General features: G+C 61.7%; 113 protein-coding genes and 2 tRNA genes (1 of these 115 running past the window's edge). 38 read left to right on the top strand and 77 right to left on the bottom strand.

Annotation, left to right across the window (positions count from 1 at the left end):
* The 7 genes from BMZ42_RS04720 to BMZ42_RS04690 all read left to right on the top strand — a co-directional run.
* Positions 1–422: the end of a polysaccharide biosynthesis protein gene (locus tag BMZ42_RS04720; protein WP_244523154.1), read on the top strand. It extends 1,525 nt beyond the left edge of the window; the window shows 422 of its 1,947 coding nt (coding positions 1,526–1,947); the start codon falls outside the window, past its left edge; the stop codon is at positions 420–422.
* A gap of 221 nt (positions 423–643) precedes the next feature.
* Complete coding sequence (locus BMZ42_RS04715) at positions 644–1,315, top strand: TorF family putative porin (RefSeq protein ID WP_091519244.1); 672 nt, start codon at positions 644–646, stop codon at positions 1,313–1,315.
* Between the two features lie 110 nt (positions 1,316–1,425).
* The gene (locus BMZ42_RS04710; protein WP_091519242.1) at positions 1,426–2,601 is read left to right on the top strand and encodes a serine hydrolase domain-containing protein; all 1,176 of its coding nucleotides are present in this window, start codon (positions 1,426–1,428) and stop codon (positions 2,599–2,601) included.
* Positions 2,602–2,624: 23 nt separating this feature from the next.
* Complete coding sequence (locus tag BMZ42_RS04705) at positions 2,625–3,734, top strand: pyridoxal phosphate-dependent aminotransferase (protein WP_091519467.1); 1,110 nt, start codon at positions 2,625–2,627, stop codon at positions 3,732–3,734.
* A 56-nt stretch (positions 3,735–3,790) separates the two neighbouring features.
* Complete coding sequence (locus BMZ42_RS04700; protein ID WP_091519240.1) at positions 3,791–4,528, top strand: 16S rRNA (uracil(1498)-N(3))-methyltransferase; 738 nt, start codon at positions 3,791–3,793, stop codon at positions 4,526–4,528.
* 120 nt (positions 4,529–4,648) lie between these two features.
* On the top strand, positions 4,649–6,022 hold the full coding sequence (locus BMZ42_RS04695) for a glutamate--cysteine ligase (protein WP_091519237.1): 1,374 nt from the start codon (positions 4,649–4,651) through the stop codon (positions 6,020–6,022).
* A 168-nt stretch (positions 6,023–6,190) separates the two neighbouring features.
* Positions 6,191–7,045: a DUF937 domain-containing protein gene (locus tag BMZ42_RS04690; protein ID WP_091519235.1), complete on the top strand. Its 855-nt coding sequence runs from the start codon at positions 6,191–6,193 to the stop codon at positions 7,043–7,045.
* A 253-nt stretch (positions 7,046–7,298) separates the two neighbouring features.
* Here BMZ42_RS04690 and BMZ42_RS04685 read toward each other — a convergent pair whose 3' ends face one another.
* On the bottom strand, positions 7,299–7,589 hold the full coding sequence (locus BMZ42_RS04685) for a DUF1127 domain-containing protein (RefSeq protein WP_091519233.1): 291 nt from the start codon (positions 7,587–7,589) through the stop codon (positions 7,299–7,301).
* Between the two features lie 174 nt (positions 7,590–7,763).
* On the opposite strand from BMZ42_RS04685, the gene BMZ42_RS04680 reads away from it, so the two are divergent.
* Entirely contained in the window at positions 7,764–8,720 is a 957-nt protein-coding gene (locus BMZ42_RS04680) for a LysR substrate-binding domain-containing protein (RefSeq protein WP_091519464.1), read from the top strand.
* A 38-nt stretch (positions 8,721–8,758) separates the two neighbouring features.
* Complete coding sequence (gene xseA / locus BMZ42_RS04675) at positions 8,759–10,384, top strand: exodeoxyribonuclease VII large subunit (RefSeq protein ID WP_091519231.1); 1,626 nt, start codon at positions 8,759–8,761, stop codon at positions 10,382–10,384.
* Positions 10,385–10,581: 197 nt separating this feature from the next.
* On the opposite strand, the gene BMZ42_RS04670 is transcribed toward xseA, so the two are convergent.
* Together BMZ42_RS04670 and BMZ42_RS04665 are read right to left on the bottom strand one after the other, a co-directional pair.
* Positions 10,582–10,658 (bottom strand) — tRNA-His (locus BMZ42_RS04670).
* A gap of 277 nt (positions 10,659–10,935) precedes the next feature.
* Positions 10,936–11,382: a phasin gene (locus BMZ42_RS04665; RefSeq protein WP_091519229.1), complete on the bottom strand. Its 447-nt coding sequence runs from the start codon at positions 11,380–11,382 to the stop codon at positions 10,936–10,938.
* Between the two features lie 255 nt (positions 11,383–11,637).
* Between BMZ42_RS04665 and BMZ42_RS04660 the strand changes: the two genes are divergently transcribed.
* Positions 11,638–14,814, top strand: a complete 3,177-nt coding sequence (locus tag BMZ42_RS04660) for a histidine kinase dimerization/phospho-acceptor domain-containing protein (RefSeq protein ID WP_091519227.1) — start codon at positions 11,638–11,640, stop codon at positions 14,812–14,814.
* 47 nt (positions 14,815–14,861) lie between these two features.
* Here BMZ42_RS04660 and BMZ42_RS04655 read toward each other — a convergent pair whose 3' ends face one another.
* The 3 genes from BMZ42_RS04655 to BMZ42_RS04645 all read right to left on the bottom strand — a co-directional run bounded on the left by BMZ42_RS04655 (position 14,862) and on the right by BMZ42_RS04645 (position 19,802).
* Positions 14,862–16,436 (bottom strand): ABC transporter permease, encoded by a 1,575-nt coding sequence (locus BMZ42_RS04655; RefSeq protein WP_244523153.1) that lies wholly within the window; start codon positions 16,434–16,436, stop codon positions 14,862–14,864.
* 5 nt (positions 16,437–16,441) lie between these two features.
* Positions 16,442–17,428, bottom strand: coding sequence for an iron ABC transporter substrate-binding protein (locus BMZ42_RS04650; protein ID WP_091519225.1), 987 nt, complete (start codon positions 17,426–17,428; stop codon positions 16,442–16,444).
* A gap of 415 nt (positions 17,429–17,843) precedes the next feature.
* Positions 17,844–19,802, bottom strand: a complete 1,959-nt coding sequence (locus tag BMZ42_RS04645) for an acetoacetate--CoA ligase (RefSeq protein WP_091519224.1) — start codon at positions 19,800–19,802, stop codon at positions 17,844–17,846.
* 287 nt (positions 19,803–20,089) lie between these two features.
* Here BMZ42_RS04645 and BMZ42_RS04640 point away from each other — a divergent pair, with 287 nt between their 5' ends.
* Complete coding sequence (locus tag BMZ42_RS04640; RefSeq protein WP_091519222.1) at positions 20,090–21,925, top strand: AsmA family protein; 1,836 nt, start codon at positions 20,090–20,092, stop codon at positions 21,923–21,925.
* A gap of 7 nt (positions 21,926–21,932) precedes the next feature.
* Here BMZ42_RS04640 and BMZ42_RS04635 read toward each other — a convergent pair whose 3' ends face one another.
* From BMZ42_RS04635 to BMZ42_RS04610, 6 genes are all read right to left on the bottom strand, one after another.
* Positions 21,933–22,751: an ABC transporter permease subunit gene (locus tag BMZ42_RS04635; RefSeq protein ID WP_091519221.1), complete on the bottom strand. Its 819-nt coding sequence runs from the start codon at positions 22,749–22,751 to the stop codon at positions 21,933–21,935.
* Position 22,752: 1 nt separating this feature from the next.
* Positions 22,753–23,712, bottom strand: a complete 960-nt coding sequence (locus BMZ42_RS04630; protein ID WP_091519218.1) for an ABC transporter permease subunit — start codon at positions 23,710–23,712, stop codon at positions 22,753–22,755.
* A gap of 13 nt (positions 23,713–23,725) precedes the next feature.
* The gene (locus BMZ42_RS04625; protein WP_091519217.1) at positions 23,726–24,868 is read right to left on the bottom strand and encodes an ABC transporter ATP-binding protein; all 1,143 of its coding nucleotides are present in this window, start codon (positions 24,866–24,868) and stop codon (positions 23,726–23,728) included.
* An 83-nt stretch (positions 24,869–24,951) separates the two neighbouring features.
* Positions 24,952–26,052 carry a polyamine ABC transporter substrate-binding protein gene (locus tag BMZ42_RS04620; protein ID WP_091519457.1) on the bottom strand — a complete coding sequence of 367 codons (1,101 nt, stop codon included), beginning with the start codon at positions 26,050–26,052 and terminating at the stop codon, positions 24,952–24,954.
* Between the two features lie 120 nt (positions 26,053–26,172).
* Positions 26,173–27,594: a glutamine synthetase family protein gene (locus tag BMZ42_RS04615; RefSeq protein WP_091519214.1), complete on the bottom strand. Its 1,422-nt coding sequence runs from the start codon at positions 27,592–27,594 to the stop codon at positions 26,173–26,175.
* A gap of 129 nt (positions 27,595–27,723) precedes the next feature.
* The gene (locus BMZ42_RS04610; RefSeq protein WP_091519213.1) at positions 27,724–28,665 is read right to left on the bottom strand and encodes a DMT family transporter; all 942 of its coding nucleotides are present in this window, start codon (positions 28,663–28,665) and stop codon (positions 27,724–27,726) included.
* A gap of 173 nt (positions 28,666–28,838) precedes the next feature.
* On the opposite strand from BMZ42_RS04610, the gene BMZ42_RS04605 reads away from it, so the two are divergent.
* Positions 28,839–29,705, top strand: a complete 867-nt coding sequence (locus BMZ42_RS04605) for a LysR family transcriptional regulator (RefSeq protein WP_091519210.1) — start codon at positions 28,839–28,841, stop codon at positions 29,703–29,705.
* 143 nt (positions 29,706–29,848) lie between these two features.
* Here BMZ42_RS04605 and BMZ42_RS04600 read toward each other — a convergent pair whose 3' ends face one another.
* Entirely contained in the window at positions 29,849–31,267 is a 1,419-nt protein-coding gene (locus BMZ42_RS04600) for a helix-turn-helix domain-containing protein (RefSeq protein WP_091519207.1), read from the bottom strand.
* A gap of 217 nt (positions 31,268–31,484) precedes the next feature.
* On the opposite strand from BMZ42_RS04600, the gene aceA reads away from it, so the two are divergent.
* The 5 genes from aceA (at position 31,485) to BMZ42_RS04575 (ending at position 36,742) form a co-directional block, all read left to right on the top strand.
* A complete protein-coding gene (gene aceA, locus BMZ42_RS04595) occupies positions 31,485–32,774 on the top strand; it encodes an isocitrate lyase (RefSeq protein ID WP_091519453.1) in 1,290 nt (429 codons plus the stop codon).
* 29 nt (positions 32,775–32,803) lie between these two features.
* A complete protein-coding gene (locus tag BMZ42_RS04590) occupies positions 32,804–33,049 on the top strand; it encodes an SMc00767 family acetate metabolism repressor (RefSeq protein ID WP_091519205.1) in 246 nt (81 codons plus the stop codon).
* A gap of 172 nt (positions 33,050–33,221) precedes the next feature.
* The gene (locus BMZ42_RS04585) at positions 33,222–33,662 is read left to right on the top strand and encodes a DNA-binding transcriptional response regulator (RefSeq protein ID WP_091519201.1); all 441 of its coding nucleotides are present in this window, start codon (positions 33,222–33,224) and stop codon (positions 33,660–33,662) included.
* Between the two features lie 81 nt (positions 33,663–33,743).
* Positions 33,744–35,177, top strand: coding sequence for a glutamine synthetase family protein (locus tag BMZ42_RS04580; RefSeq protein WP_091519198.1), 1,434 nt, complete (start codon positions 33,744–33,746; stop codon positions 35,175–35,177).
* Positions 35,178–35,455: 278 nt separating this feature from the next.
* Positions 35,456–36,742: an NAD(P)/FAD-dependent oxidoreductase gene (locus BMZ42_RS04575; protein ID WP_091519196.1), complete on the top strand. Its 1,287-nt coding sequence runs from the start codon at positions 35,456–35,458 to the stop codon at positions 36,740–36,742.
* 33 nt (positions 36,743–36,775) lie between these two features.
* Here the strand turns inward: BMZ42_RS04575 and BMZ42_RS04570 are convergent, their stop codons facing one another.
* The 3 genes from BMZ42_RS04570 to BMZ42_RS04560 form a co-directional block, all read right to left on the bottom strand.
* Positions 36,776–37,909 carry a beta-ketoacyl-ACP synthase III gene (locus tag BMZ42_RS04570; protein ID WP_091519193.1) on the bottom strand — a complete coding sequence of 378 codons (1,134 nt, stop codon included), beginning with the start codon at positions 37,907–37,909 and terminating at the stop codon, positions 36,776–36,778.
* A gap of 81 nt (positions 37,910–37,990) precedes the next feature.
* Positions 37,991–38,740 carry an SDR family oxidoreductase gene (locus BMZ42_RS04565; protein WP_091519191.1) on the bottom strand — a complete coding sequence of 250 codons (750 nt, stop codon included), beginning with the start codon at positions 38,738–38,740 and terminating at the stop codon, positions 37,991–37,993.
* Positions 38,741–38,756: 16 nt separating this feature from the next.
* A complete protein-coding gene (locus tag BMZ42_RS04560) occupies positions 38,757–40,232 on the bottom strand; it encodes an aldehyde dehydrogenase family protein (protein ID WP_091519188.1) in 1,476 nt (491 codons plus the stop codon).
* Between the two features lie 194 nt (positions 40,233–40,426).
* On the opposite strand from BMZ42_RS04560, the gene zwf reads away from it, so the two are divergent.
* Genes zwf through edd form a run of 3 tightly spaced genes read left to right on the top strand, consistent with a single transcriptional unit; the run spans position 40,427 to position 44,434 of the window.
* Positions 40,427–41,896, top strand: a complete 1,470-nt coding sequence (gene zwf / locus BMZ42_RS04555; protein WP_091519186.1) for a glucose-6-phosphate dehydrogenase — start codon at positions 40,427–40,429, stop codon at positions 41,894–41,896.
* Complete coding sequence (pgl, locus tag BMZ42_RS04550) at positions 41,893–42,603, top strand: 6-phosphogluconolactonase (protein WP_091519183.1); 711 nt, start codon at positions 41,893–41,895, stop codon at positions 42,601–42,603. Before zwf ends, pgl begins: the two co-directional genes overlap by 4 nt.
* A gap of 13 nt (positions 42,604–42,616) precedes the next feature.
* Complete coding sequence (edd, locus tag BMZ42_RS04545; protein ID WP_091519182.1) at positions 42,617–44,434, top strand: phosphogluconate dehydratase; 1,818 nt, start codon at positions 42,617–42,619, stop codon at positions 44,432–44,434.
* 10 nt (positions 44,435–44,444) lie between these two features.
* Here edd and BMZ42_RS04540 read toward each other — a convergent pair whose 3' ends face one another.
* The 31 genes from BMZ42_RS04540 to BMZ42_RS18230 all read right to left on the bottom strand — a co-directional run bounded on the left by BMZ42_RS04540 (position 44,445) and on the right by BMZ42_RS18230 (position 72,444).
* Positions 44,445–47,396: a bifunctional [glutamine synthetase] adenylyltransferase/[glutamine synthetase]-adenylyl-L-tyrosine phosphorylase gene (locus tag BMZ42_RS04540; RefSeq protein WP_091519179.1), complete on the bottom strand. Its 2,952-nt coding sequence runs from the start codon at positions 47,394–47,396 to the stop codon at positions 44,445–44,447.
* Positions 47,383–48,810: a sensor histidine kinase gene (locus BMZ42_RS04535; protein WP_091519177.1), complete on the bottom strand. Its 1,428-nt coding sequence runs from the start codon at positions 48,808–48,810 to the stop codon at positions 47,383–47,385. The genes BMZ42_RS04540 and BMZ42_RS04535 overlap by 14 nt, the downstream gene beginning before the upstream one ends.
* Entirely contained in the window at positions 48,810–49,484 is a 675-nt protein-coding gene (locus BMZ42_RS04530) for a response regulator transcription factor (protein ID WP_091519175.1), read from the bottom strand. The genes BMZ42_RS04535 and BMZ42_RS04530 overlap by 1 nt, the downstream gene beginning before the upstream one ends.
* 77 nt (positions 49,485–49,561) lie before the next feature.
* Positions 49,562–51,112: a Do family serine endopeptidase gene (locus BMZ42_RS04525; RefSeq protein WP_091519173.1), complete on the bottom strand. Its 1,551-nt coding sequence runs from the start codon at positions 51,110–51,112 to the stop codon at positions 49,562–49,564.
* A 147-nt stretch (positions 51,113–51,259) separates the two neighbouring features.
* Positions 51,260–51,715: a cytochrome c-type biogenesis protein gene (locus BMZ42_RS04520; protein WP_091519170.1), complete on the bottom strand. Its 456-nt coding sequence runs from the start codon at positions 51,713–51,715 to the stop codon at positions 51,260–51,262.
* Entirely contained in the window at positions 51,712–53,709 is a 1,998-nt protein-coding gene (locus BMZ42_RS04515) for a heme lyase CcmF/NrfE family subunit (protein ID WP_091519450.1), read from the bottom strand. The genes BMZ42_RS04520 and BMZ42_RS04515 overlap by 4 nt, the downstream gene beginning before the upstream one ends.
* Positions 53,710–53,728: 19 nt before the next feature.
* Positions 53,729–54,166 (bottom strand): cytochrome c maturation protein CcmE, encoded by a 438-nt coding sequence (ccmE, locus tag BMZ42_RS04510; RefSeq protein WP_091519169.1) that lies wholly within the window; start codon positions 54,164–54,166, stop codon positions 53,729–53,731.
* 19 nt (positions 54,167–54,185) lie between these two features.
* Positions 54,186–55,304, bottom strand: a complete 1,119-nt coding sequence (ccmI, locus tag BMZ42_RS04505; RefSeq protein ID WP_091519166.1) for a c-type cytochrome biogenesis protein CcmI — start codon at positions 55,302–55,304, stop codon at positions 54,186–54,188.
* Positions 55,305–55,399: 95 nt separating this feature from the next.
* On the bottom strand, positions 55,400–55,840 hold the full coding sequence (locus tag BMZ42_RS04500) for a hypothetical protein (RefSeq protein ID WP_091519164.1): 441 nt from the start codon (positions 55,838–55,840) through the stop codon (positions 55,400–55,402).
* Positions 55,841–55,939: 99 nt separating this feature from the next.
* The gene (locus BMZ42_RS04495) at positions 55,940–57,316 is read right to left on the bottom strand and encodes an ATP-binding protein (RefSeq protein ID WP_091519162.1); all 1,377 of its coding nucleotides are present in this window, start codon (positions 57,314–57,316) and stop codon (positions 55,940–55,942) included.
* Positions 57,317–57,334: 18 nt separating this feature from the next.
* Positions 57,335–58,000, bottom strand: coding sequence for a response regulator transcription factor (locus BMZ42_RS04490; protein WP_091519159.1), 666 nt, complete (start codon positions 57,998–58,000; stop codon positions 57,335–57,337).
* Between the two features lie 33 nt (positions 58,001–58,033).
* A complete protein-coding gene (locus tag BMZ42_RS04485) occupies positions 58,034–58,345 on the bottom strand; it encodes a hypothetical protein (RefSeq protein ID WP_091519157.1) in 312 nt (103 codons plus the stop codon).
* Positions 58,346–58,433: 88 nt separating this feature from the next.
* Positions 58,434–58,640 (bottom strand): hypothetical protein, encoded by a 207-nt coding sequence (locus BMZ42_RS04480; protein ID WP_091519154.1) that lies wholly within the window; start codon positions 58,638–58,640, stop codon positions 58,434–58,436.
* 28 nt (positions 58,641–58,668) lie between these two features.
* Positions 58,669–62,211: a baseplate multidomain protein megatron gene (locus BMZ42_RS04475; protein ID WP_175556633.1), complete on the bottom strand. Its 3,543-nt coding sequence runs from the start codon at positions 62,209–62,211 to the stop codon at positions 58,669–58,671.
* Positions 62,212–62,219: 8 nt separating this feature from the next.
* Complete coding sequence (locus BMZ42_RS04470) at positions 62,220–62,657, bottom strand: NlpC/P60 family protein (RefSeq protein ID WP_091519150.1); 438 nt, start codon at positions 62,655–62,657, stop codon at positions 62,220–62,222.
* A complete protein-coding gene (locus tag BMZ42_RS04465; RefSeq protein WP_091519148.1) occupies positions 62,654–63,529 on the bottom strand; it encodes a DUF2163 domain-containing protein in 876 nt (291 codons plus the stop codon). The genes BMZ42_RS04470 and BMZ42_RS04465 overlap by 4 nt, the downstream gene beginning before the upstream one ends.
* Positions 63,526–64,152, bottom strand: a complete 627-nt coding sequence (locus BMZ42_RS04460; protein WP_091519146.1) for a DUF2460 domain-containing protein — start codon at positions 64,150–64,152, stop codon at positions 63,526–63,528. Before BMZ42_RS04460 ends, BMZ42_RS04465 begins: the two co-directional genes overlap by 4 nt.
* 9 nt (positions 64,153–64,161) lie before the next feature.
* Positions 64,162–64,731 carry a phage tail tape measure protein gene (locus BMZ42_RS04455; protein ID WP_091519144.1) on the bottom strand — a complete coding sequence of 190 codons (570 nt, stop codon included), beginning with the start codon at positions 64,729–64,731 and terminating at the stop codon, positions 64,162–64,164.
* A complete protein-coding gene (locus BMZ42_RS04450) occupies positions 64,721–64,954 on the bottom strand; it encodes a rcc01693 family protein (protein WP_091519141.1) in 234 nt (77 codons plus the stop codon). Before BMZ42_RS04450 ends, BMZ42_RS04455 begins: the two co-directional genes overlap by 11 nt.
* The gene (locus tag BMZ42_RS04445; RefSeq protein ID WP_091519140.1) at positions 64,951–65,283 is read right to left on the bottom strand and encodes a gene transfer agent family protein; all 333 of its coding nucleotides are present in this window, start codon (positions 65,281–65,283) and stop codon (positions 64,951–64,953) included. Before BMZ42_RS04445 ends, BMZ42_RS04450 begins: the two co-directional genes overlap by 4 nt.
* The gene (locus BMZ42_RS04440; protein ID WP_091519137.1) at positions 65,283–65,696 is read right to left on the bottom strand and encodes a phage major tail protein, TP901-1 family; all 414 of its coding nucleotides are present in this window, start codon (positions 65,694–65,696) and stop codon (positions 65,283–65,285) included. The genes BMZ42_RS04445 and BMZ42_RS04440 overlap by 1 nt, the downstream gene beginning before the upstream one ends.
* A gap of 63 nt (positions 65,697–65,759) precedes the next feature.
* Positions 65,760–66,170 (bottom strand): DUF3168 domain-containing protein, encoded by a 411-nt coding sequence (locus tag BMZ42_RS04435; protein WP_091519135.1) that lies wholly within the window; start codon positions 66,168–66,170, stop codon positions 65,760–65,762.
* Positions 66,151–66,309 (bottom strand): hypothetical protein, encoded by a 159-nt coding sequence (locus BMZ42_RS17940; protein ID WP_175556632.1) that lies wholly within the window; start codon positions 66,307–66,309, stop codon positions 66,151–66,153. The genes BMZ42_RS04435 and BMZ42_RS17940 overlap by 20 nt, the downstream gene beginning before the upstream one ends.
* The gene (locus BMZ42_RS04430; protein WP_091519133.1) at positions 66,306–66,641 is read right to left on the bottom strand and encodes a phage head closure protein; all 336 of its coding nucleotides are present in this window, start codon (positions 66,639–66,641) and stop codon (positions 66,306–66,308) included. Before BMZ42_RS04430 ends, BMZ42_RS17940 begins: the two co-directional genes overlap by 4 nt.
* A complete protein-coding gene (locus BMZ42_RS04425) occupies positions 66,642–67,205 on the bottom strand; it encodes a head-tail connector protein (protein ID WP_091519130.1) in 564 nt (187 codons plus the stop codon).
* An 85-nt stretch (positions 67,206–67,290) separates the two neighbouring features.
* On the bottom strand, positions 67,291–68,547 hold the full coding sequence (locus BMZ42_RS04420; protein WP_091519128.1) for a phage major capsid protein: 1,257 nt from the start codon (positions 68,545–68,547) through the stop codon (positions 67,291–67,293).
* 5 nt (positions 68,548–68,552) lie between these two features.
* Positions 68,553–69,218, bottom strand: a complete 666-nt coding sequence (locus BMZ42_RS04415) for an HK97 family phage prohead protease (protein WP_091519126.1) — start codon at positions 69,216–69,218, stop codon at positions 68,553–68,555.
* Positions 69,205–69,573 carry a DUF6107 family protein gene (locus tag BMZ42_RS04410; protein ID WP_244523151.1) on the bottom strand — a complete coding sequence of 123 codons (369 nt, stop codon included), beginning with the start codon at positions 69,571–69,573 and terminating at the stop codon, positions 69,205–69,207. The genes BMZ42_RS04415 and BMZ42_RS04410 overlap by 14 nt, the downstream gene beginning before the upstream one ends.
* Complete coding sequence (locus tag BMZ42_RS04405; protein WP_091519123.1) at positions 69,557–70,723, bottom strand: phage portal protein; 1,167 nt, start codon at positions 70,721–70,723, stop codon at positions 69,557–69,559. Before BMZ42_RS04405 ends, BMZ42_RS04410 begins: the two co-directional genes overlap by 17 nt.
* 13 nt (positions 70,724–70,736) lie before the next feature.
* Positions 70,737–71,993 carry a DNA-packaging protein gene (locus BMZ42_RS04400; RefSeq protein WP_420492442.1) on the bottom strand — a complete coding sequence of 419 codons (1,257 nt, stop codon included), beginning with the start codon at positions 71,991–71,993 and terminating at the stop codon, positions 70,737–70,739.
* The gene (locus tag BMZ42_RS18230) at positions 71,911–72,444 is read right to left on the bottom strand and encodes a hypothetical protein (RefSeq protein WP_244523150.1); all 534 of its coding nucleotides are present in this window, start codon (positions 72,442–72,444) and stop codon (positions 71,911–71,913) included. Before BMZ42_RS18230 ends, BMZ42_RS04400 begins: the two co-directional genes overlap by 83 nt.
* A 243-nt stretch (positions 72,445–72,687) precedes the next feature.
* Between BMZ42_RS18230 and BMZ42_RS04395 the strand changes: the two genes are divergently transcribed.
* Genes BMZ42_RS04395 through BMZ42_RS04385 form a run of 3 tightly spaced genes read left to right on the top strand, consistent with a single transcriptional unit; the run spans position 72,688 to position 75,970 of the window.
* Entirely contained in the window at positions 72,688–74,838 is a 2,151-nt protein-coding gene (locus BMZ42_RS04395) for a transglycosylase domain-containing protein (protein ID WP_091519439.1), read from the top strand.
* Between the two features lie 12 nt (positions 74,839–74,850).
* Positions 74,851–75,435, top strand: coding sequence for a DUF1214 domain-containing protein (locus BMZ42_RS04390; RefSeq protein ID WP_091519118.1), 585 nt, complete (start codon positions 74,851–74,853; stop codon positions 75,433–75,435).
* Positions 75,428–75,970, top strand: a complete 543-nt coding sequence (locus tag BMZ42_RS04385) for a DUF1254 domain-containing protein (protein WP_091519116.1) — start codon at positions 75,428–75,430, stop codon at positions 75,968–75,970. Before BMZ42_RS04390 ends, BMZ42_RS04385 begins: the two co-directional genes overlap by 8 nt.
* 4 nt (positions 75,971–75,974) lie before the next feature.
* Here the strand turns inward: BMZ42_RS04385 and BMZ42_RS04380 are convergent, their stop codons facing one another.
* Positions 75,975–76,157 carry a hypothetical protein gene (locus BMZ42_RS04380; protein ID WP_091519114.1) on the bottom strand — a complete coding sequence of 61 codons (183 nt, stop codon included), beginning with the start codon at positions 76,155–76,157 and terminating at the stop codon, positions 75,975–75,977.
* Positions 76,158–76,480: 323 nt separating this feature from the next.
* Here BMZ42_RS04380 and BMZ42_RS04375 point away from each other — a divergent pair, with 323 nt between their 5' ends.
* The 3 genes from BMZ42_RS04375 to BMZ42_RS04365 all read left to right on the top strand — a co-directional run bounded on the left by BMZ42_RS04375 (position 76,481) and on the right by BMZ42_RS04365 (position 79,283).
* Positions 76,481–76,933 (top strand): Ros/MucR family transcriptional regulator, encoded by a 453-nt coding sequence (locus tag BMZ42_RS04375; RefSeq protein ID WP_091519437.1) that lies wholly within the window; start codon positions 76,481–76,483, stop codon positions 76,931–76,933.
* A gap of 442 nt (positions 76,934–77,375) precedes the next feature.
* Positions 77,376–78,182 carry a SapC family protein gene (locus tag BMZ42_RS04370; RefSeq protein ID WP_091519111.1) on the top strand — a complete coding sequence of 269 codons (807 nt, stop codon included), beginning with the start codon at positions 77,376–77,378 and terminating at the stop codon, positions 78,180–78,182.
* Between the two features lie 195 nt (positions 78,183–78,377).
* Complete coding sequence (locus BMZ42_RS04365) at positions 78,378–79,283, top strand: hypothetical protein (protein WP_139207847.1); 906 nt, start codon at positions 78,378–78,380, stop codon at positions 79,281–79,283.
* Here the strand turns inward: BMZ42_RS04365 and BMZ42_RS04360 are convergent.
* From BMZ42_RS04360 to BMZ42_RS04350, 3 genes are read right to left on the bottom strand one after another with little or no spacing between them, the layout of a single operon-like run.
* Positions 79,264–79,611: a DUF1491 family protein gene (locus BMZ42_RS04360; RefSeq protein ID WP_091519106.1), complete on the bottom strand. Its 348-nt coding sequence runs from the start codon at positions 79,609–79,611 to the stop codon at positions 79,264–79,266. The two genes, BMZ42_RS04365 and BMZ42_RS04360, sit on opposite strands and share 20 nt — an antisense overlap.
* A 5-nt stretch (positions 79,612–79,616) precedes the next feature.
* A complete protein-coding gene (locus BMZ42_RS18225) occupies positions 79,617–80,468 on the bottom strand; it encodes a peptidoglycan-binding domain-containing protein (protein ID WP_244523149.1) in 852 nt (283 codons plus the stop codon).
* A 10-nt stretch (positions 80,469–80,478) separates the two neighbouring features.
* A complete protein-coding gene (locus tag BMZ42_RS04350; RefSeq protein WP_091519101.1) occupies positions 80,479–82,155 on the bottom strand; it encodes a sensor histidine kinase in 1,677 nt (558 codons plus the stop codon).
* Between the two features lie 548 nt (positions 82,156–82,703).
* On the opposite strand from BMZ42_RS04350, the gene BMZ42_RS04345 reads away from it, so the two are divergent.
* Positions 82,704–83,048 carry a DUF5330 domain-containing protein gene (locus BMZ42_RS04345; RefSeq protein ID WP_091519099.1) on the top strand — a complete coding sequence of 115 codons (345 nt, stop codon included), beginning with the start codon at positions 82,704–82,706 and terminating at the stop codon, positions 83,046–83,048.
* Positions 83,049–83,108: 60 nt separating this feature from the next.
* Entirely contained in the window at positions 83,109–83,546 is a 438-nt protein-coding gene (locus tag BMZ42_RS04340; protein WP_091519096.1) for a SufE family protein, read from the top strand.
* Positions 83,547–83,597: 51 nt separating this feature from the next.
* Here the strand turns inward: BMZ42_RS04340 and BMZ42_RS04335 are convergent, their stop codons facing one another.
* From BMZ42_RS04335 to BMZ42_RS04320, 4 genes are all read right to left on the bottom strand, one after another.
* Positions 83,598–84,389: a DUF6456 domain-containing protein gene (locus BMZ42_RS04335; RefSeq protein WP_091519093.1), complete on the bottom strand. Its 792-nt coding sequence runs from the start codon at positions 84,387–84,389 to the stop codon at positions 83,598–83,600.
* Positions 84,379–84,813: a helix-turn-helix domain-containing protein gene (locus tag BMZ42_RS04330; RefSeq protein ID WP_244523148.1), complete on the bottom strand. Its 435-nt coding sequence runs from the start codon at positions 84,811–84,813 to the stop codon at positions 84,379–84,381. Before BMZ42_RS04330 ends, BMZ42_RS04335 begins: the two co-directional genes overlap by 11 nt.
* A gap of 294 nt (positions 84,814–85,107) precedes the next feature.
* Positions 85,108–85,248, bottom strand: coding sequence for a hypothetical protein (locus BMZ42_RS17930; RefSeq protein WP_175556631.1), 141 nt, complete (start codon positions 85,246–85,248; stop codon positions 85,108–85,110).
* Between the two features lie 114 nt (positions 85,249–85,362).
* A complete protein-coding gene (locus tag BMZ42_RS04320) occupies positions 85,363–85,791 on the bottom strand; it encodes a Ros/MucR family transcriptional regulator (protein WP_091519433.1) in 429 nt (142 codons plus the stop codon).
* A gap of 375 nt (positions 85,792–86,166) precedes the next feature.
* Here BMZ42_RS04320 and BMZ42_RS04315 point away from each other — a divergent pair, with 375 nt between their 5' ends.
* Complete coding sequence (locus BMZ42_RS04315) at positions 86,167–88,266, top strand: S9 family peptidase (RefSeq protein ID WP_091519431.1); 2,100 nt, start codon at positions 86,167–86,169, stop codon at positions 88,264–88,266.
* A gap of 48 nt (positions 88,267–88,314) precedes the next feature.
* Here BMZ42_RS04315 and BMZ42_RS04310 read toward each other — a convergent pair whose 3' ends face one another.
* From BMZ42_RS04310 to BMZ42_RS04295, 4 genes are all read right to left on the bottom strand, one after another.
* Complete coding sequence (locus tag BMZ42_RS04310) at positions 88,315–89,241, bottom strand: cytochrome c (protein ID WP_091519088.1); 927 nt, start codon at positions 89,239–89,241, stop codon at positions 88,315–88,317.
* A gap of 21 nt (positions 89,242–89,262) precedes the next feature.
* A complete protein-coding gene (locus BMZ42_RS04305; RefSeq protein ID WP_091519085.1) occupies positions 89,263–89,694 on the bottom strand; it encodes a c-type cytochrome in 432 nt (143 codons plus the stop codon).
* Positions 89,695–89,862: 168 nt separating this feature from the next.
* Positions 89,863–90,465 (bottom strand): superoxide dismutase, encoded by a 603-nt coding sequence (locus BMZ42_RS04300; protein WP_091519083.1) that lies wholly within the window; start codon positions 90,463–90,465, stop codon positions 89,863–89,865.
* Between the two features lie 105 nt (positions 90,466–90,570).
* A complete protein-coding gene (locus tag BMZ42_RS04295; RefSeq protein ID WP_175556630.1) occupies positions 90,571–91,449 on the bottom strand; it encodes a branched-chain amino acid aminotransferase in 879 nt (292 codons plus the stop codon).
* Positions 91,450–91,766: 317 nt separating this feature from the next.
* On the opposite strand from BMZ42_RS04295, the gene BMZ42_RS04290 reads away from it, so the two are divergent.
* The gene (locus BMZ42_RS04290) at positions 91,767–92,516 is read left to right on the top strand and encodes a L,D-transpeptidase (protein WP_091519080.1); all 750 of its coding nucleotides are present in this window, start codon (positions 91,767–91,769) and stop codon (positions 92,514–92,516) included.
* 56 nt (positions 92,517–92,572) lie between these two features.
* Here BMZ42_RS04290 and BMZ42_RS04285 read toward each other — a convergent pair whose 3' ends face one another.
* Positions 92,573–94,144: a helicase HerA-like C-terminal domain-containing protein gene (locus BMZ42_RS04285; RefSeq protein ID WP_091519077.1), complete on the bottom strand. Its 1,572-nt coding sequence runs from the start codon at positions 94,142–94,144 to the stop codon at positions 92,573–92,575.
* 238 nt (positions 94,145–94,382) lie between these two features.
* Here BMZ42_RS04285 and BMZ42_RS04280 point away from each other — a divergent pair, with 238 nt between their 5' ends.
* The gene (locus BMZ42_RS04280) at positions 94,383–95,852 is read left to right on the top strand and encodes a methylmalonyl-CoA mutase family protein (protein WP_091519075.1); all 1,470 of its coding nucleotides are present in this window, start codon (positions 94,383–94,385) and stop codon (positions 95,850–95,852) included.
* A 20-nt stretch (positions 95,853–95,872) separates the two neighbouring features.
* On the opposite strand, the gene BMZ42_RS04275 is transcribed toward BMZ42_RS04280, so the two are convergent.
* From BMZ42_RS04275 to BMZ42_RS04265, 3 genes are read right to left on the bottom strand one after another with little or no spacing between them, the layout of a single operon-like run.
* Entirely contained in the window at positions 95,873–96,880 is a 1,008-nt protein-coding gene (locus tag BMZ42_RS04275; protein ID WP_091519072.1) for an asparaginase, read from the bottom strand.
* Positions 96,881–96,932: 52 nt separating this feature from the next.
* On the bottom strand, positions 96,933–97,676 hold the full coding sequence (locus BMZ42_RS04270) for an SDR family NAD(P)-dependent oxidoreductase (RefSeq protein WP_091519069.1): 744 nt from the start codon (positions 97,674–97,676) through the stop codon (positions 96,933–96,935).
* Positions 97,673–98,839: an acetyl-CoA acetyltransferase gene (locus tag BMZ42_RS04265; RefSeq protein ID WP_091519067.1), complete on the bottom strand. Its 1,167-nt coding sequence runs from the start codon at positions 98,837–98,839 to the stop codon at positions 97,673–97,675. The genes BMZ42_RS04270 and BMZ42_RS04265 overlap by 4 nt, the downstream gene beginning before the upstream one ends.
* A gap of 169 nt (positions 98,840–99,008) precedes the next feature.
* On the opposite strand from BMZ42_RS04265, the gene betI reads away from it, so the two are divergent.
* From betI to BMZ42_RS04245, 4 genes are all read left to right on the top strand, one after another.
* Positions 99,009–99,596 carry a choline-binding transcriptional repressor BetI gene (gene betI / locus BMZ42_RS04260; RefSeq protein ID WP_091519064.1) on the top strand — a complete coding sequence of 196 codons (588 nt, stop codon included), beginning with the start codon at positions 99,009–99,011 and terminating at the stop codon, positions 99,594–99,596.
* Between the two features lie 4 nt (positions 99,597–99,600).
* Entirely contained in the window at positions 99,601–101,253 is a 1,653-nt protein-coding gene (betA, locus tag BMZ42_RS04255; protein ID WP_091519062.1) for a choline dehydrogenase, read from the top strand.
* Positions 101,254–101,297: 44 nt separating this feature from the next.
* Complete coding sequence (gene betB, locus BMZ42_RS04250; protein WP_091519059.1) at positions 101,298–102,764, top strand: betaine-aldehyde dehydrogenase; 1,467 nt, start codon at positions 101,298–101,300, stop codon at positions 102,762–102,764.
* Between the two features lie 83 nt (positions 102,765–102,847).
* A tRNA-Pro gene (locus BMZ42_RS04245) sits at positions 102,848–102,924 on the top strand.
* Positions 102,925–102,991: 67 nt separating this feature from the next.
* Here BMZ42_RS04245 and BMZ42_RS04240 read toward each other — a convergent pair.
* The 5 genes from BMZ42_RS04240 to BMZ42_RS04210 all read right to left on the bottom strand — a co-directional run bounded on the left by BMZ42_RS04240 (position 102,992) and on the right by BMZ42_RS04210 (position 105,957).
* The gene (locus tag BMZ42_RS04240; RefSeq protein WP_091519058.1) at positions 102,992–104,104 is read right to left on the bottom strand and encodes a site-specific integrase; all 1,113 of its coding nucleotides are present in this window, start codon (positions 104,102–104,104) and stop codon (positions 102,992–102,994) included.
* A 337-nt stretch (positions 104,105–104,441) separates the two neighbouring features.
* Complete coding sequence (locus BMZ42_RS04230; protein WP_091519055.1) at positions 104,442–104,630, bottom strand: hypothetical protein; 189 nt, start codon at positions 104,628–104,630, stop codon at positions 104,442–104,444.
* A gap of 241 nt (positions 104,631–104,871) precedes the next feature.
* Positions 104,872–105,072, bottom strand: coding sequence for a hypothetical protein (locus tag BMZ42_RS04220; RefSeq protein WP_091519050.1), 201 nt, complete (start codon positions 105,070–105,072; stop codon positions 104,872–104,874).
* Positions 105,069–105,314 (bottom strand): hypothetical protein, encoded by a 246-nt coding sequence (locus BMZ42_RS04215; protein ID WP_091519047.1) that lies wholly within the window; start codon positions 105,312–105,314, stop codon positions 105,069–105,071. Before BMZ42_RS04215 ends, BMZ42_RS04220 begins: the two co-directional genes overlap by 4 nt.
* 70 nt (positions 105,315–105,384) lie before the next feature.
* Positions 105,385–105,957, bottom strand: a complete 573-nt coding sequence (locus tag BMZ42_RS04210) for a hypothetical protein (protein ID WP_139207843.1) — start codon at positions 105,955–105,957, stop codon at positions 105,385–105,387.
* Positions 105,958–106,148: 191 nt separating this feature from the next.
* Between BMZ42_RS04210 and BMZ42_RS04205 the strand changes: the two genes are divergently transcribed.
* The 3 genes from BMZ42_RS04205 to BMZ42_RS17730 all read left to right on the top strand — a co-directional run bounded on the left by BMZ42_RS04205 (position 106,149) and on the right by BMZ42_RS17730 (position 107,803).
* Complete coding sequence (locus BMZ42_RS04205) at positions 106,149–106,835, top strand: hypothetical protein (protein WP_091519043.1); 687 nt, start codon at positions 106,149–106,151, stop codon at positions 106,833–106,835.
* A gap of 8 nt (positions 106,836–106,843) precedes the next feature.
* Entirely contained in the window at positions 106,844–107,296 is a 453-nt protein-coding gene (locus BMZ42_RS04200) for a hypothetical protein (RefSeq protein ID WP_091519042.1), read from the top strand.
* A 66-nt stretch (positions 107,297–107,362) separates the two neighbouring features.
* Entirely contained in the window at positions 107,363–107,803 is a 441-nt protein-coding gene (locus tag BMZ42_RS17730; RefSeq protein ID WP_139207841.1) for a hypothetical protein, read from the top strand.
* Between the two features lie 70 nt (positions 107,804–107,873).
* Here BMZ42_RS17730 and BMZ42_RS04190 read toward each other — a convergent pair whose 3' ends face one another.
* The 9 genes from BMZ42_RS04190 to BMZ42_RS04150 all read right to left on the bottom strand — a co-directional run.
* Positions 107,874–108,179: a hypothetical protein gene (locus BMZ42_RS04190; RefSeq protein ID WP_091519036.1), complete on the bottom strand. Its 306-nt coding sequence runs from the start codon at positions 108,177–108,179 to the stop codon at positions 107,874–107,876.
* A 150-nt stretch (positions 108,180–108,329) separates the two neighbouring features.
* Positions 108,330–108,893 carry a hypothetical protein gene (locus tag BMZ42_RS04185; protein ID WP_091519034.1) on the bottom strand — a complete coding sequence of 188 codons (564 nt, stop codon included), beginning with the start codon at positions 108,891–108,893 and terminating at the stop codon, positions 108,330–108,332.
* Complete coding sequence (locus BMZ42_RS04180) at positions 108,890–111,205, bottom strand: phage tail tape measure protein (protein WP_091519032.1); 2,316 nt, start codon at positions 111,203–111,205, stop codon at positions 108,890–108,892. Before BMZ42_RS04180 ends, BMZ42_RS04185 begins: the two co-directional genes overlap by 4 nt.
* Before the next feature lie 133 nt (positions 111,206–111,338).
* Positions 111,339–111,602 (bottom strand): phage tail assembly protein, encoded by a 264-nt coding sequence (locus BMZ42_RS04175; protein ID WP_175556629.1) that lies wholly within the window; start codon positions 111,600–111,602, stop codon positions 111,339–111,341.
* Complete coding sequence (locus BMZ42_RS04170; protein ID WP_091519027.1) at positions 111,599–111,814, bottom strand: hypothetical protein; 216 nt, start codon at positions 111,812–111,814, stop codon at positions 111,599–111,601. Before BMZ42_RS04170 ends, BMZ42_RS04175 begins: the two co-directional genes overlap by 4 nt.
* Before the next feature lie 17 nt (positions 111,815–111,831).
* Positions 111,832–112,035 (bottom strand): hypothetical protein, encoded by a 204-nt coding sequence (locus BMZ42_RS04165; RefSeq protein ID WP_091519025.1) that lies wholly within the window; start codon positions 112,033–112,035, stop codon positions 111,832–111,834.
* A gap of 50 nt (positions 112,036–112,085) precedes the next feature.
* Positions 112,086–112,769: a hypothetical protein gene (locus tag BMZ42_RS04160; RefSeq protein WP_139207839.1), complete on the bottom strand. Its 684-nt coding sequence runs from the start codon at positions 112,767–112,769 to the stop codon at positions 112,086–112,088.
* Entirely contained in the window at positions 112,690–113,208 is a 519-nt protein-coding gene (locus BMZ42_RS04155) for a hypothetical protein (protein WP_139207837.1), read from the bottom strand. The genes BMZ42_RS04160 and BMZ42_RS04155 overlap by 80 nt, the downstream gene beginning before the upstream one ends.
* A gap of 174 nt (positions 113,209–113,382) precedes the next feature.
* Positions 113,383–113,663: transposase (locus BMZ42_RS04150; RefSeq protein WP_139207835.1), on the bottom strand; the 281-nt coding region annotated here is incomplete at its 5' end.

The following is a 113,663-nucleotide window of genomic DNA, read 5'->3' as shown; positions in this document are numbered from 1 at the left end:
TGCAGGCCAGTGCTCACGCCATCGGGCACCTCGATGAGCGCGGCAAGATCATGGTCCTGGACATGGGCAAGCCAGTGCGCATTGCCAGCCTTGCCGAACGCATGATCCAGTTGGCCGGGTTCCGCCCACGCATTGACATCGATATCGTGTTTACCGGCTTGAGACCCGGCGAAAAACTCTACGAAGAACTTTTCGACCCCAACGAGATTGCCGAAAAGAGAACCGATGAAGGCTATGTGGTGGCTTCACCGCGGGTGATCGACCGCCCGCTCGTGGAACGGACGCTGGAAGAACTGAAGGCTTGTGCAGAACGCGAAGACCTCGAACGCACCCTCGAACTTCTTCACCATATCGTCCCCGAATACCGCCGACTGGATCCTACGGAACAACCGATGAGCAGCACAAACTTATCGGAACTCTGACCCTCATCTTCAACATCCGGGACCAGTTGCTGATTTTTCAAACAACTTTTCAGGTTTATTCGTCACGCAGCACCTGAAAATCAGCTCGAATTAGACTCTTTTCTGCAACACCCTGCATACATTCAATGGCGGCGCTCGTTGCGGCCATATATGGCGGTTACGAATCGTGAACTGGCCAATCAATCTCACCTCAATATTCGGTCATTGAGGGGTCAGTGAAGATGAATCGGTACATCGCACTTGTATTGGGGTCTGCAATTCTTGCGTCGGGCTCAGCGTCCGCTGCCGACAACGTGACGAGCCAGGAAGACATCGCTTCCGCAATCGAAGTCGCATTCGGCGTCACGGCGACGACACGCTACATCTCACGCGGCGTGGCACAGTCCACTGGCCCCGCCATCCAGGGCTACATTGAGCCGTCCTATGGCATTTTCTATGCCGGCGTTTGGGCATCCAACGTTGATCTTGGCACGAGTGATCGTGCCGAAATCGATTTGTATGCGGGTATCCGCCCGCAGTTCGGCGATCTCTCGCTTGATCTCGGTTACGCACACTATTTCTATGACAAGACGGGCAGTTGCTGCGGCGAATGGTACGCCAAGGCCGAATACGCCTTTACCGAAGAATTCGCCGCCGGCGGCGAGATCTATTACGATCACGAGAACGATGCCAAGTACGGCGTCCTCAAGGCTTCGCTCGCACTGCCGCACGACTTCTCGGTGTCTGGCGCCTACGGCACCTACTTCGACAACACCAACGACTGGAATGTCGGCATCTCCTACACGCTTCAGGAGAAGATCACCCTGGACGCGCGCTACCACGATTCCAATCAGGGCCCAGCCTATTTCATCGCCTCGATCTCGTTCGATAGCTCGTTCAGGCTTGGTCGCTGAGTTTTCCATCCCTGCCCTACAGAGAACCCGGTGTCGCCACCGGGTTTTTTGTTGCCGTCCGTATTCCCCTCGCCTATCAGCATGAAAGGTTTACATGTGAGGCACTGTCCATGAATGCGGGTTTTCAGCGGGCCGACATCACGCTGGCCAACTGGCGCTTACATCCTTTCAGCCGCTACAGCTTTCAACACGTCGCCGAATTCGTGCCCGTGGCAGAGATCTGCCCTGCATCAAGCCTAGAACCTGCATCGCCCGGTGTCGCAGCACTCGCAGACATGCAGCTGAGCGAGCCCGATAGCCGCAGCATCGGAACAATCGCGCATCTGCGCCGCTCACATACCGACCACCTCGTCGTCATGCGAAACGGAAATCTGCTCGCCGAATGGCTTGACGAAGGTGTCGATCCGTCCCGCCCGCACCTCATTTTCTCCGTGTCTAAATCGGTCACCGGAATGCTGGCCGGGATCGCCGCACAGGAAGGCCACCTCGACCCCGACGCGCCGATCATTACCTATGTTCCGTCGATCGCGTCATCGACCTACGGCACGGCCACCGTGCGCCATCTTCTCGACATGACCGTCGACCTCGATTTTGACGAGGAATATCTCGATGACGGCGGCGCGTTTGACCGTTATCGCCGCGCCATGCTCTGGAACCCGGAACGTCCCGAAACCACGCCCGAGACGATGGAAGCCTTCCTTGCAACGCTTGGCGCGCAAGGTCACGGCCATGGGCGCAAATTCTATTACGCCTCGCCCAACACCGACCTGCTCGGTCTGGTCATTGAGCGTGCGACCGGCATCCGCCTTCATCAGTATCTTGCCGAAAAGCTCTGGCGCCCGATGGGAGCACTTGGTGCTGCCTATGTGACGGTGGACCGCGTCGGCACCGCGCGAACTGCCGGTGGCATGTGCGTCACCACGCGCGACCTGGCCCGTCTCGGACAGATCGTGCTTGACGGCGGGCGCACCCGACAGGGCAATCAGGTGATCCCTTCCAGCTGGATCTCCGACATGCGCAGCAACGGCGATCGTCGTGCCTGGGTCGACGGCAACTTCAACGACATGTTCATCGATGGCCGATACCGCTCCTGCTGGTATGACGTTGGCGACGGTCGCGGCAGCTTTGCAGCCGTCGGCATTCACGGGCAATGGCTGTGGTGCGACCCGCAAAGCAACATCGTGATCGCCAAGACCTCAAGTCGACCAGCCGCCAGCGACGATGATGAAACTGCGCTGGAAATCCTGATGCTTGGCCAAATCGCCAAGGCATATGAAACACTTTGACGACCGACTTTCCGGAGAACACCATGTCCGCACGCCCTGCCCTCACCCCGCTTGCAGCCAGCTTGCCGGCAACCGTCCCATTCGTTGGCCCGGAAGCGCTCGAGCGGCAGAGCGGCAAGCCGTTTCGCGCGCGGATCGGTGCTAATGAAAGCGGGTTCGGTCCATCCCCGAAGGTCAAGGCGGCAATCGCTGCTGCTGCCGATCATGTCTGGAAATATGCCGATCCCGAAAATTTCGAGTTGAAGGCAGCGCTTGCGCAGCATCACGGGGTGAAGGCTGAAAATATCGTAGTCGGCGAAGGCATCGACGGGCTGCTTGGTCTGATCGTGCGCCTTTACCTGAGCGAGGGCCAGACCGTTGTCACCTCGCTCGGTGGCTATCCCACCTTCAATTTCCATGTCGCCGGCTTCGGCGGTCGCCTGGTGACCGTGCCCTACCGCAACGACCGCGAAGACATCGACGCATTGCTCGAGGCAGCCAAGCGTGAGAATGCCAAGCTGGTCTATTTTGCCAACCCGGACAACCCGATGGGTACCTGGTGGGAAGCCGCCGATGTCCAGCGGCTGATCGACGGTCTGCCCGAAACCACCCTTCTGGTACTCGACGAGGCCTATGGCGAAACCGCGCCCGCTTCCGCGATTCCCGCGCTCGACGTGAGCCGCCCGAATGTGCTGCGTATGCGGACCTTCTCCAAAGCCTACGGTCTGGCCGGCCTGCGCTGCGGCTATGCTATCGGCGAGGCCGAGACCATCAGCAGCTTCGACAAGGTGCGCAATCATTTCGGCGTCAACCGCGTGGCGATCTCCGCAGCTCTGGCTGCGCTGGAAGATCAGACCTATCTGCGCAGCGTGATCGAACAGGTCGCCGCCGGGCGCGCGCGCATCTCGGCAATCGCTGCTGCAAACGGACTTTCTGCCATCCCCTCCGCTACCAATTTCGTTGCTGTCGATTGTGGCGGTGATGGAGCTTTTGCGCTGAAGATCATGCAGGGGCTCGTCGCGCGCGGGCTTTTTGTACGCAAGCCGATGGCGCCTGGGCTCGATCGCTGCATCCGCGTCAGCGTCGGCACCGACGCCGACATGGACCTGTTCGAAGCAGAACTGCCACAGGTACTTGCGGAGGCCAGAGCCTAGCTCCTTCGTCCGAAAGACATCTTGACCGAGGCTGCGCAATCTCCCATCACCACGCAATGCGCGCAAATTATCATCTTCAGCGACTTTTCGTGGCCGACGACCTTGCCCCAGGCATCACCTTCGATGCCGACAAGAGCCAGAGCCATTACCTCGCGCATGTTCTGCGCAAGAGCGAAGGCGCGGAGCTTCTGGTTTTCAACGGGCGTGACGGCGAGTGGCTGGCGCGCATCAGCGCCGTCACCAAGAAGGCCGTCAGCCTTTCCGTCGAGGCGCAGACACGGCCGCAAACGCCGGCACCTGATCTGGTCTACGCTTTTGCGCCACTCAAGGTCGGCCGACTGGACTATCTGGTGCAGAAAGCGGTCGAGATGGGCGCTGGCCTGCTGCAGCCGGCCTTGACCCAGCACACACAGATGCACCGTGTCTCCGTCGAAAAGCTCGAGGCCAATGTGATCGAGGCCGCCGAACAGTGCGGCGTTCTCGCGGTCCCGCCAGTTGCGCAGCCGCTGAAGCTAGAGGCGTTGCTGGCCGGCTGGGAAAGCGACCGGAGACTGATCTTTTGTGATGAAAGCGCCGCAACGAACAACCCGATGGCCGCGCTGCAATCCATCTCCGAGAGGAAGCTTGGCCTTCTCGTCGGCCCCGAGGGCGGTTTTTCAGACGATGAACGAAAAATGCTGCGCTCGCTGCCGTTCGTGACCGCTATTCCGCTCGGGCCGCGCATCCTGCGGGCAGACACGGCTGCGGTCGCTGCCCTTGCGGTAATTCAGGCGACGATTGGCGACTGGGCGTGACAGATACAGGCACACTCAACATACTGTCAGGAATTTTCGCTTGATCGTGGCGCAGTCTTGGGCTCAACACTCGCCAGGACTGCACAGAATTTGACCGGCCGGACGATGTAAGGACACCTCATGGCGCGCGATACCACCGACTTCCGACCGATTGAAGGCAAAGACGAACTCGTCGCGTATCTCGCCGCGGGCAACAAACCCAAAGACCAGTGGCGCATTGGCACCGAGCACGAAAAGTTTCCGTTCTATGTCGCCGACAATTCGCCGGTGCCCTACGAAGGCGACCGTGGCATCAAGGCGCTGCTGGAGGGCATGCAGGATATGCTCGGCTGGGAGCCGATCATCGACGCAGGCAACATCATCGGCCTGGTCGAGCCAACCGGACACGGCGCCATCAGCCTTGAGCCGGGCGGACAGTTCGAACTGTCGGGCGCACCGGTCGAAACGCTGCATCAGACCTGCCGTGAAGGCAACGCGCATCTGGCCCAGCTGCGAGAGATCGCCGAACCGCTTGGCATCCGCTTCCTCGGACTTGGCGGCAGCCCGAAATGGTCGCTTGCGCAGACTCCGCGCATGCCGAAGTCGCGCTACGACATCATGACCGCCTATATGCCGAAGGTCGGCAGCCAGGGTCTGGACATGATGTACCGCACCTCCACGATCCAGGTGAATCTGGACTTCGACAGCGAAGCCGACATGCGCCGCAAGATGCAAGTTTCGCTCAAGCTGCAACCGCTGGCGACCGCCTTGTTTGCCAATTCGCCGTTCACCGAAGGCAAGCCCAACGGGCTGCAAAGCTGGCGTGGCGACATCTGGCGCGACACCGACAACCAGCGCTCCGGCCTGCTTGAGTTCTGCTTCTCGCCGGAATTCGGCTTTGCCGACTATGTCGACTGGGCGCTCGACGTGCCGATGTACTTCCTGATCCGCGAGGATCGCTATTTCGACGTCACGCATGTGACCTTCCGCCAGTTCATGAACGGCGCTCTTCGCAATGAAGTACCGGACGGCCTGCCGACGATGGGCGACTGGGCAAACCACCTTTCAACGCTGTTCCCGGATGTGCGCCTCAAGCGGTTTCTGGAAATGCGCGGTGCCGATGGTGGCCCGTGGCGCCGCATCTGCGCGCTTCCTGCCCTGTGGGTTGGCTTGCTCTATGACGACGCTGCGCTGGAGGCCGCGGAGGCCCTGACACGCGACTGGACCTTCGCCGAGGTTTCAGCGATGCGCGACGCAGTGCCCGCGCAGGGTCTTGCTACCGAGTTTCTAAGCCACTCCTTGCGTGAAACCGCCCGCGAGGTGCTTGCAATCTCACGCATCGGGCTTGCAAACCGCGCAAACAAGAACAGCGAAGGGGTTGACGAAACAACCTTCATCGCGCCGCTTGAAGAGGTTGTCGCCCGTGGCACGACCAGCGCGCAGGAGATGCTGTCTGCCTATAATTCGCGCTGGAACCAGTCAGTCGAGCCCGTATTCACCGAGTACGCCTACTGATCTTCCCTGCGCGCATGTCCGCCTGATGATCACAGCCGCTGCCGGCGCGAAGCATTTGCTCCGCGTTCGGGAGAGCTGCGCGAAAGTCATCGACTGGCCGAAAGCCGGACTCCACTTTTCAGGCCGATGCTCTAGTCTTCCTAAGATCCAACCCCGAGGAGACCCCGTATGTCATCCCTGTTCGACATGCTCGCCGGCGCGCAGAACGGCAATGCGCTCAACCAGATCGCCCGTCAGTTCAATCTTTCCCAGCAACAGGCGCAGGATGCGATGGAGGCTCTGCTGCCGGCATTCAGCCAGGGGCTGAAGCGAAACGCTGCCACGCCCAACGATTTGGGTTCATTTCTCAGCGCACTGGCATCAGGCCAGCACGCCAAATATTACGAGGACGCGTCCAACGCCTTTTCTTCCCAGGGCCTGCAGGACGGCAATGGCATCCTCGGCCATCTGTTCGGCTCCAAGGATCTTTCCCGCGCAGTCGCGCAGCAGGCTTCGCAGGCAACTGGTATCGGCCAGGACATCCTCAAACAGATGCTGCCGGTCCTCGCCTCGATGATCATGGGCGGGCTTTTCAAGCAATCGACCGGCCAGACCCAGCAGGCAGCGCAGTCGGCCAATCCCCTGCAGCAGATCATCGAACAGATGATGCGAGGTGGCATGGGACAAGCGCAGCAGTCTCAGCCACAGGCTGGCCAGACACCGTTTGAAAACCCTCTCGGAAAGATGCTGGAGGGCATGTTCGGCGGCGGTCAGCCACGCCCGCAAAGCCGCGATACACAGCAGCCCCCGCTCAACAACAACCCGCTCGGCCGGATCTTCGAGGAAATGCTGGGCGCCGGCGCACAGAACGCGGCTCCCAAGCCTGCCCCCGCGCCGAAGGCAAATCCGAGCGGACGGGCACGCAGCCCGTATGACGACCTGTTTGGCGACATGTTCGAAAGCGGCGCCAAAACCCGCGACAATTACCAGCAAGGCATGGAATCGATCTTCGACCAGTTCCTGCAGGGAATGAAGAAGCGGTAGCGATCCGTCCGTGCCAACGCCAGCCGCGCGGCACTTCTCACGGCCACCGCACGAAAAAGCCCGGCCTTTTTGCAAAGACCGGGCAGTTGGCAGGCGACCGGAAGGGGTCCGGTGGTTGTGGGACAAGCCTGCGGAAACTCCAAAGCGTGTCGCGCGCTCTCAGGTTCGCGTCACGCGCTTTCAGCTGCAACATTCACGCATGTCCTGATCCCGAAACCGGTTCCCCATTTTGGGGAGACATGCGCCAATCTTGTCAGCCGACGCGCCGCATGTTCTCTTCGATGCGGTGGCGCTCTTGTGCCAGTTCGCTCAGACGGGTGGTCGGATCGGTGCCAAACGCGCCGCGGCCGACCACTTCGATATCTCCCCGCATGAGGCCGATATCGGCCAGCTGCCGGTCACTCATCGTCGCCAGATAGTCGACCTGGCCCTGGTTTTTCAGGGAGCGGACGAGCACGGCCAGGCGATCCCCGAATCGCACCATGGCGGCAATCGTGCGCGACCCGGCACGTGTCGCGGGCGCGGAATAATCGAGGGCGGTCATGTCGTCTCTCCTTGGTAAGCGGGCGCGCGAAAACCGGCCGCAACAGCGTCTCGAAACGCGGCTCCGGCACGCATCACACCTGATGGTTTGAACACATCATCAATCTCACGCGGGCATTGATTAGTCTAACGAATGTTTTTAATGTGTGGCATCAATGAACTTTATGGGTTCGCCATGGCCGCGCCGCTCGATCTCGACCAGCTTCATACATTCATCACCATTGCCGACACTGGCAGCTTTACCAAAGCGGCCGAAGAGGTGCATCGCACGCAATCGGCGGTGTCGATGCAGATGCGTCGTCTTGAAGAGCGTCTGGGCAAGGCGTTGTTCGAAAAGGACGGTCGCACCAACCGCCTCACCGAAGAAGGCGAAAGGCTTCTGACCTATGCGCGACGGCTTTTGCGGCTCAATCGCGAGACGCTCGCCGCCTTCGACGACACGAGCCTTGAAGGCCATATCCGCATCGGCACGCCCGACGACTACGCCGACCGTTTTCTCCCCGAGATCATGGCGCGTTTCTCGCGCTCCAATCCGCGCGTGGAGCTGTCGATCACCTGCGAGCCGACCTACAATCTGATCGAACAGATCAAACGGGGCATGCTCGACATCGCCATCGTCACCCATAGTGGCTCAAAGGGAACCTCAGAAATCGTGCGCCGCGAGCCGCTGCTGTGGGTGACCTCTGCCAACCACCCGGTCCATACCGAAGAGGTTCTGCCCATCGCCGTCGGCCGCACCACCTGCATGTGGCGTCGGGCGGCGTGCGACATGCTCGATCAGATGGATCGCGACTATCGCATCCTGTTCACCAGCTGGTCCGCGACAGTCATCATTGCAGCCGTGCTCTCCGGGCAGGCCGTGTCGGTGCTGCCGGAATGCGCACTGCGTCCCGGCATGCGCATTCTTGGTGAGGCGGATGGATTTGGCGCGCTGCCGGACATTCATATCGGCATCATGCGCGGACATTCCAGCCAACCCGAAGTCGTGGATGCTTTGGCGCGTCATATTGGCGAGAGCCTCGACAACATCACTGTGCCAGCCAGCCAGGAGCGTGGCGAATTCGACTTCGCCGGGCTTGGCTATGCGCGCGGCACACGGATCAAGCCCGGTCATGTCCTCGCCGGCTGGTGACTTGACCGTGCCCGCCCCGCTGATGCCAAGGTCAGATCATGAACGATATCTTCGCCAGCGATTCGCGCACCAATGCGACTGAGTACACCGTCACGGAAATTTCCGGCACGCTGAAGCGGACGGTCGAGGACGCGTTCGGCAATGTGCGGGTGCGCGGTGAAATCTCCGGGTATCGCGGACCGCATTCGTCTGGCCATGCCTATTTCGCACTGAAGGATGACCGGGCGCGGCTGGAAGCCGTGATCTGGAAGGGCAATTTCACCAAGCTGAAGTTCCGGCCGGAAGAAGGCATGGAGGTCATCGCCTCGGGCAAGTTGACGACCTATCCGGGCTCGTCAAAGTACCAGATCGTCATCGACAATCTCGAACCTGCCGGGGCCGGCGCGCTGATGGCGCTCTTGGAAGAGCGGCGCAAGCGGCTGGCCGCCGAGGGACTGTTCGCCGACAACCGCAAGCAATTGCTGCCCTTCATGCCGCGCATCGTCGGCGTCGTCACCTCGCCGACCGGTGCGGTGATCCGCGACATCATCCACCGCATCACCGACCGGTTTCCGCTGCATGTGCTGGTGTGGCCGGTGCGGGTGCAGGGCGACACCTCCGGCGCGGAAGTCGCCGCCGCGATCAATGGCTTCAACGCGCTCGACCCGAACGGGCCGATTGCCCGCCCCGACGTGCTGATCGTCGCGCGTGGCGGCGGCAGCCTCGAAGACCTTTGGGGCTTTAACGACGAAGCGGTGGTGCGCGCGGTCGCAGCTTCCGACATTCCGGTGATCTCGGCGGTCGGCCACGAGACCGACTGGACGCTGATCGACCACGTTGCCGACGTCCGTGCGCCGACGCCGACAGGTGCCGCCGAAATGGCGGTGCCGGTGAAGGCTGAACTGGAAGCGACGGTGGCAGGGCTGGCGGCACGGCTGCGCGGCGCGGTCTCGCGCCACAATACGCGCAAGCGTCAGGCGCTGAACGCAACATCACGCGCCCTGCCCTCGCCTGACCAATTGCTCGGCACGCGCCGCCAGCGCTTCGACGAAGCTGCCAGCCGGCTGACGCGGGCGCTGACCACCAATATCGAAGCCAAGCAGTTGCGCCTGCGTGGATTGCGTCTGTCGCCTGCGGTGCTGAAACGGCGCATCGAGGATGCGCGTCGTCGGGTTGAGCGCGATGGCGACCGCCTCCCCGTGGTGTTCCGCTCACTCGTGCAGGGCGCGCGGGGGCGGCTCGACCGCCACGCCAGCCGCGTGAGCCCACTTGCGCTGTCGCGCCGTCTTGATACCCACGGCCAGACGCTGCGCGTTCTTGAACGCCGCATTGACGCGATCATGGATGTGAATATCGAACGCCGCGATGCCCGGCTCCATCGCGCTGCGCTTCGTTTGAGGCTCGAGCCAATCGAGGAGAAACTGCGCGCGCGCCGGCGACGGCTGGATCAGGCGGAGCGCCTGCTGAAAAGCGTCTCCTACCAGTCGATTCTCGACCGCGGCTTCGCCCTCGTCACCGACGAAGCGGGCACCCTGGTGCGTCGCGCCGCCGACATCGCCCGAAACGCCGCACTGCTGCTGGAATTTGCCGATGGCAAGGTGGACGTGATCGCGACCAAAGGCGAAGCGCCGAAGTCGAAGCCTGCGCCAAACAAAAGTGGCGGCACTCAGGGATCGCTGTTTTAGCGCATGTCTCCCGAAAGGGAGAACCGGTTTCGAAACAAAGGCATGCGCGAATACGGCAACTTAAAGCGTGTGACGCGAATCCGGGAGGTCGCGTCAGGCTTCAGCCTGACCGCCAGACAATCTGCGTGTACGATCAGCGTACCAATGACAATCTGATTATCGCGGCCAGAGATGGAACTTGGTGGGGGAAGTTAAGATGGTACGGTTGGCTGGGTTCGAACCAGCGACCTCCGGATCCACAATCCGGCGCTCTAACCAACTGAGCTACAACCGCACACGGCAGCCTTGGGGCTTGGCGAGGCTATTACGGGCAATTGGCGGGGAATTCAAGCACCTAAAGCAAGTTGTTCCCGCAAAAATAGAAAAAGGCCGGGGGGAGGAGAACCCGGCCTTTCGCTATTGTTGACCGGCTACATGAGAACCGGTCGGCTTCCCGCGCGTGAAAGGGAGGAGATTTTCACGCTACGGGTAGATAAACTCCGGCAACTTCATGGGAAAATCTGCATTCCACATGTCGAATCCGGCAATTTTCACGCTTTCACGCGAGTGCTTCAGGCGACCTTGAGTTCCTGAGCTGCCTTGGACATCACGTCCTTGAAAGGCTTCGACAGATCTTCTGCGGCACGTGCCGAAGAGGTCTGGAAATCCTTGGCCTGCTCGATCGCGGTTTCGAACGACTTGCGCATGAACGCGGTCTGCAGCTCGAGAACTTCGGACAGCGACTTCGCGCCAACCAATGCCTCGAAGTGCGAGAAGCCGGCTTCGGCGTTCGCACGTGCAACGCCGATCGACTTCAGCGACAGCTCGCTGCCGGTGGCCTTTGCGGTGTTAAAAGTTGATTCGAACATCTTCTGGGCGTTTTCGGCACCAAGCTTCATCTTGGCATAGGCGTCTTTCGACGTTTCGACGCTCTTTTCAGCGAATGCACGGATCTGCTCAGATGCCTTTTCAGCATCGAGGGTCGGGAATTCTACGGTATTTGCGGCAACTTTCGTCATTGCTTGCTCCTTTGCTGGAACGCCTCAGCGTCATTTGACGCAGGGTGACTTCCTGCTGTGAAGTCTATATAGACACCTTATTGCTGCATTGCAACATAAATATTGCGACGCAGCAATTGTCACTTTTCACGTTAACCAAGGTGCCAGATTCACCTGTCCCTAACGGTGGCTGACCTAGACTGGGAACCGCATTGATTTTATTAACAATGCGTTAAACGACTTCCATGTGTTTGGAAGAAAGGCATCGGGTTCCGCATGGCCTCTGGCCCCTACTCTTTCATCGACATTGCTGTTCTGGAAGAAGTTCGCGCGCGGTTTGCAGCGGGAGATGCTCTTGCGATTCTGACGCCGGATCTTGCCGAAGTCATCTGGGCCAACGGCGCGGGTGCGCTGCTGTTGGGGCAAGCCGATATCGAATCGGTGATGGGCTCGTCCTCAGGGCTCAGCCGCACCGCCCAGCGGCAGATAGCGGCAGCGCCGGGCTTTCCACACACCGTTCGAAACAGAACTCTGGCTGTGCGCCTTGCGACCGACCTCGTCAGCCGCACGGTCGCTGTGGAGGTCAATTCGCTGCGACTGCCAGGCGGAGAGCAGGCCTTGCTTCTTGCCGTGGCCAACCAGGCTCCTGATGCCGGCGATGTCCACTTGCGCATTATCGAGGGGTTTGAGGAAGCGGGCTATTTTGCTGCGCTGATCGATGCCGACGCTCAGGTCACGGCAGCCACTGAAGGCTTCGATGAACTGGGCATCGGCAGCGAAACGCTTCACCGGCTTGTTGCCGAGGTGGCCCATGAAAGCGACCGGCTGGTGAAGCGCCCCGTCGCGGCGCATGGGGGACGCATCCCCGCCGGGATCGCGCGGCTTGTCGACGAGCCGCGCCTGCATCTTCTGATTGCCATCGACGCGCTTCTCGACCCGCCGGCGCAAGCCGAAACGTCGAGCGGCGACAGCGGCCTTCCAGAACCCTCCGAATCAGACCTGATCGAGCGCATCCGCGAAGACAGCAACCTGCCGCAACGCCGGTCAGGCGAGCCGGCGTCCATCGGCCGGCATGACAACAGTCAGCCTGAGAAGGCAGCCGCTGCGCCGCTGCGGTTCATCTGGCGCACCGACAATGAAGATCGGCTGACATTCATGTCGCCAGAATTTCTTCAGCAGGTCAGTGCGCACACAACCGAGCTGATCGGGAAACCGTTCCTGGAAGTTTCCGACAGCCTTGGCCTCGACCCGGACGGCGACGTTGCGACGCTGCTTCAGCGGCGCGACACCTGGTCAGGCCGTACCGTCAATTGGCCGCTGGCCGATAGCGAACTGGTCGCGCCCGTAGACCTCGCAGCGCTGCCGACCTACAGCCGCAGCCGCGAATTCGAGGGCTTTCGCGGTTTCGGTGTCCTGCGCGCAGCCGAAGCGATAGCAAAACCGGCCCCGGAGATTCAGCCGGACGCTTCCAGCTCCCCTCCTCCAGCCGAAGCAGGCGAGACTCCGGCACAACTCAGCGACACCGATCCCTATCACGGCGAAAAGCCGGTTCTGTCGATTTCAGACAGCCCCGAGCGGCGTCAAAGCGATAAGGTGATCCGTCTTGCCGAGCGCCGTTCCGGAACTGCTGATTCTGTTCATGGCCCGCAGCTTTCCGCTGGCGATCGCAACGCGCTGGAAGAAATCCGGCGGCGTTTGAGCGAAGACTACGATCAGGCGAAAGCAGGCACTCCGTCCCATCCGACCAAACCCGCTGATGAGGATGTAGCAGCCTCGCCGGACGTGCCCGCACCGGAGGAAGCCAGCCCTCCTGCACCAACCTCCGACCACCCGCAGCCGCCGGCGCCCAGCTGGCAGCCTGATAGCCACGGCGTCATGCCGTCGGCATTCTCCCTCGGCCGCCATCAGCAATCGCTTGATCCCGACTTCCTGTCCGGTCTGCCTCTGGCAATTCTGGTTCATGCCGGCGATGAGCTTTACTTCGCCAATGCGGCGTTTCTGGCTCTCACCGGCTTTGACAACCTGGATCACATCCGTCGCGCCGGTGGGCTGGATCATCTGTTCGCCGACCCGGCAAGCGGCGATGAGGCGGAACGTGAACGCAGGCCACTGCTGCGCACAGCTTCCGACGATACCATCGCGGTTGAAGCGCACCTTCAGTCGGTCCGCTGGCAAGACCGCTCGGCGCTGCTGCTGTCGGTGACGAAGGTTCCGTCAAATAAGGCGGCGCGATCTGCCATCGCCGATCCGCAATCTGAAATCGAATCGCCTCAAGTTTCGGCGCAAATGTTTGCACCCGCTGACGTGGCAACCTCGACCGCAGAATTTGCGGCGCTGGAAAAACGTGTCGCTGAAATGCGCACGATCATCGACACCGCCACCGACGGTGTGGTGCTGATCACCCGCGACAACACGATCCGAAGCATCAGCCATCCTGCAGAAGCCCTGTTTGGGGTCGACAGTGCGGCCGTGGAAGGTCAGCCTTTTGCGTCGCTTTTTGCCGTCGAAAGCCAGAAATCGGCATCCGACTATCTTGCCGGCCTGTCCGACAACGGCGTCGCCAGCGTGCTTAATGACGGGCGTGAGGTCATCGGACGCGAGGCGGAAGGTGGCTATATCCCATTGTTCATGACCATCGGTCGCCTGCCCGATGACAGCGGCTACTGCGCTGTCGTGCGTGACATCACCCAGTGGAAACGCGCCGAGGAAGAACTGACCCAGGCACGAGCCGTCGCCGAGCGTTCATCTTCGCAAAAGACCGAGTTTCTGGCGCGCGTGAGCCATGAAATTCGCACGCCGCTCAATGCGATCATCGGTTTTTCCGAGCTAATGATGGACGAGAAGTTCGGCCCGATCGGCTCCGACCGCTATCGCGACTATCTGCGCGACATCAACAAGTCGGGCAATCATGTCCTCGATCTCGTCAACGACCTTCTCGACATTTCCAAGATCGAGGCCGGCGAGCAGGAGATGAACTACGAGTCCGTCTCGCTTAACGACACATTGGCCGAATGCGTCGCGATGATGCAGCCGCAGGCCAATCGCGAGCGGGTGATCATCCGCTCGAGCCTGTCGTCGCGCCTGCCGGAAGTGGTGGCAGACCTGCGCAGTGTGCGCCAGATCGCGCTCAACCTTCTGTCAAATGCGATCCGTTACACCCAGGCGGGCGGACAGGTGATCGTATCGACGTCCTACGAGCCATCCGGTGAAGTTGTCATGCGGGTGCGCGATACCGGCATCGGGATGACGCTGTCCGAGATCGATCAGGCGCTGAAGCCGTTCAAGCAGATCAACGCGTTGAAGCGTGGCCGCCATGATGGCACCGGGCTTGGCCTGCCGCTGACCAAGGCAATGGTCGAGGCAAATCGCGCCAAGTTCGTCATTGCCTCCACCCCCGGCGAAGGCACGCTGGTGGAAGTCACTTTTCCATCGACGCGCGTACTGGCCGAATAGCGGCCAGATTAAAGCATTTCCGCTTTTCCTCGAATCGCGGAATTGCTCTAGCGCTGCCCCTCGTGGCGCAGGATCAGTCCGACAAACAGACTCGCAAACAGCACGATCGCCAGCGCATAGGGCGCAGCTTCCACCATCATGCCTTCAGACGTGCGGCTGAATACCGCCGTCGACAAAGTGCTGTAGCCGATTGGGGCCAGCAGGAAGGTGATCGGCAGTTCCTTCACGACCATGATGAATACCAAAAGACCGCCGGACACGAGCGAGCGCCGCAACAGCGGGAAGGTCGTCAGCATGAACGATGCAAATCCACTATGGCCGAGCGAACGCGACACTTCCTCGTAACGCGGTCCAATCTGCAGCAAGCGGCTGCGGATCGGGCCGATCGCCAGCGCCAGGAAAGTCATGGCATAGGCAAAGAGCAACAATGGCAGGCTCTGGTAGAGGAAAGGCGCGGCCCGCAGGGCAAAGAATGCCATCGACAGCGCGAAAGCCAATGGCGGTACCGAGTAGCCGAGATAGACCAGCCGGTCGAGTGCGGATGAAGCGCGCGACGGGAACCGGACCGTCAGATACACGACCGGCAGCGCCAGAGCCGTCGCAATGGCAGCAGCAGGCAAAGCCACGGCAGTGGTGCGGTAAAAGGCACCCGCGACCTCCATCAGATCCACCACGGTGTCTGTCTGTCCCATCCAGAAGATGATCACGACCAGTGGCAGTCCAAGCGACGTGGCATAGACGAGCAGAACGAACAGCCATGCCAGCGGCGTCGCACGTCCCAGCGCCACCGGCACTGCCGGCCGTGCTGTGCCCTTGCCGACCCGCGCATAGCGCTGGCCGCGCAGGCGCGCATCAATCAGCACGAAGGACAGTGTCACCGCCATCAGCATCAGCGAAAGCCATGCTGCATAGACCCGGTCGAACGCCCCGGAATATTGCGTGAAGATCGCGTAGCTGAAGACCTCGTAGCGCATCAGCGCAATGACGCCGAAATCCCCAAGCACGTAAAGGGCAATGACCAGCCAGCCCGACAGGAGCGCTGGTCGGATGTTTGGCAGCACGACGGAGACGAATGTCTGCCACGGCGTGCGTCCAAGACTGCGCGCTGACTCTTCAAGGCTCGGATCCAGTCCCAGCATCGAAGCGCGCAAATTGAGAAACAGATAGGGGAAAGTGTAAAGCGACAGGGCAATCGCCGAGCCGGAAAGCCCCTCAGGGCGCGGCAGGCGTATCCCAAAATAATGATTGGCGAACCCGTAATAGCCGGACAACCCCATCAGGGCATAGGCCATCACATAGCCAGGCACGGCCAGCGGCAGGACGCCCATGATCGCATGAAACTTGCGAAATTTCAGATCGCTGCGCGTGACCAGCCAGGCAAAGGGCAATGCGATCAGCGTGGTCAGCGCCAGAACGCTCAGCGTCAGCAACAGCGTATTCGACAAGAGCCGCAGGTTGCGCTCGCGAAATACAATATCCACCAGCGTCGCGGCATCGGCCTCAAGGGCACGCGCGAGCAGATAGACCATAGGCAGCAACATCCCCGCCGCAACGAGCGCGGCAGGGATGAGCAGAAGAGCCGAGGGCCGCCGCTTGAGCGACGGCCCGGCAATATCAGTCACGGTGCTCAGAGCAGGCCGACCTCGCGCAGCAGCGCCAAGGTGCCCTCAAGATCGCTGATCTGGTCGATGTCGATCTTCGGGCTGATCTCCTGCAGCTTTGCAAACGGCTCGAGCGTCGCATTGCCGATGATGCCCGGCACGACAGGATATTCGTTGCCCTGCAAGGTGATGTACTGCTGGGCGGTCGTCGACAGCAGATAATCGATGAATTTACGGGCAGTTTCCTGATTGTCGCTGGCAGCAACGATGCCGGCGCCAGCCACGTTCAGCAGGTTGCCAATGTCGCCCGCCTGAAAATGCGTCTGTGCAACAGGGAACTTGTCATCGCGGGCAATGTAGCGACCGAGATAGTAGTTGTTCACCAGGCCGAAATCGACTTCGCCATTCGCAATCGCTTCGATCTGTGTGCCATTGTTGCGGTAGACCTTGGCGTCGTTGGCGATCATGCCCTCAAGCCACGTCTTGGCCGCATCATCACCGTGAGCGACACGGAACGCCGTCACGAAAGCCTGGAACGAACCGTTGGTCGGCGCCCATGCAACGCGGCCCTTGTACTTCTCGTTCGTAAGATCGGTGATCGAGGCTGGCATATCGGCGTCGGCAACGCGTTCCGTCGAATAGACCAGTGTGCGCGAGCGGCCGCTGGTCGGTGCCCACTTGTTGTTGACATTGCGGAATGCGGGAGCGACGCCCTCATTCACCTCGGCCGGGAGATCGGCAAACAACGGCGCGATCGCACCCAGCGAGCCACCATCCTGCGCCCAGAAGACGTCTGCAGGAGACTGTCCGCCCTCTTCCTGAAGCAGCGTCGCAAGCTCGGACGTGCCGGCATAGCGGACATTTGCCTTGATGCCGGTGTCGGCTTCAAACTGTGCGATGATCGGCGCGACAAGCGACTCACCGCGGCCCGAATAAATGACGAGCTCTTCGGCCAGCGCCGCGGCCGGCATGCTCAGTGCAAGCGCCACGCAGCCCGCAAGAAACTTTTTCATGATGATGCTCCCGTTCCAGGTCAAAGGTGGAGGACAGTGTCAGGGTTCATCGCGCTGGCTGCGAAAAGGGCTACGCGACTGGAAGAGCCGTACAATACCTGATTGTTATTATCAAGATTGGTCCAGTACCGGGGCCGGTGTTTTGACGCGCCTTTGGATAAAGGGCGGCCAAAAGAAAAAGGCGCCTCACAGAAGCGCCGGAGTTCAGAAAGGCTGTCACACAAGGCTTGAGCGAACCCCGCTCCAAAAGAGCGAAAATCCCCCCTCAAGTTGCGGATAAATATCGCTGCCAGATATTAACGAGTCCTTACCGTAGCCGTGAAAATTTACCCAATCGTATCCTCTGTGAAGACGAGGTAAATTTTCTCGTTACTCTTCTTTAACCGTGTTTTCCGGCTTGGCGGCGACTAGTGGCCTATGACTGCAAAGCCGGAATATCCACATACAAATCAAGCGCCTCCGGATTTGCCAGCGCTTCCTTGTTCTTCACCGGGCGTCCGTGAACAACGTCGCGAACCGCCAGCTCGGTGATCTTTCCGGACTTGGTGCGCGGAATGTCCACGACCGGCACGATGCGCGCCGGCACGTGGCGTGGGCTCGCCCCGGTGCGGATTTTGGTGCGGATCTTCTTCTCCAGCTCGGCGTCAAGAATGACACCTTCGGCCAGACGTACGAACAGCACCACGCGAACGTCATCGTCCCAGGTCTGGCCAATGCAGATCGCTTCGACAACTTCTTCGAGTTGCTCGACCTGATTGTAGATCTCCGCCGTGCCGATACGCACGCCGCCGGGATTGAGTGTCGCATCCGAGCGGCCGTAGATAATGATGCCGCCATGGTCGGTGACTTCAGCGAAGTCGCCATGACACCAGATATTGTCAAAGCGCTCGAAATAGGCAGCGTGATACTTGGCGCCGTCCGCATCGTTCCAGAACATCACCGGCATGCAGGGGAATGCGTTGGCACAGACCAGTTCACCCTTCTCGCCGGTAATCGGCTTGCCGTCGTCGTCCCAGACCTCGACTGCCATACCAAGCCCCGGACCCTGAATCTCGCCGATCCACACCGGCTTGGTCGGCACGCCGAGCACGAAACAGGAGACGATATCGGTGCCGCCGGAGATCGACGCCAGATGGACGTCGCTCTTGATACCTTCATAAACGAAGCGGAAGCCTTCCGGCGCCAGCGGCGAGCCGGTTGAGGAAATGACGCGCACAGTTGAGAGGTCGTGGGTGTCGATCGGACGCAGATCGGCCTTGCGCACGGAATCGATGAATTTCGCCGAGGTGCCGAAATAGGTCATCTTCTCATCCTGGGCGAAATCGAAGATGACATTGCCATCAGGATGGAATGGCGAGCCATCGTACAGCAGCAGCGTCGCGCCGAGTGCGAGCCCGGACACCAGCCAGTTCCACATCATCCAGCCGCAGGTGGTGAAGTAGAAGAAGCGGTCGCCCTCGCCGATGCCGGCATGAAGGCGCTGCTCCTTGACGTGCTGGATCAACGTGCCGCCAGCCGAATGAACGATGCATTTCGGGATGCCGGTGGTGCCTGAAGAGAACAGGATGTAGAGCGGGTGGTCGAAGGGAAGACGCTCGAATGTCAGCTCCTTCGCCTCGAACCCGGAAATCGCTGACGACAGCGACTGCGCCTTGTCGATGCCTGCGGCAACGGTGTCGGCATCGCCGAGATAATCGACAACAAATGCAGCGCGCACGCTCGGCATTTGGGCCAGAACGGCGGCAACCTTGGCGCCAACCTCGATGCGCTTGCCGGCATACCAGTAGCCATCCGGCACAATGAACAGCACCGGCTCGATCTGGCCGAACCGATCGAGCACGCCCTGCTCGCCAAAATCTGGCGAACAAGACGACCAGATCGCGCCGATCGAGGCGGTCGCCAGCATGCAGGCAATGGCTTCGGGCATGTTGGGCATCATCGCTGCTACCCGGTCACCCTTCTTCACGCCATGCGCGACGAAGAGTTGCTGGAGGCGCGAAACAAGTGCCTGCAATTCGTCCCACGACAGGCGACGCTGGACCTTGTCCTCGCCGCGGAACACCATTGCGTCCTCAGCCCCGGTCTTCCAAAGCAGGTTCTCGGCAAAATTCAGCTGCGCATCAGGGAAGAAGCGCGCACCCGGCATCTTGTCGCCGTCAACGAGAACACGTTCGCCCTTGTCCCCGATCAGACCGCAAAAGTCCCAGACCAGCGGCCAGAACATCTCACGAGCCTCAACCGACCACCGATGCAACGTGTCGAAGTCATTGATCGCGACACCGCTGAGCTGCTCGGCTCTGGCCATGAATTCTGTAATCGGGGCCTGCGCGATACGTTCCGCAGATGGGGTCCAAAGGGGCGTCGTCGACGTCATGCAAGTCCTCCTGAATAGCTTTCCAGCGCCCGCAGGCACAGTGCCGCAGCCAGATGTTTCCTGCACGGTTAAGCATATCGGACCAGCCACTTGCAAGGTGCGGAAAATACCTCATCGGCCGCGCCATCGGCTTGTCTGTCGCGTCGGCCTGTTGCGGTTCGTCGGCAAAATGGCCAGACATTGGAAAAAGCCATGGCTGTGCCATAAAAGGTTGAAATGGACCCCCCTTGCGTATTGGGTAGCAACGGGGTGCGTGCTGCGATGGCACGTGGAAGCGGCAGGTTTTGATGCGTTCGTCGTTTGTGAAAAAAGGTGCGGTCGCGCTGGCGGGCCTGGTTCTGGCTGTTTTAGCCGTCACCGTTACCCTGCCATGGCTTGCCTCCACCCGGCTGGTTCAGGATCGTATCGCGCTCGAACTGTCCCTGTGGAGCGGCTATCGCGTTTCGCTCGGCAAGGCACCGGTGATCGACGTCTGGCCGACATTCAAGGCAACGCTGGACAATGTGTCGTTCCGGGAATGGTCAAACCCGGAAGCTCCGGCTGTGCTGGAAGCAGACCGTCTGGACGTTACCCTGTCGCTGTTTGCCGCCTTGCGCGGCAATGTCTCGATTTCTTCGATGGCGATGCACCGTCCTCTGCTGCGCCTGACCGTCCGCGGCTCGGTGCTCGACCTGCCGGCCTCGCCCGGTGGTGGCCGCATGACGCGAGCCATCAGTTCTGTGCGGGCGATCATCGGCAATGATCAGGCGCTGTCCGACCTTTCGGTCCTGCCATCCGACGATTTTGGCACTGTGGAGTTTTCTGAAGGGCGCATCGCGCTTGTCAACGGCGACACCAGCGAGGGCATCACCAGTCTGAACGGCCGTGTGGTCTGGCCATCGCTGAACCGGCCAGGCCGGCTTACCGCGACGGGAATCTGGCGTGGCGAACACATCAATGTCGAGGCCAGCGGTCAGCCTCTTATCCTTCTGGCGGGTGGAAGCACGCCGATCAAGGCAAGTTTGAAGTCGTCTCTCCTCGACCTGTCGTTCGACGGCACGGCGAACCTTTACGGTGACGCGCATTTCGACGGGCAGCTGGCTTTTTCCTCCTCGTCGGTGCGCCGCGCGCTCGAATGGTCGAAAACCGACATCGCACCCGGCGCTGCAATTGGTGCCATCGGGCTGGAAAGCCGCCTGCAAGGAAGCGCAAAGCGCCTGCGTCTCGATGCGGTCGATCTCAATCTTGGTGGCAATGCCGGCAAGGGCGTCCTCGACATCTCCTTCGCCGAAGCCCTTCCGACGATTTCCGGCACACTCGCCTTTGACAAGCTCGACCTTGGATCGTTCCTGGGCGCTTTTGCTCCGATCGCCTCAGGCGCGGGCAACATTTATGAACCCATCGACACCGGTTTTGCCAAGCAAATGTCGCTTGATCTGCGGCTGTCAGCGCAATCGGCGGGGCTCGGCTATCTCACCCTCGGCAATCTTGCTGCCTCCGCGCAAGTCAAAGGCACGATGATCGCGTTCGACATTTCGGATGCCGACACGCTCGGCGGCAGCATTCAGGCTGGCATACGCATTGACACCGTGGAGGACAGCAACACTGTCGAGATGCGCCTCGTCGCTGACGACATGGACGCATCGGCCATGGCGAAAGTCGCCGGCGCGGAAAACATCCTGCCTCAAGGCAGGGCATCTGCCTCACTGACGCTCAAAAGCGCCGGGACAGACTGGAACACCGTGATGGGCAATGCCGAAGGCACCATCAGCGCCAATATCGGCCAAGGTTCCATCGCCGGGCTGGACCTGAAGAAGTTCACCGACCGCCTTCAGCATGGCGGTTTCTTCCAACTGGCCGAGGCCGGTGGGGGAACCTTGCCATTTCGCAGCCTTGAGGTACGCGCCAAAGTGGTTGGTGGCGTCGCCCATATCGAAAAGGGCGACATACTGCTCGATCAGAAGGTGATTTCGATCGTGGGCATCACGCCCTATTTCAGCCGGGCGCTGGCCCTGTCCGGACATTTCTCGTCGCTTGATGCGGAAGGCCAGATCGGGCCTGACGCGACGATGCCGTTCTTCATCGGTGGCGCATGGGATGCGCCGTTCATCTCGCCGGCGTGGTCGATCCCGGACTTCGAATAAATCAGGCTCAACCGCGCAACGCCGCATGTTCGTCGCGCTGACGCTGAAGATCGCGCCGTTTGTTGACGATTGCGGCAGTCAGCACGCCGACCGTCACGAACGCAATCAGCAGAGTGCATACCGCGTTGATTTCCGGCGTCACGCCGAGACGAACCTGACTGTAGATGCGCATCGGCAGCGTTGTCGCCCCCGGCCCCGAGGTGAAGCTGGCAATCACCAGATCGTCGAGCGACAGGGTGAAGGCAAGCATCCAGCCTGAAACGATAGCCGGCATGATCACCGGCAACGTGACATGGAAAAAGGTTCTGGTCGGGGTCGCGCCAAGATCCATCGCGGCTTCTTCCAGCGACCGGTCGAAACTGAGAAGTCGCGATTGCACGACCACTGCGACAAAGCACATCGAGAAAGTGACATGGGCGAGCGTGACGGTGAACATTCCACGGTCGAGCCCGATTGCCACGAACAGCAACAGCAGCGACAGCCCAGTGATGACTTCCGGCATGACCAGCGGCGCAAACACCATACCTGAAAACAGGAAACGACCGCGAAAGCGCGTATATCGGGTCAGCGCCAGAGCGGCCATCGTTCCGAGAACCGTCGCCACGGTGGCTGAGATGACAGCAATGCGGAACGTCACCCAGGCCGCGTCGATCAGTTGCTGGTTGGAAAACAACGACACATACCAGCGCGTCGAAAAGCCTCCCCAGACCGTCACCAGCCTTGAGGCGTTGAACGAGTAGATGACCAGCAGAACAATCGGCAGGTAGAGAAAAGCGAAGCCGAAAACCAGCGAGACGATGTTGAAACGGCTGAGTTTGCCCTGCATGTCAGCGCTCCTGTTCCTGCGCCCGCGCCTGCGCGCGCTGGAAGAACATCATCGGCACCACCAGTATCAGCAGCAACACGATGGCAACGGCGGACGCGACCGGCCAGTCGCGATTTGCGAAGAACTCGTTCCACAGCGTCTTGCCGATCATCAGCGTCTGTGATCCTCCCAGCAGATCCGGGATGACGAACTCGCCGACTGCCGGAATGAACACCAGCAGGCATCCTGCCAGCGCACCGGGCAGCGACAGCGGAAATGTGATCTTCCAGAAGGCGGAAATTGGCGGGCAGCCAAGATCCTGCGCCGCCTCGATCAGCGAGAAGTCCATCTTTTCAAGCGACGCATAAAGCGGCAGCACCATGAATGGCAGGTAGGAATAGACGATCCCGATATAGATCGCCGTATGCGTGTTCATAATCTGCAGGGGCGTGTCGATGATGCCGACCCATATCAGAAACTGGTTGAGCAGCCCCTCCGGCTTGAGAATGCCGATCCATGCGTAGACGCGGATCAGGAAGCTGGTCCAGAATGGCAGGATCACCAGCATCAGCAGGACCATCCGCAGCGAACTGGGCGCGCGCGCCATCGCATAGGCCATCGGATAGCCGATCAGCAGGGCAAAAAACGTCGAGACAGCCGCGATCCAGACACTGGAGAGATACGCGTTGAAATAAAGCGCGTCGTCCAGCAACCAGAGATAATTGTCGAAGGAGAGTTCGCGCAGATTGTCGAGCAATCCGCTGAAGCCAGCGCTCACATCGAAAGTGGGCGCGTAAGGCGGCATGGAAATTGCCGACTGCGACAGCGAAATCTTGAAAACGATGGCAAACGGGATCAGAAAGAACACCAGCAGCCAAAGATAAGGCACCAGAATGACCATCCGGCTTCTGATGAAAGAAGCCAGCCCTTCCCCCTCGCGCGGCGGCTGGGCAGCGGCAGTTTGATCCAGCGTCTGCGCCATGGTCGTTCCTTCCCTAGCGGGTCAAGACCACGCCGGCATCCGGCGTGAACGAGATCCAGGCGCGATCCGACCAGGTCAGCGGATCGTCATGTATGCGGGCGCTGTTGAGCGAGCTGGCCTTCACCACCTGACCGTCATCAAGCTTGATGTGGTAGACCGTCATGTCTCCGAGATAGGCAAGATCCCACACCTCGCCTTGCATGGCGTTGGCGCCGGTGCCCACCGGCTGTTTGGAGGACACCTTGATCTTCTCCGGACGGATGGCGAACGCGACATGCGTGCCGGGCTGCACGTCGCCGGAATGCTCCACCGTGATCTGCGCGCCGCTGGCCCCGGTGATGACAACGCGGTTTTCATCACGGCTGGCGACCTCGCCCTCCAGCATATTCACGTTGCCAACAAAATCGGCGACGAAGCGCGACGACGGCGCTTCGTAAACTTCGGCTGGCGTTGCGACCTGCATCACCTGCCCCTTGTCCATAATCGCGATGCGGTCTGCCATCGTCATCGCCTCTTCCTGATCGTGGGTCACAACCACGAAGGTCAGGCCGAGATCCTGCTGCAGGTCCATGAGTTCGAACTGGGTTGCCTCGCGCAACTTCTTGTCGAGCGCGCCGAGCGGCTCGTCGAGCAGCAGCACCTTGGGACGTTTGGCAACAGAGCGTGCCAGCGCAACACGCTGACGCTGGCCGCCGGACAATTGATGCGGCTTGCGCTTGGCGAACTGCTCCAGCCGCACCAGTTTGAGCATTTCCTTTACCCGCGCCTCGATATCGGGCTTAGGCATGCCATCCTGCTTGAGACCGAAGGCGATATTCGCCTCGACGGTCATATGCGGAAAGAGCGCGTAGGACTGGAACATCATGTTGACGGGACGGCGGTAGGGCGGAATCCCACGCAGATCCTGCCCGTCCAGCAAAATGGCGCCGGAGGTCGGCTCTTCAAACCCGGCCAGCATCCTCAAAAGGGTCGACTTGCCACAGCCGGACGCGCCGAGCAGCGCAAAGAATTCCCGCTCATAAATATTGAGAGAAAGATTATCGACAGCAGTGAAGTCGCCAAAGATCTTGGTGACGTTTCTGAATTCGATATAAGGCTTCGCTGCCGGATCCTTCCACGGCGCGAAGTTCCTGCGAATGCTGCCAAACGACTTCATAGTTTCCAACCCCTCAGCCGTTCGGCAAGCTTATGTGGCCCGCGACATATCAAGATCACGGGCCATGATGATGGTGCCGGCGATTATTGGCCTGTGACGATCTTCGTCCAGCTGCGGGTCAGCAAGCGCTGGCTGCGCTGGTCAAGCGGCTTCATCGTGAACAGGTTCTCCAACGTCTCCTTGTCCGGATAGATTGCCGGATCGTCGACGATTTCCTTATCGATAAACGCCTGCGATGCAAGGTTCCCGTTGGCGTAATAGACATAGTTCGTGGACTTCGCGATGACTTCCGGATCCATCATGAAGTTGAGAAACTCATGCGCCTCGGCAACGTTCTTGGAATCGACCGGGATCGCCATCTGGTCGAACCACATCTGCGCGCCTTCCTTCGGAATGACATAGGCGACATCCACCCCCTGATCCGCCTCGACGGCACGATCCGAAGCCTGGAGCACGTCGCCGGACCATCCGATAGCCACGCAGATGTCGCCATTGGCCAGCGCGCTGATGAACTCGGATGAGTGGAACTTGCGCACATAAGGACGAACAGCCAGCAGAACCTCTTCAGCCTTTGCAAGATTTTCTGCCGAATTGTCGTTCGGGTCGAGGCCGAGATAATTCAGGACCAGCGGCACGACGTCAGTTGCGGAGTCAAGAAAATGCACGCCACAGCTGGCGAGCTTCTCCATATGTTCCGGCTTGAAGACGACATCCCAGGAATCGATTTCATCGACACCCAGCGCTTCCTTCACCTTGTCGGTGTTGTAGCCGATGCCGACAGTGCCCCACATGTAGTTGATGGAGTATTCGTTACCCGGATCGTAGGACGCCGTACGCTCGCTGATCATGTCCCACATGTTCTTGAGGTTCGGCAGCTTTGACTTGTCCAGCTTCTGGTACACGCCGGCCTCGATCTGCCGCACCATGAACGGGCTTGCCGTCGGCACCACCACATCATAGCCCGACCCGCCTGCAAGCAGCTTGGTCTCAAGGATTTCATTGGAATCATAGACGTCATATACAACGCGGATTCCCGTCTTCTCCTTAAATTCCTCGAGGATCGATGCGTCGATATAGTCGGACCAGTTGTAGACGTTCACAACGCGGTCCTGGGCCAGCGCAGGGGCAGTGAGTGCGGCTGCCACCAGCGATGCCGTCGAGAGCAGGATTGCCTTGCGGATCATATAGTTTTCCTCTGTTTCCATCTCCGGCATCGCACGCAAACCCCATGCTGCGGCTAGCTCGTTTTGCTGAAAGCCTATTGACGTTTTCACGGCGCCACAAGCGGGAAAACGTCAATCATGTCAAAGATAGGTGGTGCGTTCCAAAGGCGTGATTTCGCTCCAGAATGCCATGATCTCGGCGCGCTTGAGATCTTTGTAGACTTTCGCAAGCAAAGGCCCGAGCGCGCGGTCGATGAAACGGCTCTTTTCCATCAGCTGAAGCGCGTCATCCATGTCGTCGGGCAGGAACAATCCCTCGTCCTCGTAAGCGCTGCCCTCAATCGGCGGCGGCGGCACCGCCTTGCTGGTAATTCCTTCGATCATGCCCTGCATGATCGCCGCCATCACCAAATAGGGATTGGCGTCGGCTCCGGCGATGCGGTGCTCGATCCGGCGATTGTGCTCGTTGGACACCGGAATGCGCAAAGCGACGGAACGATTATTCTCCGCCCAGACCGCGCGCGTCGGTGCATAGGAGCCCGGCGTGATGCGGCGAAAGCCGTTCCAGGTGTTGATGAACAGCAGCAGCGATTCCGGCATAGTCTTGAGCAGCCCCGCGACTGCCGATTCTAGGACCGGGCGGCCCTCCGCATGTCCGAAGATATTGACGCCATCGCTATTCAGCATCGAGGTGTGCACATGCATGCCGTTCCCTGCATATTCCAGGAACGGCTTGGCCATGAACGTTGCGGTCAGCCCATGCGCACGCGCGCAGCCCATCACGATGCGGCGTAGCAGGATCACATCGTCCGCAGCCTTCAGCGGATCTGCGCGATGTTTCAGATTGACCTCGAACTGACCGGGCGCGGCTTCCTTGATGATCGTGTCGATCGGAAGGTTCATGGCGTCTGCCGCATCGCGGATCATGTCGAACAGTTCAGCGTGCTCGGCCAGATCGTCGAGCCCGTACATGCGCAGGCGATCCGGTCCTGCCGACGCACCGACAGGCGCCGGCATGCCGTCATCCCAGTCAGTCTCCGGATCGAGCAGGTAGAATTCCAGCTCAAATGCGACAACCGGGAAGAAGCCTTTCGCATTCGCCTCGGCCACCTTGTGCTTCAGCACCTGGCGGGAGTCGGCCATGTAAGGCTCACCTTCTGGCGTGAAAGTTTGCAACAGCACCTGTGCCGTCTTGCGCTTTGCCCAGGGCACGATCGCCAATGTGCCGCGTGTTGCGCGACAATAGCCATCCTTGTCACCGGTTTCGATGTGAAGGCCGGTTGCCTCGACCTCGCGCCCCCAAACGTCAAGGCCATGCAGCGACATCGGGAAGTTGACGCCTTCCTGGAAGGCCTTTTTCAACGCGTCGCCGGGTGCCCATTTGCCACGCATCACGCCGTTCGGATCAACGATCAGAAACTCGACTGCCTCAATATCAGGGTGTTCCTTGATGAAAGCGCGATATTCGCGTTCATGTTCGGGAGAAACAAAAAGACTTTCGTTCCCCGAACCGCTGATGCTTTCATCAGTACCGGCACCAGTGTTGCCGGAGATTGCGGACATTACCTTTCTATCGGGCTGCAGACCCGTCGACGTCGAGCGCAAAATAAACCTGTTCTGTTGTTGACGATGACGTAGCGTCTCCTGCCACCAACAGCTTGTCAATGGGTACCGGGGCGGTCGATCGCCGCCTCAGCTCGGCGCGGAAATGCCCGTCACGCCGGGGCGCACCGGTTTCGACATCCGCCGGAATTCGACGGCGATGTAGAGCAGCAGTGCCGCCATGACGATCCCGCCCCCGACAAGCGCGCTGCCCGACGGAACTTCGCCATGCGCCAGCCAGACCCAGAACGGACCGAGCAGCGGCTCGAAGGGTGACAAGAGCGCGGCGTAAACAGCCGGAACCATCCGCGCCCCGACGGCGAAAAACGCCATGCCCAGCCCGAGATTGATCGCACCGAAGGCAAACAGAAACGCCATATCCTTCGCGCTGACGGCAAAACTGCCTGCCTGGGTTGACGCAAACAGCGCCGCCATCAAGGTGCCAAGCAGCATCGCCGGCGTCATGCGAACCTGCGAAAACCGTCGCGTCATTACCGTCGCGCAGGAAAACGCCAGCACGATCAGCACTGCCAGCCCCTCGCCGATGATCGACAGGTTCTGCGATATCGAGTCGGAAACGACGATCCCCATCCCGACAAGCACCGCGGCAATCGCCAGCACGGTTGGAAGCGTGATCCGCTCACCCAGCACGACATAGGCCATCATGGCGGCAAACAGCGGGCCGGTTGCCTGGATCAGAAGCACGTTCGCCACCGTGGTATGGGACAGTGCGACCACCAGCGCAGTGCTGGCAATGGCGAAGCAAAAGCCGACGACGCATCCGGCCAGTCCCATCGCCCGCACCATCCGCACGGAGCCACGCGCTCCGTCGCGCCAAAGCATGAAGCCAGCCAGAAACAGCGCGGCCCAGACCGAACGCCAGAACACGACAGCCCATACATCGGGCGCCTCGATATAGCGGGCAAACATCCCGCCCAGGCTCCAGCACAGCGCAGCAAGAAAGACGATGACGACGCCCACCCGCTCCTCGCTGGCTGCCGATGCCACAGGAACTGCTTCAGAACTGCCCATGCCATGCTCCCTGACAGGAATACCGCCATTTTCCATCCGGTAGCTGCAATTACGCAGCCTCGCGTGGTCCAGAGCGACGTTCTCATTGTTGCACCCGACATTATTCACGACTGAACGACAAAGCACCGCGCTGCGCAATTGAAAGCCAGAAAACGACGCCCTATGCTTCATTCATGAAAAACATCGTCTGGAGCGACCTGCAGCTATTCTTGTCGGTGGCGCGCGAAGGAGGGCTGTCGGCAGCAGCCAGAGAGCACGACGCCAGCCCGGCAACCATCGGGCGGCGCATGCTGGCGCTTGAGCAGGCGACCGGCCGGCCGCTTTTCGTGCGCCGGCAGACCGGCTACGAACTGACCACTGACGGACTGGCCCTCCTGGCAAAGGCTCAAACCATGGAAGCCAGCGCCCGCGCCATTGACGATTGGCTCGATGCTGAAGGCGGGCGCTCGATTGTCCGAATTTCAGCCGGCACCTGGACGACGAACTTTCTGGCGGAGAACTTTTCACGACTGTGGAACCCCGACGATGCCTTCCGTATCGCGTTCAAGGCGACGGAAGCCAAGCTCGACATCGCCCATCGCGAGGTCGAAATTGGCGTGCGCAACGCCGCGCCGCAGAACCCCAACCTGGCTGCACGTCGTTGTTCGGAAGTTGCACAGGCGCCGTTCCGTGCCCGCACCGCATCACGAGAAGCGCGCGATCAATGGGTTGCGATCTCGTCTGAAGATATTGCGACGCGTTCCGCCCGCTGGTTGTCGACGCAACCCGGCGTCTCGGTCGCCGCGTGGGCCAACACGCCGCGCACGCTGCACGATCTCATCCGCTCGGGCGTCGGCAAAGGTGTCATGCCGTGTTTTGCGGGTGATCGCGACCCGCTTCTGGAGCGTGCGGGCGATCTCATCGCTGACCTGCGCGAACCGCAATGGCTTGTCATGCACAATGACGACCGCCACCGCGCCGATGTGCGCATCGTGATCGAGCGCATCGTAGACCTGCTGAGCGCGCATGGGCCGTTGTTGCGAGGCGAAAGGCCGATGTAGGGAGTGGGCAGTGAAGAATGGCTGGCCATGCGTATCGTCAACCATTCTTCATCACGCTGATGCGTGAGTGCCGTGGGTCTTGAAAGCGCGCACGGCGACTATTGCCCACTGCCCACTGCCTACTGCCTAATCCCCATCCCCCTTCACTGAAAATCAAACGCGCTCAGGCCCGTCGTCATCTCGTCTAGGCCCAGCGGTCGCGTGACCGGCGGCTCTGCCCGCGCAAGGCACCCCACCCGCTCACACAGGCGGCAGACCGGTCCGACCGGGGTCGGCTCCCCGCCGCCCGGCAGCGCGGATGCGTAGACGACCTCGTCACGAAAGCCGATATCGCAGCCCAGCAGAATCGCGGTCCGACGCGGACGCTCATTGAATGCACCCTGCGGTCCTTCCAGCGTGCGGGCTATCGTCAGAAACCGCGCCCCATCCGGCATTTCGACGGCTTCCGCCAATACCTGTCCGGGCTGGGCGAACACCGCATGGACCGGCAGCTTCGGACAGGCCCCACCAAACCGCGCCTGCGGAAATCCTTGCGCGCCGGCACGGCGAAAGCGGTTTCCTGCGTTATCGACTTCCAGCATGAAGAACGGAATGCCGCTGGCACCCTGCTTCTGAAGCGTCGTCAGCCGGTTGGCCGCCTGCTCGAACGACACGCCAAAGCGCGAGCGCAGCACATCGACATCCCATCGCGCGCGCTGCGCTGCGGTCAGAAATGGCTGATACGGCATCATCAAAGCGTGGGCCGCATAGCGCGCCAGTTCGAACCGCGCCAACCGCCGCGCTTCATCGCTGCCCAGCTTGAGCGCTTTCAGCTCGGCAGCAATCGCCACCTGCATGCGCATCAGCGCCGCCTCCATCGCGATTTCGCGCAACTGGTCGAAAGGGGAAAGGCGTTCCGACAAAAACAGGCGCTGCGAGTGGCGATCATAACGCCGCCGCCAGTTCGGCATCGTCGCCACCGGCAGCACGCGCACCACAATGCCATATTCCTTGCGTAGCCATTCTTTCAGCGCGCCGTAAAGATCATCGCCCGGCTGCAGCAGCGTGATGAACGCCTCTGCCTCTTCCTCGATCGAAACAAAATAGTTTGGCCGGCGCTCAAACGTCTCGCGCACCTCGTCCATCGGCAGCCGCGCCGAGGAAATGGAGGTCGCCCGCCCCTCGCGCGCCAGCATCTCGGAAAGATCGCTGAGACGCTCCGCCTGCTCGCGATAGGCGCGAAACAGCTTCACCATCGCTGCCGAAGCATTTGGCGCAGCCTCTGCAACTTCGATCAGCTCCTGCTCACTCGGCAACTCGCCGACCAGCAGCGGATCGGCAAACACTTCACGCAGCGCCGCAATAGACCCGCCAGCGCCACCGTGAAGCTCCTCCGGCTCGACCCCGTACGCCGCTGACAATTTCAGAATCAACTGGACCGTCAGCGGACGCTGATTGCGCTCGATCAGATTGAGATAGGACGGCGAGATGCCCAACCCTTCCGCCATGGCGGTCTGGGCCAGACCCTTGGCGTTGCGAATGCGTCGAATGCGCGGTCCCGCAAATATCTTCTGCTCGGCCATTCCGCTGCCTTTACAAAACCAGACAAGAAACTTGCTTTGACATTTTTGACAAATTTACAATGCCAGCCTGTCAAACTCAACACTGCTTAACTCGAATATTTGCAACGTTTTCGGCAATTTTCTCGTTTATCTCGCAAGCGCAATGTAAATCCAGTCACACGCAGGGCGGCAACAACCACCCGCCCCGACCGACCAGATTTTACATATGGAGTTTGCCATGACTGATTTTTACAACCTCGTCCCGAACGCTCCCCAGGGTCGCTTCGACGGCATCGAGCGCCCGTACACCGCCGAGGATGTGAAGCGCCTGCGCGGCTCGATCGACATCAGGTATACGCTGGCTGAGAACGGCGCCAATCGCCTGTGGAAGCTCATCCACGAGGAAGATTTCGTCAACGCGCTCGGCGCTCTGTCGGGCAACCAGGCAATGCAGATGGTTCGCGCCGGGCTCAAGGCGATCTATCTTTCAGGCTGGCAGGTTGCCGCCGACGCCAACACTGCCTCTGCAATGTACCCCGACCAGTCGCTCTACCCTGCCAACGCCGCACCGGAGCTCGCCAAGCGCATCAACCGCACATTGCAGCGCGCGGATCAGATCGAAGTCTCGGAAGGCAACGGCCTGTCAGTCGACACCTGGTTTGCGCCGATCGTCGCCGACGCTGAAGCCGGCTTTGGCGGCCCGCTCAATTCGTTCGAGATCATGAAGGCCTTCATCGAGGCAGGCGCTGCCGGCGTTCACTTCGAAGATCAGCTAGCTTCCGAAAAGAAGTGTGGCCATCTTGGCGGCAAGGTCTTGATCCCGACCGCTGCCCATATCCGCAACCTCAACGCAGCCCGCCTTGCCGCTGACATCATGGGCACGCCAACCCTCATCGTTGCCCGCACCGACGCGGAAGCCGCAAAGCTCCTGACCTCGGACATTGACGAGCGCGACCAGCCGTTTGTCGACTACGACGCAGGCCGCACGGTCGAAGGCTTCTATCAGGTCAAGAACGGCATTGAGCCGTGCATTGCCCGCGCCATCGCCTATGCCCCGCACTGCGACCTGATCTGGATGGAAACCGGCAAGCCGGATCTGGAGCAGGCCCGCAAGTTTGCCGAGGCCGTGCACAAGGCGCATCCGGGCAAGAAGCTGGCCTACAACTGCTCGCCATCGTTCAACTGGAAGAAGAACCTCGACGACGCCACCATCGCCAAGTTCCAGCGCGAGCTCGGCGCCATGGGCTACAAGTTCCAGTTCATCACGCTCGCTGGCTTCCATCAGCTCAACTACGGCATGTTCGAACTGGCCCGTGGCTACAAGGACCGTCAGATGGCGGCCTATTCGGAGCTGCAGGAGGCCGAGTTTGCCGCAGAGGTCAATGGCTACACCGCGACCAAGCACCAGCGCGAAGTCGGCACCGGCTATTTCGACGCCGTCTCGCTCGCCATCACCGGTGGACAGTCCTCGACCACCGCAATGAGCGAATCGACCGAAACCGAACAATTCCGCCCGGCTGCAGAATAACCCCCGGCCTCACCCAAAGGAGAAACGTCATGACTCCCAAGACACGCGTCAAGGAACGAGCCGAAGAACAGGCATCGGCCATGAACGACGACCAGCAAGCCACGATCCGCATGCTTGCAAACGACCTGCACCGCCTCAATCAGTCGGTCATGAAGGCGGTCGAGGCCGGCGTGTCGGTTGAACTGGTCCGCTCGGCCCGCCATCATGGTGGAGATGGCAACTGGGGAGATCTTCTGGTGCCGGTTATTGTAACTCAGTCGCGCAACGCGGCCTGAGCGCAACAAAAGTACATAAAACACACATCAGGCGGCGTATCATTGCGCCGCCTGATGCTATCGGGCGGATCAACTTACTACACAGCCCGAAGTCTATTGACTCTTTGTTATTAATATCCAGAAGACTGCCTTCAGAAAATTCTATTTTCTTCTGACAGATCGGCAGTTGACTATGCGACATTCGAACTGTGACAGCGACGCGCCAGTAAACCATTCGGCGTCCGGTACAAAATACCGTCCAGAGCTTGTACTGGTCGTCGGCAGTTCCCGCATCGGCAACGTCGTGGTCAGCAGGATTGCCGAGCTTGCCGGATTGAAGCCACTTGTCGCCACCCCGGAAAGCGCAGGTGTCATATTGTCATCCCGCAAGCCCGGCACCGTCATTCTGGATGGCGGTGCGGATGATCTGGAATGTGACGAGGTTCTGAAGGAACTTGCAGCCATGCGGAGCCAAGGCAAGTCGCGCCTGCCGATTGTCATCCTGCTTTCGAACTCGTCCAACAAGCCATCCAAGCCCCAATCGGACTTCATCGACGCGGTGGTGTTGAAACCCGTCAATCCGGACCGACTGCAGCCGCTGATCCTGAACCTCTTGGCCGAAGCGCGCAATTAGCACGCCCGAGATGCGGCAGGGTACTTCCCTTCGCGCCGGTCCCGTCTATACTTGCCGCATTCAAAGCAAAACTGGTGATTGATGTCTGCCCAGAAAAAGGAAGCCCGCTCGACAGGACGTGGCGCCCGCGTGCGCACGCCTGCATTCCTCCAGAGCCTGCGTGGCGTATCGGACCTGAAACAGGCGACCGCTTGGCTGGAGTCGCGCGGCATCGAGGACATTGAGTGCATCACGCCCGATCAGGCCGGCGTGGCGCGCGGCAAGATGATGCCCTCGAAGAAGTTCACATCCAACACATCGCTGGCACTTCCGTCTGCGGTGTTCATGGCCACCATTTCCGGCGGCTATCCGGAAGACGGTCACGGCTTCGTCTATCCGGAAGACGATGGCGATCTCAAGCTGGTGCCGGATCTGTCGACGCTGTCGATCGTTCCATGGGAGAGCGATCCGACCGCACAGGTCATCTGCGATCTTGTCCATCAGGACGGGCGCTCGATCGAGTTTACGCCACGCAACGTTCTGCGCCGCATTCTCGCGGCCTATGCCGAGCATGGTCTTCGTCCGGTGGTGGCGCCGGAGATCGAGTTTTATCTCGTGCGCAAGAACCCGGATCCTGACTATCCGCTTGAACCTCCGGTCGGGCGTTCGGGTCGCGCCATCGGCGGCGGTCAGGGCTATTCGATTGCCGGCGTCAACGAGTTCGACGAACTCATCGACGACATCTATCATTTCTCGGAAGCTCAGGGACTTGAGATCGACACCCTGATCCACGAGGAGGGTGCCGGCCAGCTTGAAATCAACCTGCGTCATGGCGATCCGATCGAACTCGCCGATCAGGTCTTCATGTTCAAGCGGACGATCCGCGAAGCGGCCTTCAAGCACGATACGTATGCCACCTTCATGGCCAAGCCGATCCAGGGTCAGCCGGGATCGGCGATGCACATCCATCAGTCGATCGTGGACCTTAAGACCGGAAACAATGTCTTCACCGCCATCGACGGCACCGAGACCGAAGCGTTCCGTCACTTCATTGGCGGCATGCAGCGACACGTCCCCAGCGCGCTGGTGATGTTCGCTCCCTACGTCAACTCCTATCGCCGCCTGACCCAGTCGGCCTCCGCCCCGGTCAACACCAAGTGGGGCTATGACAACCGCACCACCGCCTTCCGTGTTCCGCGTTCAGACCCGGCAGGCCGCCGTGTCGAAAACCGCATTCCTTCCTCTGACGCAAACCCCTATCTGGCGATTGCCGCCTCACTCGCCTGCGGGCTGATCGGCATGCTCAACAAGGAGCACTGCGACGCGCCGGTCGGCACTTCGGCCAATGAGGACGAGATCGACCTTCCGCGTGGCTTGCTCGAAGCGGTTGAGCTTTTTGAAGGCGACGACGCTTTGCGCGATCTTCTCGGCTCCGACTTCGTCACCACCTATGCCGCGATCAAGAAGGCCGAGTTCGAGACCTTCATGGAAGTCATCAGCCCATGGGAACGGGAGTATTTGTTGCTGAACGTGTAGTGAGAGGCAGTGGGCAGTGGGCGTTTTGAGCGCTGAATGAGCGAGATCAAGTCTTATAGAGATTTGATTGTCTGGCAGCGTGCGATGGATCTCGCAGTTGCGGTCTATGCTCAGAGTCAGGCCTGGCCGAACCGCTCTTGCTTGACTGTGAGAAGATTGGAAAACTGCTCCGCGGCCTGATCCGAAAACTCTCCACTTCCTGACCCGCTAACTGCCCACTGCCCACTGCCTACTGCCCACTTCCTACTCTCCCCCCTCCCCAGCCCATCGGCCTCCCCATGCCCTACCAATCTCCCATCTCCCCCGGCTACTCCTGGTACGAAGCGACGATTGGCGAGAGGCCGGAATATCAGCCTCTTGATGGCGACCTTTCGGTCGATGTCGTCATCATCGGCGGCGGCTTCACGGGGCTGTCGGCAGCCGCGCATCTTGCGCAGGCCGGAACCCGCGTGGCGCTGATCGATGCTCATCGTTTCGGCGATGGCGCATCCGGGCGCAATGGCGGCCAGCTGGGCACAGGGCAACGCGCATGGGGCGAAGAACTGGAAGGCCAGATCGGCTTCACGCGCGCAAAAGCGCTGTTCGACCTGGCAGAAGACGCCAAGGCGCATCTGCTGAATTTTGCCGCGACGCATCGGATCGATATCGACTATCGGCCGGGGCAGATGTCCGTGGTCCACAAGCGGCGCTATCTGAAATCCTATCAGGCCCATGTGCAGCTCATGGCTGAGCGCTTCGGCTACGCGCATCTGAGCTTCATGGACGCACAGGAAACCGCCCAGCGGCTTGGCTCCGCGCGCTATTTTGGCGGCCTGCGCGATGCCGGCACTGGCCACATTCATCCATTGAAACTGGTCGTCGGCACCGCGCAAGTCGCCGCACAGGCCGGCGCGTTGCTGCATGAAATGACCAAGGCGACGAGCATCGTCTCATCCGGCGGCAAGGTCCGCGTGACCACCAAGCGCGGCACCATCACCGCCGACAAGGCGCTTCTCGCCGTCAACGCCTATGGCGAAAATCTTGAGCCTGTCAGTGCCTCGCACGTGATGCCGATCGGCTCCTTCATCGGCGCGACCGTGCCCCTCGGCAACGACAGTCCCGTCATCCCAGGCGGTGAATCCGTCGACGATTCACGCTTTGTGGTGCGCTATTTCCGCAAGTCGGCAGACGGGCGCCTGCTTTTCGGTGGCCGCGAAATCTACGCGCCCGGTGACCCGAAAGACATCCACATCCCGATCCGCAAGCAGATCGCGGAGATCTATCCGCAACTGAAGGATGTGGAGATCACCCACGCGTGGGGTGGCTATGTTGGCATCACCATCCCGCGCCAGCCTTTCGTGCGCGAGGTGATGCCCAACGTCATTGCGGCAGGCGGCTATTCAGGCCACGGCGTCATGCTGTCCAACTTCGTCGGCAAGCTTTACGCCGAAACCATCACGGGCAATCGCGACCGGCTCAAGCTGTTCGAGGAATTGAGGATACCTCCCTTCCCCGGCGGCCGTCGCCTGCGCACTCCCCTGCTGTTCCTCGCCCTCAACTGGTACGCCCTGCGCGATCGCTTCTGAACCCCGCGCAGGCTGATCGCCGTCACGGCAATTTCAGGCGGTGGCGAGCTTCTTCACGATCACGCTGCCGGCGGAATATCCCGCGCCGAATGAGCAGATCACGCCGAGGCTGTCGGCGGGAAGGTCGTCGGAGAATTTATTGAACGCGATGATCGAACCCGCCGACGAGGTGTTGGCATATTCCTGCAGCACGTTGGGCTGTTCCTCGCGCGAGGGTTCGCGGCCCAGCACCCTGCTGCCGATCAGATCGTTCATGCTCTTGTTGGCCTGATGCAGCCACATGCGATCAAGTTCTTCCGGCTTCACGCCTTCATCGGCCAGATGCGACTGCATCAATTCCGCGACCCACGGCACGACCTGCTTGAAGACCCTGCGTCCCTCCTGCATGAACTGCATGTCGCGCCGGTCTTGCATGTGCCCCTCGCGGGTGCGGCGCAGGAAGCCGTTATTGTTGCGGATATTGTTGGAAAATTCGGTCGCGCAGCGGGTCGACAGGATTTCCCAGGCGTTGGAAGACGTCGCTGTCTCGGCGCGCTCCAGCAGCACAGCGGTGCAAACATCGCCGAAGATGAAATGGCAATCGCGGTCGCGCCATTCGTGGTGGCCGGACGTGATCTCCGGATTGACCATCAGGATCGCGCGCGCCGAACCGGAGCGGATCATGTCTGCAGCGGCCTGGATGCCGAAGGTCGCCGATGAGCAGGCGACATTCATGTCGAACGCGAAGCCCTTGATGCCGAGCGCCTGCTGCACCTCGATCGAAATCGCCGGATAGGCACGTTCATGGTTCGACGCCGCGCAGATCACCGCGTCGACATCTTCTGCCGTGCGGCCCGCCTTCTCGAGCGCTTCCTTTGCCGCCGCGACTGAAATCTCCGCCATGATCGACAATTCATCGTCGGAGCGCTCGCGCAGCACCGGACGCATGATGTTGGGATCGAGGACACCCGTCTTGTCCATCACATAGCGGCGCTCGATGCCCGACGCCTTGACGATGAACTCTTCGTTCGACATCGGCAGCGGCTGCTTCTCGCCCGCCTCGATGGCGGCGAAATTGGCTGCGTTCTGCTGTTCGGCATAAGCATTATAGGCAGCGACCAGCTCGGCGTTGGTGATGACTTCGGATGGCGTGAAGAGGCCTGTTCCGCTGATAGCGACCCTGTACATGGCGTTTCCTGTTATGGATTTTGTTCGAGCCTGGCAGGACATGGCGACGGGTGCGCCGCCATGTCCCTTGCCGGCAAAGTGTCAGATACTGCTTCCGCCATCAACTTCCAGTGCGACGCCGGTCACGAAAGAGGCCTCGTCCGAAGCCAGCCACAGCGCTGCATTGGCGATATCGAGCGGCGTCGAGAACCGTCCGAGCGGTATCGAGGCGCGAAACTCCTCACGCAGTTCCGGTGTGTCGGTGCCCAGAAAACGCGGCAGCATCGCCGTGTCCCCGGCAACCGGGCAGATGCAGTTGACGCGGATCTGCTTCGATGCCAGTTCAAGCGCCATCGACTTGGTCGCAGTGATCGTCCAGCCCTTCGACGCATTGTACCAGGTCAGGCCCGGCCGAGGGCGCATTGCCGCCGTCGAAGAGGTCGTGATGATCGACCCGCCACCCTGCCGCTCCATGATCGGCACCACTGCCAGCGCAGCGTAATACACCGCTTTCATGTTGACGCCGGTGATGAGATCGAACGTTTCCTCCGGCACCTCGAGCATGTCACCGTTGGCGTGGGTGAAGCCGGCATTGTTGACCATGATATCGACACGTCCGAAGGTCTGCATCGCCGCGGCAACCATCGCTTCGACGTCGTCCTTGCGCGATACATCGGTCTTGATGCCGATTGCGGCATTGCCGATATCGGCGGCGACGCGCTCGGCGCCTTTCACGTTGAGATCGGCGACGACAAGCTTCGCCCCCTCTTGTGCAAAGCGACGGGCGATGCCTTCACCAAAGCCGGACGCCGCGCCGGTGACGATTGCAACCTTGTCCTTCAGACGTGTCATCAGCAGCTGCTCTCCGTTAGCCGTGGTTGAAGACAATGGTCTTGGTCGCCGACATGTCGTACAGCGCTTCAAACCCCTTCTCGCGACCATGGCCGGACTTCTTGAAGCCGCCGAACGGCAGTTCGATGCCGCCGCCCGCGCCATAGCCGTTCACGAATATCTGTCCCGCGCGCACGCGCTTGGCGATACGGTGCTGGCGCGCGCCATCGCGGGTCCAGATACCGGCAACCAGGCCGAAATCAGTGCCGTTGGCCAGACGAACAGCCTCGTCTTCACCTTCAAAGGCGAAGAGGGTCAGCACCGGGCCGAACACTTCCTCCTGCGCGATCACCGCATTCGGATCGACGGACCCGAACAGCACCGGTGCCTGATAATATCCGCCCGACGGTGCATCCGGATGCACCGATCCTTCGGCCAGAACCGAAACGCCGGCAGCTTTCGCCGCCGCGATCATGCCGGCAACGCGGTCGCGCTGCGTCTTGTTGATGAGCGGCCCGAGATCGAGATCCGCATCGTGAGGTCCGGCAACCAGCTTGGAGAAGCGTTCGGCAAGCGCCGTCGCGACCTTTTCGTAGATCGGCTTTTCCAGCAACACGCGGCTGCCAGCCGAGCAGGTCTGGCCGGCGTTCTGAATGATCGCATTGACCAGCACCGGAATGGCAGCGTCGAGGTCTGCGTCTGCAAAGACGATCTGCGCCGACTTGCCGCCCAGCTCCATCGTTACACCGCGATTGTTGATCGCAGCAGCCTGCTGGATCGCGGTGCCGGTTGCCGTCGAGCCGGTGAAGGTCACATAGTCGACCAGCGGATGCGACGACAACGCTGCGCCCGCATCGCGACCATAGCCGGTGATGACGTTGAACACGCCCTCCGGCACGCCAGCCTCGAGCGCCAGCTGCGCAATGCGAATCGCCGAGAGCGACGCGTCTTCCGCAGGCTTGACCACCAGCGTGTTGCCCATTGCGAGCGCGGCACCGGCAACGCGGGCCATGATCTGCATCGGGTAGTTCCACGGAATGATGCCGGCGACGACGCCATGAGGCTCGCGCAGGGTCAGCGCGGTGTAGCCTTCGAGGAACGGAATGGTGTCGCCATGGATCTTGTCGCCGGCACCGCCGTAGAATTCGTAATAACGCATCGTCGCGGTGACGTCGGCCTTGCCCTGGCGGGCCGGCTTGCCGGTATCGCGCGATTCGAGCGCGGCCAGTTCGTCGCCATGCTTTTCGACAAGGTGGAACAGGCGCGTCAGGCAGCGTCCGCGCTCAACAGCCGGCATGCGGCTCCACGGCCCTTCTTCGAAAGCCTTGTGCGCCGACTTGACGGCACGATCAACATCCGCCGCATTCGACGCCGGGATCGAGGAGAAAACCTTGCCGTCGGAAGGGCTGGCGACGTCAATACGTTCGCCGGAAAGGGAATCGACCGACTGGCCATCGATCAGATTCATGAATGCCGAACCCTCGGCGACGGTGCGGGACAATGGCGTACCCATAGGTGGAACTCCTCGATATGGCCTTGCGGTCCGATCCGCTTGAAACCCCAAACGCGATGGACCAATTGTAATATGGTGACAAACCCAGCGTAACCCACCCTGTCAAGGGCCGATGTCGCAGATAACAGGGCTAGTATTTTTAAATCGATTAGACTAAACGACTTCGCAATTGCGAAATGCAGGATGCGTTAGGTATGAGCAGCCAGATTATCCCCGTCGACCCATTCGACTTCATCATCTTTGGTGGCACCGGCGATCTGGCCGAGCGAAAGCTTCTGCCGGCGCTATACCAGAGACAGATGGCGGGTCAATTCACCGATCCGACGCGGATCATCGGCGCATCGCGCTCTGCTTTGTCCGACGACGAATTTCGCGCCTTCGCCAGCAAGGCGATCACGGAGCACGTCAAGGCGAGCGAGATCGATAAAAGCGAGCTCGACAAATTCCTGCAACGCCTGACCTATGTCACGGTCGACGCCAAGAGCGGCGAAGGCTTCGACACGCTCAAGGCGACGATTGGCGACAGCAAGGCGATCCGCGCGTTTTACCTCGCCGTGGCGCCCAGCCTGTTCGGCAGCATCGCGACGCATCTTGCAAACCACGGCCTCAACGAGGGCGATCCGCGCATCGTAGTTGAAAAGCCGATAGGCCGCGACCTTGCATCCGCCCGCGCGCTCAATGACGCCATCGGCAGCGTCTTCCAGGAGCAGCAGATTTTCCGCATCGACCACTATCTGGGCAAGGAAACCGTCCAGAATCTGATGGCTTTGCGCTTTGCCAACACGCTCTATGAGCCTCTGTGGAATTCGACCTATATCGACCACGTCCAGATCACCGTGGCCGAGACAGTCGGCCTTGAAGATCGCGTCAGCTATTACGACACCGCCGGTGCGCTGCGCGACATGGTGCAGAACCACATGCTGCAACTGTTGTGCCTGACCGCGATGGAGCCTCCATCATCGATGGACGCCGATGCCGTCCGCGACGAGAAGCTGAAGATCCTGCGCTCGCTGCGGCGCATCAACGGCAATGAATCTCCGCGCCTGACCGTTCGCGGCCAATATCGCGCGGGCGCTTCGTCGGGCGGTGCCGTCAACGGCTACACCGAAGAACTGGGTGCTGAAAGCGATACCGAAACCTTCGTCGCCCTGAAGGCCGAGATCGCCAATTGGCGCTGGGCCGGCGTTCCGTTCTATCTGCGCACGGGCAAGCGTCTTGCCGAGCGCGTTTCCGAAATCTGCATCCAGTTCAAGCCGGTGTCGCACTCGATCTTCGAGGACACCGCCGGCTCGATCCCTGCCAACCAGCTCGTCATCCGCCTGCAGCCCGACGAAGGCGTCAAGCAGTGGATGATGATCAAGGATCCGGGCCCAGGCGGCATGCGCCTGCGCCATGTACCACTGGACATGAGCTTTGCCGACGCCTTCGAGGTGCGCAATCCAGACGCCTATGAACGCCTGATCATGGATGTCATTCGCGGCAACCAGACGCTGTTCATGCGCCGCGACGAGGTCGAGGCGGCATGGCAGTGGATCGATCCGATCCTCGCTTCCTGGAGCGAAAATCATCAGACCGTGCAAGGCTATACAGCCGGCACATGGGGACCATCCGCTTCCATTGCGCTGATCGAGCGCGATGGCCGCACATGGCATGAGAGCATATGACGACGACGAGACTGCAAACGCCTGACTGGCACGAATTCGAGAACGGAACCGAGCTGGCCGAGGCACTCGCCGACACCGTTGCGCAGAAGCTGCGCGCGGCGATAGAGACACGAGGGCAGGCGCTGCTTGCCGTATCCGGCGGCACCACGCCGAAGCAGTTCTTCGCGGAACTGTCACGCCAGAAGCTCGACTGGTCCAAGGTCACGGTCACGCTCGTCGATGAGCGTTTCGTGCCGGAAAGCTCCGACCGCTCCAACGCCGCGCTGGTCAGGAACACGCTGCTGGTCAACGAAGCGTCAATCGCGAATTTCATCGGGCTCTACCACGCGGCAGGCGACGCAGCCGAAGCCGCCCGCCTTGCCAGCGCGCAGTTTGCGACCCTGTCATGGCCGCTCGACGTCGTGATCCTTGGCATGGGAACCGACGGGCACACCGCCTCGTTCTTCCCGGACGCGCCCAATCTCGACGAATTGCTCGACCCGGCCCGCACCAGCATGGTCGATCCGGTTTTAACGCAGGATGGCGGCGAGCCGCGCCTCACCCTGCCCCTGTCGCGTCTGATCGAAGCCGCCTGCGTCATTCTTCACATCGAGGGAGAGGAAAAACGCACTGTGCTGGACGCCGCCCTGATCCCAGGTCAGGCCAAGCCGATCAGCGCGGTTTTCGCCACTTCTGCAAAGCCTGTCCCGGTCTACTGGACCAGGTAGAGGACCGATCGCCATGACAGCCCGCCCTGAAATCGAAGCCATCACCCAGCGCATCCGCGAGCGTTCCAAGCCGACCCGCGCGGCCTATCTCGACCGCGTCGAGGCGGCAATCGCGCAGGAGCCGCACCGAGCGGTGCTGTCGTGCGGCAACCTTGCCCATGGCTTTGCCGCCTGCGGTCCTCTCGACAAGACACGGCTTTCCAGCGAGCGCGTGCCGAACATCGGCATCATCACCTCCTACAATGACATGCTGTCGGCCCACCAGCCGTTCGAGACCTACCCTGCGCTGATCAAGCTGGCGGCGAGCGAAGCCGGTGGCGTCGCGCAGGTCGCAGGCGGCGTTCCCGCCATGTGCGATGGCGTGACGCAAGGCATGCCCGGCATGGAGCTGTCGCTGTTCTCGCGCGACATCATCGCCATGTCGGCGGCGGTCGGCCTGTCGCACAACATGTTCGATGCGGCGCTGTTTCTCGGTGTCTGTGACAAGATCGTCCCCGGCCTGCTGATCGCGGCGCTGACCTTCGGCCATTTGCCGGCAATTTTCGTTCCCGCGGGGCCGATGACCTCCGGCCTGCCTAACGATGAAAAAGCGCGCATCCGCCAGCTTTATGCCGAGGGCAAGGTTGGCCGCGACGAGTTGTTGGCGGCGGAGTCGAAGTCCTATCACGGGCCCGGCACCTGCACCTTCTACGGCACCGCCAACTCCAACCAGATGCTGATGGAGATCATGGGGCTGCACACGCCCGGCGCATCCTTCATCAACCCCAACACGCCGCTGCGCGATGCGCTGACCCGCGAGGCAACGAGGCGCGCGCTCGAAATCACGGCGCTGGGCAACCAGTTCACGCCTGTGGGCCGCATGATCGACGAGCGTTCGATCGTCAACGGGGTCGTCGGCCTGCACGCAACCGGCGGCTCGACCAATCACACCATTCACCTGATCGCGATGGCGGCAGCTGCTGGCATCAAGCTGACCTGGCAGGACATTTCGGATCTCTCCGACGCCGTGCCGCTGCTGGCGCGTGTCTATCCCAACGGCCTTGCCGACGTGAACCATTTCCATGCCGCAGGTGGCATGGGTTTCCTGATCCGCGAATTGCTCGACGCCGGCTATCTGCACGAGGACGTCAAGACCGTCTGGGGCGAAGGCCTGCGCGCCTATACGGTCGAGGCCCATCTTGCCGACGACGGTTCCGTTGCGCGCATGCGCGCTGCGGAGCGCAGCGGCGACGACAAGGTTCTGACGACTGCTTCGAAGCCGTTCCAGCCCACTGGCGGCCTCAAGGTGCTGAAGGGAAATATCGGCGCGGCCATCATCAAGACGTCTGCGGTGAAGCCTGAAAAGCGCGTCATCGAAGCCCCCGCCATCGTCTTCCATAGTCAGGAAGAGCTGAACGCCGCCTTCAAGGCAGGCGAGCTCGACCGCGACTTTGTCGCCGTCGTCCGCTTCCAGGGCCCCAAGGCCAATGGCATGCCGGAACTGCATCGCCTGACCACGGTTCTCGGCGTGTTGCAGGATCGCGGGCGCACAGTCGCGCTGGTTACCGACGGGCGCATGTCCGGCGCGTCGGGCAAGGTTCCCGCAGCGATCCATGTCACGCCGGAAGCGCTCGATGGCGGCATGATCGGCCGTATCCAGAATGGCGATGTCATTCGCCTAGATGCCGAAGCGGGCACGCTTGAAGTCAAGCTTGGCGACGGCATCCTTGCCAGCCGCCCTCCGGTCGTCGCGGACTTGTCAGGCAACCAGTTCGGCATGGGCCGCGAATTGTTCGCCGGCATGCGCGCCATGGCCGCCCGTGCCGAAGATGGTGCCGCCGCCTTCGGCTAGAGCTGCACATTCAAGCGTTGGCAACCAATACCTGAAAATGCGCCTCGACCCTGCTTGCCGTTTCCTTGATGTGCGCTTCCAGCACGCCAAGATCCGGCAGGTCGGTGGCGCGCAGCAGCAAATCCGCCAGCCCCGGCGGTACATCGTCCCGGTCGAGTTCGCCGGTCAGGCACAAGCGGATGATCTGCGTCAGGCTGAGATAGAGATCATACGCCGCCACCAGTTCGTCGCGCGTCTGCGCATCGCAGAAATCGGCGGTGAGCCGTTCCAGCCCGTCCAGCGTTGAGGTCGGCGGCCATTCTCCCGGCTCGATATGGCCGGTCAGACGCGCACATTGCGCGATGAATTCCAGATCAATCTGACCGCCCGACACCAGCTTCAGGTCCCACAGATCGCGGGGCGGCTTTTCCTCCGCGATGGTGGCGCGCATCTCGGCTGCGTCCTTGAAGACCTTGGCACGGTCGTGATCCATGGCGAGGATTTCCGCGACGTCGCGCTCCACCTTCGCCATGAACGCGCCATCGCCGGCCACCGGACGGGCACGCGTCAGCGCCATATGTTCCCAGGTCCACGCTTCCTCGCGCTGATATTTGCGAAACGCATCGATATGGGTCGCCACCGGCCCCTTGTTACCCGACGGACGCAAGCGCAGATCCAGCTCATACAGCACGCCTTCGGCTGTCGGCGCGGAGACCGCCGCAATCAGCCGTTGGGTCAAGCGGGTGTAATAATAGGACGGCGCGAGCGGCTTCTCGCCATCCGATTCGTCGGCATCTTCGTCGTGGGTATAGAGGAGGATCAGATCAACGTCCGAGCCCGCCGTCAGTTCACGACTGCCCAGCTTGCCCATCCCCAGAATGGCCACCTCCCCGCCCGCAACCTGTCCATGGCGCGACGCAAATTCGGCCTGCACTGCTTCAAGCGCAGCGCCAATCGTCAGGTCTGCCAGATCGGAAAACGCCTTGCCCGCCCGCACCGCATCGATCGCGCCCGTCAGCAGTCGCACACCGATGAGGAACTTTTGCTCCGATGCAAAGATGCGCAGCCGATCCAGCTTTTCCTCATAGAGATCCGCCCCCTGCAGAAACGCTTCCAGCCGCGCGGCCAGATACGCCTTGTTCGGCAGTTCGCTCATCAGGCCCGGATCGAGCAACCCGTCGAACACATGCGGGCGGCGCGTGATGATCGCCGACAGACGCGGTGCCGCCCCCATGATCGTCGCCAGCAGCCCCAGCAGCGCCGGATTGGATTGCAGCAGCGAGAACAGCTGGATTCCGGCGGGCAGGCCCGACAAGAACTCGTCGAACCGCATCAGCGCTTCGTCGGCGCGCCGCGTGCTGCCAAACGTCTCCAGCAGCGCTGGCGTCAGCTCGGTCAGCCGCTCGCGCGCCTCTGCCGACTGCGTTGCGCGGTAGCGTCCGAAATGCCAGCTGCGGATCACCCGGCAGATATCGCTGGGCCGCTCAAACCCGAGCCTTGCCAGCGTCTCCAGCGTGTCCGGGTCGTCGACATCGCCGGTAAAGACGAGATTTCCGACGCCCTGTGACAGTTGCGGCGCAGCCTCGAACAACGCCGCATAATGCTTCTCGACCTCCAGCAGCGACTTGCGAAACACGGTCGCAAACGCTTCGCCGCTCTCAAAGCCAAGCATATGCGCGATGCGCTCCAGGCCTTCGTCGTCTTCCGGCAGATTGTGGGTCTGCTCGTCGGCGACCATCTGGATGGCGTGTTCGACATCGCGCAGAAACCAGTATTGCGCCGCCAGCGCATCGCGCACATCCGCCATGATCCAGCCGCGCTGGGTCAACTCTCCCAGCATCGCCACGGTCTCGCGCCCGCGCAATTCGGGGAAACGCCCGCCGGCAATCAATTGCTGCGTCTGCACGAAGAACTCGATCTCACGAATGCCACCGCGCCCCAGCTTGACGTTGTGGCCCTTCACCGCCACCTCGCCATGGCCCTTGTGTGCGTGGATCTGCCGCTTGATCGAATGAACGTCGGCAATGGCGGCAAAGTCCATATATTTGCGCCAGACATAGGGTGTCAGCTCGCGCAGGAATTCCGTCCCCGCCGCAAGATCGCCGGCCACCGGACGCGCCTTGATCATGGCCGCGCGTTCCCAGTTCTGGCCCCGGCTTTCATAATAGATCAGCGCCGCCATCACCGGAATCGCCAGAGGCGTCGAGCCGGGATCGGGGCGCAGGCGCAAATCGGTGCGGAACACATAGCCGTGCTCGGTGCGGTCCTGCAGGATGCGCACCAGCCGTCGGGTCAGCCGCGCGAACAGATCGCTGGCATCATAGGGGTCCTTGATCGCCGGCGCTTTGGGGTCGAAGAACACGATCAGGTCGATATCGGACGAAAAGTTCAGCTCGCGCGCGCCAAGCTTGCCCATGCCCAGCACGATCCAGCCGGATCGCTCGCCCGGTTTTGCCGGGTCAGGCAAGGTCAGCTTGCCGCTGCGATGCGCATCCAGCAGCAGAAAGTCGATGGCGGCGCGCACGCAGGCATCGGCCAGACCGCTGAGCCGCCCGACGGTCATATGCGCATCCGCAACTCCCGCCAGATCGGCCAGCGCGATGAGAAAATGCGCCTCGCCCTTCTTCTCCCGCAGCGTACGCATCAGCGCCGCTTCGCTCTGGTCCGGCTCTTGCCCTGCGGCAAGAATTTCAGGCAACAGCTGCGCCAGCCGCTCTGTCAGCGGCGTGTCGAACAGCGTCTCCAGCGCATGCGGCCAGCGCCGCGCGCAGTCGCGCAGAAATGGCGACAGGTTGAATGCAGCGCCGAGAAACGAGGCCAGCGCAGATTGCCCCGACAGCAGCGCTTCCAGCCGCGTCAGTTCTCGCTCGCGCGCCAGATCGGCCACATCGTGCAGAGTCTCGGCTGCATGGTCTTCGTCCAGCGGTTTGAGCGTGGCAACCTTGGTCCCGAACCAGCCCTCGCCTGTATCAGCCCTGCTCATCTTTTAGCGAATCCTCCGGGAAGATCATCTGCACCGACAATCCGGGATTTCTGCCCGACAGTTCAAGTCGTCCGCGATGAAATTCCATCACTGCTTTGGCAAGGCTCAGCCCGAGGCCTGATCCCGGTTGCGTCCGGCTCTGCTCCAGACGCACGAAGCGTTCGGTCACCCGCTCGCGATCATCATCGGGAACGCCCGGCCCGTTATCGGCGACCTCCAGCAGATAGCCGCCCGGACTGCGGCGCGTCAGGGACACCACCACACGTGGCGCATCGCCATGACCCGCCGAATATTTGATCGCGTTGTCGACGATGTTGGAAAGCGCCTGCGCCACCAGTTCGCGGTTGGCCGAAACCTGCGCCTCGCCCTCCACCGCCGCCTCCAGCACGACGCCCAGCTCTTCCGCCACTGGTTCGTAAAGTTCGACCACGCCGGCGACGATAGCAGCCAGATCGACACTGCTGGTTTGCTCGGCGGAATACCCCGCCTCCAGTCGCGAGATCATCAGGATCGCGTTGAAGGTGCGGATGAGCTGATCGGATTCCGAGATCGCCGCTTCGAGCGCCGCCCGATACGTCGCCGGATCGTCTGCCGACGCCAGCGCCGCTTCTGCGCGGTTGCGCAGCCGGGTCAGCGGCGTCTTGAGGTCGTGGGCGATGTTGTCGGACACCTGTTTCAGCCCATCGTTGAGCTTCGCAATACGCGTCAGCATCACGTTGAGGTTTTCCGACAATCGGTCGAACTCGTCGCCTGCGCCGGTCACCGGCAGCCGCCCGGTCAAATCGCCACCCATGATGCGCTGGCTCGCCTCCGACACGGAGTCGATCCGCTTCAGCGCCCGCCTGCCGACAAAGAGCCAGATCAGCAGCGCCCCGACGCCCATCATGCCGAACGCCAGGATCAGCGAGCGGTTGACGATATCGCGGACGATCTCCGGCTCGCCCAGATCACGCCCCACCAGCAGGATCATCTGGTTGGGCAGGCGCAGCACCAGCGCGACAGCGCGATGCGATGGAGCCGAGGCCGTCTCGCCACTGGCATCACCATAGCGGCGATAGGCAAATGGCCGGCTTGTCCAGCCGTCGATCTCCAGCACGCCTGGCTCGAGGCTCTCCACATTGCCGGCAAGAATGCGCCCCGATGGCTCGGCGATCAGATAGAGGTTCGCCCCCGGCTGACGCGATCGCGTTCCGACGAAGCGCACCAGCGACGGCAAACCGCCGCGCTGGTAGGCGCGTGCCAGCGACTGCGCCTCGGCGGCAACGGTTTCCTGCGTCTGCGAGGTCAGCATCCGCACTGACAGCGAAGACATGTAGAACACCAGCACCGTCGCGCAGAGCGCAAACAGGATCAGGAACAGCGCCGATAGCCGCGCCGCCGTGGTCTTCATGATTGCGGGCACGGCCAATCGCATCAGGCGGCTTTCAGCATGTAACCAGCGCCGCGAATGGTATGCAGCACCGGCGTGTCGAATTCCTTCTCGATCTTGGAGCGCAGCCGCGACACATGCACATCGATCACATTGGTCTGCGGGTCGAAATGATAGTCCCAGACATTTTCCAGCAGCATGGTGCGCGTCACCACCTGTCCGGCATGGCGCATGAGATATTCCAGCAATCGGAATTCGCGCGGCTGCAGGATGATCTCCTTGCCGGCCCGTTTCACGGTATGGGAAAGCCGGTCGAGTTCGAGATCGCCGACGCGATACACGGTCTCGATATCCTTCGCGCCGGAGCGCCGACTGAGCACCTCAACACGCGCAAGCAGCTCCGAAAACGCGTAGGGCTTGGTGAGATAGTCGTCGCCGCCCGCGCGAAGGCCCGTCACCCGGTCATCGACCTCGCCCAGTGCCGACAGGATCAGCACCGGCGTCTCGATCCCGCGCGCGCGCAGTCCGGCGATCACCGAAAGACCGTCGCGCTTGGGCAACATCCGGTCGACCACCAGCACGTCATATTCCCCGCTGCTGGCCAGCATGAATCCGGTTTCGCCGTCGCCGGCGACATGGGCGTTGTGCCCGGCCTCGCCAAGCGCCTTTTCCAGATAGTCGGCCGCTTCGCGGTCGTCTTCGATGACAAGAATCTTCATAGCTCAACTATATTCGAGAATGGAAAAAGGCGACGGCCTTATTGACCGCCGCCCTCTCGTTGCCTGTTCCTGCGATCCTATCCGCGCGAGATCGGCAGCGCTACGAAGTGATTGGCGTCGTTGCGGCTGATCTGCACCAGCACCGAGTTGCGCCCCGCTTCGCTCGCATCGGCGACAGCTTTTTCCACTTCATCGGCTGTTGTCACCGCGGTCGAGTTGATAGCGACGATCACGTCACCGGCCTGGATCCCACGCTCAGCGGCAGGGCTTGCCGGGTCGACATCGGTCACGACCAGACCGTTGCCATCGTCCGCGCCTGTCACCGTCAGGCCGAAATCGGCAAGCGACGTATCGCTCTTCGACGGGTTTGGCACCTGTTGCGCGGCGCTGGCCTGATCGCCTGGCAGCTGGCCGAGTTCGACCTCCACCTGCTGCTTAGCACCGCCACGCCAGACGGTGACGTCGACCTTGGTTTTCGGTGCGTAGCTGGCAATCATCCGTGACAGTTCACGCGGCGAGCCGACTTCCTTGTCATTGACCGCGATGATCACGTCTCCGGCCTTGATCCCGGCGTCGCGGCCCGGTCCGTCGGCCTGCGCGTCGGCCACCAGCGCGCCCTTGGTGCCATCAAGGCCCAGCGATTCGCCGATTTCCTTCGTCACCGGCTGGATCTGAATTCCGAGCCAGCCCCGCGTGACTGCGCCGTTGGTGATCAGATTGTCGACGACTTCCTTGGCCGTGGATGACGGAATTGCGAAAGCGATGCCGACATTGCCGCCGGAGGGCGAGAAGATCGCCGTGTTGATGCCGACCACTTCACCGCTCTGGTTGAACGCCGGGCCGCCCGAATTGCCGCGGTTCACTGCAGCGTCGATCTGCAGGAAATCGTCATAGGGGCCAGCGCCGATGTCACGGCCACGGGCCGAAACGATGCCTGCCGTCACGGTGCCACCAAGGCCGAACGGATTGCCGACAGCCACGACCCAATCGCCAACGCGCACCTTGGAATCATCGGCAAATGCGACATAGGTGAACTTGCGGTCGCCATCGACCTTCAGGACGGCAAGGTCGGTGCGTGGATCGGTGCCGACCAGCTTGGCATCCAGTTCCGCACCGTCATCCATGACAACGGTGAAGCTTGCCCCGCCTTCAACGACATGGTTGTTGGTGACGAGATAGCCATCTTCAGAAATGAAGAAACCCGAGCCTTGCGATACCGGGCGCATGCGCTCGCTGCGATCCTTGCCGCGCGGACCGCGCTCGCCGTGATAGTCACGATCGCCACGCTCACCACGGAATTCGCGGAAGAAGCGGCTCATCGGGTGGTCGCGCGGAAGGTCTTCAAGGCCCGGCATGCTGAAGCGGCCGCCGCTGTCGGCAGTGGCCTCGACGCGTTCCTGCACGCGCACGCTCACCACAGCGGGAGAAACCTTTTCGACAACATCGGCAAAGCCGGTCGGCTGCACGGTTTCTACCTTCACCGGATCGGCAAGCACCGGAGCGCTGCCGGAGGTCACCGCGCCAAAGCCGATAGCGCCAGCAATCGCAAGCGAGGCGGCAGCCGCGAGCAGTCGGTTCTTGCGCGCCTTGGACGGAGATTTGGTCGAGGAGTTGATGTCGTTTTGCATCTCTGGAGTCCTTCGTGAAATCCATCTTGGATGCGACGAAACGCACCCTTCGACAACACAGATAGGGCACCCCACCTTACGGCGTTCTTTCCGAAGGATGAAACTTTTGTAATCTTGGAAAGGATGCAGGCGCAGCGCGCCATCGCCTCACTCGGAATCGCCGAGAATTTCCTTCAGTCGGCTCTCTTCTTCAGCCGACAGCGCCTGCGTCACCGGGCGGGTGCGCCGACGTGACTGTGCGACGATGAATGCGCCGCCAATCGCCAGCAACAGGATCGGAGCTGCCCACAGCAGCGCATTGCGCATGTTGAAGCGCGGCTGCAACAGCACGAACTCGCCATAGCGCGAGACTACGTAATCGATCACCTGCTCGTCGGTCTCGCCCGCCACCAGCCGCTCGCGCACCAGCACGCGCAGATCCCGCGCCAGTTCCGCATCGGAATCGTCGATCGACTGGTTCTGGCACACCATGCAGCGCAAGCCGCTTGAAAGCTGGCGCGCCCTCGCCTCCAGCGCCGGATCGTCCAGAACCTCCGACGGCTGCACGGCGAATGCCGGCAGCGCAAGCGACAGGAGCACCAACAGGAAAGCAAAGCGTCTCACTGCGCTGGGGTCTCCGCTGGCGTCAGAACTTTCGGCTTTGCCTTGCGTGCCGCCGGCGCGCCGACCCGCAACCTGCGGTCAAGCAACGACACCGTTCCGCCGATCATCATCACCAGCCCGCCGAGCCAGATCAGCAGCACCAGCGGTTTCCACCAGGCGCGCACGACAATGCCACCGTCCGCCGTGGGATCCCCGATCGAAACGTAAAGCTGGCTCAACCCGCGCGTGACGATTCCCGCTTCGGTCGTCGGCATCTGGCGTGCCGTATAGAGCCGCTTGGACGAGATCACCTCGCCAAGTTCGCGGCCCCACGCATTGATATAGGTGAAGCGCGCCTTGTCCGAGGTGAAGTTCGGTCCCTGGAAAGGCGTCATTTCCTCGAAGCGCAGCGTGTAATTGGCAACAGCGAGCGTATCGCCCGGCTTCATCACCGCAATCTCTTCCACATCCAGCGACGTCACCGCCACGATGCCGAGCGTCGTCAGGCCAAGGCCCAGATGCGCCAGCGCGGTGCCGAACACCGAGCGCGGCAAGCCCCGAAAGCGACGCCAGGCCACCGCAGTGGTCACCGAGCCGATACCTGCCTTGAGCGCCAGATCGGTCAGTGCGCCCAGCACGAGCCAGGTTGCCACGCCGACACCGAATGCGGCCAGTACGCCCATGCCGTCGACAAAGAACAGCGCGATCAGCACGGTCAGCAGCGCGCCACCGAGCGCCGCGTAAAGCCGTTGCGTCACGGCATAAAGGTCGCCCCGCTTCCATGCCAGCAGCGGCCCGAACGGCACCGCGATCAGCAAGGGCAGCGCGAGCGGCACGAAGGTCATGTTGAAGAACGGCGCACCGACGGAAATCTTGTCGCCGGTCACGGCTTCCACCAGCAGCGGATAGAGCGTGCCGATCAGAACGGTTGCCGTCGCCGTGGTCAGGAACAAATTGTTCAGAACCAGCGCACCCTCGCGCGAGATCGGCTGGAACAGGCCGCCCTGCGTCAGGCTCGACGCGCGCAGCGCAAACAGCGACAGCGACCCGCCGATAAACAGCATCAGGATGAAAAGAATGAACAGGCCGCGCGTCGGGTCGGTGGCGAAGGCATGAACCGAGGTCAGAACGCCGGAGCGCACCAGGAAGGTGCCCAGCAGCGACAGCGAGAATGTCAGGATCGCCAGAAGCAGCGTCCAGATCTTCAGCGCCGAGCGCTTTTCCATCACGATCGCCGAGTGCAACAACGCAGTTCCGGAGAGCCATGGCAGGAACGAGGCGTTTTCGACCGGATCCCAGAACCACCAGCCGCCCCAACCCAGCTCGTAATAGGCCCAGTAGGAGCCCATGGCGATGCCGCCGGTGAGGAACACCCAGGCAGCCAGCGTCCAGGGCCGCACCCAGCGCGCCCATGCCGCATCGATCCGGCCTTCGATCAGCGCCGCGACGGCAAAGGAGAAGCAGACCGAAAATCCGACATAGCCGAGATAGAGCAGCGGCGGATGGATGGCGAGGCCGATATCCTGCAGGATCGGGTTGAGATCGCGGCCCTCAAATGGCGGGGTCTCGATCCGCGCAAACGGGTTCGACGTCGCCAGCACGAACAGCAGGAACGCCGCGCCGACCAGCCCCTGCACCGACAAAACATTGGCGCGCAGCGACGCCGGCAGGTTCGAGCCGAACCAGGCCACCAGCGCGCCGAAAAAAGTCAGGATCAGCACCCACAGAAGCATCGAGCCTTCGTGGTTTCCCCACACGCCCGTCACCTTGTAGAGCATCGGCTTCAGCGAGTGGGAGTTCTCCCACACATTCACCACCGAAAAGTCCGATTGCACATAGGCCATCGTCAGCGCCGCAAAAGACAGCGCCGTTAGCGCGAATCCGGCGATGGTCACCGGCGCGGCAACCGCCATCAGCCGGTCGTCGCCCGTGCGCGTGCCGATCAGCGGAACAGCGAACTGGACCACCGCCAGCACGAATGCCAGTACGAGCGCGAAATGTCCTGCTTCAACGATCACGCATCCGCTCCGTTGTTCATTCGGTGTGCTGCCACAGGCCGGTGGCCTTCAGGCCGTCCGCGACTTCCTTGGGCATGTAGTTTTCGTCATGCTTGGCCAGCACGCTGTCGGCGATGAACACGCCGCCCGGTCCCACCGTGCCCTCGGTCACGACGCCCTGCTCTTCCCGAAACAGATCGGGCAGGATGCCGGAATAGGAGACCTTCACCGTGTGAACCTGATCGGTGACGGCAAAGGCGACCTGGGTGCCTTCACCACGCACAATCGAGCCGGCCGCGACCAGTCCGCCAAGGCGGATGCGCTGGCCAGGCTCAAGCTTTGCGGTCTGCAATTCGGCAGGCATGTAGAAGTAGGAGGTCTTCTGGCCAAGCGCATACAGCGTCAGTCCCGATGCAAGCATCAGAAATGCCATCGCACCGCCGATCACCGTGAGCCGCTTCTGCTTTCTGGTCATGTGTCGCTGCCTGCCTTCCTCAATCCGCCGCGCTGACGCCGCGCGCCGCTGCAAACGTCTTCAGTTCCGCGCCTTCCGCGCTGTCGCTTCCCAGCGCCGCCAGCCCGCGCACCAGTGCGTCGCGCGCGTCTTCGTTGCGCTGAAGCACCGTATAGGCGTGGATCAGGCGCTGCCAGCCCTCAGGGTCCTGCGGATTTTCACGCAACCTCTGGTCCAGTCCGGCCACCATATTACCGATCATCTCGGCGCGCTCATTGTCCGACATCAATTCGGCGGCATCAACATCGTCCTGCGACGGTCCCGGCGTTGCCTGCACTTCAGCCTTGCTCCCCAGCATCTGCGCTACTGCGCCACGCCAGGGCGAATCCTGCGGCAAGTCGTTCGCCATCGCCAGCCAGGCCGCTTGCGCCTCTTCGGTCCGGCCTTCCTGTGCCAGCCCCAAAGCCAACAGGAACCGCGCCTTCGGATTGTCCGGCTCCAGCGCCAGTGCGCGCTGCAGCGCCGCCTGCGCCTCTTCGCTGATCAGGCCGCCGCCAACGGCTGCCACGGCTTCGCCCAGCCCCGCCTCGCGCGTCGCGCTTGCGCCCAGCAGACGGATCGCATTGCGATAGGCCGTCGCGGCTTCAACGAAGCGACCATTGCGGTAATAGATCGGCGCAAGCACATCCCAGCCGCGCCCGTCCTGCGGGTTCTCGGCAAGATGAGCCTCCGCCCGCGCCACCAGTTCGTTGATTGGGTTTGCCTGTGGATTATCGGCCATGCGCTCATGCAATGGCTGCGACGGCAGGTGCGGCGAGCCGGTTGCGGCGTAGATGCCCCAGCTGGCCAGCGGCACCGCCAGAATCGCCACGCTCAGGACAATCCTGCCCGCCCCGAAACCGGCTTTTGCGGCAAGCGTGCTTCCTTCGGCCTTGAGCTTGAGAATGCGGCGGCCGATCTCGGCACGCGCCTGCTCGGCTTCCGTGCCGGCGATCACGCCCCGCGCGACATCTCTGTCCAGCTCGGCAAGCTGGTCCTGATAAACTTCGAGGTCAAAGGCACTGTCATCCGCGACGCTGTCCCTCACCCGCAACACGGGCAGAAGAACTGCGAGACAGGCAATCAGTGTCAGGCAGGCAACGATGATCCAGAAAAACATGCGCTCTCATTAGCCGGTGCGGCGGAGCCTGCCAATGATCCAGTCATGCGGCGTTTTGACGATAAACCGATTGTGACCCGCTCGTGAGAGTTGCGTCAGACCAGCGGCGTCCAGCTTCCGTCGGGATTGCGGCATGCGGTGCCACGCGCGCTCTGGCTACGCCCTGCGGCCTGCACCGTGTGGGTATATTGGCGGCAATTCTGCGAACCGACGCGATAGGGCGATCCGGCCACCACTTCGCCGGAACGCTCGGAGACATCGCCCCATGACACCGGCTGGCCTGCCTGCGTATGTTCAAGCGCCTGATATTCGGCCACAAGCGCACGGCGCAGGTCACGACGGTCGAGGCCGCGTCCCAGCGTGCCACCGATCAGCCCGCCCGCCATCGCCTCGACGATCCGTGTCGCCGGTGGCTGGGGCTGAACTGCACCCGCATAGGCCTGCACCACGCCGCTGCGCGGTTTGTCCATGCCGATCGATGAGCATCCCGCCAGCAGCATTAGAGCCAAGCCTGTTACGCCGATCTTCAGCATCATATTCCGAACGCCTCACTCACTCCGTTGGCAAAGAAACGATTTGCATCGCCACGTCCGGAGCACTGCACCGCGACTTTGGCATAGAAATGGCATGATCGCCTAATCATGCAATCGACGTAACGTCACAGTGGCTTTCAAGCCACCCAGATCCGACCGCCCCAATTGCAGCGATCCGCCATATTCCTTGACCAGATCGGCGACAATGGCGAGGCCAAGTCCGGTGCCTGGCTTGCTTTCGTCGAGACGGCGTCCGCGCGTCAGCGCCTCGCGTGTGTCTTCCTCCGGAATACCCGGACCGTCATCCTCGACCAGAAGCTGGAAGCTGTGCTTCTGCTCATCGCCTGCGCGCACCGCGATTCGCACCCTCTCCCGGCCCCATTTCGTCGCATTTTCGAGGAGATTGCCAACCAGTTCTTCGAGGTCTTCACGCTCACCGGCGAAAATCAGCTCTTCGGCGGGTGCATCCAGCACCATGTCGATATGCGGGTTGAGTTTGCCCATCACCCGCACCATCCGCTCCAGCGTCGCCTTCACCGGCGTGCGGAACACGATGGTGTCGCGCTGGGCCGCCATGCGGGCGCGCTGCAGATAATGCTCGACCTGCATGCGCATCGCCTCGGCCTGCTCGGCCAGCAGCACCCCCTTCTTGCCGCCAAGGGCGCGCGCCTCGTTGGTCAGCACCGCCAGCGGTGTCTTCAGCGAATGCGCCAGATTGCCGACCTGCGTGCGCGAGCGTTCGACAATGCGCCGGTTGCCGTCGATGAGTTCGTTGGTCTCCGCCGCCAGTGGGGCAATCTCGACCGGGAAATTGCCGTCGAGGCGCTGCGCCGACCCGGCGCGAATTTCCGCCAGCGCCGTGCGCACGCGGCGCAGCGGCTGCAACCCGATGACGATTGCCAGCGCGTTGATGGCGATCATGCCGACACCGAAGATGAAGAGATACAGCCACAACTGCCGCTCAAAGGCGGAAATATCCGCCTCCAGTTCGGTGCGATTGCCCATCACGCGAAAGCGCGCGACGCGGTTTTCGCCGTCGAGGCCGTATTCCGTCTCGAAAACCTCAATCGTCTCGCCTGCCAGCCCGTCAGCGATATAGCTGCGCTGGAACGCTGCATTGAACGGCACCAGACTGACCGATGGCGAAGGCACGTCCCGCGTCAGCGACAGCGAGCGCAGCTGCCCGCTCACTTCCTCGACCGGCTCGACCGCCCAGTACCAGCCCGAACGCGGCACCGTGAAACGCAGATCGCCCAGGTTCGGCGATCCGACAAGCGCGCCATCGTCGCTGACCCCGACCGAACTGATGAGGTTGAACAGATGCGCCGTCATCAGGCTTTCAAAGCCACGTTCGCTGGCTTGCCGAAACAGCGTCGCGATAATGGTCGCGATCACCACCAGCGCCACAATCGCCCACAGCGTCGAGAACGCCACGACGCGAAATGTCAGCGAATTGAGCCAGCGCTTGATGGAGGACATGGGAGGGAGCCTGTCCCCCTAGTCCTGCGGCGCGCGCATGCGGTAGCCCATACCGCGCACCGTCTCGATCAGGTCGATGCCCATCTTCTTGCGCAACCGGCCGACGAACACCTCGATCGTGTTGGAATCGCGGTCGAAATCCTGGTCGTAAAGATGCTCGACCAGTTCGGTGCGCGACACCACCACGTCCATATGGTGCATCAGATAGGCGAGCAGCCGGAACTCGTGCGACGTCAGCTTCAGCGTCATGCCGTTGACGTCGGCCTTCGACGATTTGGTGTCGAGCCGCAGCGGGCCGCAGATCAGTTCGCTCGACGCATGGCCCGCCGCACGGCGGATCAGCGCACGCAGCCGCGCCAGCACTTCCTCGATATGGAACGGCTTGGCGACATAATCGTCCGCACCTGCATCGATCCCGGCGACCTTGTCGCTCCAGCGGTCGCGCGCGGTCAGCATCAGAACCGGCATCTTGCGCCCGTCGCGCCGCCATTTCTCGACGACGCTGATGCCATCCATCTGCGGCAGGCCGATATCGAGGATCACGGCGTCATACGGCTCCGTATCGCCGAGGAAATGACCTTCCTCGCCATCATAGGCACGGTCGACGACATAGCCTGCATCGACAAGCGCTTCGGCGATCTGCCGGTTGAGATCCTTGTCATCCTCGACAACCAGTATCCGCATGCAAATTCCTGTTTCGGTTGGGGGACTGCCGGATCAACCGGCGGGAACGACGATCTCGTTGCGGATGGGACGCTGGCCGTCCTTGGCCGGCATCAACACGACGATCACGCAGACCGGCTGGCCGTTGCGCACATCCGGTGTTGCCTTGGCAAGCTGGCCGCCGACCCGCGCCGCCTGCTGCTGCCCGATGGCGTGGCAGTCGGCCTGCACGCGCACGACCGGCGCCGGCGCGGCGGGCAGGTTCGGCACCGGCGTCGGAAACGCCATCGCCTGGCTGACTGCCGCCGTCGCGATCACCGCGGCGGCGACTGCTTTTCGCAAAAATGGGGCAACAAGTGTTTTCATGACGCCGTTCTAACGCAAATGGGCTGAACGTGAAATGAACAACACCCAGCCGGAGAGCACAAGCCCTGTCACCCGACTGCTCTTGCCGTCACCCGATCCGCGAGCGCGCACAGATGCGCCCGATAATGGCGGCAACGCCCGCTCCGGCGGCAATCGTCTGCAGGATCGCCTCAGCTAAAGCGTCCGTCTCGCCTTCCACCAGCGGAAAGCCCAGCGCGGCAGCGCCCAGCGACACCACCACCAGCAGCGACGCCCAGATCGTGCGCGACTGATACCATTGTTTCGTCATATCCATGATCGTCTCCTCTTGCCTTGTCTGATCGTCACGGCGCGCCGGCCTGCACCAGCCGCGCAAACAGCCCCGAACCGAAATCGTGTCCCGCCGGGCCGATGCGCCAGTGCAGCGCCAGCGACACCTCGTCGGGCGACAGGTCGATGCGCGGCACAGCCGAATTCAGCAGCACGAAATCCGCACCCACATTGGCCCCCGCCAGCGCCGCGCTGCCGGTCCCGGCCTGCCCGCGCAACAGCCCGGTCAGCTTCCACGTCGACGACGCGATCTCTTCGGCATCGGCGAACTGCACCACTTCCCACGCCCCGCTGGCCGTTCGCACCGCCGCACTGTTGGCCCCGTTGGCGAGCTGCATCATCGACACGCTTTCCAGCGCGCCGTTGAGCAGCTTCACCTCCATTTCAGCGTCTTCATCGAACGGCCCGCCCGCGCTCGGCTCCAGCGCCTGCGTCAGCCTCCCCAATGTCGCCGGTGCCTCCACCGCCATGCGCGCGACAAAGCCGGTATCTTCCGGCGAGGCATAGACGGCCTGCGTGCGCCAGGGCCGCGCATAGGCGGCGATGCGCAGATTGCCCCGCCCCGCCTGCGAGCCGGGCACTTCCGGCAAATTGAGCAGCACGACATGCGGTGCACCGGCAATCGGCGGTGGCGCCAGCGTCGGCATCTCGTTCACCGGCCCGTTCGAGGCCGCACGCCGTGCCACCCGCCGCGCCGACACCTGCCGTACCAACCCGATTTCCACATCCGTCACCAGATAGGTTTCGTCGCGTGTGCGTCCCGGCAGCGCGATCAGCGCCCCCGGCTCGATGTCGAGTGCCGACGCCGGTACGCCAAAGCCCAGCGTTTCACGCGCCACCCAGCGCCGCTGCACCCAGTCCGACACGAGCGCCGTCGCCAGCCCATGGTCGAGCGCGCCAGACAGGGTCAGGCTCGCGCTGCCAGCACCGGCAACGCCATGCGGCGTCGCCCGCGTCCGCGCCGTCTGATACTCGCGAAAATGATCGACGAAGCTCAGTTCCGCCTCGCGCGGCACGTCCTCTTCCGAAAGCCGCGTGCGCTCCAGCACCGGCGTACCCCTGTCGAGCACCAGATCGCTGACCGCCACCGGCGCGCCCCGCACCGCTGTTTCATCGCGAAACACCAATTGCCCACCGCGTTCGAACACGCCGATGCCGTGCAGATCGGTCAGCGCTTCCAACGCCGCGCGTGCTGTCGTCGGGGCGGCCACCAGAAACCCGCTCAACGCCCGCCCGACAAGCGACACATCCGCCTCTGGCAACCCATGATCTTCGAGGATCGCGGCAATCAGATCGCCCACCGCCACACCGCATACGCGCCCGTTCAGCCAATGTCCCAGCCGCCAGTTGACGTTGTCGCGCCAGACATCACTGCGCTGCGGAAAGGCCGGAAAAGGTCGCGCATCCCATGCCCACAGGCACAACCGCGACGCATCCACCATCCGCCCGCCATAAAGCGGCGACAGCGGGTTGTTGTCCGGATCGAACCAGGCGCTCGTCTCGTCCCAATAGTCGACATGCGCCAGCACCATGCGTTGCTGCGCAAGGTCAGATTGCTGCCCGGACGAATAATAGGGCGAGGCGTTCTCCGACGATTTGCCATCGGGAAACACGTTGGGCTGGTTCGCCCCCTTGTCCACCGCGGGGCAGCCAAGCTCGGTGAACCAGATCGGCTTGGAGCGCGGCACCCATGCGGTCGGACTGGCAACCTCTACCCCACCGATGCGATTGAAATGCCGGTTCTCCCACCAGCCGCGCAGATCCTTGTAGCGATAGGTCCAGGGCTTGCCATAAGCGCCATCGCTGATCGGCGAGCGCACCCGGTCGGCGCGGTCCTGCGCGCTGGCATAATACCAGTCGAACCCTTCCCCCGCCGCGATCTGGCCACGCATTCCGGCGCGGTCATAAGGCTCGCGGAACCCGTCCGGGCTCTGGCCGTCATGGTCGCTGTCACGCCAGTCCGAGATCGGCATGTAATTGTCGATCCCCACCGCATCGACCGCCGGATGCGCCCACAAGGCGTCCAGATGGAAAAACACATCACCCGAACCGTCAGGCGGCTGGTGGCCGAAATATTCGCTCCAGTCCGCGCCATAGGTGATCTTCGATCCCGCCCCGAGCACACCGCGCACCTCTCCCGCCAGCGCGCACAAGGTCTCGACAAACGGAAACGCATTTGCTCCGTCGCGCAGGGCTGTCAGCCCGCGCATTTCCGAGCCGAGCAGAAAACCATCGACTCCGCCTGCTGCCACCGCCAGATGCGCATAATGCAGCACCAGACGCCGATAGCCCCAGTCGTTCGCCGGACCGGAATAGCTGACCTCCTCGCCCGCAACGGAAAAATGCCCCACCTGCGCCGTGCCGCTGAACGCGTTCACCTCACTGCGAGCCGCGCCACTCTTGTCGTTCCCGGCCTCGCAAGTTATGCGCCCGCGCCACGGATAGGGCGGCTGCGACGCCCCGCCATAGGGGTTCGGCAGGCTGTTGTCCGGCGCAATATCCATCATCAGGAACGGATACAACATCACCCGCAGCCCGCGCCGTTTCAGTTCTGCAATGCACTCGATCACCGAGCGGTCCGAGGGCGTTCCGCCATAAGACGCTGAACCATCGACATAGGAGACATTGATCGCATCGGCGCGGTCCACGCCAGCGACGCTCCAAGGCTCCGAATAATCCGTCGCCTGATTGTCGATCACCGCCGGTCGCAACAGGCACTGTCCCGCGCGCAGATCATCGCCAAACCAGGTGACGATGACGGCCACTTCCTCAAGCTTCGGACACAGCGCCTGCAACTCGTCAAGCGAGGCGACCAGATCGGTCGGCCCGTGCAGCACATGGCGGTTGACCTGCACCGTCTCGCCCGGATTGGGCGTGCGCACCACCGCGCGCGGCAGCAGCCCATATTCGGTCGCCCCCGGCAGCAGCGCCACCGACCGGATCTGGCGGTGAAATTCCCCCACCGGACGCATCACCTCGAACTGCAATTGCGGGATGCGGTTGCCGTAGTCGCCGAGCGGAAACCGGTCGAGCACCGCATAGGCGATGCCGCGATAGGCCGGCGCATTGCCAGCCCCCTGCTTGGCCGCCACCAGCGGATCGACCGGCTGGTCCTCGCTGCCGCGATAGATGCGGATCGTCACCTGGTCGAGATCGACCTCGCGCCCATCGGCCCAGATCCGCCGCACCCCGGCAATCTCGCCCTCGCACAGCGCAAAGGCGGCATTGCAGAAATAGCTGTAGGTCGTCACCTTCGGCGTGATGCCCTTGCCGCCCTGCCGCTCGGTCCGGCTCGCCTCCTCGAAGCGCGTTGCCCAGATGACGTTGCCGCCGACCCGCATCGTGCCGTAGACGCGCGCCACCGGCGCCCCCTCCTCGGCCTGAAATGGCTGCATTCCCGACAGCCGGTTGCCCTCGATGTGGCGCGAGCCCTGCAACAGCGCCCGGTCCACCATGTACCCGGCCATCGACCCGGCCGCCGCGCCCAAAGCAGCGCCGACAGGTCCAAGAACGCCGCCAAGATACGACCCGGCAGCCTGCAGAAGAATGGTCGCCATGAACCTGCCTATCGTTGAAAATCGGGAAACGCGAAGACGCCGGCAATCCGCCGCCGCCATTGCGAAATCAGCGGCGAGATCGTCACCGCATGGCCTTCATAGGCATGGATGAACCGCCCGCTATCGCACAGGATTCCAAGATGCTTGGCCGGATGCTGCGCGCGCCACCGAAACAGCAAAATGTCGCCGGGCAGCGCGTCGTCGAGCGCCTTTTCGCGGCAGTTCCGCCGCGCCGCTTCCATCAGCCGGTCATGCCCGCCTGCCTCGGCCCAGTCGGCGCTATACGGCCCCGCCAGTTCCGGCTCGCAGCCATAAAGCGCGCGCCACACGCCCCGGATCAGCCCGAGACAGTCGCAGCCGACGCCCTTCATCGAGCCCTGATGGCGATAGGGCGTGCCGATCCACGCCACCGCCTCGTCCAGCGCCATCTGCGCCAAATCTGTCATGGCACCAGCGCTCCGCCGTCGAACACGCCGCCATCGGTGACATAGCCATAGGCGGCATCATTGCCCGGCAGATGCGGAAAGCCGCGAAAATTCTCTGCATTGCCGAATTTCGCCTTGCAGGTGGCAAACAGCCGGTCACACCCGGCAACGATGCTGAAATTGTCGCCAACCTCCGGCAGCCGCATTTCCGGTGGCAGCACCAGCAGCACGCCATGCGTCGCGATGCGATGGTCGAGCACCGGATAGACCCGCCCATTCAGCGCCCCGCCTGTCCAGGTCACATGCCCAAGCGCGAACCAGCGATTGGCAAATCCGTCGAGACCACTGACCCGCACCGCATTTGCGGCATCGCGCGCCAGCACAGTACCCGCCCCCTTGAAGCCCCCTGCGTCGAGATCGACCTTGCAGCGCCCATCGCCCAGTTCCGCATCGCAGACCCGGCGCAGGAAGCGGCCATTGGGTCGGTCGAGGCTTGCCATCACGCTTTCGAGTTCTGCAATGAACCGCCCATCGGCACGCACGATCTTGCCGATCACCGCCGTGCGGATCGTCTCCACCTGCGCCGGGTTCTGCCAGTTGACCAGCAGCGTCGTCACCCGCGCCCCATCGAACAGCCCCGCGGCAATATCGTCCTCCGCCAGTTGCGCAGAACTCAGCGCACCCTCGATATCGAGCTTGTCGATCCCCATGCCCAGCGACAGCCGTGCCTCGCTCTGCGCAAAGCCGCTCTGCGGCTCGTAGCTGAAACCGTCTACAACCAGCGCAACATCGTGGTCAGTGAACCCCATAGCCACCCCGTCGCGCCGCTCGACACGCCAGCATTGGCACACAGTGGTGCACCCACCCTGCAGATGGTCCCGCAACCCGTTCATGCCAAAATCTCCACGATTGGAATGGTCGGGATCTGCCCCGCCGTGAAGGCCGTCAGGCTCACCTCGATGCGCTCGGCATCGAACCGCGCCGCAAGGTCGAATTCGTAGCCGGCGCTGACCACCTGCCCCGCGCCGAGCGGTGTCGCCAGCGTCACCATCCCCGTCGCAAGATCGACCGAAAAATCGCTCGTCTCGACGCCATCGACCGCCACGCGCACCGTTTCGGCGACCGGCTTGCGAATCGGGCGGGCATAGGCGTCCGCACCGTCGCCATACCATTTCACCAGCTGAAACTGTGTCGCCGCGCCATCGCCGAGCCCGATCTGCTGGTCGCTTGCCGCCGGTTGCTGGTCCGGCCGGCACGATTTCATGTCGAACGGATCGCGAAACCGGAAGCCGTGAAAGGCCCCGCGCCGCGCCTCGAAAAACCCGAAGATCTCATAGAGATCGTTGAGCGAGCGCACCCCGGTTCCGGCATCGAAATGCCGCCGCGAATGCGCCAGCCGCAGATTGCGCTGCTCGCGCCCCGAGGTCAGCGCGACGATCTCCGTGCGCCGTTCCGGCCCGCCCGTCGCGCCGAACGACACCGCCACCGGAAAGCGCACATCATGAAAGCTGTCCATCCCGCCGCCTCACAGAGTTCTTGAGCCGCACGACACCGCGCGCGCCAGCATGCCGGTGATCTGCGCTTCCGATTTGCGAAACGAGGCGGCGTCCTGCGTGCTCACATTGAACACGACATTGACCCCGCGCCCGCCGCCGCCCGCCGCCACGCCCAGCTGCCCGTCCGGCCCGCGCTGCAGCGGCAGGATCGCTTCCGCCCCCGCCTCGCCCATCAGTCCGGTGCGGCCCCCGCCCATCGGAAAATAGGTCGGCGCGGCGACCACCCCGCCGCTGGCGAAAGGCGTCACGCCGCCGCCGACGACGCCACCATTGGCAAATGGCAAAATGCTGCCCATCCGGCCGCTGACGAGACTGGTCAGCGGCTTCATCCCCTGGTTCAGCGCCATGCCGGCAAGGTTCATCCCCACCCGCCGCAACACGTCCTCCAGCGACTTGCCACCGACCACCGCGTCCTTCATCGCGCCACTCAGCTGGGTGCCGAACGACGCCGACAACCGGCCAAGATCGGCCATCGCATCGGTGAAAGGCCGCGTGTCCGCCTCGATGCGCACCTGCACGCGCGCGTTGTCATCCGCCATGAATTTGGCCCTTGTTCACATCGGGAAAGAGTTTCATCAGCGTCTCGACGGCGCTGCGCTCCGGCGCTTCTACAATCCCGCCTGAGTGGGCACGCACTAGATGCGAAAGCTCCAGCGGCGTCATCGCCCAAAAATCGCGCGACGATAGCCGCAACAGGCCCAGCCCGAGGGCGATCACATCGTCCCACGGAAACCGGCGCGCTTCGCCTGTCGCGGCGTTCAGGGGTCCGCTGGTACGCGCTCCGCCGTGCCGAACGTGATAGCCAGCAACGCGCCCACCATTTGCGCGCAGCCCGCCACCCCGCCGTCAAACTGCATCGCCGCCACCTCGTCGTCGCTGACGCTGGCGCCCCCGCCGCGCAACCCCGCGCCGATAACCCGGATCAGATCGCGCGCGGCGAGTTCTCCGGTCGCAAAACGCTGCGCCAGCGCCGCCAGATTGTCGACCGCGAACGCCGTCTCCAGTTCCGCCAGCGCCCCCAGTGTCAGGCACAGCACCTGCGCCCGCCCGTCGATGACAGCCTCGATTTCCCCGCGCCGCGCATTCGCCATCACGCCGCTCCGAAGGTCAGCGCGCCAGCCGATTCCAGCGCCATGTCGAAGGTGATTTCGCCATCATGATTGCCGGTATATTCCAGCGCCGTCACCTGAAACGGTCCTTCGACGATGCCGAAATCCGGCACCACGATCTGCCAGGCAACGATGACGCTGCCGAAGAAATTCGCCCGGATCAGCGCATCCGACTGCGCATCCTTGAAGATCCCCGCCCCGCTCAACGACGCGCGCTGCACCCCTGCGCCACCCAGCAGTTCACGCCAGCGCCCGACGGATTCGGAATCCGTGATGTTCACCGTCTCGCTGTTGAACGAAAGCCGCTTGGTGCGCAGCCCCGCCACGGTGACGAACACCCCCGCCCCCGTGCTGTCGATCTTCAACAGCAGATCCTTGCCCTTCTGTGCTCCCACAGCGAGCCTCCCATCTTTGGGGCAGTGGGCAGCAGGCAAACCCCGCTGCCGACTGCCTATTGCCTACTGCCCATTTTCCGTAATCGCCCGAAACCGCACCACGCCGTGATAGACCGCGTGGTCGTCGTTGAACCGCACCTCTGCCGCCTCGGCGCGCAAGTTCACGAGCCGATGGCTTGCCAGCACAAGGCTTGCGTCGTGCAATGCAGCGCGGGCCAGTTCCATGATCTCCAGCGCCTGCTTCTTGCCGTCCGCCTTCGACCAGACATGCAGCGAGAACAGATGCTCGCTGCCGTCTTCCGTGGTCGTGCTCCAGTCCTCGACCGCGCTTCGCCCGAAAGTGATGTAGGGAAACGCAACGCTCGCCGGCGCATGGTCGTGGATGCGGTCCGGCCCGAGCATCGCCACCAGGGCCGCATCGCCGGACAGCGCGACAAACACCGCCTGTTGCAGTTCAAGTGCCGGTGAGGTCATCGCGTGCCTCCTTCACTCGCCCGGTTGCTGCCGCATCAACGCGGCGCTCCCCGGCCTCCACTTCTTCGGCGAGCTGGTGCGCCTTGCCGCGCAGCGCCCGCACCAGATCGTCGAGCGTCAACCGCATCGTCACCTTCATGGCAGCGCCTCGCGCACGCGGCAGACGAGATAGCGTCCGCTTTCATCCGGATCGTGCACCGTCACGATGTCGTACACCCGGCCTCCGCGCCGCAGCCGCATCCCCGCTTCGACACCGCCACGCATCCGCAGCGTCACCCGATGCGTCACGCTCTCCAGCGTCTGATCGGCGCCGAAACGCGATTGCGCCGACACCGGCTCTACCCGCGCCAGAAAAGTCGCCGCCTCGGCCCATGTCTTTTGATGCCCGCCCGCGCCGTCGCCGGTGAGCGTTGCCGTTTCCAGCACCAGCTCATGACGAAACGCGCCCGGATCGATGAATTCGCCGCGCATCTACAGCCTCCGCAGCCGCCACGGCGCGATCAGCCGCTCATACCCACTTGGGAACGACACCGGCTGCTGGCTCGCGCCAAAGCTGGCGCGAAACTCGAACCAGTGCGCCACCAGAACATGGATCGCGCGTTTCAGAAGGTCCGGCACATCGGTCGCCGCCTCGCCGAAACCGGCGGTAAAGTCGATCTCGATGCCATTCTGCGCATCGTGCAGCGGGCCGGCAAACACCAGCCGCGCCGGTCGCGCCTGCGGCTCCAGCCGATAGCGCGACGGGTCGACCAGCGATCCCGCGCCATCGGCATCATACACGGTCACGGACGTCACCTCGCGCACCGGATGCCGCCGTAGCAACACGACGCCCGAAGTCGGCAGTTCGTCGAGCGCCAGCCGCCAGCCCTGTTCGACCAGCGCCAGTCCGCAGGCCGCCTCGACCTCTTCGCGCGCGGCGCGGATCAGCCCGTTGAGCAGACCGTCCTCGGCGTCATGGTCGAGACGCAGATTCTGCTTGGCTTCGGTGAGCAGCACCGGCTCCGCCTCCGGCGGCACGGTTCGGAAAAGCGTCATGCTGACCTCAACATTCGGATGTTTCAACGAAAACGGCCCCGGACAAGACATCCGGGGCCGTCAAACCATGCAGTGCAGCCTGGGCTCAGCTTGCCGAAAACTTCATCAGCTTGATTGCGTCGAAATCCTGCATGCCGCCGCCAACGCGCTTGGTGGTGTAGAACAGCACGTAAGGCTTCGCCGAATACGGATCGCGCAACACGCGCACCCCCGCACGGTCGACCACCAGATAGCCGCGCCGGAAATCACCGAAGGCGATGGACGCGGAGTCCGCCGCCACATCCGGCATGTCCTCCGCCTCGACCAGCGGGAAGCCCATCAGCATCGCGCGTCCGCCTGCGGTCGCCGGCGGCTGCCACAGATAATTGCCGTCGACGTCCTTCATCTTGCGGATCGCGGCTTGCGTCTTGCGGTTCATCACCCAATGCGCGTTCTGGCGATATCCCGCCTTCAGCGCATAGACGAGGTCGATCAGCTTGTCGGACGGGTTGCTGGCGGCGAACTCGCCCGCCGCGCCGCTGGCGACATAGCCGATCTTGCTCCAGGCCCAGCCGGTTTCCGCAACCTGGTCATAGTCGAGGAACCCGCGCGGCTTGTTGCTGCCGTCGCCGGTGACAAACGCCTTGCCTTCCTGCTCGGCAAAGGCCGCCTCGACCTCGCTGGCGATCCACTGGTCGAGATCGACCACCGCATCGTCGAGCAAGGCAGGCGTCGCCGCCGGCATGGCGTAAAGCTCCGCCGTCGGGAACTGCAGCGCATCGAGCACCGGCGAGGCCGTTTTCGGCCGCACCGCCGTCTCGCCGACCCAGCCGACCACCGGCCCGGTCGTCATGAACGACTTTTTGTAGAGCGCGCTCGACACCTGCCGTACGCTGGCAATCGAGCGGATCGGCGACAGGGCTGCCAGACGACGCCCGATCTCGATTTCCACCTCGTCCGGCACGACATAGCCGCCATCGGGACCGGAGCCGCCCGACATGTCCTTGGCTTCCAGCCCGCGCAGCGCGCGTTCCTCGCCGGTGCGCATATAGGTCTCGAATGCCTGCTTGCGCTCCAGCGCCGCCGCCGACATTTCGCGTCCATCGCCGAGCGCCGGGCGTGCGCGCTTCAGCGCCATTTCATCGAGCTGGCGCTTCTGGCGGTCGAGCGCGTCATTGATGCGGTCGACCTTGTCGCTGGTCACGACATCGGCGCTCTTGCGGGTTTCGATCTCGCGCAGACGGCGGTCATTGTCGTCGCGAAACTGCGTGAAAGTGGTCATGAAGTCGTCGAAGGCGTCCGACAGCGTGGCATAGCCACCCGCATCGGCCTTCATTTCCGGCGCAACCATCTTGCTGGTCATCTGGCTCAATCCCTTGTTTCGATCAGTCGAGCGGCCCGGCGGATACGTTCCGCGAGCCCGTCCTGTGTGTCCCGCGCGGCGTCCCGCTTGCGCATCAGGCTGGCATAGCCGCGCGCAATCACCGTGCGCGCCTCTGCCCGTGTCAGCTTCGCGTCCCGCGTCAGCCAATTTTCGAATTCCCGCACCGTCGGCAGGTCCGCCGCCGCGCCCTTGACGGCGTTAATGCGCGCCCCCGGCAGCATCGGAAAGGTGACGACGGAAATCTCCCACAGATCGGCTTCGAGGATACGGCGCAGGCCCGAGCCCGTGTCCTTGCGCGCCTTCACCGTGCGAAAGCCGATCGACAGCCCGTCGAGTGCGCCGCTGCGCATCAGTTCGCGCACCTCGCGGGCGCGGCCCACTCCCGGCGTCAATTGTCCGCGCACGAACAGGCCGCGCGCATCCTCGCGCAGTTCCAGCCAGGTGCCGAGCGGCTCCGCCGGATCATGCTGGTAGAGCATGCGCACGCCGCCCGCCCCGCGCTGGCGCAGCGAGCGCGCAAACGCCCCCGGCTCCACCACATCCTGCGCCAGATCCGGCTTGCCGAACAGGCTGGCATAGCCGGAGAACGTGCCGTCCTGCGCCACCGCGTCGATGGCGACATCGACGAATTTGCGTTCACGAGCGCCCATGGCCGCTCCTCTTCTGCCCGGAAACCTTGAAGGCGCGCAGGATCAGGCCGAGCGCCCACCAGGCGCACAGGCTCGCCGCTGCCGACCCCATCAGCACCAGCTCGAACGGCCCGAGACTGTCGGCAATGCCGAGTTCGACCGCGATTTTCAGGCCCACCGTGCCGCCGAACACCAGCCCGGCCGCCACGCCGACACCAAAGCGAATACCCGCCTCGCGCCGTTCAGCCGGCAACACATAACCAAGTGAGATTGCCGAGCCGGCGACGGCGCCTGCCGCCTTGGCCAGCCACAGCCAGAATGGATCAACCATCAGGATTGCTTCCCGCGCCGCAGGGCGCTCAGTTGCGAGGACCATAGCCGACTGCCTCCCTCTTCTCGTCGTCGGAAAGGAATTCGGCTGCCCCCAGCCGCGCCCACAGCGCCTCGCGTTCGGCGGCAAGGCCGTCGATCTGGTCGGCGTCGCAGGCTAGCCTCAGCCGGTCGCCGTAACGCGGTCCCAGCCAGGCGGAAAATTCGGAAGCGGTGCGCATCACCAGCGGCAGCACCGTCATGCGGTAGAAGGCGCGGTTGGCCTCCTGATAATTGGCGTAGGTATTGTCGCCCGGAATGCCGAGGATCATCGGCGGCACGCCGAAGGCGAGCGCAATGTCGCGGCTTGCGCCATTGCGCGCCTCGACGAAGTCCATGTCCTTCGGCGTCAGGCCCATCGCCTTCCAGTCGAGCCCACCTTCCAGCAGCATCGGCCGCCCGGCGCGGCTTGCGCCCGAATAGCCTTCCTCAAGCTCAGCTTTGAGCCGGTCATACTGGTCTTCGGTCAAATTGCCGCCATCCTTGGGGGCATAGACCAGCGCGCCGGAGGGCCGGGCCGAATTATCGAGCAGCGCCTTGTTCCAGCGGCTCGCCGAATTGTGCGTATCGAGCGCCATCAGCGCGGCACGCAACGGCGCAAAGCCATAATGGTCGTCGAGCGGGTGGAACAGCCGCAACTGCATTGCGCTTTCGTGTCCGCCAAGATTCACACGGCGCTTCGCGTTGCCCTGGCGATAATCCAGCCCGACCGGCCATCCCGCCGCGTCTGTCACCATAGTCACCCGGTCGGGCCGCAGCAGATGCAGTTCGCGCGCCTCTCCGGCCTCGACGACTTCGACATAGGCGTTGCCCGCCATCAGCAGGTGCCCGTACAGCGTTTCCAGAAATGCGATGCCGCCCTGCCGTCCATTGGGCTGGCCGAGCAGCGCCAGCATCGGATGCGCGCTCAGTTCGGACGTGTCTTCATAAAGCAGCCACGGCACCGCCGCCGCCGCTTCGGCGATCATCCGCACCGCCCGATGCACCACCGGATTGCGCATGAAGCCTTCCCGCGCCAGCGCGCCATAATCACTGCGCGTCCATGTCGGCTCGCCCTGCGCGTGCAGGGAAACGAAACCGCCGCCCGACTTGCGTTCCACGCCCGCATCCCGCTCTATCGCTTGGGAAGCTTTCGCCCATGGCCAGTTCCAACCCATTATCTGTTCCCATCTAGCTCAGGTTGCGGATACGCGGCCGGTTCGCGCGGCCAAGCAGCAATTCCGTAATCGCCCACACCAGCGCATCGACGCGGTCGGGCGAGCGGCCATTCGACAACCCGTCGGGGCCGAAATCGCACATCTCGTCTTCCAGTTCGGCAAAGCGCGCGCCATGCAGCACTCGCCCCTGCGCATAAAGCGCCGCCACCGGCTCGGCGCGCAGCCACTTGCCCCGGCTGGCGCGCACCTCGCGCACCGGCACTGCTGCATCCACCGTGCGCAAAACGGCGCTCACCATCTCGCCGCCCTGGTTCACCTCGGCAACGATGCAGTCGGCCTCGTAATCGCGATAAAGCGCCACCGCGCGCGCCGCCCAGTCGCTTGGCTTTGCACGTTCCAGCGTTGCGTCCTGCAGCACCACCGCGCGCTCATCTGCGTCCAGTCCGGCAACGATCAACCCGCAGGCATCCGAAGTCCTGCGCGACGTTGCCGGCGGGTCGACCGCCACCACGATCCGGCGCAGTTCGCCGTATTCGCCGGCCACGCTCTCCAGCTGCGCGCGCGTCCACAGCGCATCGGCGCGGTCCTCGATCAGTTCGCCATCCAGCTCCTGCCGCCCCAGCCGCGTCCCGCCATAGCGCCGGCGCATCATCTCCATGAAACCGGTTGCGAGGTTTTCCGCGTTCTCCACCGTCGGCATTCGCGTCAGCGTGATGTGCGGATCGCGCATCAACCGCTTCATCAGCCCGGTCGGCTTTGGTGTCGTGGTGATGATCTGCTTCGGGCGCGGTCCCAGCCGCAAACCGAATTGCAGCATGTCGAAAACCTCCTCGGCATGCTTCCACTTCGCCACCTCGTCGCACCAGGCGGCGGAAAATTGCGGTCCGCGCAGACTGTCGGGGTCTTCCGACGAAAACACCTGCGCAACGGCTCCTGTCGTCCACAGCAGCCGGCGCCGCGTCGCCTCATAGCGCGGCGGATCGCTCGGATTGATCGCGACAAGGCCGGACGGGCCGTCGATCATCACCTCGCGCACGTCACCAAGCGTCTCGCCGACCAGCGCGATCTGCATGTAGCGCTGGTCGCGCTCGGTAAAGGGCGGCAGCCCGCGCGCCATCGCATTGACCCATTCGGCCCCCAGTCGGGTCTTGCCCGAACCGCGACCGCCGACGACCAGCCAGCTGTCCTCAATTGCCAGCAGCGGGTATTGCGGCAGCCTTGCGCTTCTTACCCACGCCTCTGCCAGCGCCGGCACCAGTTGCGGCCGCACGGTCCTGCGCAACCATCTGGTCTGCGAGGGCACGTGCAAGAGCGATGATGCGCTCGTTGATACGTTCGAGAACGGTGGCCAGGTCTTCATCGTCCTGCTTCTGTTTTTTCGCCACGGCTTCTTCCGGCCGCTGGATTTCATTGATCTTGTCGATGGCGCGCAGCATCGTCAGCACGGCGTCGATCTCGCCGCGTTCCATGCGCCCTTCCTCCTCGGCGGCGCGTTCGCTCACCGCTTCCAGCTTGTCGAGCAGCTTGCTGACAATCGGCCTGATGCGGTTGTGAATGTCGGCACTTGCCGCCGGCGTCAGGTTCCACTCCTCGCGCACGGCCAGAAGGCGCAGGCAGCGCGGCGAGCGGCCGGACACATCCGCCAGAAGTTCGATCGAAGGATGCGCGCCTTCGGCCAGCGCGCGCAATGCCCGCAGCCGCGCAATCGGTCGCTTCACCATCACCGTGCTCATTGTCTGGAATTGTGCCGGTCTGTCCTGCCACCCCTTGGGCGCATTTCTCCGACGTTACCCAGAGACTACCATCGCACCGTACGGGGTGGAGATAATTTGCCACGGTGTGCGGGTGAAATTTACGATCCCGGTGGAATTAACTTTCGCTTCTTGTAGGGCGTGCCAAAATGAGCCAGAAAGTTTTGTACTCGGCCTTTGCGTATTTGAGGCCGATGGGTGGGCGTTGGCGGCATGGACAATCCTTCGAAGCGACGGAAACTCAAGGCACCTCGGGCCACCCGGTTGCTTGCAGTCGACGCTTGGATTGACTCCACGCTCTACGAGGCCGGTTTCAAGGCCCGCGAAACGTGGGAAAACCTCACCATCTTCTTCCGCCGCTTCAAGGTCACCGGCTGGCGGCGCGGCGTCGTCGAGATTGCCAGCGAGAGCTTCACCTGGGGCACGGTCGGCGCCATCGCCATGGTCGCGCTCGCCATGCCGGCCTTCGAGGAAACGTCGAAGGACTGGCGCAGTCAGGGCGATTACGCCGTCACCTTCCTCGACCGTTACGGCAACGAGATCGGCCAGCGCGGCATCATCCAGCGCGATTCCGTTCCCGTCGACGAACTGCCCGATCACGTCATCAAGGCGGTGCTGGCCACCGAGGACCGGCGCTTCTTCGAACATTTCGGCATCGACTTCATCGGCCTGGCGCGCGCCATGGGCGAAAATGTCCGCGCCAAGTCGGTCGTGCAGGGCGGCTCAACCCTGACCCAGCAGCTGGCGAAAAACCTGTTCCTGACCAATGAGCGCTCGATGGAGCGCAAGATCAAGGAAGCCTATCTGGCTTTGTGGCTGGAATGGAACCTGACCAAGAAGGAAATCCTCCAGCTCTATCTCGACCGCGCCTATATGGGTGGCGGCACCTTCGGCATCGCGGCCGCCGCCGATTTCTATTTCGACAAGAACATCAAGGATGTCACCGTCGCCGAGGCGGCGATGCTGGCCGGACTGTTCAAGGCCCCCGGCAACTACGCCCCCCACATCAACCTTCCCGCCGCCCGTGGCCGTGCCAACGTCGTCCTGTCCAACATGGTCGAGGCTGGTTTGATGACCGAAGGTCAGGTTCTGTCGGCGCGGCTGCACCCGGCCACTTCCGTCGACCGCGCCGGGCGCGACAGCCCGGATTATTTCCTCGACTGGGCGTTTGAGGAGGTCAAGAAGATCGCGCCGAAACATGGGCCGCATGCGCTGGTGGCGCGCACCACCATCGACATGAATTTGCAGAAGGCCGCCGAGGAATCGCTGGAGTTTCATCTGCGCCAGAACGGCCCTGCCTACAAGTTCTCTGAAGGCGCCATCGTCATGGTCGAGAACAACGGCGCGGTGCGCGCGCTGGTCGGCGGCAATGATTATGGCCGCAGCCAGTTCAACCGCGCCACGCGGGCGATGCGCCAGACCGGCTCGTCGTTCAAGACCTATGTCTACACTGCCGCCATGGAAGCCGGCTTCAAGCCCGACGACGTCATCTCCGACGGCCCCATCACATGGGCCGGCTGGTCGCCGCGAAACTATACCCGTGGCTATGCCGGGCGCGTCACGCTGGCCTCGGCGCTGATCCGTTCGCTCAACACCGTGCCGGTGCGGCTTGCCAAGGAGCATCTAGGCATTCCCGCCATCGTCGAAATGGCGGCGAAGATGGGCGTCGAGTCCGAGCTGAACGGCCACCGCACCATGGTGCTCGGCACCTCGGAAATGACCGTGATGGATCAGGCCACCGGCCACCTCACGCTCGCCAATGGCGGCTTTGCGGGCTCGCGCCATGCGATCACCCAGCTCGTCACCCATTCCGGGCAGGTGGTCTATGATTTTTCGCGCGATGCGCCTGAGCCACACCGCGTCGTTTCCGAGCAGGCTGTCGCCTCGATGAATTCGATCATGGTGCAGATCCCCGAAACCGGCACGGCGCGCCGCGCCGCCCTGCCCGGCATCCGCGCCGCCGGCAAGACCGGCACCACGCAGGCTTATCGCGATGCGTGGTTCGTCGGCTATACCGGCAATTACACCGCTGCCGTCTGGCTCGGCAATGACGACTTCACCTCCACCCGCAACATGACCGGTGGCACGGTTCCGGCCATGGTCTGGCAGCGCCTGATGGCCTATGCGCACCAGAACGTCGAACTCAAGCCGATCCCCGGCATCGAGGCCCCGTTCCTCGACCGCAAACCCGCCGCTGCGGTTGCGTCCGCCTCCGCGGCGGAACATGACGCCACCGCCGAGCAGGAGCGGCCTTCCATCCTGTCGGCACGCACCACGAGATTGCTGGTTTCGATGGCGGAGATGTTCGAGACCGCTCCGGCGCTGACTACCTCGGCGCCGTCCGACAACCTGTCTTCGCTGTAAGCCAAGATCGAGATGCTGAGATCCTTTCTTCTGACCATTACAACGCTTGCCATCGCCCTGGGCGTCGGTGCAGGCAGTGTCTGGTTCGCGCTCGACCGGGATTTCGAGTTCGGCACCATCACCATTGGCAGCTGGAAGGCCTTTGCCACCCGTGGCACGCCGGAGGCCGATCCCTATTCAAAGGCGCGTTTTTCACGTGAGGCGGACCTAGCGCTCGGCAGCGCCGAAGGCATCACCTTCATCGCCCGTCAGGACGATAGCGGCGCGCCCCTGCACCTGCACTGTGCCTATCGCATCGCCGGGCCGCTGCCGCCGGCGCGCTTCTGGACCCTTCATGCGCGCGATGCCTCCGGCAAGGTCATCCACGCGCCCGGCACGCGTGCGCCTGCACTGCATTCCTATGCCCTGCTGCGCGACGGCGACAACAATGTCGCCACCACCGTGTCGCGTCATCCCTCCCCCGGCAACTGGCTTGCCGTCGAAGGCAATGGCGAGTTCAGCCTGGTGATGACCTTCTACGACACCGCCATGGCGTCCGGCGCGCGCATCACCGAGATCGAACTGCCGCAGATCACGCAGGTGGGCTGCGATGGCTAGGTTTCTTCACGCCATCATTCTCGGCCTCGTCGGCGCCGGCATCATCCACATCGCCGTGCTGCTGATGGTTCCGGCCTATTCGCAGCGCGACGCCTGGTCGGCCCTGTCGGAGCTGTCGAACTACAACAATGTCACCCGCCTCGACCGTCCGGGTGCCGAGCCGGTGATCGGCTCCATCGATCCGCTGTTCAACGTTGTCGGCTGTCGTTTCGATCTGAGCGATGGCGTGGTGCGTCTGCTCGGCGGCGGCAAGATCCCCTACTGGTCGATGTCGGTCTACAACCGCGCTGGCCAGAATATCTTCAGCGTCAATGACAGCTCGACCTCCGGCTCCAGTTTCGACTTCGTCATCGCGACGCCCGCGCAGATGATCGAGTTGCGCAACACCATGCCGGCGGATTTCGACCGCTCGATTTTCGTCGAGGCAGACATCGACGAAGGCATCGTTGTGGTGCGCGCGTTCACGCCCGATGAAAGCTGGGAAGAGACCATCGCCACCTATCTTGCGGGGCTGGCCTGCACGTCACAGGAATGATCGCTCAGCGCACCTTGCGCCGCGGACGTCTGCCCTTCTCGGCCGACGCAGCCTTTGGCTCGTCATCATCCGGATACGCTTCATAGCGTACTCCCGGAAAAATCACGATCTGGGCCGGTGGCCCTGATCCCGGCCGCGCGCCTTCACGCGCAGAGCGGACGACAAATGGAAGTATCGTTGCTGTCATGACCTCGCTCGCGTTTCGGTTCAATCCGGAGCAGACGCTACGCCTCCGCGAGGAATAGCAGCAGGACAGAGTTAACAGGCCGTTAAGCCGCACTATGTCCCTGGTTCAGCGAGCATCAGAACCTCACCTATGCGGGTAATTGATGAGGCTATTCTTTCCATTCATGAACTTGACAGCGCCAGCCAGCATCAAGTTCAGCTGAATGCTCAAATCAAGAAGAAAATCAATATCCAAACTGTAAAATCTGGCAGCTGGAGACAGTTTTACTGATTGTGTTTTCGTTTGTGTTTGGCATAATTTCGCGAATCATAAAGGCATATCGAATGACTGACCAAGACGAAACAAAACACGCTCTCATGAGCCGAGTTGCACGCATCACACGTGCATATGTAACCAACAATCCGCTTCAGGCTGGCGAGCTGCCCGCTCTGATCGCCAGTATCCATTCCTCGCTCGAAACCCTTTCATCACCCGAAACGCCGCTAGAGGCGCCGACACCGCATGTGCCGGTCAAAAAATCGGTGACAAACGACTATATCGTCTGTCTTGAAGATGGCTTGCGCTTCAAGTCGCTCAAGCGCCATTTGCAGGCGAGCCACGGGATGACCCCTGAAGAATATCGCGAAAAATGGGGCCTGCCGCCGGACTATCCGATGACTGCCAGTTCCTACTCGCAGTCCCGGTCGCGAATCGCCAAGGACATGTCCTTCGGACGCAAGCCCGGCACCAAGGTGAAACCCCGCGCAAAACCTACCACGGAAACTGTGCAGGACTGATCCCTAGCAACGCGTCCTCCCCCCCCCCCAGCGACGCGCCAGATCTCCTGCCCCCACAAACCGTGTGACATCGCCCTCGCCGCGCTCTGACGCCGGGCCCACATTCCTCCCCTGAACGCCTCCCCCTCCGCTTGTCTCGGAGGGCATGCCATTGCGCCCGAGGCCTCATCTGCCTCACCGGCAACTCCACATTGAAACATGTCCCTAAACCGGTTCCCACTTACAGGAGACATGCTCCTGCATTTACGCATGTCTGTATCCCGAAACCGGTTCTCACTTTCAGGAGACATGCGATAGTCTTGCAGGCTATTGGTAGCTTGATACAAACTTCTTTGTATAAGTACGCGTTCGTCCAGTTTTCATTCACAGCGCTGGAATTCTCGGGCCGGTTTGTTTCCAATCAAACCTGTCTGATCTGGCAGCAACCACATCCGGGGTTTTCATGAGCGGCAATTTTGAGCTGATCCGTCACGAAACGCATGGCGACAAGGCGTGGAAGCGCTTTAGCGGTTACCAGTTCGCTCTTGGCGCGAATACCGCGCATCTTGCGGCGCAGGAAATCGCCAAGGCCGCGCTGGTGATGCCGCTGGCTTTCATGCAGGTCGAAGCAAAAGTGTCGCTCGTCGCGATATGCGGGCTCCTGCCGCAGCAGAACCTTTTTGTCGCGCCCGACGGACGCTGGGCCGGCGCCTATGTGCCAGCCGTGTTTCGCAGCTATCCGTTCAAGCTCGCCAAATCCGGCGAGAACAATCTCTCGCTCTGCATCGACACCGACAGTGGCCTGCTGGTCAATCGCAGCGAAGGGGAAGCCCTGTTCAACGACGACGCCAGCCCGACCCAGGCTGTCCAGCAAGTGATGCAGTTCCTCGCCCAGATCACCCAGGGCCAGGAAACGGCAAGCCGGGCCGCCACCGCGCTGTCGCAGGCCGGCCTGCTTGAGCCATGGCCGATCAGGGTGCGCGAGGCGGAGGGCGAGCGCGAGGTAAACGGCCTGTTGCGGGTCAACGAACAGGCGCTCAACAGCCTCGACGACGAGAATTTCCTGCCCCTGCGCAAGACCGGCGCGCTTCAGCTTGCCTATGCCCAGATGCTCTCTTCGGGCAACATGGAAGTTCTGGCAAAACTCGCCCAGACGCATGAAGCGATCCGCCAGCGGCAGGAAGCAGCCAATGCCGAGCACCAGCGCCTGCTTCAGCCCAATGGCAGCGACACCGCCGCAATCGACTGGAGCAAGATTTTCAACGATTGAGCACACGCTCCGTTTCTGCCTGAACAAGCATTGCAAGGCCTGCCGGTAAGATACTGACAGGCCGGGATAAAACTTTTCCGCCGCGCCAAAACAGTTAACACGCCGCTAACAAATTACCGTTAGTTTTAGAGACCTGCGGTCCGTCGCCTGCGCGCGCGGCCCGGCGTCCGATTGTGTGCAGTACAGGCGTTTCTCGTGTCCCAGACGAGCCTTCTCAAACTCAGCTCTCACCGTGCGGCGGGCAAGCCGGAGCGCCTGTTGCGTTCGGCGGTCACGGCGTTCAGCGCCATCGCGCGGCCGACGCGGCGCGAGACGGCGCAGCTGGACGACCTCGCCGTACCCCTTCTCGGCTCGGTCAGCGACGAGACGCTGCGCTTTGCCGCCGCCACGCTGTCCGATTCGCCCTATGCCCCGCCAACCCTCGTGCGCCGCCTGTGCGACATGTCGGTCGACATCTGCGCGCCGCTTTTGATGCGCTCGCCGGTGCTGAACGGCATCGACCTCATCGCCCTGATCGGACGCCACGGCCTGCCCCACGCACGCGCCATCGCCGCCCGCAAGGAGCTCGATCCGCGCATCGTCCGGCTGATTGCATCGCTCGGTGCGTTCGAACAGGATCACACGCCCGATAAGGCCGATGTCACCCGCGACCGGCTTTTGACGATGATGCGCTCGGCGTCCGAAACCACCGGCCCGGTCAAGGTGCCGGAGCCGCGCCTGCGCTGGGAAGAGCGCCCCGACGGCTACCGCAAGCTGCGCTCCACCGCGCTGGCTGGCGTGCCGACCCTGTTCCAGATCGCCCTTGCCGACGCCCTCGAAATCACCCTCGACACAGCACGCACGCTGTTTGGCGGCGATGACATGTCACCGCTGATCGTCGCCTTGCGCGCGCTCGATCTGTCGGAAGAGCAGGCGTTCCTGATCTGTCAGTGTGCAGGCTCGTCCCGCGCCAGCGACGCGCGCGCCGTGCGCCGCTTCATCGATGCCTTCCAGAGCATCACCGACGCGCAGGCAGATGCCGTCGTCGCCGCCTGGCGCAATCGCCCGGCTGCCGCGCGTTCCAGTCACAATGCCAATGAATTCAGGGCGTCGTCAGGCTGACAAGCTCGCGCAATTGCGCCTCGTCCAGTTCAAGCTCGACGATCCACAGGTCGGAATCGAACCGCAATTCGCGGGCGATGCGTGCCTGGATCTCATCCTCGTCCTGCGTCTGAAGAACCTGCGCGAATAGTCGCTCGGTGGGCCGATCTTCGTCATAGTCGGCCTGCGCAGCGGGGACATAGAGCCAGGCATCGCCAAACCGGTCGCGCCGCACCAGCAGCACCGTTCCGGCTTCCGCCGCGCCCTTGCGCGAGACGGCGGCAAAGCCGTTGGCTGCAAAGACCCGCCTTACGAGCGCGGAGACCCAGAAATCCGTGGTGACGCGCATCGGCGTCAGCTCGTCAGGCCGATTTCGCGCATCTTGGTCAGCAGCGCCTCGTCCGGCTCGCCGGTTTCGGGCAGTCCGAACAGCGACTGGAACTCCAGGATCGCCGATTTGGTTCGCGCCCCGACGACGCCGTCGATGGTGATGCCGTCATTGCCGAATGCCTTCAGCCCCGCCTGAATGCGCATCACCATCGTGTCGCCGCGCGGTGCGGCAGATGCGGTTTCGATCAGGTCGGTCCCAGGCGACGCCTCGGGCTGCACGGTTTCAGGCTGTGTCGGTGCCGTACTTGCCACACGTGCGCGCGCGCCAAGCTGGGTCAGCAGCTGGTCGTCGATCTCGCCCGAAGCGCCAAGACCGACCATTTTGCGATAGGTCTCGATGGCCGCGCGGGTCTGCGGCCCGGTCAGGCCGTCGACGCCGCCGGTATAGATGTTGAGCCGCTTGAGGATTTCCTGCACCTCGGCCACGACCGGATTGCCGGAAACTGCGGCTGGCGGCTGCTGCGCGGCCACATTCGCGGCGTCCTGCGGCACGAACGGCGTCGGCGCGGTTTGCGGCAGATCGTCGACGCCCATGCGCTCTTCCAGCGTTGCGTCGCGCTCGTCGCCGCCACGCTCAAGCCGGATCACCGTCTCGACCGTATCCGCGCCTGCGCCGGTCTGAGCGCCAGCACCCCATTGCGAAGGAAGCGGGCGCGTCGAAAAGAACGCGCTGCCATGCGCGTGCGGCTGATACCAGATCGCGTTGGCGGTAACGTAGAAGAATGCCACGGCAAAGGCGGTCAGACCGCCGACGGTCAGGCGATGGCGCATCAGAAATGCGCCAATGCCGGCCTCGTCGCCGAAATCGTCGATCATCCGGGAGTTTCTAGGCGATCTTGCGGAGCGCGATGCCATGTCTCTCCCCTGCTTCGTCGCCGGCAGCTTGCGCTGCTTCCGAGTCTTTCCTGCTGTCATCTTCACTCAATGCCGCCGCCGGCAGGCCGACCGTCACGGTCGTTCCCAGTCCGGGGGCGCTTTCAATACTCATCGTGCCGCCATGCAGCGTCACCAGGCCCTTCACCAGCGACAGGCCAAGGCCGGTGCCCTGGAACTGGCGCGTATAGTCGTTCTGCACCTGCATGAACGGCCGGCCAAGCTGGTTCAGGTCGTCGGCAGCGATGCCGATACCATTGTCGTTGACGAAAATGCGGATCGTGTCGCCCGTCTGCGCCGCTGAAACGCTGACCTGCCCGCCTGTCGGCGTGAACTTGATCGCATTCGACACAAGGTTGAGCAAGATCTGCTGCACCGCGCGCTGGTCGCCAGCCACATCTTTCAGCCCGCCTGGCAGGTTCACCGACAGCGCAACGCCCTTCTCGGCAGCCTGCGGCTCCAGCATCGCCCGGCACAGATCGACCGCCGGACGCAGCGCAAATGGCTCGACATTGATGTGATACGAGCCGGACTCGATCTTCGACACGTCGAGGATCGCGTTCACCACCGACAGGAGATGATTACCGGCCTCGCGGATCAGCGCGATGTTTTCCGACTGCTTGGCCGTCAAATCGCCCGAAATCTCGCGATGCAGCAGCATGTCCGAGAAGCCGATGATGGCGTTCAGCGGCGTGCGCAGTTCGTGGCTGACAGCGGCAAGGAAGCGGCTCTTGGCAATTTCGGTGGCGCTCGCCTGTTCGCGCGCCCATTCCAGTTCCTCGCGCAGCGATTCCACATCGCTGACATCGCGGATCACGCCGACCACATTGCGGCTGTGCAGATCGTCCTTGACGATCTCGATCTCGAACGCGCGGTAGCCGCGACCTTCGCCACCGGCCATCACCGGCAGGCGCAGGCGCACCGAGCAGCGACGTGGCTGGCCATCGTCACGCGTATCGGCCACGGCGCACAGCATCGCCACGCGGTCGCCGACATGCACGCGCTCGAACAGGCCGCTGCCCAGCAGCAGCTCCGGCTCAAGATGCAGGATCTCGCGGGCGCGCGCCGACACGCTTTCCGTCTCGCCAACCGCGTTCATCCGCACCACGACAGCATCGAGCGCAGTTTCCGGGATCGACACCGGGCCGACGGCGCGCGGGCTCATCGTGTCATGATCGGCTTCGAGCTTCCGTGCGGCCCAGCTGGCGGCGTAAAGTGCCGGCGACAGCCAGTCGAGCAGCGTTGCAGCAGGGCCGCCCACGCCACCCGTCAGCATCATGGCGGCTCCGATAGCTGCCATCCCGATTGCGCCGGCAATGCCAGCGCTGCGCGCCGAACCGGTCACCCACCACGCCTCGATGGCGATGGCAGCCAGAAGCACCATCGCCGCAACCGACAAGCCCCCGCTGGTGACCACCAGCGCCGCAACGCCCAGCGAAGCCAGCGACAGGCCAGCCCATTCAGCAAGGCGCGACGAGCCGGTCATCGCAATCGACAGCCCGGCCAGCCAGGATGCGGCGAAGGTCAGGCACAACACGATCAGCGCCGGTGCCGAGCTCGACACAGTGAGCGCCGACTGGACAATCGCAGGGGTGGCGATGAAAGGGGCAGCCAGAAGCAAGCCGAGCATGCGGCGCTGGCGTCCACGACGCGCACCGCTCACCGACGGGTGTACAAGGCGGTCGCATCCTGCGACCGCTCCGGCAAACCAATCTTCAGCTCTGGGGGCATTTGAAGTCACTCAACGCACTCGCACACTGTCCGCTTTGCGGATCGAACTCTTTGTCTGGACACTCGCATCTGCGGTTTAAGGAATGGATAAACGAGGCTGCTTTCGCGGCCTCACAGCGGCGATCCAGCGGCAAAACTGGCCTTTTCACCCCAGCGATTGTTGTCATGGTAAACAGAGCGTAAGTGCTTCTGAAGGCAGGATTTTTGCCGTTTTCGTCACATCCCGACCGGCTGCGGTTCAAATTTGATCCGTATTTTCAATAAGTTGTCGCAAACGCTGATTTGCGCGTTCACGCCGTCTCACGGCGCTTGCGGCGGCTGCGCGCCAAATAGCTAAAATTTGATCCAAATCTTAGCAGCGTGAAAAAGCCCTCGTTGGTGTGTGTCTGCCATTGTCGTTCTGGTCGAGCGGATCGGGGAAATGTCCGCGCAGGACGAGGTATCGAAATGGGCTTCTTGATCAAATCCGTCTTCTGGCTGTCGCTGGTGCTTCTGCTGATCCCGTTCGGGGGGCAGAACGCAGAGGGCGAAACCAATGTTGGCGCATTGGACACTTTTCTGGCGGCGCGCGCTGTCGTCACCGACATGGCCAATCTGTGCGAACGTCGCCCGGATGCGTGCGAGATCGGCAAGTCCGCGCTCAACACAATTGGCGTGCGCGCCAAGGAAGGCGCCCGCATTGCCTATGGCCTTCTCGATGAGCACTTCGGCGAAAAGCAGCCGCTGCACACCGGCTCCGTTGCACCTTCCCTGCCCTTGCCTGCGGAGCTGCCGGAGCCTGTTGCCGAGTGATCAGCGCCAATTGCCCGTTAAAGGGTGACGAGACGACGGCGACGCATTATATGCGTGGTGATGACTACGACCATTGATACTATCCGCGACGACTTTGCCTTCCTCGACGATTGGGAGGAGCGTTACCGCTACATCATCGAACTGGGCAGCAACCTTGCGCCCTACCCCGATGCCTTTCGCGATGACATCCATCGCGTGCCCGGTTGCGTCAGCCAGGTCTGGCTCCACAGCAGCCCCGATGCAGCCCCCGATCCGGTCATCGCCTTCTCCGGCGACTCCGATGCCCATATCGTCCGCGGCCTTGTCGCAATCATTCTTGCGCTCTATTCGGGCCGCAAGGCGTCCGAGATCGTCGCCATCGACGCCGAAGCCACGCTGCGCGAGCTTGGCCTGCACGAGCATCTCAGCCCACAGCGCGCCAACGGCCTGCGCTCGATGGTTAAGCGCATCCGCCTCGAAGCCGAACAGGCTCTCAACACTGCGCCGGCTGCGCATTAGCTGAAGCAATTCCCGCAAAAGGGCGCAGCGGTTCTGCGGTAAGAGAAGCCGCTAAGGCGCAAGACGGGCATCTGAAAGATCGCGAGGCGCATCAGGTTTCAGCTCCGGCCTATAGTCGGCCGCGCCCCAGCGCAGGATTGTAGTTCTGTTGCCAGGTCGCTGTGGCTCATAGTGGCGGCTCAGCGCGCTCAAGGCGGATTTCAGCATGATCTTTGCTGAGCGCGCCGGCCAGAAGCGTTCGCGCTCGACCGCCTCCAGCCCTTTCAGGAAGCAGCAGACGTCAATCAGCACGCCCGCAAATTCCGGGCCGACCGCGGTGATTGCCTTCTCAACCCGTTCCCGTGCCGCCAGCGCAGTGTCCGTCAATCCCGTCAAGCCATTGGGATCGCGCGTTGATTTTCCCGCGCCTCCCGCTGCATCCCAGTTGATGCCAAGACGCGGCATGATCTGTGCACGCGTATAATCGGCGCGCAGTCTTTCGCCGGCATTGAACTCCTGCGCGCTCAAGAACCGCGCGCCGCTTCTATCGCGATGCCGCCACAGCATGCCGAGCGGTGACTCGGAAATGTTGACGTTCACACTTGCCGGCCCATCCGCCGTCATGACCGTTTCCCGAACCGTCGCGCGCCCGGCATCGGCATTTTCCGGCGCGAGCGCGAGCCGGTCGCCCTGAGCCAGCATCCGCTTCTCCCCGACCAGTCGCCGCACACTCGCCGCCGAAACCGCGATCGTCCCGCCATCCGCACTCTCGACCAGCACCCGGCCGCAGCCCGAAACCGTCATGCGCGCCTCGCCTGTCTTGAGAAAACGCAACAGCCTTGCTTCATCCCTGTCAGGTTGCATTTGAAAGCCCCGCATTCTTGTGGGGCTGGCCGAAGGCTGCCGCGACGACCTTCTCCATCCGGCTCACCATCGTGTCGAATTCGATATCGTCGCGCAGATCCTCGACCTGATGACAGGCGTGGAGGACCGTCGTGCGATCCCGTGCGAATCCCTGGCCGACATCCTTCATGCTCAGGCCCAACTCGACATGCGTCACATACATCGCGATCTGCCGGACTCGCGCGACACTGAGGAGCGAGCGACCCGGCTCGCGCAATTCCTTCCCACTGACGCCAAACAGGGCGGACGCGATGTCAATCACCCCGTCACAAGCCACTGAAATTCGCTCCGCACGGCTCAGCCGGGCAATGTCGATTTCGATCGGGCGCGAACAGCATTCTGTCCGATCCGGTTCCCATTCCTTTTTGAGCACTGAAGATCGCACGTTCCACCCCTGCGTTATAGGAATAATTACTTATACCCACGCAGAACGATGAAGTGAACAAAAAGAGAACAAGAATTCTGCTGATATAGTTCAAGCAGTTGTTTTGATTGAACTTCTCAGGACATCCCCAACAATCCCATCCACCCGTGTTTCGGTGCCGGAAAAATTGTCACGCGCTCAAAGCAAACACAGGGATCGGATGTGACGGAAACATTATCGAGTGAGATCAGACACTTCCGGCAGGTCCGGCTCGAACACGCCCGCATTGCGCAGGAAATGATGGCTTTGCAGCTTCTAGCCGGCATCGATCTCGCCCAGGCCGGCAGTCTCAGCGGCCAAGGGCTCGCCCATCTTCTGCTTCGCCTCAACAGGCTGATCGAGAAAGAACGCCAGCGCGGAATCCGCAAGCATTGGAGCTATAATCTGGATCGACATATTGCCCTCAAGCAAGCATTCGATAGACTCAATCAAAATTGCAGAAGATTATGCGCAAACAAAAAGGGTAGCGCCTAAGCGCTACCCTTTTTGTACTTCAGATCTGTACGTAGCTTACTTAGCCGGCGCGCGCTTGCGACCCAGCCCCATCTGCTTCGCCAGCTGCGAACGTGCAGCGGCATAGCTTGGTGCTACCATCGGATAGTTCGGCTCAAGGCCCCACTTTTCACGATACTGGTCCGGCGTCAGACCATAATGCGTCATCAGATGACGCTTCAAGGACTTGAATTTCTTACCGTCTTCCAGACAGATGATGTAATCATCCGTCACGGACTTCTTCGGATTTACAGCCGGCTTCTGCTTGTCAGCAGGTGCCTGCTCAGGCGCACCGCCCACGCGGCCGAGTGCTGCATGAACGTCTGCAATCAGATTTGGCAGTTCGCCTGCCGGCACCGGATTGTTACTGACATAAGCCGACACAACATCGGCAGTCAGTTCGATCAGCATCTCATCGCCTTTGGGTTGAGACTCGCTAATATCCATCATTTGGCCCCAGTAAGTTGAAAACACAACGTGATCCAGACGTCGAAGACATCTGGAGTGTGATACCGGGACGCTTGTTGCCGCGTCCTGCGATTCGTACCACGTGTGCATACATGGGACCCTCGTTAGGACAAGTCAATTCAACATAAGGGCGCATCTGAAAAAGCGAGTGAATAATAAGTATAGTCCGATCACCGTTTCTTGTATTACCAAAAATTTAACCAAGCGGTCAGAGATATCGTCATATCTGAACGTCAAATTAGCGCCGCCTCATATACCAGGAGGGACGGCTGACCTGCTTGCGATAGCCGCGCGGCAGTCCGATAAGATGGGCTGTAACCGCCTCTGCAGAACATGAATCCCGAAAGATCTGCCATGACACGCCGCCAATATTTCAAGCCGCAACCAGCCCCCACGACACTGAAACGACCCGTAGAGGACACGCGCCACGGCATCAGCCGAACCGACGAGTATGCATGGCTTCGGGCGGCTAACTGGCAGGAAATGTTCAAGAATCCGGCAACGCTGGATCCCGCGATCCGCACCCATCTTGAGGCTGAGAACGCGTATCAGGACGCCCTCATGGGCAATACTCTGGAGCTGCGCCAGAACCTGTTCGAAGAAATGAAAGGTCGGATCAAGGAAGACGATTCGAGCGTCCCGATGAAGGACGGTGCTTATGCCTATGGCTCGTCATTCCGCCTCGGTGGACAGTATCCCCGCTACTTTCGCACCCCTCGCGAAGGTGGCCCGCAAACCATCCTGCTCGATGGCGACAAGGAGGGAGAAGGCGCGGCCTATTTCTCTCTCGGTGGCATAGATCATTCGAATGACCACAAAAAATTGATCTGGGGTTATGACGACAAGGGCTCCGAATTTTACACGCTCAAGATCAGAGATCTTGAGAGTGGAATTGATCTCGAAGATGTGATCGAGAACACCGGCGGCTCCGGCGAGTGGAACTCGGAAAATACCGGCTTCTTTTACACGCGCCTGGATGACAACCACCGCCCGTCGCAGATCTTCTATCATGATATTGGGCAGGCCGCGTCGCAAGACCGCCTTGTCTATGAAGAAACTGATCCCGGCTTCTTCATGGATGTCGGCGGAACGCGCCTGCGCGACTGGATCATGATCTCGGTCAGCGATCACGAAACCAGCGAATATCGCCTTCTTCCCGCAAACCAGCCGGATGCCGAGCCGGTGCTTGTCAAGGCGCGCGAAACCGGGGTTCAGTATGATCTTGAAGAAGGCGGCGACGTGTTCTTCATCCTCACCAACTCCGGAGGTGCCAAGGATTTCCGGATCATGACGGCCCCCGTCTCCGATCCGCGCGAGGAGAACTGGACCGAGCTGGTGCCACACGAGCCGGGCCGGTTGATCCTGTCGGTGATCGGGTTCCGCAACTTCCTCGTCTGGCTGGAACGTCGCGACGGCCTGCCGCGCATCGTCGTGCGCCAGCGCGATACCGGCGAAGAACATGCCGTTGCATTCGAAGAAGAGGCCTATTCGCTTGGTCTGGCAGGCTCTTACGAATACGACACCGAGACGATCCGCTTTTCCTATTCGTCAATGACGACACCTGCGCAGGTCTTCGACTATGACATGCGCACGCGCGAGCGGGTGCTGCTGAAGACGCAGGAAGTGCCGTCCGGCCACAACGCCGCCGACTATGTGACGCGGCGGCTGATGGCCCCTGCCCCGGACGGGGAACTGGTTCCTGTCTCGGTTCTCTATCGCAAGGACACCAAGCTGGACGGCTCTGCGCCATGCCTGCTTTACGGTTACGGCTCCTACGGCATCACGATCCCGGCGTCGTTCAACACCAATTGCCTGTCGCTGGTCGACCGTGGTTTCGTCTATGCCATCGCCCATATCCGCGGCGGCAAGGACAAGGGCTATACCTGGTATGACGATGGCAAGCGCGGGAACAAGACCAACACTTTCAGCGATTTCATCGCCGCCGGTCGCCATCTCGTCGCGGAAGGTTTCACCGGCCATGACCGCATCGTCGCGCAAGGCGGTTCTGCCGGCGGGATGCTGATGGGAGCGGTGGCGAACATGGCGCCGGCAGACTTCGCGGGGATCATCGCCGAGGTGCCGTTTGTCGATGTGCTCAATACGATGCTCGACGCGACCCTGCCGCTGACGCCGCCGGAATGGCCGGAATGGGGCAACCCGATCGAGTCGGAAGAGGACTACCGCACCATCGCTTCCTACTCGCCCTACGACAATGTCAGCGCGCAGGATTATCCGCCGATTCTGGCAGTCGCCGGGCTGACCGATCCGCGCGTGACCTATTGGGAGCCGGCAAAATGGGTTGCCAAACTGAGAACCCACACGACCGGCGATAGCCCGATCCTGTTCAAGATCAACATGGATGCCGGCCATGCCGGCGCGTCGGGACGGTTCTCACGGCTTGAGGAAGTCGCCTACGGCTATGCGTTCGCGCTGAAAGTTGTCGGCAAGGCCTGACGAACAGACAAGGCCGGTGCCTTCCGCACCGGCCTTCTCGTGATGTGCTCAGTAACCGTTGGGATGAGCGGGAATGGCTTTCAGGTAGGCCGCCATCGCCTCGCGATCCGCTGCATCGAGTTCCGAAATGTTGCGCACGACGGCTGCCATGGTGCCGCCAACGGAATCGTATTCCGGGGTAAAGCCGCTGGACAGCAATTCGGCTATGTCGCCCTCGGTCCAATCGCCGATGCCGTCGTCGCTGGCCGTGATGTTCGGGATGGGGCGTCCGCCTGTTTCCATCGCCGCTGCGCCCGCCATCCACTGCGATGTGTCGAGCGCGCCAAACGCATTGCGCGGCGTATGGCACTCGGCACAATGCCCCATGCTTTCAACCAGATATTGGCCACGCTGAAGCTGCTCGGAAGGGTTGTCGAGCACCGCAACCGGCGCCTCGTCGAGGAATGCCGCTTTCCACAAGCCGATGCCCCGCCGCTGATTGAACGGGAACGGGATCGCAACCGTCTCCGCCTTGCCCTCCACAGCCGGCAGCGTCTGCATGAAAGCATGCAGGTCCGCCACGTCCTGCGGCTTCATCCGTGCGTAGGAGGCGTAAGGAAATGCCGGATAATAGTGCTCACCTTCCGGCGACACTCCACGCATCATGGCGTTTGCAAGATCGGCAACGGACCAATTGCCGATGCCATCGGTGGGGTGCTGCGAGATGTTCGGTGCCACGAAGGTGCCGAACCCGGTTTCGAACTTCATGCCGCCACCCAGCGCCAGACGTTCCTCGCCGCTCGCGCCCGAAGCCGCGTGGCAGGAGGCACATCCCGACGCAAAGAACACCTGCTCGCCATTTGCGACATCACCCGGCCCAAGAGCAGCAAGCGTCGCAGCATTGAGGCGCTGCGGCGCGCTGGCGAACCAAAGGGCAGCGCCCACGGCCACAACTGAAACCGCGCCTGTCAGTGCAACTTTTTTCAGGACCGACATCGGGCAATTGTCCGTTGAATTTTAGAGACGGAAGGCTTCGTGGCAGGTGCCGCAACCAGCGCCAACCGGGCCGAACGCAGCGCGGAAGGATTCCAGATCCTGCGGTGCAGCGGCGAGCGCGGCGGCAGTCGCTTCAGCGAACTTGTTCGTCGCGTCCTGAAAAGCCTCGCGCTCCGACCAGATCTTTGGTCCAGCCTTGGTGTCGCCGGTTTCGCTGCCTGCCGGGTAGAATTTCTCGACGTCCATCGCCGCCTGCGCACGGGCGTTCAGCTTTTCGAGGGCGTCCAGAATGGTCGCGGCGTCAAACTCGGTCTTGCCCTGTGCTGTCGGCCCCAACACACGCATCAGGCCGCCGCGCTCTTTCATGTCAGCCTTGCGATCAGCGATCGGATCGGCGGCTGCGGAGGTCACAGCGACGACAAGTGCTGCGGCAGCAAATGCGAAAAACTTCATAGGGTCCACTCCGTAATCTGACTGATTTTACCGCTTGGGGCGCGACGCCATCTTCGCGGAAACGAACAGGGACGGAATTCACAACGACCGGCTCGCGGTCAAATCTGCGTGAACACGCGAAAGGAAAGCCCCGCCGTAGCGGGGCTTCGAACTCGTAAAACCGGCAGCTTACTTCGATGCGGCTTCGTACATTTCCAGGACGTAGTCCCAGTTAATGAGGCTGTCGACGAACGCCTCGAGGTACTTCGGACGCGCGTTGCGATAGTCGATGTAGTAGGAGTGCTCCCACACGTCGACGCCGAGAATTGGCGACGCGCCGTGAACCAGCGGGTTTTCGCCGTTCGGGGTCTTGGAGATTTCGAGCTTGCCGTCCTTGACCGACAGCCATGCCCAGCCCGAGCCGAACTGCGTCGTGCCGGCATTGATGAAGTCGGCGCGGAACTTGTCGTAGCCGCCGAGATCCGAGTCGATCGCCTTCTGCAGCGCGCCTGGCAGGCTCTTGCCGCCGCCGTCCTTCTTCATCCACTTCCAGAAATGGATGTGGTTGTAGTGCTGGCCAGCGTTGTTGAAGAGGCCCTGGTTCTTGCCATAGGACTGCTTCACGATCTCTTCGAGGGACAGGCCGTCCATGCCGGCTTCAGCTGCAAGCTTGTTGCCATTGTCGACATACGCCTTGTGGTGCTTGTCGTGATGGTACTCAAGCGTTTCCTTCGACATGAAGGGCTGCAGCGCCTCGTAGGCATACGGAAGTTCCGGAAGTTCAAAGGCCATAGCAAAATCTCCCTCGCTGAAATGGCTTGGATGGTTAGGACTCTTACATAGGCAGCGGTCGCGGAGAAGCAACCGCGCGCCCAGATTGTTCCGTCTCGACGCCGCTTAGCGAACCGCGTCAGCGTGAGCCCATTCCCAATAAAGTGCGCGGGCCTTCTTGGCCACTGCTCCCGGCTGCAGATCACGATTTTCTATGCGCGTGATCGGCACCACCTTGGAATGGTTGCCGGTGGAGAAAATCTCGTCAGCATCGAGGAAGTCACGCGCGTTCAGCGTCTTTTCGACAACCGTGTGGCCAGCCTCAGTCAAGAGACCGATGGTGCGGGCGCGGGTGATGCCGGACAGGAACGAGCCATTGGCAACCGGCGTGAACACGACGCCATCCTTGACCATGAAGACGTTGGACAACCCGGTTTCGCAAACATTGCCAAGCATATCGAGAACCAGCGCATTATCGAAACCGCGCGACTTCGCCTCCAGAATTGCCCGACCATTGTTGGGATAAAGACAACCCGCCTTGGCGTTCGTCGGCATCGTCTCAAGCGAGGGGCGGCGGAATGGCGAGACGGTAACGGAAAAACCGGTCGGCTCCAGCATCGGCGATTCGTAAAGGCACAGGCAGAAGCGCGTCGATTCGGGATCGGCGGGGACGCCGAGATAGCCGCCATGCTCCGCCCAATACATCGGACGGATGTACACCGCCGTGTTGCCGTCGAATTTCTTGAGCCCGTCCCGCGCCAGGCCGATGATCTCTTCGGTGGTTTTCGTCGGCTTCAGGCCAAGCGCGATGGCCGAAGCGTTGACGCGCGCGCAGTGCTTGTCGAGGTCAGGCGAAATGCCCTCGAACCAGCGGCCGCCGTCAAACACGCTGGAACCAAGCCACATCACGTGACTGCGCGGACCGACGATGGCCACATTACCCTCGTGCCAGTCGCCATCGACATAGGTCCAGGTCGTGCTGTCTGCTGTTTCCACCAAGCTCATGATGTTCACCTCTTCTGATCTTTTGCTGCATCGAAACGGCTTTGACCAAGCACGTCAATCGACAAGACCTTCTTTTCCGCAGGGCCAACATGAGTTTCCCTGCCTGCCCGGCCCCCAATCGTGCGTCGCAAACCACGCCGCTGTTGCCGCAGTGCAACATTCGCCTGTTGGCCCCGCGTTAGGCATTTGTTATCCATGTTTCTGACAAATTCTGAATTGCTTGCCTGCGGCGTCGGATTGGGGTGTGTTCCGTGCGAACCATCAGTCATCTCGACTTCGTCTGCACATCCGCACACCTGAACACTTATGGAGCCGTCGTGGCCATCGACCTCACCCGCAATACAGTTTCCAGACGTACGCTCCTGTCCGCAGCAGCGACGACCGCAGCTACCGCAGCACTTGCCGGCTGCAACACCTCGTCGCCAGCAACGCCGCCGATCGCAAAGCCTGTGATCCCACCGCCACCAGAGACGCTGGGTTCCGCGGTGACGATGTACGCGGCGGTCGAAGACGGCGGACACAAGGTTCCGGGCGTGCCGGTCGAAAAGATCGACAAGCGCTTCCTGCGTCAGATCGTTGCCGATCCGACCGGCGAAGCACCCGGCACGGTGGTGATCGATACCGGCAGCCATTTCCTCTACGTCGTGCAGCGCTTCGGGCGCGCAATGCGCTATGGCGTCGGGCTTGGCCGGGCAGGCTTCGAATGGTCGGGCACCGGCGTCATCGAATGGAAGCAGCACTGGCCGCGCTGGCACCCGCCGGCAGAGATGATCCAGCGCCAGCCAAACCTCGAAAAATATCGTACTGACTACGATCCCAAGACCAAGGAATGGAAGGGGGGCATGGCACCGGGCATCAGCAACCCGCTCGGTGCGCGCGCGCTCTACATCTATCAGAACGGCAAGGACACGCTGTACCGCGTCCACGGCTCGCCCGAATGGTGGACCATCGGCAAGTCGGTGTCTTCAGGCTGCGTGCGGATGATCAATCAGGACGTCATGGACCTGTATGATCGGGTGCCGGAAAAGTCGCCGATCATCGTCACGTCCGGTCTGCGCACCACCTGACGCGCAACCGTCTCTGTCTTGAAAAGGGCATCCGCAATGCGGGTGCCCTTTTTGATTCAGCGCTTCTTCAGGCTGCCGAGAATGCCGCGCACGATCTCGCGGCCAAGCGTGGTGCTGACCGTGCGCACGATCGACTTGATCGCGGTTTCGGTCACGGTCTGGCGCTGAGAAGTGCGCCCCGACGACTGACGGCGGACCGGCTCGCGAGAGCCGGAGCCCCCCGAATTGCCACCGAAATCCGGAAGCTTCCAGCCGCTCGTGTTGCTGGCCTCGGCCTGCTGCGCTGCCTTGTCGGCCTCTTCACGCGCCGTTGCGGCGTCGGCCGCGCGCTTCTGCAAGATCTCATAGGCCGACTCGCGATCAACGACCTCGTCGTAGAGACCTGCAACCGGGCTGACGCTCATGATCTTGGCGCGCTCATCCGCCGTGATCGTGCCCATGCGCGCTGATGGCGGACGGATCAGGGTCCGCTGCACCATCGACGGGATGCCCTTTTCGGCCAGCGTCGAAACCAGCGCCTCGCCGGTGCCAAGATGCGTGATCATCTCATAGGTGTTGAAGTCGGGGTTGGGGCGGAATGTATCTGCCGCCGTCTTGACCGCCTTCTGCTCGCGCGGCGTGTAGGCGCGCAAGGCGTGCTGCACGCGGTTGCCAAGCTGGGCCAGCACAGTCTCAGGCACGTCGAGCGGGTTCTGGGTGACGAAGTAGACACCGACGCCTTTGGAACGAATCAGGCGCACCACCTGCTCGATGCGTTCCAGCAATGCGCGCGGCGCCTCGTTGAACAGAAGATGGGCCTCGTCGAAGAAGAACACCAGCTTCGGCTTGGCCGGATCGCCAATCTCGGGCAGTTCCTCGAACAGCTCCGACAACAGCCACAACAGGAACGTCGCGTAGAGACGCGGATTCATCATCAGCTTGTCGGCGGCCAGAATATTGACCGCGCCACGGCCATCACGCGTCGTGCGCATGATGTCGGAAATTTTCAGCGCAGGCTCGCCAAAGAAATGGTTTGCGCCCTGCTGCTCCAGCACCAGCAGCGAACGCTGGATCGCGCCGACAGACTGACGCGTGACGTTGCCATAGCGTGCGCCGATCTCCGACGCGCGCTCGGCCATATTGACGAGCATTGCCTGCAAGTCCTTCATGTCGAGCAGCAGCATGCCTTCTTCGTCGGCAATCCGGAACGCGATGTTGAGCACGCCTTCCTGCGCATCGGACAGGTCCATCAGGCGCGACAGCAGCAACGGCCCCATCTCGGAAATCGTCGCCCGCACGGGATGGCCCTGCTCTCCGAACAGATCCCAGAACACAGCCGGATACTGGCTGAGTTCATAAGGCTCGAGCTTGATCTCGGCGGCGCGCTTCTCAAGAAAATCCTTCGATTCGCCCATCATCGAGATGCCGGCGAGATCGCCCTTGATGTCGGCGCAGAAAACGGGAACGCCAGCATCTGAAAACGCCTCGGCGAGAATCTGCAGCGTCACTGTCTTACCGGTTCCAGTCGCTCCGGTGATGATGCCATGGCGGTTGGCAAATTTCAGGAGCAGTTCCTCGGCCTTCTGGTAGCTGTCGTCCGGCAACCGGCTCGCACCAAGAAAAATGCTCGTCTGCTGCGCATCCCACATAAATTTATCTCCCGATATCGTCGCTCCCGGTATAACGGGCGCGGGGGGCACTGCCAATGCGGATCGCACCCTGTCTGGACAATTGAGCGCTGTGGGACGTTGCGATTAAACCACACGCGTTCACGAAATCCTGATACCAGACATTACAACCGTTTTGGGTAGCTCCCCCTGCATTGCGATCACAGCATGGGCGTCCTACCTTAGACACCAAACTGTATCGGCGGTAGCGGGAGTAGATATGGAAGCGGCGATCATCAGCACCGGCAGTTTTCCCCCCATTGACCGTGCGCAATGGCTGGAAGCTCTACGGGGCGAAGCGTTCGCTCGCTCCGGCGAGGCCCCTGTTTCTCCGTCCTATGCGGATCTTCACTTCGAGCAATTGCGCCAGGAACCTGCACGTGCGGGACAGTTTCCGCTGTCGGGAGGCGGCTGGACGATTGTGCAGCGCGTTGACGACGTCAACGCCAAGCGCGCCAACGCGCAGGCGCAATTCGACATCGAAGCTGGCGCGACCGGGCTTGCCATCGTCTTTGAGGGCGCACCAAACGCATTCGGCTATGGCCTTCCAGCGCGGCCCGAAGCCCTGGCGGCGGCGCTGCATAACATACCACTCAACCGAATCTATCTGCGTATCGACGTTCACCCGTCGAGCCGCGTGACGATCGACTGGATCATCGAACTGATGCGCCGCAAGCGCGTCGATCCGAGCCGTCTGAGCCTGTCCTTCGGCATCGATCCGGCAGCCGTGTTCGCTGGCAATGGCAGCCTGCGGATGTCGCTTGAAGCCTTGCGCGCCTCGATGCCACAATCGCTGGCGCATTTCTTCGCGATGGGCATTCCGGCAACGCTGCTGGAAGCCGATGGCCGTGTGCTGCACAATGCCGGCGCGACGGAAGCCCAGGAACTGGGGGCGATGATGGCCGGTGCCGTCTCGCACCTGCGCATGTTCCAGGAAGCGCGCCAGCCGCTGATTTATGCGACGCCGCATATCGGTTTTGCGCTCAGCGTCACCCAGGACCAGTTCCTGTCGATTGCCAAGCTGCGCGCCTTGCGCCTGCTCTGGGCCAAGGCCCAGGAAGCGTGCGGCCTGCAGCCGATTGCCGCCAAGATCCACGCAGAAACTTCTTATCGGATGCTCACGCTGCGCGCGCCGGAAAACAACATCCTGCGCAGTTCGATGGCCGCCTTTGCTGCTGCAGCGGGCGGAGCGGACACGATCAGCGTGCTGCCGCCGAACATTCCGCACGGCCTGCCGGACCGGCGCGGACGTCAGATCGCGCGCAACGCCCAGCTCGTGCTTTCCGAAGAAACACACCTCAGTTCGCTCGCATCGCCTGCGTTCGGCTCGGAAGAACTCAACATCCTCACGGCTTCGCTCTGCGCTGCCGCGTGGGACGAGTTCCGCCAGATCGAAGCTGAAGGCGGCTTGCTGAACAGCCTTGGCAAGGGAATGGTGCAACAGCGCGTGACCGCGGCAAGGCAGCAGGCGCTGGCCCAGATGCAGGGCGGCAAGGTGCGCATCGTCGGCACCAGCGGCCAGCTGCACCTGCGCCCCGATGTCGAAAAGGTCTCGACGCTCAAGGCCGAGCGGCGCGAAGTGCCGCAGGACGGCGTGGTGTTCTGCGACAGCCTCCCGCCGCTGCGCCTTGACGAAATGCTCGATGACGCGAACATCGCCGACGCAGACGCACCAGCCGCCGACGGCTGATGCGTCGGCAGTCCTCGGCGTCAGTCGAGGGCTGCAGTCGGACGCAGACCGCCGACCTCGATGCCGTTCCAGTTTTTCAGAACCGGGTTGGCCATCTGCCGCAGTGACTCGGCAAGGTGCGGATCGACGGCTGCGATGAGCCGCGCAAGCACGCTGACAACCATGATCTCGGCCCCTCTTATGACGCCATCGTCGCATTTGATCGCAAGGCCGACGCCAAGTTCCGGGATTGCACCGCAATAGACACCTTCGGCGCCGACCTTGACCATGATGCGCCCAGACGCCGCCTGCATCAGCTCGGTGTCGAGCTTGCGCGTTCCGGCAATCAGGAATGGCTCTGCCATACAGGCGCTGAGGATGCGCCTGGCCGCTTTCGCACGCTCCTGCCCAAGCCCGATGCCGGTGGCCATCCGCGCAAAGCCATGCGCAACGTTTCTGAGCGGAACGGCATAAGTGGGAATTGAACAGCCATCCGTGCCGCACATGTCGACTGCGTGGGTCGCGCCGGTCACAGATTCCATCGCGTCGCGCACCGCTTCCTGTGCGCGGTGCCCTGCCCCGACATAGCCGCGATGGTCGATACCCAGATGCGCGCAGGTGCAGATGAAGCCAGAATGCTTGCCGGAGCAATTGTTGTGAAGCGCGCTCGGCGTATGGCCAGCGCGGGCAAGGTCGAGGGCCGATTCCTGCCGGGAAGGCCAGTGCGCACCACATTCCAGAGCCGAGGCGTCGAGGCCAGCCTTGGCGAGCATTGCCGCCGCAAGTGCCGCGTGCTCGGGTTCGCCAGAGTGCGAGGCGCAGGCGAGCGCGATTTCCCTGGGGCCGAAGCCGAACGCATCCACAGCGCCTGACTCGACAAACGGCAGCGCCTGGATCGCCTTGACGGCAGAACGCGGGAAAACCGGTCGATCGACATCCCCCAGTTCAAGCACGGTTTTGCCATCGGCATCCACGACAATAACTGCGCCGCGATGGCGGCTTTCCACCACTTCGCCGCGCGTGACTTCCACCAGAACCGGATTCGTCATTTCTCACCAGATTTTGCAGTTTGCGGCGGCATCGCGTGATGCCGGCAAGGCCTCAATCGAACCGGACAATCCCGGCGGCGGAGAAACCGCCATCGACGGCCAGGGTCTGGCCGGTGATGTAGCTGGCTTCCGGCGAAAGCAGGAAGGCGATGGCCGCCGCAACCTCGTCAGGCGCGCCATAGCGACGCTGTGGAAGCCGGTCTAGCCAATGTCGGCGGGTCATGTCGTCATGGCGACGGGCCGTCGACTGGGTATCGACCGGCCCCGGCGCAACGCAATTCACCCGCACATCGACATGCGCGAGCTCGACCGCCATCACCTCGGACAGCATCTTCAGCCCGGCCTTGGACGCGCCATAGGCAGCGCGGCCATGATTGGCGCGCAGTGCCGAAACGGATGCCAGATTGACGATGGAAAGCGTTTCGCCCATGCGCTCGACCGCCGCGCGCGCCGCAATGAACGGCCCGACGAGATTGACGTCCAGCAATTCGCGCAGAAGCTCGGCAGTCGTTTCAAGCACCGGGACGTCCTGAGCGAGGCCGACAGAGTTGACCAGCCCGCCGATGGGACCAAGCGCATCGACCACCTGATCGAAAGCGTCGTCGACGAGTTCCTCGTCGGTGACGTCTGCGGTCAGGAAAAGGGCATTCTCGCCATTGAGAACGTCCTCTGCAATGGCAAGCGCTTCGGGGTCGGCGTCGATGATCGCGACCGGCCACCCGTCATTGAGCAGCCATTCGGCAGTGGCAAGGCCGATGCCGGATGCGCCGCCCGTGATGATCGCCGATGGTTTCATTTGATCCGTTCGAGAATCGACACGTAGTTGGCAACGGCAGCGCCGCCCATGTTGAAGATGCCGCCGATCTTGGCACCCTCGACCTGGATGCCGCCGGCTTCACCGGTGAGCTGAGCCGCCGTCAGAGCGTGCATCGACACGCCGGTGGCGCCGATCGGATGCCCCTTGGCCTTCAAGCCGCCCGAAGGATTAACCGGCAGACGCCCGCCCTTTTCGGTCTGGCCTTCAAGCGCGATCTTGCCGCCCTCACCCCGCTTGGCAAGGCCCATGGCCTCGTACTCGATCAGCTCCGCGATGGTGAAGCAGTCGTGGGTTTCAACGAAGGACAGATCATCAAGCGTGATGCCGGCATTGCGCAGCGCGCGCGCCCAGGCTTCCTCGCAGCCTTCAAACAAAAGGATGTCGCGCTTGGACATCGGCAGGAAATCCTGCACGTGTTCATTGGCGCGGAAGGCGACGGCGCGGCGCATCGACAGCGCCGTGGTGGCATCGGTGAGCACGATGGCCGCAGCGCCGTCGGAGACGAGCGAACAGTCAGTGCGCTTTAGCGGGCCAGCGACATAAGGATTGCGCTCGCTCTCGGTACGGCAGAACTCGAAGCCGAAATCCTTACGCATCTGGGCATAGATATTGTCGACGCCGTTCTTGTGGTTCTTGGCGGCAATGCGTGCCAGCGCATCGGTCTGGTCGCCATGGCGCTGGTAGTAGGCTGCGGCGATCTTGCCGAAGACACCGGCAAAGCCCGCAGGCGTATCGCCATCTTCCGGCAGGTAGGACGCGCGCAGAAGGTTCTGGCCGATCTGTGGGCCGGGGGTCGTCGTCATCTGCTCGGCACCGACAACCAGCACGACGCGCGCCGCTTTGGCCTCGATGGCGCGGATCCCCTGACGCACCGCCGCCGAACCCGTGGCGCAGGCGTTCTCAACGCGGGTGGCCGGCTTGAACCGGAAGCGGTCGTCGGCCTGCAGAACGAGGCTGGCGGTGAAATCCTGCGCGGAAAAGCCGGCGTTGAAATGGCCAAGCACGATCTCGTCGACGTCGTCCGGACCGATGCCGGCATGGTCCAGCGCGTCGGTCGCGACCTTGACGATGAGGCTTTCCAGCGTCTCGTCAGCCAGCTTTCCGAAAGGCGAATGCGCCCAGCCAACAATACAAGCAGTCATGCAACTCTCTCCCTGCGTCATCATAGCATGCACGACCGTCGCTCGGCACGCTCTTAGTTCATTGATGACCTAGTTGTGCAGTGCAGTAAAGCACCGCCTTCCAGCCGTCGGAGAGATTTTTATTGATTGACCAGTCAATCAAAATTAGATTGCTGGCAGGAGATTGCAGATGCCCAAAGTTGGAATGGAACCGCTGCGCCGCAAGGCGCTGATCGATGCCGCCATCCTCGCCATCGGCGAGCGTGGCTCGCTGGATGTGACGATGTCGGACATTGCGGGGCGCGCTGGCGTGTCGTCCGCGCTGGCGCACCATTATTTCGGGGCCAAGGATGACCTGTTACAGGCGACGATGCGCCATCTTCTGCGGGAGCTTGGTACTGACACCGTCGCCGCCCTGCGCAAGGCGCGCAGCCCATATGACCGCGTCAGGGCGATCATCGAGGTAAATTTCTCGCAGGCGCAGTTTCGCAGCGCGACCATCGCCGCGTGGCTGGCATTTTACGTCGAGGCGCAGCGCTCCCCTGCCATGCGCCGGCTGCTTCGGGTCTACGCAAACCGGCTTCACTCGAACCTGATGAGTGGCCTGACGGAACTGATGGCGCGCGAGAGCGCCCTGCAAACAGCCGAAAGCATCGCCGCGCTGATCGACGGGCTCTACATCCGACGCGCGCTGAAACAGGGCGCGCCCGACCCGAAGAGCGCGATCCATCTGGTTGAATCCCACGTCGACATGGCTGTCGCATCTTCGAAGAGGTGAAGGCATGCATGAAGCAGATTTCGTCATCATCGGTTCAGGCTCGGCGGGTGCTGCCATGGCCTATCGCCTCTCGGAAGACGGCAAGCACTCGGTTGCGGTGATCGAATATGGCGGCACCGATATCGGGCCGTTCATCCAGATGCCCGCCGCCCTCTCCTTCCCGATGAACATGAAGCGCTATGATTGGGGGCTGAAGAGCGAACCCGAACCGCATCTGGGCGGGCGCGTGCTGGCAACGCCGCGCGGCAAGGTCATCGGCGGGTCGTCGTCGATCAATGGCATGGTCTATGTGCGCGGCCATGCCCGCGACTACGACCATTGGTCCGAGGAAGGCGCAACCGGCTGGAGCTATGCGGACGTCTTGCCCTACTTCAAGCGGATGGAGCATTCGCACGGTGGCGAGGCCGGCTGGCGCGGCACCAAAGGCCCGATGCACATCCAGCGCGGCCCACGACAGAACCCGCTTTATGCCGCGTTCATCGAGGCTGGAAAGCAAGCCGGGTTCGAACTGACCGACGACTATAACGGCTCGAAGCAGGAAGGCTTCGGACCGATGGAACAGACCATCCATATGGGACGGCGCTGGTCGGTGGCGAATGCCTATCTGCGCCCTGCCCTGAAGCGCGGCAATGTGCGGCTTATCAATGGATTTGCCCGACGCGTGGTGATCGAGAACCAACGCGCGACCGGCGTGGAGGTGGAAATCCGGGGCCAGGCGCAGACCGTGCGCGCGCGCCGCGAGGTCATCATCGCCGCGTCGCCGCTGAATTCCCCGAAACTGCTGATGCTGTCGGGCGTCGGCCCGGCAGAGCATCTGCGGGAGCATGGCATCGACGTGGTCGCCGATCGCCCCGGCGTCGGACAGAACCTGCAAGACCACATGGAACTCTACATCCAGCAGGAATCCATCCAGCCGATCACGCTCTATTCGAAGCTCAACTTGTTCTCCAAGGCGCTGATCGGCGCGCAATGGCTATTCCTGAAATCGGGCCTCGGCGCATCAAACCATTTCGAGGCGGCGGCATTCCTGCGCTCGGCGGCGGGCGTCGACTATCCGGATATCCAGTACCACTTCATCCCCGTCGCCATCCGCTATGACGGCAAGGCGGCGGCGAACTCGCACGGGTTTCAGGCGCATGTCGGCCCGATGCGCTCGAAGTCGCGCGGATCGGTCACCCTTCGCTCGTCCGACCCGTGGGCAGATCCCGTGATCCGCTTCAACTACATGTCGCATCCCGACGACTGGGCAGACTTCCGCCACTGCATCCGGCTGACGCGCGAAATCTTCGGGCAGGACGCGTTCACGCCCTATCGTGGCGCGGAAATTTCGCCCGGCGCGCAGGTTCAGAGCGATGAAGAACTCGACGCGTTCATCAAGGACCACGCGGAAAGCGCCTATCACCCATGCGGCACCTGCCGGATGGGCCGAGCGGACGATCCGATGAGCGTCGTTGATCCCGAATGCCGCGTCATCGGCGTCGACGGGCTGCGCGTTGCGGATTCCTCGATTTTTCCGCGCATCACTAATGGCAATCTCAATGCACCATCCATTATGGTAGGTGAAAAGGCGTCGGATCACATTCTGGGCCGCCAGCCACTCAGCCCGTCGAACCAGGAACCGTGGATCAACCCGCGCTGGCAGACATCCGACCGCTAACCAGACGTCAGGCCACCGCCGGGCCAGAGACAGGAGTTCACTTCATGCGCGCACAGCCGAAGGCATCGCACTACATCAATGGCAGCTATGTCGACGACGAGCAGGGACAGCCATTCGACGTCATCTATCCCGCGACCGGCGAAGTGATTGCGCGCATCCACGCCGCAACCCCGAACATCATCGAACTGGCGGTGGAAGCGGCGCGCGTTGGACAGGCCGAGTGGGCGCGCATGCGTCCTGCCGACCGTGGCCGCATCCTGCGCAAGGCTGCCGACCTGATCCACGAGCGCAACGAGGAGCTTTCGCGTCTCGAAACGCTCGACACCGGCAAGGCAATCCAGGAGACGATCGTTGCAGACCCGCTGTCCGCAGCCGAAGCGCTGGAGTTTTTCGGCGGCGTCGTTGCGGGCTACAATGGCGACTATATCGACCTTGGCGGCGGTCCCTTTGCCTATACAAGGCGCGAGCCGCTGGGTGTGTGCGTGGGTGTTGGCGCCTGGAACTACCCGATGCAGGGCGCGGCGTGGAAGTCCGCGCCTGCGCTCGCCATGGGCAATGCGATGGTGTTCAAGCCGTCGGAAAACACACCGCTGTCGGCGCTGGCGCTCGCCGAGATCTACTCGGAAGCAGGCCTGCCGGACGGGCTGTTCAACGTCGTGCAAGGATTTGGCGATGTTGGCGCGGCTTTGGCCGGGCACCCGGAAGTGGCGAAGGTTTCGCTGACCGGCTCGGTGCCGACCGGCAAGAAGGTTCTGGCGCTCGCCGGCTCGCACATGAAGCACGCGACGATGGAACTCGGCGGCAAGTCGCCGCTGGTCATCTTCGATGACGCCGATGTCGAAAACGCCGTGGGCGGCGCGATGCTCGCCAATTTCTACTCCACCGGCCAGGTGTGCTCCAACGGCACCCGCGTCTATGTGCAGAACGGCATCTACGAACAGTTCCTCGACAGGCTGACCGAGCGGACCAAGAAGATCCGCATCGGCGACCCGCTCGATCCCGATACCCAGATGGGGCCGCTGATCAACAAGGCACAGCACGAAAAGGTGCTTGGCTATGTCGACATCGGGCGTGGCGAAGGCGCGACCCTGCACCATGGCGGAGGCGTGCCGGTGCTGCAGGGATTTGAGGGCGGCTTTTTTATCGAACCGACGATCTTCACCAATGTGACCGACGACATGCGGATCGCGCGTGAGGAGATTTTCGGCCCGGTGATGAGCGTGCTGACATTCTCCGACGAGGACGAGGCAATCACGCGCGCCAACGACACCGTGTTTGGCCTGTCAGCCGGCGTGTTCACCCGCGACATCGCCCGCGCGCATCGGGTCATTGCCAACATCAAGGCAGGCAGCTGCTGGATCAACACCTACAATCTGGCCCCCGCAGAAGTACCGTTCGGCGGCTACAAGCAGTCGGGCATCGGACGCGAAAATTCGCTCGCGGCGCTCGGACACTACTCACAGCTGAAGGCGGTCTATGTCGAAACCGGCGATGTGGACAGTCCCTACTGACGACACCAAAAAATCTCTTAATTCTGCAATGCCCAGCGCTTGCAGACGATGTCGTCGGGCGCTATAAGCCCGACCACTGGTCACGGAGTGTAGCGCAGCCTGGTAGCGCACGTCGTTCGGGACGACGGGGTCGGAGGTTCGAATCCTCTCACTCCGACCAGTTAAATCAAAGGCTTAACAGCACCTCCAAAAATCTACGGCAACGAATACGGCAATGATTGATGAAATCACTCCCGCGCCCTGCCTGCTTTTCCAGTTGTGAACGCTGATCCCACCTCGCCCTGATAGTCTGGGTGGTGGTGGCCGTAGGTCTTTTCTAATGTCTCGCGCGTCATTCCGAGATAGCCGGACGCTTGCCACGTATCGACACCACCCTGCATCAGCCACGTCGCCGCTGTGTGTCGCATGGTATGGCGCACAACGCCCTCGGCATCCTCGCCCAGGACATCGTTCACAAGGTTGCGGAATGCCCTCTTAGGGTCCGCTGGCCTGCCCTGATATTCGACCACGTAACGCGAGCCCATCCGACGCCAGCGCCGCATATGGGCAAGCAACCGCTCAGGGAGGCGTATCGGGGGCGCCTTCTTGTTGTGTGCCTCCTGCTCTGTTTCAGGCAGCCGGTAGAACACGCCTTGTTCTAGGTCGATGAATGGACGATCTGGCTCCTGCACGAAGGATGCCTGCCATACACGACTTGAACGGCTGCCCGTATAAAGGGCGACGATCAGAAACCGTGCAACGTGCAGGGTCGCCTTCTTCTTAGTTGGTACGCCCCGCTGCACTTCACGCTTCCGGTACGCGGCCCAGATCAACCTTGCCATCGTGTTACGCTCAAGATACTTTGTCCTGCCCCGTGGTTTCGGTGGCAGAGTAACCGTGACGGCGTGACGTGTTACATTGTCTGCAATTGCCAAACGGCACGCAGCGCGCAGATCCTCAAGATCTCGACGAGCTGCTGATTGGTAGCCGCGCTGCCTGGCATATTCGCCACAGGTCCGCGTCGTGATATCATCCAGTGTCTTATCGCCCCAGAACGCAAGCAGCCTTTTGGCCCTAGCGGCCATGTCTTTCGGATTTCGGGTGGTGTGCTCTTTCACCATCAAGTAATGAGCTATCACCTCCGCTACGCTGACATCAGCCGCTGCCCGATGTCGCTCTAGTGGCTTCTCAAGGAACCTCTTGGCGATGTGGTCGGATAGCGCCCGCTCAGCCTCTCCACGATGAGATTCGCCGCAGCCAGTGCTGAACTGCTTGCCGCCGTCGAGGATGATCCAGACGGCTTCGCGGTCCTTGCTGCTTGGACGCAACCAGAGTCGGGCTGGTTTCCTTGCACGCGACATTTCAGTTTCATCTCCTCGATATAGTCTAGGGTCGTGAAGTCCTTGTTTGCGATCCGCATCATGACGAGCCGCCCTCTGAAAGCTTCACGTCTCAAGCCCGCTACAGTCATGCCCCCATTGGGAAAGGCGATTGCCACTGCATCCTTCAGGCGAAGCGGTGCATGTGGGTCAATATTGTCGTTGTCAGCTTTCATGGTGCCTCCCTGTCGTTAGAGAACCCCTCGCCGTGGAGAGAGGAGACAAAACACGGCGAGGGGTGAGCGCTCTCCCAAAAGCGCTCGAAGGTCCGACTGTGGCATAAAGCCCTAAGTGGTAGCCAGCCGGAGAGTTAGATGCTTCAGTAAACTGGTTCCGCCGCTTGCGGGTCTTCCTCGCCCTTGAGCGAGTAGATCGCTGCTGAAACCAACTGATAAGCGCGAGCGCTGAACCGTTCTGCGACGTTGCTTTCTGCATCCGCTAAAGTCTCCGCAGCGAGGATGCAATCAATCGCGGCTTCTAGGCGGTCTATTGCGAATTTGTTGGTCATGCTGCTGCCCTCCGGAAATGACTCGCTAGCAGTGCTAGCCCCATCGCGAGATGGTCGGCCTGCCGGTTGGTAAGAAGCAGCGAAACCTCCTCACCGTGCCCATGGAGCTCTCGGTCCCACACAATCTTACGGGAAACCAATTCATGGGCGGCATCCAGCCATATCGCTGCGCGCTCATCAAACGATCTCCCAGGCCGCAAATCTGACAGCGGTGAATCGTGCTCGATGTAAAACTCGTTGGTCATGCCGCCGCCCTCGTCAGTTCGATGGTGTAAACGTCATGGGCAGTGGCAAGAGCGCGCTTAATCGCCATGGCAAGCTTGCCCTCAATATCGTCAGCCGTAGCGTGCTCGTCATGCTCTCGCAGAACCGTCACGCAGGTCAGCAAGTCCCGAGCCTCAACCAGTGTGTCGATAACCGTGATAATGGTTGATCTGCTCATGCTGCTGCCCTCCACCCTGGTACAGCGTAGAAATCGCTAAGCAGTTGCTCGGCAAGTTCATTCGTCGCGCGGACGAGGTGGCAGAGTTTTTCGAACTCAACACCAAGATGCTTTGTCGAAATGTCTTGGAGTTGGTCATTCGCGATCGAAGACATGATTTTCACGCGGATGACCTGATCTTCGAGGTCGGTGAAATCTCTAGGCAAGCCGGTAGCGGCTGCCGCAAGCGATGCTGCGGTCATTGGTGTTGCTCCTCAGTGTCTGGAAAAGGAACCGGCGCCGCTGCTCACGAGCGCCGGGTTCTGGATGCGGTTAGTGAGCCAGGTCGTACTTCTTGGTCACGCGGTCGAGTGCATCCACAACGTTCGGATGCAGGCTCTGAGGGTCCATGTGCCGGTAGTCGGCATCGATGTAGCCCTTCGACTCCTCGTCCCAATAGAAGCCCTCAGCCTGCATATTGGCGTCGATATCGTCATCGCTCATGACTGGCACCTCGTCACCTGCCTCTATGGCTTCCCGCTCATCATTGGCAGCTTCGGCGTCCTTCTCGAATGCCCGCAGCAGCTTCGCGGTGCTGCTATAGACGCCGGCCGCATTCATGAAGGCTGCGTTCACGGCCCGTCCGACCTGAAGGCCGATTTCCGAAATCGCCACCATTTCCGCTTGGCTGTACCCTTCACGCATAAGCCGCTCGCAGGTTTCCGAATAAATAGTCCTGTTTCGGAATGCGCCGGCTGCTGCCAGTTCGCGGCCTTTCTCTGCAAGCTGGGTGATGGTCTGGATGTCAAGCATTTCCTCGGCTGGCTTCGCAGGATCAGCAGAAGCGAGAAATTGCGCGAAGGCGTCCACGATCTTGGTGCGGTCGATCTGAATCATGTCGGTCAATTTTGGTCTCCTCTTTTTTTGGTGGCGCGCCCGCCGTCGGGTCTTGGCTGCGTATCGACACATTTAGTCTCGATTAAATCGAGAGTCAAGGTATCGATTGTAAAAATATCGATACTGTCACTGTCGTAAAAATTGACGCCTATAAAAGGGGCCATTATACGGACACGACAGGAACACATCGGAGAGATGCCTTGGCAAAACCAGGCGAGCTGGCGGGACTGATTGCAGAATTGTTTGGTGCTGAAGTGCCGACCGTGAGAGCGCAGGCCCGAGAGCTACGCGACCACGATTACATGGCGAAGGAGAAAGGCGGGCGTGGTTCGGGGTCGATGACCGCACGAGATGCCGCGCATCTGCTTGTTGCGGCAGCCGGCACCAATTCAGTGCGGAAAAGCGTCGACGTGATCCATCGCCCTGGTCAATTCATTTCCAGAGCCGGGAAGTGGAAGTTAGCGTTTCTGCCTATTCCGGAGATGATCGAGCTTCCATCTAACCATACCCTGATTGATGCGGTTGAAGCATTGATAAGGGCAGGCATCGACGGGACACTACAAGAGGAGGCAAACAAGGTCAGCGGTGCTGCTGTTGATCTCGTTCACGACCTTGCGCCGGATACGCAAATCGAAGTTTCCCTAGTTGGGCCGATGCCCAGCGCAGCGATCAAAATAGGCCTCCTCACAAGAGGGGAGCACGGCGAGCCGATAGAAGATACAGATGCCCAAGAGTTGCACCGATACGGCGGAATTGAACGGAGGGGAAATCTGTCCGGGATCGATATTGCGACCCGCGATGAACTTGAAATCGATCTACGCTCCGAGTTCCGGTTCACACACCGCTCTATAATGCGCATCGCCCGCCTATTGGACGGCGCGGTATAAGCCGCCCCATGCCCTCCAAGCCGATCCTCATATACAAGCTGACGCCCAGCCAGATCTCGCTCGTCGACCGACTCGACGGGGCCGAGAACGGCGTACTGCTGGATGATATGGAGTACCGCGAGGTTGTCGTATGGCAGGAACTCGACAAGCTCGGCATCGTGCGCACAAATCCCCGGCGCCGAAAGCTTGCCGTCATGCTGACTGAACTCGGCGAGCAGGTCCGCGCGAACGGCTACTTCTCCAAGAAGCCCGTCGTCCGCCTTACCCAACCGCAGATTGCCGCTCTACGGTTCCTTGCCGGCGGCCCGCGTGGTTACACCGACATGCCCGGCCACATGGTCGACGTCTGCCGTCGCCTCGGCATTCGGGGCTGGGCTGAGTGGCAAGGCGACGAGACGGGTCCACGATGGATGCGGATCACGCCTGCGGGCTGGCAGGTGCTTATGCTGGTGGATGCGTAGAGTAGCGGCGAGAGATTGACTCCCCTACCATCCCTGCAAAGATCATTGCGGGTTAAGGGAGTGGGAATGATGAGCTGGTTGGTGTACGCCGCGACCGGATCTGCGGTCGTCAGTGCAGGCGCTGCTATAGCGGCGGCGTGGTACAGCAGAGAATCCTTAAATCTAGCGAAGATCGCCTATCTGCCAGCGCCAGAGGTTAGGCCGGCGCACGGTGGTCGATTCAGGATATCCGTGCCTGAAGGCGGCGAGTTCAAGATATCTCAAATCTCTATGGGAAAGACGCCGGGTTCAATACAGGCATCTCGTCACCTCGGCGTCGATCCAAGCACAGACATATCGCTTTTCGAGGATTCGGGAAGACCAGGACGAGCCGTGAATGTCACGCCGCCGTCAACCGCCGTCTGGTTCCACATCGAAACCTCAGCGCCCCTTCCAACCTTAGAGACGAAGATAATTTCAGACCGCTTCAATTCAGTAACGATCCCCATCACATTGTACACGAAGTAAGCGCCCCATATAGTGACGGCGAGCCATGTTATCGCGGCCATTGCCGTAAACATCATACCTATCTCCACCATCATAGCCCCGCCCGCTCACACGTCTCACCAATCACTCGCCGCAGCCCCTCGTCGTCGTCATCTTCTATAAAGCCAAGCTCAACAGCCACGCGCCGCCCTGCGTCATCAAGTGCGGCTTTCGCTTCCGGTGATAGCCATACTGATCTGGTTCCAGGGCGCGAGAAACCGCGCGGGGCATATGTAATGAAGTCATCACCGCGTCGTCGTAGACCGCAGCCTGTCAAGGTCACTCCACTGATCTCAACGTCAAAATCCGCGACCAGGCCGCAATCATCACGGCGGGTCATTCTTGTTATTTCAAACATGATTTTTCCTTGAATTGCTGGACGCTGCCCGGAAAGAAATTCGATTCTGAAAAGTATGAATTCAGCTTCTTTCCGGGCGCGCCTAAACCCGCAGGGTGGCGGGGCGGAGTACCTTTTTGGTATCCGCCCGCCTGACAACACGGCAGTCACCTACTTCAGCAGCTTGTCGATGGCGGCCATGACACGGGGCTGTAATAGCTCGCTGGCGGTCTTCTCGAAGGCCGCTGCCGTCGCACCCGTCGTCATCTCGACCGGGATGCGCACGCCGGACCGGGCGTAGGTGATCTTCGTCCCTGATTTATTGAGGCGATAGAAAGCGTGACCGCCAAACTTATCGACAGCCTTGCGATCAGGAAACGCACCGCCTTTCAGAAATGCGCCCGGATAGGTCGTGGTTTTGCCGAACGGCTTGGCCACCACGCCATCAGGCGTTTCTTTTGGGTTCAGGTACTTGAGACGGATGTTTCCGCCTCGTGTTACCATGTCATAAGACAGCTTTTTGCCACCAGCCGCGCTGACTTCCACGGCGCTGACGATAGTCTTGCGTGGCAGGCCAGTCTGTTTTGTCAAATTACGAATGACCTGCGTCTTGGCACGATTGCCGACCTGATTCACAATGCGCGGCAGCACGACCGGAAATTCAGTATTCAGACGCTCGATCTGCTTACCGAATTTCGCAAGCGTTTTGTCAGCCCACTTGATCGAGATTGTCATGCATACGCTCCATCTTGGAAGCCGCCAGCCAGGGTGTCCTGAATGCGCCCCGCGATCTTTCGCGCAATGCTATCGGCGCCTTCATTGGCCTGACTGTAGACAGTGATGTTGTTCGTCACCGACACTGAATTGCCGGCTGATGAGGTTGCAGCTGATAGCCCCTCACTGCCACGTGCGGTCCGGTAAACATCATTGGGATGCACCATGCCCGACTGCTTTGGAGTGAACAGTTCCGGCCCGCGCTCACCTACAAGATATGTGCCACCCGCTCTGACTGGCCCGCCATCAGCCCTTGCTCCATCGATGTCAGAATCGGATCCGCCGATAAGGCCGAACGATAAACGGCTGGCAAGATTGCGGGCGCCGCTTGCTGCGGATGATAGCGCACCACTGATAGAGCTTTTGATATAGCTGACCAGTTCGGCAATCATTTCCGATATGCCATCATAGATGGCTTTGCCCAGCCGCTTGGCTGCCTCATACATTTCACCGGCCAGCGCAATGATCTTGGCGGGTAGCTCGACAATGGCAACAATCGACTCTCCGACGAACTTGCCGACCGCAATACCTGCACTTGCCCAGCCGCCGCCTAGTTCGTCAATAGGACCAAGCAGACCGGACACCTTGTCCCAAAGCCATTGAAAACCGTCGATGGCCGGCTGCAAGGCAGGCATAATTGGTTCAATGGCACGCATGAACGCGCCCTTGAATGCCTCAAACATGGTCGAAATGCCCGACCAGTTGTTATATATCCACGTCCCTGCCGCTGCCAGCCCGACGACAGCAGCACCGATGCCTGTGCCAATCAGTGCATATTTCAAACCATGCAGCGCTGCCGTTACCAGCCGCAACGGATTCAGCATTCCCAGCATTGAAGACGCTGCCAGCTTCATCGCACCGCCATGTCCTAAGATGGCTGCGGACGCGGTGTAGCCGATAACAGCGGTGCGCAAGGCGTTAAAGCCGGCAATGACCGGCGCGAATGCTATACGCCCGATTGAGCGGGAGGCAGACAGCGCGGCAATGCCAGCATCTAGGAAAGCGCCTTTTACGAACAGGCCGGCATATTGGGCCGCGGTCGCTGCCACTCGAAAACCCACGACAGCGGCACTGACGCCGACGATGGCGTTGGTGACCTGCGGAAAGCGCTGCGCCAGATCCGAGAACGAAGTGACTATTGGCCCAACCGTGTCGAGAAGACTATTCAGGCCGGGTATAAGCGCGTCGCCAATGCTGATGTTTAGATCAGTGACGCGGTTCTTGAACAGGATCAGCGCGTTGCCTGTTGTATTGGCGCGCTCGGCGTATTCCGCCTGTGCCGAACCAGCATATTTTGACTTATCGCCGATCAAGGCGATAGCGTGTGCCAGCAACTCCGCGTTGTTAATCAGCGGTGCGAGCGCTTTTGCCTCGTTGCCGAACAGGTCGGACATAACGGAACCGCGGACGTGATCCGGCAGCTCCCGCAGTCGAGCGAAGACGTCTGTGATGGTGCCAACAGCGTCTTGCTGCATGGCCTTCGCTACCTTTTTCGAGTCCAGGCCGAGCTTCTTGAAAGCGCCGGTTTGGCGTCCCGTCGCGGACGCACCGCGGGTTAGTGCGAGGCCCATGTTCTGGAAACTGGTTCCGGCCATTTCAGCATTGAAGCCCGCGCCGATCATAGCGGCGCCGAATGCAGCCGCCTGCTCGGCAGACAAGCCAAACTGTTTTGCGAGCGGTGCGCCGCGCATCGTGAAGGCGAGAATGTCCGGGGCAGCCGCTGCCGAATTGTTTCCCAGATGGTTGAGCGCGTCAGCGAGCGAGCCGGTTTCCGCAACAGTCAGCCCCAATCCAGCTTTCAACTTGGCGAGCGCGGTGCCCGTCTGTTCAGCAGACATTTCCCAAGCGACGCCGACCTTTGCAGCCATCTCAGCGAAGGGCAGCAGCTCCTCGTTGGCAAAGCCAGACTGACCAGCCGCCGCGACCAGTTGCGCGATGCCGTCCGCTGCCATCGGCATCTCAAGCGATAGGGCTCGAATGTCTTTGCCCATCTGCTTGAATGCGGCAGGGCTCTCGAAGTCGACGACCTTCCGCACATCCGCGAGTGCCGACTCGTAGTCGACCGCAGCATTGATAGGCGCCGAAAGGCCACGATACAGTGCATAGCCTGCGCCAACCGCATCGAGCATTTGCCCGCGCATTGCTGACATCTGCGCGGCATTTCTCCGGCTTGCCGCGGTCATACGATCGATTGTGCCGGAGATGCCTTTTGCGGGTGCCGTCAGCTTGTCGATCAAACTAACGACAAGGCTGGCCGTTTTGGTCGTGCTCATGCACCGCCCCCATTTTTGATTCTTATTAGACGGGCTGCCGCTTCGTAGTAGCGAAGGGTCTTATCGAGCGGCCAGCTTTCCACCACGTCAACCGGAGTGGAAAGCTCGGCGCATATGATCGCGATAATATCGATCAGGCCGCCGACTCTTCCGACTCCCCCAAGAGGTCTTTCACCTCTTCAGCGAGACGTTTGAATTCGCGCATCGAAATTTGCCTGATCGCAGGAAGCGGAACACCCGTAATCGATGCGACGATTGCCAGTGTCTGCATGAAGTCGCCCCCGCCAACTGCTTCGGCAGTTGCGACATCTCCGGTCGTTGCCTCGCGGAATGTCAGTTCGGTGTAGGTGGTGCCGTTGTGCTCGATTGGGGTCTTGAGCTGGATGGTCTTGGTCACTGACAGTCTTCCTTGTTGATGAAGATATTGATCTGGATTGCCGGCGCGGCTGGGCAGATAGCCGCCGCGATGTCGGCGAGCGTCGGCAGCGGTTCGCTTTCAGGCAGGGTCGCCATGGCCGTTTTGAACGGGGCGAGCAGGCTTTCCTGCGCCTTCTCAAAGAGGCGGATTTGCTCTTGAAAACGCGCAAGTTCTGGCGAGTGAAAAATCATTGGTTATGATCCGGTCGCTAGATGCATGCCAGCGCGCTGGCTGATTCATTGATGGTGCTCATCAAATTTGCGAGGGCTTCTTCGGCGTCGTCGCCGTGCGCCGTAACGCTGATTTCGACTGCTTCGTCGCCGAATAAAGCGGTCGCAGAAGTGCCATCGTCAGCCGCGTCTATATCGAGTTGCCAGTTTTCAAATAGGTGAGCGAGTGCGGGATTGATCATGCTATCTCCAGGTATAAAAAAACCCGCTCAAATGGCGGGCTGTGGTGGTTCTAAACACGGCCCCATCGGGGGCCTTGAGCTTGCTGGGTAAGCAATTTGTCGCCACCCATGCCTCCGCCGTACACAGCGAAATGGTGCATATGTGTTACGAATGATTTTTCGTCATTGTATCCGTCGAAGTCACAGACTGGCGGCAGGACTATCGCGTCTGAGAAGTCAGGGTTTGAAAAGAATTCGGCATCCCAGCCGAGGCTAGTTGCAACTGACACGACAGGTGGCAGCCCCCCAGCTTCGTCATCGATGATGGCCCGAAGCCAAGCATGCGCAGATGCATCAGCCTCTTTCGCAAGAGCGGCCAGTTCAGCAATCGCTTCGGCATGTTTTGGGTACTCGGCCTCGATCCGCTTCACAGCATGCGCAACCTTGGCTTCAACTTCGCCCCGGCGGCTTTCCAGTGCGTCGCGTGCTGCTTTTGCCTCAGCTTCCGCACGCCGCCTCTCAAGCTCAACAAGCGCAACCTGACCGCGTTCTAACTCGATGCGGGCTTCATCAACCGCACGTTCGGCAGCAAGGATTTCATCAACGCTGCCATCCAGTAGAAGTGCGGCGCGCCTGTCTTGCGCAGTCGCAAGCGCTACCTCCAGTGCAGGAATTTCAATTGATGCGCTGGCTTTGTCGATTTTCGCTGTCGTCGGGAGTGGGCCGGTCAGCATTTTCTTGATCTGTTTCAGCATTCTTCAGTTCTCCAAATTTTATGTATTTTTCGATGATCTCATGCGCTTCCTTGCCGGTCATCGTGTGCTTTTCCATTAGAGCTGCCGCCAAAGCCCGAATGGCTTGCTGCACGACACGCCGCTGGCCGATGTTCAATGCAAGGCGCTGGCCGTTGCGAAACACTTCCTGTGCTGCTGACTTTCCTGCGGATAGGCCTACTGCCATCCATGCCCAGCCGGCCATTTTGCATTCATCGCATCCGCCACCAGATCCAGCTTCGATGCGGTTCAGATAATCATCTTCGTCATGAGGGCTGATGGTTGACCAGCACCGCAGTCTGGACATCTCTCCAATAGCGCCAGCGAAGTCGATAGCTATGCGCATCGGCGCGGAGAGGTTGTTGCCACGCTTAAATTTGACCATTGCCGGCTTGCAAACTCGAATGAAATCAATCGGCATCCCAAACGCATGCCCGAAAATAGCATGACCAGATTCGTGCCAAGCGGTTTGTTCGGTCGGAGGGGTATCCTCGACTACACCAGCGGGTTCGGGCCGCTCACCTTTGAGGCGGTACGCGATGGATTCATCAATATCAGGAGGCTCTAAATAGAACCTAGGCTCAGGACTCGTTGATCAGAGCCAGAAGATAACGGTAGCCGCGAGAGCGATTGCGGAGAGGAAGGCCATTGGGCACCTGTCATAGCGCGTCGCGACACGCCGCCAGTCTTTGAGACGCCCGAACATTATCTCGATCCGGTTGCGCCGCTTGTAGCGGCGTTTGTCGTATTTGATGGCCTTGTTGCGGGATTTGCGACCCGGAATGCAGGGAGTGATCCCCTTGGCCTGTAAAGCGTCACGATACCAGTCGGCATCATAGCCACGGTCGGCCAGCAGCCATTTGGCCCTGGGAAGTT

Source organism: Aquamicrobium aerolatum DSM 21857 (assembly GCF_900113935.1).
In the GTDB taxonomy this organism is placed as follows: Bacteria; Pseudomonadota; Alphaproteobacteria; order Rhizobiales; family Rhizobiaceae; genus Aerobium; species Aerobium aerolatum.
Note: the sequence above shows the minus strand (reverse complement) of the source record. Positions and strands in the feature narration are given on the sequence as shown.

Coding starts and splice junctions, on each gene's coding strand:
- BMZ42_RS04715 (WP_091519244.1), top strand. CDS start 644: ATGAATCGGTACATCGCACTTGTATTGGGGTCTGCAATTCTTGCGTCG.
- BMZ42_RS04710 (WP_091519242.1), top strand. CDS start 1,426: ATGAATGCGGGTTTTCAGCGGGCCGACATCACGCTGGCCAACTGGCGC.
- BMZ42_RS04705 (WP_091519467.1), top strand. CDS start 2,625: ATGTCCGCACGCCCTGCCCTCACCCCGCTTGCAGCCAGCTTGCCGGCA.
- BMZ42_RS04700 (WP_091519240.1), top strand. CDS start 3,791: ATGCGCGCAAATTATCATCTTCAGCGACTTTTCGTGGCCGACGACCTT.
- BMZ42_RS04695 (WP_091519237.1), top strand. CDS start 4,649: ATGGCGCGCGATACCACCGACTTCCGACCGATTGAAGGCAAAGACGAA.
- BMZ42_RS04690 (WP_091519235.1), top strand. CDS start 6,191: ATGTCATCCCTGTTCGACATGCTCGCCGGCGCGCAGAACGGCAATGCG.
- BMZ42_RS04685 (WP_091519233.1), bottom strand. CDS start 7,589: ATGACCGCCCTCGATTATTCCGCGCCCGCGACACGTGCCGGGTCGCGC.
- BMZ42_RS04680 (WP_091519464.1), top strand. CDS start 7,764: ATGGCCGCGCCGCTCGATCTCGACCAGCTTCATACATTCATCACCATT.
- xseA (WP_091519231.1), top strand. CDS start 8,759: ATGAACGATATCTTCGCCAGCGATTCGCGCACCAATGCGACTGAGTAC.
- BMZ42_RS04665 (WP_091519229.1), bottom strand. CDS start 11,382: ATGACGAAAGTTGCCGCAAATACCGTAGAATTCCCGACCCTCGATGCT.
- BMZ42_RS04660 (WP_091519227.1), top strand. CDS start 11,638: ATGGCCTCTGGCCCCTACTCTTTCATCGACATTGCTGTTCTGGAAGAA.
- BMZ42_RS04650 (WP_091519225.1), bottom strand. CDS start 17,428: ATGAAAAAGTTTCTTGCGGGCTGCGTGGCGCTTGCACTGAGCATGCCG.
- BMZ42_RS04645 (WP_091519224.1), bottom strand. CDS start 19,802: ATGACGTCGACGACGCCCCTTTGGACCCCATCTGCGGAACGTATCGCG.
- BMZ42_RS04640 (WP_091519222.1), top strand. CDS start 20,090: ATGCGTTCGTCGTTTGTGAAAAAAGGTGCGGTCGCGCTGGCGGGCCTG.
- BMZ42_RS04635 (WP_091519221.1), bottom strand. CDS start 22,751: ATGCAGGGCAAACTCAGCCGTTTCAACATCGTCTCGCTGGTTTTCGGC.
- BMZ42_RS04630 (WP_091519218.1), bottom strand. CDS start 23,712: ATGGCGCAGACGCTGGATCAAACTGCCGCTGCCCAGCCGCCGCGCGAG.
- BMZ42_RS04625 (WP_091519217.1), bottom strand. CDS start 24,868: ATGAAGTCGTTTGGCAGCATTCGCAGGAACTTCGCGCCGTGGAAGGAT.
- BMZ42_RS04620 (WP_091519457.1), bottom strand. CDS start 26,052: ATGATCCGCAAGGCAATCCTGCTCTCGACGGCATCGCTGGTGGCAGCC.
- BMZ42_RS04615 (WP_091519214.1), bottom strand. CDS start 27,594: ATGTCCGCAATCTCCGGCAACACTGGTGCCGGTACTGATGAAAGCATC.
- BMZ42_RS04610 (WP_091519213.1), bottom strand. CDS start 28,665: ATGGGCAGTTCTGAAGCAGTTCCTGTGGCATCGGCAGCCAGCGAGGAG.
- BMZ42_RS04605 (WP_091519210.1), top strand. CDS start 28,839: ATGAAAAACATCGTCTGGAGCGACCTGCAGCTATTCTTGTCGGTGGCG.
- BMZ42_RS04600 (WP_091519207.1), bottom strand. CDS start 31,267: ATGGCCGAGCAGAAGATATTTGCGGGACCGCGCATTCGACGCATTCGC.
- aceA (WP_091519453.1), top strand. CDS start 31,485: ATGACTGATTTTTACAACCTCGTCCCGAACGCTCCCCAGGGTCGCTTC.
- BMZ42_RS04590 (WP_091519205.1), top strand. CDS start 32,804: ATGACTCCCAAGACACGCGTCAAGGAACGAGCCGAAGAACAGGCATCG.
- BMZ42_RS04585 (WP_091519201.1), top strand. CDS start 33,222: ATGCGACATTCGAACTGTGACAGCGACGCGCCAGTAAACCATTCGGCG.
- BMZ42_RS04580 (WP_091519198.1), top strand. CDS start 33,744: ATGTCTGCCCAGAAAAAGGAAGCCCGCTCGACAGGACGTGGCGCCCGC.
- BMZ42_RS04575 (WP_091519196.1), top strand. CDS start 35,456: ATGCCCTACCAATCTCCCATCTCCCCCGGCTACTCCTGGTACGAAGCG.
- BMZ42_RS04570 (WP_091519193.1), bottom strand. CDS start 37,909: ATGTACAGGGTCGCTATCAGCGGAACAGGCCTCTTCACGCCATCCGAA.
- BMZ42_RS04565 (WP_091519191.1), bottom strand. CDS start 38,740: ATGACACGTCTGAAGGACAAGGTTGCAATCGTCACCGGCGCGGCGTCC.
- BMZ42_RS04560 (WP_091519188.1), bottom strand. CDS start 40,232: ATGGGTACGCCATTGTCCCGCACCGTCGCCGAGGGTTCGGCATTCATG.
- zwf (WP_091519186.1), top strand. CDS start 40,427: ATGAGCAGCCAGATTATCCCCGTCGACCCATTCGACTTCATCATCTTT.
- pgl (WP_091519183.1), top strand. CDS start 41,893: ATGACGACGACGAGACTGCAAACGCCTGACTGGCACGAATTCGAGAAC.
- edd (WP_091519182.1), top strand. CDS start 42,617: ATGACAGCCCGCCCTGAAATCGAAGCCATCACCCAGCGCATCCGCGAG.
- BMZ42_RS04540 (WP_091519179.1), bottom strand. CDS start 47,396: ATGAGCAGGGCTGATACAGGCGAGGGCTGGTTCGGGACCAAGGTTGCC.
- BMZ42_RS04535 (WP_091519177.1), bottom strand. CDS start 48,810: ATGCGATTGGCCGTGCCCGCAATCATGAAGACCACGGCGGCGCGGCTA.
- BMZ42_RS04530 (WP_091519175.1), bottom strand. CDS start 49,484: ATGAAGATTCTTGTCATCGAAGACGACCGCGAAGCGGCCGACTATCTG.
- BMZ42_RS04525 (WP_091519173.1), bottom strand. CDS start 51,112: ATGCAAAACGACATCAACTCCTCGACCAAATCTCCGTCCAAGGCGCGC.
- ccmE (WP_091519169.1), bottom strand. CDS start 54,166: ATGACCAGAAAGCAGAAGCGGCTCACGGTGATCGGCGGTGCGATGGCA.
- ccmI (WP_091519166.1), bottom strand. CDS start 55,304: ATGTTTTTCTGGATCATCGTTGCCTGCCTGACACTGATTGCCTGTCTC.
- BMZ42_RS04500 (WP_091519164.1), bottom strand. CDS start 55,840: ATGATGCTGAAGATCGGCGTAACAGGCTTGGCTCTAATGCTGCTGGCG.
- BMZ42_RS04495 (WP_091519162.1), bottom strand. CDS start 57,316: ATGTCCTCCATCAAGCGCTGGCTCAATTCGCTGACATTTCGCGTCGTG.
- BMZ42_RS04490 (WP_091519159.1), bottom strand. CDS start 58,000: ATGCGGATACTGGTTGTCGAGGATGACAAGGATCTCAACCGGCAGATC.
- BMZ42_RS04485 (WP_091519157.1), bottom strand. CDS start 58,345: ATGAAAACACTTGTTGCCCCATTTTTGCGAAAAGCAGTCGCCGCCGCG.
- BMZ42_RS04480 (WP_091519154.1), bottom strand. CDS start 58,640: ATGGATATGACGAAACAATGGTATCAGTCGCGCACGATCTGGGCGTCG.
- BMZ42_RS04475 (WP_175556633.1), bottom strand. CDS start 62,211: ATGGCGACCATTCTTCTGCAGGCTGCCGGGTCGTATCTTGGCGGCGTT.
- BMZ42_RS04470 (WP_091519150.1), bottom strand. CDS start 62,657: ATGACAGATTTGGCGCAGATGGCGCTGGACGAGGCGGTGGCGTGGATC.
- BMZ42_RS04465 (WP_091519148.1), bottom strand. CDS start 63,529: ATGAACGGGTTGCGGGACCATCTGCAGGGTGGGTGCACCACTGTGTGC.
- BMZ42_RS04460 (WP_091519146.1), bottom strand. CDS start 64,152: ATGGACAGCTTTCATGATGTGCGCTTTCCGGTGGCGGTGTCGTTCGGC.
- BMZ42_RS04455 (WP_091519144.1), bottom strand. CDS start 64,731: ATGGCGGATGACAACGCGCGCGTGCAGGTGCGCATCGAGGCGGACACG.
- BMZ42_RS04445 (WP_091519140.1), bottom strand. CDS start 65,283: ATGGCGAATGCGCGGCGCGGGGAAATCGAGGCTGTCATCGACGGGCGG.
- BMZ42_RS04435 (WP_091519135.1), bottom strand. CDS start 66,170: ATGACCTCACCGGCACTTGAACTGCAACAGGCGGTGTTTGTCGCGCTG.
- BMZ42_RS17940 (WP_175556632.1), bottom strand. CDS start 66,309: ATGAAGGTGACGATGCGGTTGACGCTCGACGATCTGGTGCGGGCGCTG.
- BMZ42_RS04430 (WP_091519133.1), bottom strand. CDS start 66,641: ATGCGCGGCGAATTCATCGATCCGGGCGCGTTTCGTCATGAGCTGGTG.
- BMZ42_RS04425 (WP_091519130.1), bottom strand. CDS start 67,205: ATGACGCTTTTCCGAACCGTGCCGCCGGAGGCGGAGCCGGTGCTGCTC.
- BMZ42_RS04420 (WP_091519128.1), bottom strand. CDS start 68,547: ATGACCAGCAAGATGGTTGCGCCGGAAATGAAGGCCGATGCGGGTGGC.
- BMZ42_RS04415 (WP_091519126.1), bottom strand. CDS start 69,218: ATGGGCGCTCGTGAACGCAAATTCGTCGATGTCGCCATCGACGCGGTG.
- BMZ42_RS04410 (WP_244523151.1), bottom strand. CDS start 69,573: ATGGTCCTCGCAACTGAGCGCCCTGCGGCGCGGGAAGCAATCCTGATG.
- BMZ42_RS04405 (WP_091519123.1), bottom strand. CDS start 70,723: ATGGGTTGGAACTGGCCATGGGCGAAAGCTTCCCAAGCGATAGAGCGG.
- BMZ42_RS18230 (WP_244523150.1), bottom strand. CDS start 72,444: ATGGTGAAGCGACCGATTGCGCGGCTGCGGGCATTGCGCGCGCTGGCC.
- BMZ42_RS04395 (WP_091519439.1), top strand. CDS start 72,688: ATGGACAATCCTTCGAAGCGACGGAAACTCAAGGCACCTCGGGCCACC.
- BMZ42_RS04390 (WP_091519118.1), top strand. CDS start 74,851: ATGCTGAGATCCTTTCTTCTGACCATTACAACGCTTGCCATCGCCCTG.
- BMZ42_RS04385 (WP_091519116.1), top strand. CDS start 75,428: ATGGCTAGGTTTCTTCACGCCATCATTCTCGGCCTCGTCGGCGCCGGC.
- BMZ42_RS04380 (WP_091519114.1), bottom strand. CDS start 76,157: ATGACAGCAACGATACTTCCATTTGTCGTCCGCTCTGCGCGTGAAGGC.
- BMZ42_RS04375 (WP_091519437.1), top strand. CDS start 76,481: ATGACTGACCAAGACGAAACAAAACACGCTCTCATGAGCCGAGTTGCA.
- BMZ42_RS04370 (WP_091519111.1), top strand. CDS start 77,376: ATGAGCGGCAATTTTGAGCTGATCCGTCACGAAACGCATGGCGACAAG.
- BMZ42_RS04360 (WP_091519106.1), bottom strand. CDS start 79,611: ATGCGCGTCACCACGGATTTCTGGGTCTCCGCGCTCGTAAGGCGGGTC.
- BMZ42_RS18225 (WP_244523149.1), bottom strand. CDS start 80,468: ATGATCGACGATTTCGGCGACGAGGCCGGCATTGGCGCATTTCTGATG.
- BMZ42_RS04350 (WP_091519101.1), bottom strand. CDS start 82,155: ATGCTCGGCTTGCTTCTGGCTGCCCCTTTCATCGCCACCCCTGCGATT.
- BMZ42_RS04345 (WP_091519099.1), top strand. CDS start 82,704: ATGGGCTTCTTGATCAAATCCGTCTTCTGGCTGTCGCTGGTGCTTCTG.
- BMZ42_RS04340 (WP_091519096.1), top strand. CDS start 83,109: ATGACTACGACCATTGATACTATCCGCGACGACTTTGCCTTCCTCGAC.
- BMZ42_RS04335 (WP_091519093.1), bottom strand. CDS start 84,389: ATGCAACCTGACAGGGATGAAGCAAGGCTGTTGCGTTTTCTCAAGACA.
- BMZ42_RS17930 (WP_175556631.1), bottom strand. CDS start 85,248: ATGTCGATCCAGATTATAGCTCCAATGCTTGCGGATTCCGCGCTGGCG.
- BMZ42_RS04320 (WP_091519433.1), bottom strand. CDS start 85,791: ATGGATATTAGCGAGTCTCAACCCAAAGGCGATGAGATGCTGATCGAA.
- BMZ42_RS04315 (WP_091519431.1), top strand. CDS start 86,167: ATGACACGCCGCCAATATTTCAAGCCGCAACCAGCCCCCACGACACTG.
- BMZ42_RS04310 (WP_091519088.1), bottom strand. CDS start 89,241: ATGTCGGTCCTGAAAAAAGTTGCACTGACAGGCGCGGTTTCAGTTGTG.
- BMZ42_RS04305 (WP_091519085.1), bottom strand. CDS start 89,694: ATGAAGTTTTTCGCATTTGCTGCCGCAGCACTTGTCGTCGCTGTGACC.
- BMZ42_RS04300 (WP_091519083.1), bottom strand. CDS start 90,465: ATGGCCTTTGAACTTCCGGAACTTCCGTATGCCTACGAGGCGCTGCAG.
- BMZ42_RS04295 (WP_175556630.1), bottom strand. CDS start 91,449: ATGAGCTTGGTGGAAACAGCAGACAGCACGACCTGGACCTATGTCGAT.
- BMZ42_RS04285 (WP_091519077.1), bottom strand. CDS start 94,144: ATGTGGGATGCGCAGCAGACGAGCATTTTTCTTGGTGCGAGCCGGTTG.
- BMZ42_RS04280 (WP_091519075.1), top strand. CDS start 94,383: ATGGAAGCGGCGATCATCAGCACCGGCAGTTTTCCCCCCATTGACCGT.
- BMZ42_RS04275 (WP_091519072.1), bottom strand. CDS start 96,880: ATGACGAATCCGGTTCTGGTGGAAGTCACGCGCGGCGAAGTGGTGGAA.
- BMZ42_RS04270 (WP_091519069.1), bottom strand. CDS start 97,676: ATGAAACCATCGGCGATCATCACGGGCGGCGCATCCGGCATCGGCCTT.
- BMZ42_RS04265 (WP_091519067.1), bottom strand. CDS start 98,839: ATGACTGCTTGTATTGTTGGCTGGGCGCATTCGCCTTTCGGAAAGCTG.
- betI (WP_091519064.1), top strand. CDS start 99,009: ATGCCCAAAGTTGGAATGGAACCGCTGCGCCGCAAGGCGCTGATCGAT.
- betA (WP_091519062.1), top strand. CDS start 99,601: ATGCATGAAGCAGATTTCGTCATCATCGGTTCAGGCTCGGCGGGTGCT.
- betB (WP_091519059.1), top strand. CDS start 101,298: ATGCGCGCACAGCCGAAGGCATCGCACTACATCAATGGCAGCTATGTC.
- BMZ42_RS04240 (WP_091519058.1), bottom strand. CDS start 104,104: ATGTCGCGTGCAAGGAAACCAGCCCGACTCTGGTTGCGTCCAAGCAGC.
- BMZ42_RS04230 (WP_091519055.1), bottom strand. CDS start 104,630: ATGACCAACAAATTCGCAATAGACCGCCTAGAAGCCGCGATTGATTGC.
- BMZ42_RS04220 (WP_091519050.1), bottom strand. CDS start 105,072: ATGAGCAGATCAACCATTATCACGGTTATCGACACACTGGTTGAGGCT.
- BMZ42_RS04215 (WP_091519047.1), bottom strand. CDS start 105,314: ATGACCGCAGCATCGCTTGCGGCAGCCGCTACCGGCTTGCCTAGAGAT.
- BMZ42_RS04200 (WP_091519042.1), top strand. CDS start 106,844: ATGCCCTCCAAGCCGATCCTCATATACAAGCTGACGCCCAGCCAGATC.
- BMZ42_RS17730 (WP_139207841.1), top strand. CDS start 107,363: ATGATGAGCTGGTTGGTGTACGCCGCGACCGGATCTGCGGTCGTCAGT.
- BMZ42_RS04190 (WP_091519036.1), bottom strand. CDS start 108,179: ATGTTTGAAATAACAAGAATGACCCGCCGTGATGATTGCGGCCTGGTC.
- BMZ42_RS04185 (WP_091519034.1), bottom strand. CDS start 108,893: ATGACAATCTCGATCAAGTGGGCTGACAAAACGCTTGCGAAATTCGGT.
- BMZ42_RS04180 (WP_091519032.1), bottom strand. CDS start 111,205: ATGAGCACGACCAAAACGGCCAGCCTTGTCGTTAGTTTGATCGACAAG.
- BMZ42_RS04170 (WP_091519027.1), bottom strand. CDS start 111,814: ATGATTTTTCACTCGCCAGAACTTGCGCGTTTTCAAGAGCAAATCCGC.
- BMZ42_RS04165 (WP_091519025.1), bottom strand. CDS start 112,035: ATGATCAATCCCGCACTCGCTCACCTATTTGAAAACTGGCAACTCGAT.
- BMZ42_RS04160 (WP_139207839.1), bottom strand. CDS start 112,769: ATGCTGAAACAGATCAAGAAAATGCTGACCGGCCCACTCCCGACGACA.
- BMZ42_RS04155 (WP_139207837.1), bottom strand. CDS start 113,208: ATGCCGATTGATTTCATTCGAGTTTGCAAGCCGGCAATGGTCAAATTT.